Origin of the sequence: Kitasatospora sp. NPDC101176, from assembly GCF_044768035.1 — a bacterium.
Lineage (GTDB): Bacteria > Actinomycetota > Actinomycetes > Streptomycetales > Streptomycetaceae > Kitasatospora.
In genome coordinates this window covers 1-113,179 of the sequence record NZ_JBIWPA010000010.1, presented here as the reverse complement: position 1 = coordinate 113,179, position 113,179 = coordinate 1, and the positions used below count along the sequence as shown (strand labels likewise).

Below are 113,179 nucleotides of genomic sequence, written 5' to 3'. Positions count from 1 at the left end.
CACGGCGCCCCGGCGGCGGGCCTCGGCCACGCCGAGGTGCAGGGCGGCCAGGCTGCCCGGCGAGCCGCTCACCCCGACCACCACCCTGCCCGTGCCGCCGTCCTGGTGCCGCCCGTCGCCGTCCATGGTCCCGTCCTCGCTCGTCGCGTCCCGGTGCCGCCCTGCCGGGCCCGGTGTGCCGGCCTCCAGCCAACCGCGCCCGGGCCCGCCGCCGGCCGGCCCTGACGGACTCCTGACGCCCGGGGGCCCGTTCCGAACGCGTTCCGTACGCCGCCCGTCCACCGGTGGCCGGGCCGCTCCGCGCGCGGCCCGCCCCACACCGTCCGAGCTGCGGCCTTGTGGAAAACGACAAGCGGGTTCCGGATTCCGGACGTGACAGTTCGTCCGGATCGCCCTTGTTCCGCCCGGCCCGCGCGGCGAAGGATTGCCAGGCCGTCCGGAGGGACCGACTCCGGGCGGATCCCTGCACCAGAAGGCCTCCCTCATGCCGAACACCGTGCCGCAGACCGCCCACGATCAGGGCGCCCGGGCCGGGCACTCCGGACTCGTCGAGCAGCACGGGGTGGACACCATCCCCGACGCCGAGCGGACCAGCACCCCCCGCGACGTGGCCAGCATCCTCATCGGCTCCAACCTCGCGTTCGGCGTCGTCGTCTTCGGCTGGCTGCCGGTCTCCTTCGGGCTGTCCTTCTGGAGCAGCATCGCCGCCCTGCTGGTCGGCACCGTCGCCGGGATCGCCCTGACCGCACCGCTGGCCCTGGTCTCGCTGCGCACCGCGACCAACCTGTCCACCAGCTCCGGCGCGTTCTTCGGCGTGCGGGGCCGGCTGATCGGCTCGGTGGTCGGGCTGCTGCTGTCCCTCGGCTACACGGCGCTGTCGCTCTGGGTGGGCGGCGACGTGGTGGTGGGCGCGCTCAACCGGATGCTCGGTCTGCCCGCGGACGGCGTGGCGTACGTGGCGACGTACGCCGTGCTGGCCGTGCTGAGCGCCACCGCCGCCGTCTTCGGCTACCGGCTGCTGCTGAAGCTGGAGCGGGTGCTGATGTGGGCCATGGGCGCACTGCTGCTGGCCGGGCTGTTCGCCTTCGCCCCGCACTTCGACGGCTCCGCGCACGGCGCCTACCTGCTCGGCGGGTTCTGGCCGACCTGGCTGCTGGCGGTGGTCGCGGCCGGGCTGAGCGGCCCGATCGCCTTCATCACCCTGCTCGGCGACTACACCCGGTACGTCTCCCCCGCCCGGCACTCCGGGCGCAAGGTGCTCCGGTCGACCTGCCTGGGGCTGTTCCTGGGCCTGCTGATCCCCCAGGTGTTCGGCACCTTCACCGCGGTGGCCACCGGCGCCGGCAACGACTACGTGCACGGCCTGATCGCCGGCGCACCGGCCTGGTTCCTGCTGCCGCTGCTGCTCAACGGCCTGCTGGGCAGCGCCGGCAACACCGGCCTGATGCTCTACAGCATGGGCCTGGACCTGGACGCCATCCTGCCGCGCGCCACCCGGCTGCAGGCCACCTACGTGGTGGCGGCCCTGGCGGCAGTGCTGGTCTTCCTCGGCCACTTCGTCTGGAACGCCCAGGACGCCGTCACCTCGTTCGTGCTGGTGCTGACGGCGATCGGCACCCCGTGGGCGGTGATCACCCTGATCGGTCACCGGCGGTTCCGCGGGGACTACGACCGGCACTCGCTGCAGGTGCTCAACCAGCGCACCCGGGGCGGCGTCTACTGGTACCGCGCGGGCTGGAACGTCCCGGCGACGACCGCCTGGGCGGCCGGCAGCGTGCTGGGGCTGGCCGCCGTGGACACCCCGGCCTACCGGGGGCCGCTGCTGTCGCTGACCGGCGGGATCGACCTCAGCTTCCTGTTTTCGGGGGCGCTGGCCGCCGCGCTGTACCTGCTGCTCTCCCGCGGGGCGCGCGGCCGGGCGCCGAAGCACTCCGCCGCGGAGCCGGTGCCGGTGCCGGGCGACCGGCCCGGCGCCGCGGTCCGGGACCCTGCGGTCTGAGGCTCCGCGGCGGGGCCCGGCGGAGGGACCGGCAGAGGGGCCCGACCCCGTCCGCGATGATCAACGACAATCGAATGGTGCTATCGTCATTGGCACCATGTTGCTGAAGCTGGACACCGGCGACGCCCCCCCCCTGCACGAGCAGGTGGCGGGCGCCATCCGTCGAGCCGTCGCCGAGGGCGAGTGCGCCCCCGGGGACAGGCTGCCACCCGCCCGGGACCTGTCCCGGGCGCTCGGGGTGAACACCAACACCGTCCTGCGCGGGCTGCGCACGCTGCGGGACGAGGGCGTGCTGGAGTTCCGGCGGGGCCGCGGCATCACCGTCGCGGCGGACGCCGACACCCGCTCCGAACTGGTCGAGCGGGTCCACCGACTGGTCGCCGACGCGGCCCGGGCGGGCTACAGCGGCAACGATCTCGTGGACATGATCAGGGGGATGTCGTGACGGACGGGGAACCGATACCCGAGGAGCGCGGGGCACCGCACCGGGGCGCGGTCTGGGGAGCGGCGGCCTGGTCGGCCGGCGTGCTGGTGCTGCTGGTCGCCCTGCCGTGGGCGGCCCGGCACCGGCTGCCCGACCCGCTCGCCACCCACTGGGGCGGCCACGACCCGGACGGCTCGATGTCGCCGACCGGGGCCGCACTGTTCCCGGCCGGGACGTGGCTGGTGCTGGTGCTGGCCACCGCCGCCCTGCACCGCTTCGGGCGCCGGGCGGCCACCGGCCGGGCGCGCGGCGCCACCGGGGCCGCGCTGGCCGCCGGCGGCGTGCTGCTGACGGGGGCCCAGGCCTCCATCGTGCACGCCAACCTGGACCACGCCCGCTGGCAGGACGCCGATCCGGTCGGCACCGCGGTGGCGGCGGTCGTCGCCGCGAGCGCGCTCGCCGGCCTGCTCACCTGGCTGGCCGCCCGTCCGCGCGGCGCCACCCCGGCCGGGCCGCGCCCGACGCCCGGGGCCCCGGTGATGGCCGTCCCGCCGGGCGAGCAGGTGGTCTGGCTCTCCCGGGTCGTCAACCCGTGGCTGCAGCTGACGGCCGCCGTGCTGGGCGTCTGCGCGATGGGCGGGCTGCTCGCGCCGGCCAGCGGGCTGATCGCGCTCAACTGGTCGCTGGTCGTCCCCTTCGCCTCCACCTCGGTGATCGTCCTCGCCTGCTCCTCGGTCCGGGCCCGGGTCACCGCCCGCGGGCTGCACCTCGGCTTCGGCCCGTTCGGCTGGCCCGCCCGGCGCTGGTCCCCCGCCGACCTCGAGTCGGCCCGCGCCGAGCAGCGCGGCCCCGCCCAGGCCGGCGGCTGGGGCTACCGGATCAACGGCCTGGGCACCACCGTGATGCTGCGGCGCGGGACGTGCCTGGTCGTCCGCAACCGGCGCGGCGCCGAGTTCGCGGTCAGCCTCGACGACGCCGAACGCGGCGCGGCCCTGCTCAACTCCCTGATCGCCCGGTCCGACCGGACGGCCGTGACGCACGGAGACGATCACCGATGACCGATGCCCACGCCGACCTCGGCGTCCTCACCGAGCTCACCGTCGCCGTGGACTACGGCCGCGCCCACACCACCTTCCTGGTGCACACGGACGGCTCCCGCGAGCCGGTGGCCCGGATGCACAAGGACGCGGCCTACGACCACAGCGCCGCCTACCGGGTGTTCGGCGGGCCCCGGCTCGACCAGCTGCTCGGCCACGTCGACAACTTCTCCGCGGCCGCCGCCGACCGTTCCCCGATCGGCCGGGTCGACCACCGCTCCCGGTCCTGGCGGCCCGACCTGTGGACCTTCGAACAGCACGGCCTGGCCGCCCTGGAGGGCGAGCCGGTCGGCCTCGCCAACCGGGCCCGCCGCAGCCTGCCGCTGCTCGACCGCGGCGTGGTCGACACCGCCCTGGCCTTCCGGATGCACTACCGCTCCGCGGAGTCGGCGGGCTTCGAACTCACCCGCCACGCGGGCGTCCGGGCCACCTACGGCGTCCGGATCCACGACCCGCGGATCTCCCGCCTCCTCGTGCTGGCCTGCGTCGCCCACTTCAACACCTACAGCACCGCCGACCCCCGCAAGGCCGTGGTGGACCTCACTGCCAACCCGCTCAAGGCCTGACGGAGCGCCACACCGCGGGGCCGGGCGGCCGGAAACCGCCCGGCCCCGCAGTGTGGCGCGGGGTAGTTGAGCGGGTACACCAGGTGACAGCGGCTCTCGGAAGCAAGGAGGCGGCCGTGACCCATGACTGGCGTGCGGAGAGAACCCTTCGACAGGACTCGCTCGACACCCGGAACGGCAGGGGCATCCAGGACGAACGGACGGTCGGCTCGCTGCGCCTCGGCGTCGGCCTGATCGGCGTGCTGCTGCCACCGGCCCTGCCCGCGGGCAACTGGCTGTTCGCCGAACTGACGGGGCGCAGCACGGCCGGCTTCTGGCCGGTGTCGATGAGCGGCTCGTACTACACCAGCACCCGCAACCTCTTCGTCGGCGGCCTGTGCGCACTCGGGGTGTTCCTGATCTGCTACCGCTTCGACCGGCGGGACGACCGCTGGAGCACCGCGGCCGGCGTGTTCGCCCTCGGGGTCGCGCTGTGCCCCACCACCCCGGACCACCCGACCACCTTCCAGACCACGGTCGGCGTGCTGCACCTCGTCTTCGCGGGGCTGCTGTTCGCCATGTTGGCGATGTTCTGCCTCTTCTCCTTCCGCAACCCCCGCTCCAGCCAGGCGTCCTGGGTCGGTGCGGGCTACCTGGCGGCCGGGGTGGTGATCCCGGTCGCGCTGCTGTGCTCCGTCCTCGCGGCGGTGACGGGCTTCGGCGACGACTGGTCCGTCCGGCCGGTCTACCTGTGCGAGTGGCTCGCGACCTGGGCCTTCGGTGCCGCCTGGATCGGCGCGGCGCTCGAACTCGCCTCGGCCGGCGGCGCGTTCACCCGCGCGACGGTGCTGCCCCGGCAGTCCTCCGCCGCCGCGGACGGCGCGGAGCCCCAACCCCGGTAGGCCGGTGGGCCGGTGGGCCGGCGGCCCGGGGGTTTCGAGCCGGCCCCGTGCCCCCGGCCGTCGGACGCCCCCTGAACCGACGGCCGAGGGATCGTCATCTCGTCGTACCGGAGCACCGTTACCATGCGCACCATGGCCCGCCACCGCGGCGGCCGGTGACGGAGCACCAGTCAACGGGAGGACGAGCATGTCGAACGAGGTCCGGGCGCAGCGCGGCGCGCAGCAGGAATACCCGTCGGTGGACCTGCGGATGGACGTCCCGCACTCAGCCCGGGTCTACGACTACCTCATCGGCGGCAAGACCAACTTCGAGGCGGACCGGGTGGCCGCACACGCCTCGGTGGAGGCCTGGCCGGCCCTGCCGGTCTCCATGCGCACCACCCGCGACTTCATGCAGCGGGCGGTGCGCCGGCTCGCCGAGGAGCACGGCATCCGCCAGTTCCTCGACATCGGCACCGGCATCCCCACCTCCCCCAACGTGCACGAGATCGCCCAGGCCGTCGCCCCGGACGCGCGGGTCGCGTACGTCGACAACGACCCGATCGTGCTCACCCACGCGAGGGCCCTGATGTCCAGCACCGCGGAGGGCCGCACCTGCTACGTGGACGCCGACTTCCGCGACCCGGCGTCGATCCTCGACGACCCGCGGCTGCGCGAGGTCCTCGACCTGTCCCGGCCGGTGGCGCTCTCGCTGGTCGCCATCGTGCACTTCGTGCTGGACGCCGACGACCCGCAGGGCATCGTGCGCCGCTTCATGGACGCCCTGGCCCCCGGCAGCATGCTGGTGCTGACCGTCTTCACCGGCGACACCGACCCGGTCGGCGTGGGCGGCGTCGGCCGGGAGTACAACGCGCGCGGCATTCCGCTGCAGATCCGCGACAAGGCCGAGACGGAGGCCTTCTTCGACGGCTACGAGCTGCTGGAACCCGGGGTCGCCCTGGTCCACCGCTGGCACCCGGACCCGGACGCCGAGCCCGTCCGCGACCAGGACATCGCGATGTACGCGGGCGTGGCGGTCAAGCGCTGAGCCCTCGGGCCGCCGTCACCCCGGGACGGGCACCAGGCCCGTCCCGGAGGCGAGGATGACCAGCGCACCCCATCTCCAGCGCGGCCCGCACCAGCGGCTGGTCGTCGACACCTACCGGTGGACGGCCGACGTCTCGCACGCCCTGCCGTTCACCGCCTGGCGCCGGCTGGCCACCCTCAGCCTGGCCCACGCGAGGCCCTCCGACCACCCGGCCACCGTGGCCGGCTCCTGGACCGGCCTCGCGCTCTGGGCGCTCGCCTCGCTGCCGCTCGCCGTCCTCGTCATCCGGCGCCGCGACCACTGGGCGGGACCCGCCCTACGGGGTGTCACCGGCCGCGACGTCCGCCACCGCCACCACCAGGGCCACCAGCACCAGGCCCGCCGCCACCGCCACGCCCAGTTGGAAGGCCAGCGCCCAGTCCGGGTGCCGGCCGCGGGCGTGGGCGAAGAACACCGAGCCGACGATCGCGATGCCGACCGCCGAACCCACCCGCTGGGCGGTCTGCAGCACCCCGCCCGCGCTGCCCGCCCGGGCCACCGGCACCCGCTGGAGGGTCAGCGTCTGGTTCGGCGCGATCACCAGCCCGCTGCCCGCCCCCGCCACCAGCAGCGGCAGCGCCGTCGCCCAGCCCGTCGCCGCCCCCGACCAGAGCCGCACCGCCCCCGCCGAGGCCATCAGACCGCACAGCACCAGCAGCAGCCCGGCCACCACCAGCCGCCGCCCCAGCCGGGCGACCAGCCGCCCGCCCACCGCCGCCGCACCGGCCGAGCCGAGCGCGAACGGGGTGATCGCCAGACCGGCCGACAGCGCCGAGTAGTGCAGGCCCGCCTGCAGGTACAGCGTGAAGATGAAGAAGATGGCGGTGAACCCGGCGAAGTACACCAGCGACAGCGCCACGCCCGCCGCATACGGGCGCACCGCGAACAGCGCCATGTTGACCAGCGGCTCCCGCCGCCGCGCGTAGTACCGCTCCCAGCCGACGAAGGCGCCGAGCAGAGCGGCCGCCAGCGGCAGCAGCAGCCAGCGCGCCGCGCTGTGCCACTGCTGCTCCTGGACGAACGGCAGCAGCAGCGCCACCGTGCCGGCGCCGAGCAGCAGCACCCCGACCGGGTCGAAGTCGCGGTGCCCGGCCCGCTCGGCGGCCGGCGCGGGCGGCGGGAGCAGCCGGTGGGCGAGCGGCAGGGCCGCCACCCCGATCGGCAGGTTCACCAGGAACACCCAGCGCCAGCCGTCCTGAGGCCCGAACAGGTGGATCAGCAGGCCGCCCAGCAGCGGGCCGACGGCGGTGGACAGGCCGATGGTCGCGCCGAGCGCGCCGAAGGCCCGGCCGCGCTCGGCCCCCTGGAACAGCGTCTGGATGAAGCCGGAGACCTGTGGGACGAGCACCCCGCCGGCCGCGCCCTGGAACAACCTGGCCAGCACCAGCCACTCCTGGCTCCGGGCCGCCCCCGCCAGGGCACTGGCCAGGGTGAACAGGGCCAGCCCGGTGAGGAAGACGGCCCGTCTGCTGCGCGCGTCCCCGAGCCGCCCGGCCGGGACCAGCACCAGGCCGAAGGCCAGCGCGTAGCCGCTCAGCACCCACTGCAGCCCGCTCTCCGACATGTGCAGCCCGGCCCGGACGGTCGGCAGCGCGACGTTGACGATGCTGACGTCCAGCAGCGTCATGAACCCGGCGACCAGGCAGACCGCGAGCGCCCGCCAGCGCCGCGCGGCGGCCGGCCCGGCGACGCCGGACGGCGGGGGGTCCACCGCGCTGCGGGAGGGGTGGGCGGTCATGGGAGCCTCTTCCCGGTGTCCGGGGGCGTCCTCGCACGGGCCCCGGTCGGCTCCGGTCGACGGACGGGCGCTGCCCGGCCATCGTCGCCCGGACCACCCCACCGCGCCACGCGGCCCGTCCCCGCTCACCCGGACGGGCGAGCCGGATCGCGGCGGCCCGCGGCCGGGCCCGAGGCTGAGGGCATGAACGCCGCGACCGAAACCCCGCCCGCCGCCCCACCGGTGCTGGACGTCCGGCAGCGGAACGTCGTCTTCGGCACCATCGTGCTGGGCATGCTGCTGGCCGCCCTCGACCAGACCATCGTCGGCACCGCGCTGCCCACCATCGTGGCCGACCTCGGCGGTGCCGCCCACATGTCCTGGGTGGTGACCTCCTACCTGCTGGCGGAGACGGTGGCGACCGTCCTGGCCGGCAAGTTCGGCGACCTGTACGGGCGCAAGCTGCTGTTCCAGGTGTCCGCGATCGTCTTCATCACCGGCTCGTTCCTGTGCGGCCTGGCGACCGACATGACGCTGCTGATCGCCTGGCGGGCGCTCCAGGGCGTCGGCGCGGGCGGCCTGATGGTCACCGCCATGGCGCTGATCGCCGACGTCATCCCGCTGCGCGAGCGCGGCAAGTACCAGGGCGCGATCGGCGCGGTGTTCGGCGTGGCCACGGTGATCGGCCCGCTGCTGGGCGGGCTGTTCACCGACCACCTGTCCTGGCGCTGGGCGTTCTACGTCAACGTGCCGATCGCCGTCGTCGTGGTGATCGCGGCCGCGCGGACCATTCCGGCGGTCCGCTCGGCGGTGCGGCCGGTCATCGACTACCTGGGCATCGCCCTGGTCTCGGTCGGCGCCAGCGCCCTGATCCTGGCGACCAGTTGGGGCGGCAACCAGTACGCCTGGGGCTCGCCGGTGATCATCGCCCTGTTCGCCGGCGGCGTCCTGGCACTCGGCCTGTTCTGCCGGGCGGAGACCCGGGCCGTCCAACCGATGCTGCCGATGCGGCTGTTCCGCAACCCGGTGTTCGCGGTCTGCTCGGTGCTCAGCTTCATCGTCGGCTTCGCCATGCTCGGCGCGCTGACCTTCCTGCCGACGTTCCTGCAGTACGTCGACGGCGACTCGGCGACCGTCTCCGGCGTGCGGATGCTGCCGATGGTGATCGGCCTGCTGATCGCCTCGGTCGCCAGCGGCAACGTCGTCAGCAAGACCGGCAGGTACCGGATGTTCCCGATCGCCGGCACCCTGGTGATGGCCGTCGGCCTCTACCTGCTCTCCCGGCTGGAACCGGGCACGGGCACCGCGCTGGCCTCCTTCTACATGTTCGTCCTCGGCGTCGGCATCGGGCTGAGCATGCAGGTGCTCACCATCGCCGTGCAGAACACCGTCGACTACGCGGACCTCGGCACCGCAACCTCCGGGGTCACCTTCTTCCGCACCATCGGCAGTTCCTTCGGCACCGCCGTGTTCGGCACCATCTACGCCAACAGCCTCAGCACCGAACTGGCCAGGGGTGTGGCCGTGTCCGCTCGGCTCACCGGCGCCGACCCGGCGCTGCTGGCCCGCGCCGCGGAGAGCCCGCAGGGGCTGCACCGGCTGCCGCCCGCGCAGGCGGCGCCGATCGTCCAGGCGTACGCGGACGCCCTGCACACCGTCTTCCTGTGGACGGTGCCGGTCGCGCTGATCGGCTTCGTGGTGGCGCTGTTCCTCCAGCAGGTGCCGCTGCGCGACACCGCCCGGGCCGGCTCGACCGACCTCGGCGAGGGCTTCGCCCAGCCGAACAGCAGCGACCCCGACCCGCACCTGGAACTGGCGGTCTGCAAGATCGTCCGCGGCGTCGACCTGGACACCGTCCGCTCGATCGTCACCGACGCCGACACCCCGGTCGACCTCGCCGGCGCCTGGGCGCTGATGGAGGTCGCCGGGCACGACAAGGCGCTCGGCGAGGCCTCGCTGGGCCTGATCGCCGCCCGCAAGCGCGTGCCGCCCGAGGTGCTGGAGCCGGTCTTCGACCGGATGACCGTCGAGGGCTACCTGACGCGCGACGGCGACCGCCTCACCCACACGGAGGCCGGCACCCGCGAGGTCCGCGCCCTCGCCCGCGCCTGGTCGGACTGGCTCAACGCCCGGCTGGACGCCGACGCCGGCCGCCCCCGCAGCCCGCAGCTGCGCACCGCCGCGGACGCCGTCGCCTGGCGCCTGCTGGTCGAGGACCTCGCCAACGGGCTCCCGGCCCACGCCAAGGCCAAGGCGCGGGCGAGGGCCGGGGTGGAGTGACCGCGGGGCCCGTCCGGGCAGGAGCTACGCCGCGTGGGCCCCGCCGGGCAGGAGCTACGCCGCCTCGAGCCGCTTCGCCAGCACCAGCTCGCGGCGCAGCCCGTCGTCGAGGAGGTCACCGGGTTCGTCGGTGTCGGCGAAGCCGTGCCGGCGGTAGAGGGCGATCGCGGCGTCGTTGTCGGGCATCACGGCCAGCTTCAGGGTGGTGCGGCCCTGCTCGGCGGCCCAGCGGGCGATCCCGTCGATCAGCTCGCCGGCCACCCCGCGGCCGCGGGCGGCCGGGCCGACCCACATCGAGATCAGCTCGGCGGCCGCGGCGTCCCCGTCGGCGGGCACGCCGCTGGCCATCGCGACCGGGGTGCCGTCCAGGACGGCGACCAGGTCGAGGGCGCCGGGGATCTCCAGCCGGGATCGCCAGCGGGCCTCGCGGTCCCCGTCGCCCTGCCAGTCGGCGAGCACGGACCCGAAGGCGTACGGCGCCTCGGTGAGGGCGGCCAGGCGCAGCTCGCGCCAGAGCGGCCAGTCGTCGGAGGAGAGTACTCGCAGTTCAAGCATGGTGCGGACCTTGCCGCACCCCGGTCGGCGGGGCAACCGTATTACCGGGCGGCCGACTGGTCCGTCGGGGGTGGCACGCCGAGAGCATCGACGCCCTCCACCGTTCCCGGCGCTCCCCCACACCTTGCCCCGCCTATCGAGATTCGATAGATTCCCATCGTCTTTCGATGGAGGGATGACCGTGGGAAATCTGACCGTGCGCGCGCTGCGCGCCGTGCTCCTGGTGGTGCTCGCCGGCACCGTGCTCGTACAGGCCGGGCTGGTGTGGGCGCTGGCCACCGACCCGGAGGACGGGACGCTGCCGCTGACCGCGATGCGCCTGCTGACGATCCTGGGGCTGGCGTCGGCCCAGGTCGCCCTGGTCTGCGTGTGGCGGCTCGTGGCGATGGTCCGGCGCGGGACGGTGTTCTCCCCGGCCGCCTTCCGGTACGTGGACGGCGTGATCGGCGCCATCGTGGCGGCCTCCCTCGTCTGGTTCTCGGTCACCGCCGTCAACGCGCCCGGCCAGCGCGAGGACCCGGGGGTCACCGTCATCATGGGCGGCATCGGCCTGGCCATCCTGGGCGTCGCGCTCATCGTGCTGGTGCTGCGGATGCTGCTCGCCCAGGCCGTCGCGCGCGACGTCGAGGCCACCCAGCTGCAGGCCGAGCTGGACGAGGTGATCTGATGCCGATCGCCGTCGACATCGACGTGATGCTGGCCAGGCGCAAGATGTCCGTGGGCGAGCTCGCGGACCGCGTGGGCATCACCCCCGCCAACCTCGCGGTCCTCAAGAACGGCCGGGCCAAGGCGGTGCGGTTCGCCACCCTCGCCGCGCTCTGCGAGGTGCTCGAGTGCCAGCCGGGCGACCTGCTGCGCTGGGAGGGCGAGGACGACACGGGCGACGCCACGGGCGGCACCGGCGGCGTTGCTGAAGGAACGCTGAAGACCTGAAGGCACCTTCAGCCGCCCGGCCCGGCGACCTGCCACCCTGGGGGCATGCGCGTACTGGTGGAGAACGACGGGCGGCCGGCAGGGCCCCGGGGCGGGGCCGGCTTCCGCGGGGTGGCCGCAGGTGGCTGACCGGACCCGCCCTTCCGCTCCCCGGGCGGGCCGCCGCCGCGCCACGGCCGCACTGCACCGGCTCGCCGGGCACCCCCGCGTCGCTCCCCTGGTCGCTCGCCTCGCACCGCGGTCCGTCCGCACCCGCACCACCCTCGCCGCCTGCGCCAGCGTGGCCGTCGTCATGCTCGCCGCGTCCGCCGCCGTCCTCCTGCTGCTGCGCGCCAACCTGGAGCGCACCGTCGAGACGGGCGCCCGCGAACAGGCCCAGGCCGTCGCCCGGCTCGCCGCCGACGGCCACCTCGCCACACCGCTCCCCCTCGACCACGGCACCGACTTCATCCAGGTCACCGACGCCGCGGGGAAGGTCGTCGCCGCGAGCCAGAACCTCACCGGACACCCCGCCCTCACCCCCACCACGACCGAGGACGGCCACACCAGCTACGACCTGCGCGCCCTCGGCGACGAGCACCACCAGCGCGTCACCACCCTCACCGCCGACACCCCCGCCGGCCCCGTCACCATCCGCGTCGGCGCCTCCCTGCGCACCGCCGACACCGCGGAGGACCTCACCACCGCCGCACTGGCCGGCCTCAGCGCCGTCCTGCTGGTCACCGTCGCCACCCTCACCTGGCGCGCGACCGGCCGTGCGCTGCGCCCGGTGGAGGCGATCCGCGCCGAGGTCGCCGCCATCGGCGACCGCGACCTCGACCGGCGGGTGCCCGAACCCCGCAGCGACGACGAGATCGCCCGCCTCGCCGGCACGATGAACGCCATGCTCGACCGCCTGGAGACCGCCGGCACCCGCCAGCGCCGGTTCATCGCCGACGCCTCCCACGAACTGCGCAGCCCCCTCACCGGCCTGCGCGCACAGCTGGAGATCGCCCTCACCCACCCCGACCCACAGGTGCGCACCGGCCTCGTCGCCGGAGCCCTGGAGGACACCGAACGCCTCCAGTCCCTCGCCACCGACCTGCTGCTCCTCGCCCGCCTCGACGCCACCGGCAGCGACCGCCCGCACGAGCAGGTCGACCTCACCGAACTCGTCCGCGCCACCGTGGCGGGCCGCGGCCCGCAGCCCCACCCCGTCGACCTGCGCGCCCAGGAGGGGATCACCGTCACCGGCAACCCGCTGTGGCTCGGACGGCTGCTGACCAACCTCCTCGACAACGCCCAGCGCCACGCCCGCCGGCACGTCACCGTCCGGCTGTCCGCGGACGACACCGGCGGGCAGGCCGTCCTCGACGTGGCCAACGACGGCACCCCGATCGATCCGGCCGACCGGGAGCGGATCTTCGAACGGTTCACCCGCCTCGACGAGGCCCGCAGCCGCGACGACGGCGGCAGCGGTCTGGGCCTGTCCATCGCCCGTGACATCGCCACCATCCACGGCGGCACCCTCACCGTCCAGGACGCGCCGGACGGCACCACCTTCCGCGCCCGTCTGCCGGTCACCCGGGGCTGAGCCCCGCTCCCCCGGCCCGGCACGGCCCCGAGCCGGTCAGCCGCCCGTCAGCCGGTCAGCCGCCGTCGGACGCCAGGCGGTAGCCGGCGCCGCGGACGGTCTGCACCGCGGCCCGGCCGAAGGGCGCGTCGATCTTGCGGCGGAGGGCGCTGACGTGGACCTCGACGGTGTTGGGGTCACTGTCGAGGGCGGTGTCCCACACCGCGTCCAGGATCTCCCGCTTCGACACGACCTCACCGGCCCGGCGGGCGAGGTGGTCCAGCACGGCGAACTCGCGCGGCGTCAGCGCGACGGCGGCACCGCCCCGGGAGCAGGTGCGGGCGGCGGAGTCGACGACGAGGTCGCCCAGGACGGTGCGCCGGGGCGCCCGGCTGCCGATCCGGCGGGCGAGCGCCCGGAGCCGGGCGGTGAGGACGACGAAGGAGAAGGGCTTGGACAGGTAGTCGTCGGCACCGGTGTCGAGCGCCTCGGCCTCGTCCCACTCGCCGTCCTTGGCGGTGAGCATCAGGATGCCGACGTCGCTGCCGGCGGCCCGCAGCCGTGAGCAGACCCGGTAGCCGTTGAGGCCGGGCAGCATGATGTCGAGGACGATCACGTCGTAGGCGTGGTCCATGGCCCTGGCCAGGCCGGACAGCCCGTCGTGGGCCACGTCCACGGTGAACCCCTCCGCGGTCAGTCCGAGCTGGACCGTCTGGGCCAGCCGGCGTTCGTCCTCCACCACCAGTACGCGCATACCCACCAGGGTGGCAGGTCCCCCGACCGGAAGCTGAAGGCGTCTTCAGGTCTTCAGCCGATCTTCAGCAACACCCGGACATGCTGGCGGTACCGCCCGGGAAAGGCCCCGGGCCCGTCGAGGATCGGCGGCCGACCCCCTCGTCTCGTCGGCGCGGCCCGCGCCGCGCATCATGGAAGGAGCGCCGTCCTCGTGGGCGCCACGACTACCCCCCAGCGGACCCACCGACGCCAGGACCTCTCCGCAGGGCCCGCCTGGAGCAAGGTCCCGCAGGTCACCGCCGTGTTCTGGGCCGTCAAGATCCTCACCACCGGCATGGGCGAGACCACCTCCGACTACCTGGCCCGCGTCCTGGGCCCGGTGCCGGCGGTCGGCTCGGCGGCGCTGCTGCTGGCCGCCGCGCTGTTCGCACAGGCCCGCACCCGCCGCTACGTCCCCGTCGTGTACTGGGCCGCGGTCGTCATGGTGAGCGTCTTCGGGACCATGGCCGCCGACGTCGCGCACGTCGCCCTGGGCGTGCCGTACGCCGTCTCCACGGTGGCCTTCGCCGGTGCCCTCGCCCTGGTGTTCGCCCTGTGGCGCCGCACCGAGGGGACGCTCGCGGTGGAGACCGTCGCCGGCGGCCGGCGCGAGGTCTTCTACTGGTGCACGGTGATGGCCACGTTCGCGCTCGGCACCGCCGTCGGTGACCTGACCGCCGCCACCCTGGGCTGGGGCTACCTGCCCTCCGGGCTGCTGTTCGCCGCACTGATCGCCGTGCCGGCGCTCGCGCACCGGCTGTCCGGCCTCTCGCCGGTGCTCACGTTCTGGTGGGCCTACGTGCTCACCCGCCCGCTGGGCGCCTGCTTCGCCGACTGGGCCGGGGTCAGCCGGGAGCGCGGCGGCCTGGACCTGGGCACCGGGCCGGTGAGCCTGGCCCTCGCCGCCGTCATCGTGGTGGCCGTGGCATGGCTGGCGACCACCGAGCGGCGCACCCTCCGGGCCATGGCCTGACGCGACCACGGCCCTGCGGCCGTAGCCGACCGAACCCGCTCCCCGAGGAGGGACGCAGATCATGGTGAACCTGTCGTCGGGCCTGCTGGCCGTCAACCCGCTGGACGCCGGATCGCTGCTCGGCGCGTTCGGCGCGCTGGGGATCGCCGTGGTGCTGTTCGCGGAGACCGGCCTGCTGGTCGGCTTCTTCCTGCCGGGCGACTCGCTGCTCTTCACGGCGGGCCTGCTCTGCACCACGAGCGCCCACGGCGGACCGCACCTGGACCTCGCCCAGGTGCTCGCCGCCGCCGCGGTCGGTGCCCTGACCGGGGCCCAGGTCGGCTACCTGCTGGGGCGCCGCGGCGGCCGGACGCTGCTCACCCGCTCCCGCAACAAGCGCCTGCACGACGGGGCGGCGCGGGCCGAGGAGATCCTGCAGCGCTACGGGCACGCCAAAGCCGTCGTCCTGGCCCGCTTCGTCCCGGTGGTGCGCACCGTCCTCAACCCGCTGGCGGGCGCGCTCGGCGTCGACGCCCGGACCTTCACCCTCTGGCAGGTCGTCGGCGGCCTGGTCTGGACGTTCGGCCTGGTCCTCGCCGGCTACGCGCTCGGCTCCTCCGTGCCGAACGTCGACCACTACCTGCTGCCGGTGGTCGCCGCAGTGGTCGTGGTGTCGCTGCTGCCGCTCGGGCTGGAGCTGCTGCGCTCGCGCCGGAAGGCGGGAACCCGGTGACGGCCCGCCCCGGCGTGCTGCCCGGCCGGCCGGCCGCGCGGGCCGGTGCCCCGGCCGAGCGCCCCGGCCTGGAGCCGCTGCGCCGGAGGGCTCTGCGCCGGGAGCCGCTGTGCCGGCGGCCGCTGCGCCAGGTGGCCGCCTCATGAGCCGGCCGAGCCCGCGCCGAGCCCGCACCACCGCCGCGGTGGCGGCCGGTCTGTTCGTCGTGCTCGCCGTCGGGCTGGCGACCCGTGGGTGGGCCCCGTTCGGGTTCGAGACCTGGGCGCTCGCCCGCAGCGCCGCCCACCGACCGGCCGCGGCCCGGGAGGCGGCCGTCGCGGTGACGTGGTTCGGCACCGGCGTCGCCCCGTACGTCATGGCGCTCGCCGCCGGTGCCGTGCTCCTCGGCGCGGTGCCCCGGCCGAGGGAGCGGCGGCGCGCCGTCGCGCTGGCACTGGCGCCGCTGCTGTGGCTGGCCCTCGGGCAGCTGGTGCGCCAGGGCCTGATGCACGGCTTCGGCCGCCCCCGCCCGCCCGCCGGCTACCGGGCGGTCTCCGCGTCGGGCTTCTCCTTCCCCTCGGGGCACACGTTCACCTCGGCGGTGTGCGCCGGGCTGCTCGCGCTGGCGGTCGCCCGGGCCCGGCCCGGCCTGGCGCGGTGGGCGGTGGCCTGCGCGGCGGTGTTCGCGGCCACGATCGGACTCAGCCGCGTCTACCTGGGCGTCCACTGGCCCCTCGACGTGCTCGGCGGCTGGCTCCTCGCCGCGGCCTGGCTGGCCGGCGGCGCCCTCCTCCTCGACCGCGTCCTGCGGTGGGCCCGCGCTCCGCGCCCGCCGTCCGGCGGTGACCGGGCGCCCGGGAGTACCGCCCCGTAGGGTCAGCTGAGGCACACCTGAGTCACACAGGCGGTCCCCATGACCGTCACACCGGCGGCGGGCGGGCTCCGGTCGCCGGCCGCGGCCGGCCCCGGCGGACCTGGTCCCCGGCGAACGAGGACGTCGAGGCCACCGGGACTGACGGGGCGGACGGCTGACGCGACCGGCCGGGCGGACCAGTCCACCGCGGTCGCACGCACTCGCAGGCCCCCGATCAGCCGCACCGACAACACATCGGGTCAGCCCGCCAGCGGCGGGTTCAGCCGGGCGAAGGCCTCCTGACGGTGGTACGGGAAGTACGGGTAGGGCGCGGTGCGGTCGCTCGCGGCGTCCAGTCGGGCGGCCTGCTCCTCGGTCAGCGCCCAGCCGACCGCGCCGAGGTTCTGGCGCAGCTGCTCCTCGTTGCGGGCGCCGATGATGACGGAGGAGACGGTCGGGCGGCGCAGCAGCCAGTTGATCGCGACCTGCGGGATGCTGCGGCCGGTCTCCTGCGCGACCTCGTCGAGCGCGTCGACCACCCGGTACAGCAGCTCGTCCTCGACCGGCGGGCCGTAGTCGGCGGTGTCGTGCAGGCGGCTGCCGGCCGGCAGGGGCCTGCCGCGCCGGATCCGGCCGGTGAGGCGGCCCCAGCCCAGCGGGCTCCAGACCAGGGCGCCGACGCCCTCCTCGCGGGCCAGCGGCATCAGTTCCCACTCGTAGTCGCGGCCGACCAGGGAGTAGTAGACCTGGTGGGCCGCATAGCGGGGGCGGCCGTGGCGGTCGGCGGCGGCCAGGGACTTCATCAGCTGCCAGCCGGAGAAGTTGGAGACGCCGGTGTAGCGGATCTTGCCGGCCCGGACCAGGTCCTCCAGGGTGGCCAGCACCTCCTCGACCGGGGTGCCGGCGTCGTAGGCGTGCAGCTGGAAGAGGTCCAGGTAGTCGGTGTCGAGGCGGCGCAGCGCGGCGTCGACGGCCCTGGTGAGGCGGACCCGGGAGGTGCCGGCGTCGTTCGGTCCGTCGCCCAGCGGCAGGCCGGCCTTGGTGGAGATGAGCACCTGGTCGCGGCGGCCGCGGACGGCGCGGCCGAGGACCTCCTCGGAGCCGCCGTCGGAGTAGACGTCGGCGGTGTCGAAGAGGGTGACGCCGGCGTCGACGGCGATGTCGAGCAGGCGCCGGGCCTCCTGGACGTCGGTGGTGCCCCAGGCGCCGAACAGCGGTCCGCGACCGCCGAAGGTGCCGGTGCCGAGGCTGAGCGCGGGGACCTTGAGGCCGGAGTTGCCGAGCCTGCGGTACTCCATCGCGGTGCCGGTGGCGGAGGTCATGACGGTTCTCCCCTCGAAAGCCCTTAACGGGACTCCCATGCCGTTAGGATGGTTCGACCCTAGCAGGTCGACCCGGACTAATGGAACAGGAATCCCGTTAATGGCCGTCGAGAACCACGACTCCCCCACCCCCGGGACGGTCCGCCCCGGCGGCCGCACCGCCCGGGTCCGCGCCGCCGTCCTGCGGGCCGCCGAGGACGCCCTGGTCGAACGCGGCTTCGGCGGCCTCGACCTCGGCGACGTCGCCCAGCGGGCCGAGGTCGGCCGCACCACCGTCTACCGCCGCTGGGGCACCACCAGCGCCCTGGTCGCGGACCTGCTGGCCGACATGGCCGAGCAGTCGCTGCCGCGCTCCCGCAGCGGCTCCCTCGCCGAGGACCTCCGGGCCAACGCCCGGCTCGTCCAGCGCACCCTGGCCGACCCCCGGCAGGGCGCCCTGTTCCGGGCGGTGATCGTCGCCGCAGCCTGCGACGCGGAGGCCGCCGAGGCGCTCCGACTGTTCTACCGACGCCGGGTCGAGGAGTGGGCGCCGTGCGTCACCGAGGCCGTCGAACGCGGCGAACTCCCCACGGACACCGACGAGTCCGAGGTGATCCGGGCCGTCTCCGCACCGCTCTACTACCGGATGCTGACCACCGCCGAAGCACTCGACGAACCCGCCGCCGACCGCGCCGCGGCCGCCGCCGAGGCCGCCGCCCGGGCCGGCGCCCACCGACGCCAGGACACCTGAGCACCAGCGCCGGAGCAGCGCCGTCGGAGAAGGCTCCCCCGGGACGCCGACGGCCGCACGGCGCGGGTGCGCCGTGCGGCCGTCGGGAGTGGGCCCCCGACCGGGCCGAGCCGGTCTAGAAGAACCCCTCATCATCCTCGTAGTAGTTGTTCACGACCACCTCCGGGCCGTCGTCGCTCAACGCCTCGTTGAGGAGCACGCCGCCGACCAGGCCCGCCGCGCCCGCACCGATCATCGCGCCCGTCCCGAACCGCCGCCCGCCCTGGGCCGGTTGCCCCTGGGCCTGAGCGGGCACCTGCGAGTAGCCCTGCTGGACCGGCTGCGGGTAGCCCTGCTGGACCGGCTGCGGGTAGCCGGCCTGCGGCGGGGTGTAGAACGGCGGCACGGTGGTCTGCACCCGCTGGGCGCACGCCGCGCAGGCCTCGACCGGGCGCGGCACGCCCCACTGCGGCGACCACGACACCACCGTGGAACCGGGGCCGTGCGAGGGATCGAAGAAACAGGTCACGGGGAGACTCCCTGCGGTCGACTGGGTCATGGGGGCGAGCGGCGCGGCGACGGGCAGCGCGGGCGGCGCCGGCGGTGGCGGTGGGACGGCCGGCACGGAGGCCGCCGGAGCCAGGGCGGCCGGCGCTGCGGGAGCGGGCTGCAGGACGTCCACGCCGAAGTCTGCGGCGATGCCGGCGAGGCCCGCCGCGTACCCCTGCCCGACGGCCCGGAACTTCCAGTCCGCACCGTTGCGGTAGAGCTCCCCGAACACCATCGCGGTCTCGCTGCCGGCCTCGGGCGCGACCTCGTACCTGGCCAGCTCGACGCCGCCGTCCGGGTCGGCGATCCGCACGTACGCGCCGCGGACCTGACCGAAGCTCTGCCGCCGCTGCGCCGCGTCGTAGATCGCGACGGCGAAGACGATCCGCTCGACCCCGGCGTCGACGTCCGCGAGCCGGACCTCGATCCGCTCCCGGTCGCCGGCCGTGCCGTCGCCGGCGCCGCCCTGGTGGCGGACCGCGCCGTCCGGGCTCTGCAGGTTGTTGAAGAAGACGAAGTGCCGGTCGGAGACGACCTTCCCGGAGGGGCCGCAGAGCAGCGCGCTGGCGTCCAGGTCGTACCCGGCGCCGGCCGTCCAGCCGAGGCCGATCCGTACGGTCCGCAGCCCGCGGGCCTGCTTCCCCAGGGAGACGTTGCCGCCCTTCGTCAGGGCCACACTCATGGGACTTCCTCCACAACCGTCCGATATACCGCTGTTCTTCCGTTCGACTACGACAACGCTGTAGAGCTCGCGGCGGTTCCCTCCCGTCCGCGGCGGTTCCCACCCGTCCGCGGCCCTTCGCGGACCCCTCCGGCGGCGCCCGGAACCCCGCCGGAGGCGCCCTGGCGGGCCGTCGGCCCCCCGACCTATTGTCGGTGGCATGACATCTCTCCGTCGCGCCACCACCCTGGCCGCCACCCTCGTCGGTACGCTCGCCGCCCTGCTGGCCCCCGCCACCGCCCGGGCCGACCAGGCCGGCTGCCCGACCGTCACCACGGCCCCCGTGGACACCGAACAGGCCCGACTGCGGGACCCGCGGACCGCGGCCTTCACCGAGCGCTCCGGCCTGGACTCCTTCGTCCACCGCTTCCCCGCCGCACTGTGCACCGCCGGGGACGCCGAGCAGGCCGAACAGCTGGTCGACGCCTGGGGCCAGGCCCTGTGGCAGGCCGGGGTGGACCGCTCCCAGGGCCGGCGGGCGCACGGCGAACTGCCCGCCCGCGACGACCGCCCGCTGTACTGGACCAGGCTCGCCATGACCGTCCAACTCGCCCAGTGGCAGCCTGGGTTCGAAATCGACCGGGCCGGACTCCGGGCCCGCTTCGAGGACGCCTCCCGGGGCCTCGACGACGGCTTCAGCGGTCGGCCCGGCGTCCGGCGGATCTTCGTCAGCGGCTTCGACCCGTTCGGCCTGGACACCGAGCCGCGCCGCGCCAACCCCTCCGGCGCGGCCGTCCTGGAACTGCACGGCCGGCGGATCACCCTCGCCGACGGCAGCACCGCCGAGATCCGCGCCGTCGTCCTCCCGGTCCGCTACGGCGACTTCGACGAAGGCATCGTCGAGCGCGCCTTCGGCCCCCACCTGACACCCGGCCGACAGGCCGCCGACCTGATCACCAGCATCAGCCAGGGCTACCCGGGCCTCTTCACCCTGGAGGCCTGGGCCGGGCGCGCCCGCTCCGCCGACCCCGCCACCGACAACACCGGCACCCTGTCCGGCGGCACCCGCGAACACCCGGCCACCGCCCCGGGGCTCGGCGACGGGCCCGAGTTCATCCGCACCACCCTGCCGACCGACACCATGACGGCCGTCCAGCAGCCCTACCCCGTCCTCCTCAACACCTCCGTCACCGAGATCCCCGAGGGCGGTGCCTCACCCGTCGACCGCGAGGACGGACCGACCCCCGGCTCCCGCGCGGTCGCCGGAGGCGGCGGCGGGTACCTCTCCAACGAGGTCGCCTACCGCTCCAACCGGCTGCGCCTGGACCTCGCCCCCGACCTGCCCGGCGGCCACCTCCACACCCCCGTGCTCACCGGCCTGCCCGCCGACCGGGACCGTCTCACCAGCCCGGAGTTCGAACGCAACGAAGCCGCCATCTCCGGCCAGGTCCGCGCCATCCTGCACGCCGCCCACCTCTGACCCACCCCACCCGGCCTGCCCCGCCGCCCCCACCGGGGCCGGGGTCAGGCCGGGTGGGCCCAGCGGGTGCCGGCGGCGCGGGCGCGGGACTCGGCGATCTCGGCGTACGCGGCGGAGCGGTCCGCCCAGTGCGAGCCCTCCACCGACTTGCCGCGCTCGAGGTCCTTGTAGACCTGGAAGAAGTGGGTGATCTCCAGCAGGTCGAACTCCCGCAGGTCTCCGATGTCGCGCAGCTCCGCGTAGCGCGGGTCGCGGGCCGGGACGCAGAGCACCTTCTGGTCCGGCCCGCGCTCGTCGCGCATCACCCACATGCCGACGGCCCGGCAGGTCAGGACGCATCCCGGCACGGCCGGTTCGCCGCCCAGCACCAGGGCGTCCAGCGGCTCGCCGTCGCCGCCGAGGGTGCCCTCGACGTAGCCGTAGTCGGCGGGGTAGCGGGTGGCGGTGAACAGGGTGCGGTCGAGGCGGATCCGGCCCGCGACGAAGTCCATCACGTACTTGTTCCGGGACCCCTGCGGGATCTCGATCATCACCTCGAACTCCACCACGGCCTCCTCCTGGCTCCTGGGGAGATTCTCCGCCGACGCCAGCCGCCGGGCACCCGGTCGGCGCGCCGGATCCCGCGGATCGGCGGCCCGGCGCGCAGGTGCGGCGCCCGCTCAGCCCGCCCCGCTCAGCTGGCGGTCGGCTCCCAGGGGCCGTCCTCGGGCCGCGCCTCGTCGTCCGTCCCGGGCCACGGCGGCATGGTGACGGCGACGATCCGCAGCGGCCCGGGCGCGTCCTCGTCGGCCCGGAACTGGAACGCCGTGCCCAGCGGTATCGAGACCGCCGTGCCGGGTGCGAGCCGCACGGTCTCCTCCCGCCCGTCCTGGCGCCGCCAGAGCCGTCCGGCGCCGGCGGTGACCTGCCACAGCTCCTGCACCGTCGCGTGCGAGACCGCGCGGGTGACCTGCCCGGGGGTGAGCTCGAACTCCGCGAGGCTGCCGCCCCCGTCGAGCACCAGCAGCGGCCGGACCACGGCGCCGTCCGGGGCGGTCACCAGCGGGACGTCTCCGACGTCCGCCGTCCCGAACGGCTCACGCACCGGCTGACCGCTCATCGGCCCGTCCCTTTCGCCTGGTGGAGCACCTCGCCCCGCACCCACCACCGATGAGACCACGGCCCCCCGAACGGGCACCACCCCGCGGCGGCCGGCGGCCGAGGCCGCGAAGGACCGTCCGGTCGGGCCTGTCGGGCCGGTCTCAGCCGCCCGCGGGCGTGCCGAACTCGCGCAGGGCGTCGCCGACGATCGCGTCCAGCCGGGCGTGGTGGGCGCCGCGCCAGTAGGCCTGTCCGCAGTCGACGCACTGGGCGAAGGCGTCGTAGGAGCGCTCGGTCCCGTCCCGGAGCTGCTCCAGCACCGAGGTCTTGTCGGCCTCGCGCAGCGTGCCGTTGCAGGTGGTGCAGCGGGTCCACGGGGCGAGCGGCGGCGCGAAGCGGGAGAGCACGTCGCGCAGCTGCTCGGCCGGGCGGTGGCTGTAGACGTAGGCGCCGGCCCACAGTTCGCGGCGGCGCAGCAGACCGCGGTCGCGCGAGAGCAGGATGCGCTGCTCGGCGGCGGAGCGGGCGGCGAGCGCGGCGTCGCCGATGTCCGGGTTCTCGTAGGCGGCGTCGACGCCGAGCAGCCGCAGGCGCCGGGTGAGGGTGCCGAGGTGGACGTCGAGCAGGAAGCGCGGCGGGACGGCGGAGGGCTGCGGCCTGTCGACGGCCCCCACCGTCACCTGTTCGCCGTCGGCCGGGACGTGCGCGTCCGGCACCGGGCGGCCGTCCACCAGCAGCGCGCCGACCTCGGTGAGCGGGACCCCGAGGGACTCCACGAGGTGGCCGAGCGTCGAGGTGCCGTCGGTGCGCAGCGCGGAGCGGCCGGCCCGGCGGGGCGCGGAGACGAAGAGGTGCAGCTCAGGGGCGAAGTCGAGCCAGATCTGGGGTCGGTCCACGCGGTCAGCATGCCAGCGGGCGGCGGCCGGTGGCCACCGTTTTCCGGGCCCCGCCCGGAGCGGCGTGCGGAGTAGCATCGGGCGTATCCGGAACAGCGGCGGTTGGAGCATGCGATGACCGGGGAGAAGCGGACGCGCCCGGCGGTCGACCCGTTGGCCGACCTGGCCGAGACCGCGCCCGACGACCTGTTCGCCGGGCGGGCCCACCGGGCGCGGCCGGCGCCACCGGGGGACGAGGACCGCTACGGCGGTGACGACGACCTCTACGGCTTCTCGGCGGCCGTGGCCCCGACGGCGGAGGACGGTCGGGAGGGCCCGGCGGGCGACGGGTAGTCGCGGTCGCGCCCGGCCCAGCGCACGACCGGCCCCATCGCGTGGCCGGCCGCCAGGAAGAGGACGCCCAGGACGAGCCAGCCGACCAGGCCGCCGTCCAGCAGCAGGGCCGTGAGCAGCAGCGGGCCGAAGGTGCGGGCGACGGCCACGCCGGTGCCGAAGAAGCCCTGGTACTGCCCGATCCGGTCCGGCGGGGCCAGGTCGAAGCTGATCTGCCAGGAGCCGGCCGACTGCCGCATCTCTCCGACCAGCAGCAGCACCGAGGCGGCCACCAGCAGCGCGGCGAGGCCCCACAGCGGCACGTCCAGGGCGGAGAGGCCGAAGACGGCGCAGCAGGCGAGCAGCAGCAGCCCGGAGGAGCGGACCGCGCGGGTGGCCGAGGCCAGTCCGGTGACGTCGCGCGCCGCCCGCACCTGGAAGGCCAGCACGCCCAGGGTGTTGAGGACGAACAGGGCCGAGCTGAGCCAGCCGATCCCGGGTGCGCGGTCGGCGATCCAGAGCGGCAGGATCAGGCTGAGCAGGGGCATCCGCAGCAGCAGCACGGTGTTGACCAGGGCGACGGCCGCGTAGCGGCGGTCCCGCAGGACGGCCAGGCGCGGTCCGGCGTCCGGCCGGGCGGGCGCGGGCGGGACTTCGGGCAGCCGCAGCAGGACCAGGGCGCCGGCCAGGAACCCGAGCGCGGTGACGACGAAGGCGCCGAGGAACGCCGCCCGGGTGCCGATGGTCAGCGCGACGCCGCCGATGGCCGCGCCGACGGCCAGCCCGCCGTTGAGGGTCGACTGCAGGTGGGCGAGCAGTCCGGTGCGCTCGGCGGGCGGCACCAGGCCGGCGACCAGCGCCTGCCGGGCGGCGGTGAGCCCGGACTGCGTGGTCGCGTAGACGCAGACCGCGACCAGGAACGGCCCGTAGTCGCGGATCACCAGGAAGGCGGCGACCACGACCGCGGTGGCGAGGGCGAGCGCCACCGCGGTGCGGCGCGGCCCGCGGCGGTCGGCGAGGGCGCCGAGCGGCACCCCGGCCAGGGAGCCGAGCGCCCAGGCGACGGCGAGGCCGGCGCCGAGCGCGGTCGCCGACATGCCGACGACGTGGGTGAAGTAGAGCGCGGAGCAGGTGAAGTAGGCGCCGTCGCCGACGGCGCTCGCCAACTGGGCGGCGGCGAGGGTCCGCTGGGGTCCGGCCGGCGGCAGGAGTCTGGTGGCTGGGGCGCTGCTGGTCGGCACTTCTCTCCTGGCGTGGGGCGGCGCGCGGGCCGGCGGTTCGCAACGGTTCGCCGCTCAGCCTAGGAAGGAACCGGTCCGCCCGGAAGGTCCAGTGATCAAGGAATTCCCTGGGCCACTTGGCCGGGGCGCCGCCGCACCGGCGGGCGATCGCTGAACCCCCGTGCGAGGGTGGCCGGTTGCCCGTTCCCCACACCCCCGGGGGCGTCCCGCCCGCGCGGTCACGACGCCGTCCGTACCCGCCCCGAATCCGCCCGGCCGGCCCGCCGCCGGAGCCCGACGAGCCCACCCGGGGGCCAATGTTGGCCGTGTTGACCCGTCAGTAACGCCCTCCTATGCTCGACGGCGTTCGCGATCCGGCACCGGGGCCGGGGCCGCCGTGCCCGCCCGTTCCCGGCGCCGTCACGGCTCGAAGGACTCCTCCCATCACCACCTCCCTCGCCCCCTCGGGCGACACCGACCACCCGGGCGGCGAACCGGCCGCCACCGGCACCGAGAACCGGGGCGGCGGACCGGCCACCACCGACACCGGCCGCCGCCGCTTCCTCACCTACCTGCTGGCCGCGCCGACCCTCACCGTCGGCGCCCGGCTCGGCCTCGACGCCGCCGCGCCCGCCACCGCGCGGGCCGCCGTCCGCACCGCCGCGGCCACCCAGGAGGCCGCCGCCCCCTCGCAGTTGATCGGCCTGCCCGGCATCCCGGACATCCTCGACCTCGGCGACGCGCTGATCCTCGCCGGCCTGCCGACCTCGCACCTGCTGGTGCTCGAACTCACCGCCGCCGGACGCGCGGTGCTGCACCTGCCCCGGCTGGAGGTCGGCCAGGGCCTCACCACCGCCATCGCGATGCTGGTCGCCGAGGAACTCGACGCCCGGCTCGCCGACGTGGACGTCCCGCTCTCCGACGGCCGCCCCGAACTGCTCTTCAACCAGCTGACCGGGGCCTCCAACTCGGTGCGCTCGCTGTACGACCCGGTGCGCGCCGCGGCCGCCGCCGCCCGCGCCCGGCTGGTGACCGCCGCCGCCCGGCGCTGGAACGTTCCGGCGGACACCCTGGCCACCGCCGACTCCGCCGTCCTCGCCCCCGACGGCCGCCGGGCCGGCTACGGCGAACTCGCCGCCGAGGCCGCCTCCGTCGCCGCCCCGGCCGTCTCCGCCGCCCCCAAGCCGCCCGAGCGGCAGCGCCTGGTCGGCACGCCCACCGGCCGGATCGACGCCCGCGACATCGTCACCGGCCGCGCCGTGTACGCCGGCGACCTCGCCGTCCCCGGCGCCGTGCCGACGGTGGTCGCCCGCCCCACCACGATCAACGGCACCCTGCGGTCCCTGGACGCCTCCGCCGCCCGCGCGATGCCCGGTGTGCTCGGCGTGGTGCAGATCCCCAGCGGAGTCGCCGTCCTCGCCGAGACCTTCGACCAGGCCCTCAAGGCCCGCGACGCCCTGCGCACCGCGTGGAACCCGGGGCCGCTGGCCGGGCTCTCCGACCCCGACATCCGCACCCGGCTGCGCGCCGCCCACGCGCCGTTCCTCGTCCCGCCGCTGCTCACCCGGTACGTGGACGGCGAGTTCGACTTCGCCTTCGTCAACCACGCCCCGATGGAGGTGCTGACGGCCGTCGCCGACGTGCGGCCCAACCGCGCCGAACTCTGGTTCGCCGCACAGACGCCGATCGTCGCCCAGCAGACCATCGCCGCCGAACTCGGCCTCCCCCAGGACGCCGTCACCGTGCACGTGGTGCGCGGCGGCGGCTCGTTCGGGCGCCGGCTGTTCTTCGACGCCGCGCTGGAGGCCGCGCAGATCTCCCGGGCCGCCGGCCGCCCGGTCAAGCTGATGTGGACCCGCAACGACGACATGCGCCACGGCCGGATGCGCCCGGCCAGCCACCACCGGATCCGGGCGACGTACGCACTCGGCCAGGTCCTCAGCTACGAACACCGTGCCGCGACCGTCAAGACCGACTTCCGGCACGGGCTCGGCGAGAGCCTCACCGCCGCCGGCTTCAACCTCTCGCTGGCCGGACTCAGCCTCGCCCAGGCCTTCTTCCTGCTCAGCGAGAAGAACCCGTACGACGTCGGGCTGCCCACCCAGCTCCTCGCCGAGGTGCCGCTGGACATGCACACCGGCAGCTGGCGCTCGGTCTACTCCGGCACCGTCCGGGTCGCCGACGAGATCATGATGGACGAACTCGCCCGCCGGATGGGCCAGGACGCCGTCGCCTTCCGCCGGGCCCGGCTGCGCAGTGCCGCGGGGCGCGCCGTCCTCGACACCGTCGCCCGGGAGGGATCCTGGGGCCGGCCGATGCCTCCGGGGCAAGCCCAGGGCATCGGCTACCACGACGAGAACGGCGGGTGCACCGCCTACCTGGTCGAACTCGACGCCACCGACCCGGCCGACCCCCGGGTCACCAAGGCCGTCATCGCCGCCGACCTGGGCCGGGTGATCAACCCCCGTGGCCTGGAGGCCCAGTTGACCGGCGCGCTGATCGACGGCATCTCGGTGATCCTGCAGGCCGGCAACCACATCGACAACGGGGCCGTCCGGGAGGGCAGTTACGCCGACTTCCGGTACGCGCGGCAGCGGAACAGCCCGCCGGTGGTCGAGATCCACCTCATGCCGCCGAGCGGATCCCCGGGTGGCGCGGGCGAGTTGGGCGTTCCGGCGGCCTCCGCCTCGGTCGCCAACGCCTACGCGCGCGCCACCGGCACCAGCCCCCGCTCCTTCCCCGTCACCTTCTGACCCACCGCTTGACCCGCCGCCAGACCCACCGCCTGACCCGCCGCCTGACTCCCCCAGCCAAGGAACCCCACCACGCCATGCCCACCCACACCTTCGTCCTCAACGGGCAGCCCGTCACCGTCGAGGCCCCGGACGACATGCCGCTGCTCTGGGTGCTGCGCGACAAGCTCGGCGTCACCGGCCCCAAGTACGGCTGCGGGGTGGGCGTCTGCCGCGCCTGCACCAGCCACCTGGACGGCCAGGAGTTCCAGCCCTGCACCCGATCGGTCCGGGACTGCGAGGGCCACAGCGTCACCACCATCGAGGGCCTGGCCGACGGCGACACGCTGCACCCCGTCCAGGCGGCCTGGCTCGACTGCGACGTCGCCCAGTGCGGCTTCTGCCAGCCCGGTCAGATCATGACCGCCGTCGCCCTGCTGCGCCGGACCCCGGCCCCGACGGACGCGGACATCGACCAGATCCAGAACATCTGCCGCTGCGGCAGCTATCCGCGCATCCGCGAGGCGATCAAGCGGGCGGCGGCGCAGCAGGCGCACAGCTGATCCCGCCCCCGCCCGGCGGACGGGCGGGGGCGGGGGCGGGCACTGTCAGCAACCGCCGATCGAGCCGTTCTGCCAGGCGAAGTGGAAGTACCAGTTGCTGTCCGCGTAAGCCCCGTAGACGTACGCGGTGCCCCAGTACTCCGCGCCGTTGGCGCCCAGGTGAGCGGCGTGGATCCGGTACCAGACATTGCCCTGGTTGTTGATGTCCTCGCCCCTCGTCCAGCAGTCGGGGGCGATCTTGTCCCCGGTGTGGCCGACACCGGACAGGTCGTAGACCCACGGCTTGTAGGACGGCCAGTACGACTGGGGCATGGAGTACAGGCCCACGCCGTGTCCGCTGGAGACGTGGCTGGTGAGGTAGTACCACCCGTCGGCGTTCGCGTTGCCGGCGGACAGGCCGACCCCGCCGGCCGCCAGCGCGACCACGGCCGCCGCGGTCGCGCCGCGTCGCCCGATCCTCTTGAGAATGCCCTTGCCCATGTCAACTCCCCTGTTCGGTGTGAACCGTTGACGTGCCGCCCGGACAACCCCGGCCGGCGGGACACAGCTGACCGGACGACACGGGCTGTTCGGTAGCACCTGACGGAAACTGACAACACCTGACACCACGCGCCGAACAGGCCGAACACGCCTTCCCCCCAAGGGGTTTCGACGGAGGACTGAACACCGCCGTCACACAGGGCTATGATCCGTACCCGACAATCGAGCAACGGCACCGAGGGATCCGACATCTGACAACGGGGGTCGTCGTGGCGGAGCAGAAGTCCGAACCGGGGCAGGAGGCGCCGGCGCCGGCGCCGGCGCCCACCCCCGCCGAGAGTCTGGCGGCCGACCTGTGCCGCCTGCGCCTGGACGCCGGGAAGCCGTCCTTCCGCACGATGGCGAAGACGGCCGGGTCGATCTCGCACACCACGCTCTACGAGGCGGCGTCCGGCTCCCGGGTCCCGTCCTGGCCCACCACCAGGGCGTTCGTCCGGGCCTGCGGCGGCGACGAGGCGCAGTGGCAGGCCCGGTGGACCGCCGCCGTCGGCGCCGAGCAGCCCGGCGCCGCCCCACCGGGCCCGGCCGCAACCCCGGCCCCGACGGCCCCACCCGCCTCCGCACCGGTCGCGGCCGCCGGTCCGGCGCCGGGCGGGCAGTCGGGCGGGCAACCTGGCGGGCAGTCGGCCACGCCGCGCCCACGCCGCCGCCGGATCTGGACCCATGCGATCAGCCTGCTGGTCGGCATCGCACTCGGCAGCGGCGGCACACTCGCCCTGACCGGGCACGACACCCCGGCCGCCGCACCGCCCGACGCGCACGGCTGCCCCGCCGGGGCCTCCGGACCGCCCGCCTCCGACCCGCCGTCCGCGAAGGAACGCCCGGGCGAGGCTCCGACCGGGGCTCCGGCGGAGGATCCGGCCGGGGCCGCGGGCACCACCGGCGCGGCCTGGGTCGCCCGCACCGCCGCCGCCCAGGAGGCCGTGTCCAGCACCGGGACCGACCTCCCGGTGCGCTCCCCGGTCGGCCGGGGGGACGCCCTGGTCGTCACGATGATGCTGACCAGCACCTGCCCCGGCGCCGTCTCGGTCACCGACACCGGGCAGGACCGCTTCCAGGTCCTCGGGGACGTGACCGACTCGCTGCGCCACCGCGTACTCGTGCTCGCCGCCTTCCGGGCCGCCGCCCTGACCACCGCCGACACGGTCCGCGCCGACTACCCGCGGGCGAGCAAGTTCCACATCGCCGTCGACGAGTTCCGCGGCGTCACCGCCGCCCGGTCCGCCACCCGCGCCTCCGGGGACGCCGGCGGGACGACCTTCGCCACCGACTCCGGCTCTGTCGCCTGCCGGCCGGGCGACCTCCTGGTGGGCGCGGTCGGCAGCAACACCGGGACGGCGCCGGCCTTCGGCAGCGGCTGGACGGCCCTGCCCGCGCTCGCCCTCTCCTCCTACCGCCTCACCACCGCCCACCGGATCGCCACCGACCCGGACCACTGCGCCGCGGCCGGGCGCACCACCTCCCAGTGGGGCGCCGTCCTCGCCGTCCTGCGGTAGGCCCGCTGTTTCGGATCTTGCCGGGCGCACAACGGCGGACCGATCCGCCGTCGTGCGCCCCGCGGGATCCGCCGGGCGATCCCCGACCGCCCGCGCCGGAACCGGCTACGCGGGGGCCGGGTCGCGACCGAAGAAGGCGGCGAGCCGGTCGTAGGGCGGGGCGCCCTCGGGCGCGGTGACCTCCGGCCCGAAGGCGTGGTGGTCCTCCTCGCCGCCGCGGTACTCGGGCTTGAGGGCGCCATGGGCCCAGGCGAGGGCGGCGAGCGCCACCTCGTGGTCCAGCCCGTCCGTGGACTGGCCGGTGGCCCGGGCCAAGTCCCAGCCATGCACTGCGAATTCGGCGATCTGCTGGTCCACCGGGAAGCGGGCCGGCAAGGTGCCGAACCCGGGGACGTCCACCGTGCCCGAGAGGTCGCCGGCCGCCCGCCAGGCGTCGACGAGGCCCTCGGCACCGGCCTCGAAGGCGTGCAGCCAGTCCTCCTCGACCCGCTCGAAGGACTGCGACCAGTCCGGCTGCCCGCCCTGGGCCCGGACGGTGAACTGCCGCAGGTCGAAGAGCAGGTGGCTGACGAGGTCCCCGACGTCCCAGGAGCGGCAGGCGGTCGGGTGGCCGGCCAGCTCGACGCCGGTGCCGTCGATCAGCCCGGCGGTCTGTGCGAGGGCCCGGGCGAGCAGCACGATCGGGTCTTCCGTGGCGGTCATGGCGCGCCTCTCGGTCGGCGGAGGTCGGGATCACGGGTCGGACCGGGCGATCGTAAACGGCGCCACCGACAACCGCCCGGCGCGACACCGGCCCGGTGGTCGCACCACCGGACCGGCACCGCGCCCCGCGCCCGCGCCGCGCGAGCCCGCGGGCCCACGAGCCGTCAGGCAGCCAGGCACCCCGGCGCTGGAGCACTCGGGCGCCAAGGCCGGCGGACCCCCGAGCCCTCACACCGTCAGGCCGCGAAGCCCCCGTCCACCGCCAGCTCGGCACCGGTGACGTACCGGCCGTCGCCGCCCACCAGGTAGGCGACGGCCGCCGCGACGTCCGCGCCCGCCCCGAACCGGCCGAGTGCGGTCAGGCTGCTCTGGAACCCGGCGGACGGGCCGTCGGCCGGGTTGAGGTCGGTGTCGATCGGGCCGGGGTGGACGACGTTCGCCGTGATCCCCCGCGGGCCGAGCTCGCGGGCCAGCGCCTTGGTCAGTCCGATCAGCGCCGCCTTGCTGGTCGCGTAGAGGGTGGCGCCGGGGAAGGCGACCCGCTTGGCGATGCAGCTGCCGATGGTGACGATCCGTCCGCCGTCGGCCAGGTGTTCGGAGGCGGCCTGGGCGAACAGGAAGGGCGCCCGGACGTTCACCTCCAGGACCCGTTCGACGTCGGCCGGCGCCAGCTCGCCGATCAGGCCGAGGACGCCGACGCCCGCGTTGTTCACGAGGACGTCGAGCCGCCCGAAGCGCTCGACGACGGCCGCCACCGCCTCGCGCACCGCGCGCGGGTCGGCGCCGTCCGCCCGGACCGCCCAGCCCCGGCGCCCCATCGCGGTGATCTTCCCGACGACCTCCTCGGCCTGCTGCCCGCCGTCGCGGTAGGTGAGGGCGACGTCGGCGCCGTCCTCGGCCAGTCGCAGCGCGATCGCCGCCCCGATGCCCCGGCTGCCGCCGGTCACCAGGGCCACCGTGCCGTCGAGCTCCGCCACACCGTTCATCGTCATATCTCCAGAACTCCTCGTTCCGATCTCGGACATGACTCGATCCTGCGCGCCGGCGGCCGGAAGCTCCGGCGGTATTCAGACGTCGCGTTCAATCTTCAACTACCACCCGGGCGCCCGCCCGCGCCCCTGCACGCCGGCCCGCGCACCACCCGACGCGCACGACCCGACGCACACCACCCGCCACCGTCGAGCCCACTGCCGTCGGACCCACCGCCACGGACATCCGGAGCACGACCGACGCACCGCGCCGAGCGGCCGCCCGGAGGGGCGACCGCTCGGCGCGGGTGCGGGGAGGCGTCAGACGGCCAGCGTCTGACCCGGGAAGATGAGGTCCGGGTTACCGCCGATGGTGCGGGCGTTCTTGCCGTACAGGCTGTCCGTGTCGATGCCGAACTTGGCCGCGATGCCGCTCAGCGTGTCGCCGCTCCTGACGGTGTAGCCGCCGTGGGAGCCGCTCTGGGCGGTGTTCTTCTCGGTGGACGGGGCCGCCTGGGCCGGCTTGGCCGACGGCTGGCCCTTGGGCGCCTGCTGGGGCTTCGGCGCCTGGGCCTGCTGCGGGGTCTTGGCAGCGGGCTTGGCGGACGGCTTCGCAGCGGGCTTGGAGTCGGACTTCGGGGCGGGCTTGGCAGGCGCCGCCTCCGAGGTGTCGACGGCGGCGGGGGCGCCGCCCTTGCTGAGACCCGCCTTCGCCGAGCAGACCGGCCAGGCGCCGGGCCCCTGCGAGGCGAGCACCTTCTCGGCGACGGCGATCTGCTGACCCTTCGTCGCCTGGTGGGCCTGGGGGGCGTAGGCGGTCCCGCCGTACGCAGCCCAGGTGGAGGGGGTGAACTGCAGTCCGCCGGAGAAGCCGTTCCCGGTGCTGATGCTCCAGTTCCCACCGCTCTCGCACTGGGCGACGGAGTCCCAGGTCGAGGGGGTGGCGGCGGAGGCCGAGGTGGCCGTGACGAGGCCGGCCACCGGCAGGGCCGCGACGGCGGCGCCCGCGACGACCGCCATCCGCACGCGGTTGCGCTTGGTGACGGCGGTCTGGGTGGCAGCGGCGGTCTCGTGACGGTGAGTCATGAAGGTCCTCTCGACAAGCCCCGGGCGGGCGTGCGGAACCAGACCCGGGACAGGGCCGGCTCGATCGCGCTCACCTCGCTCGACGGGCGGCCGCGCACGTGTCGGACGTGCCGTGCCGCCCCGGCCACCTCCGCTCGCCGACGGCCTGTTCGAGCCGGTCGCGTCGGCGGGCACGGCCCTCGCGCCGGTGGTCAGTCGGCGGGCCGTGCGTCGGGGTGAACCCGGGTGGTGCTCGTTGCACCGCGAAAGAAGCTACGGGCCGTCCAGCGGCGCAGCAAGCAATTCTTGGTCCCCGCAGGTCAGTTGACTGTTACCGGCGGTATCGATCAAGGAAGACCGTCCAGTTCGACCAGATTTGACCGCATTTTCAAGATCAAACGGTCAGTTTCCGTGCCCGCGCTCACATCTGTCCATCCGTGACGCCGAGCACACCATCGACGAAGGGTCATGCATCATCGACGGAGGGTGACCGGCGCAGCCGGAGTTCCCGGCTCCGCACGCCCGCCGAGTGGCGTGCACCACATCCGCGACGCTCCGCGACCGGACGGCTGCCCTCAGTCCCGGCCGTCGAGCTCCGCGTCACGCGCCAGCAAGGCCGCCTGGACCCGGTTCTCGCAGCCCAACTTGGCGAGGATCCGGCTGACGTACGTCTTCACCGTCGCCTCGCTCATATGGATCCGGGCCCCGGCGTCCGCGTTGGACAGCCCCTCGCCGAGCAGTGCCAGCACCTCCAGCTCGCGCCCCGTGAGCACCTCCAGCCGTCGCCTGGCCGCCGCGCCGCGGGCCGCCACCGAGGCGCTGCGCCCGGTCGCCAGCGAGTCCACGATGTGCCGGGTCGCGGCCGGGGAGAGGAAGGCGTTCCCGCTGGCGGCCGCGCGCACGGCCTGGATCAGCTCCTCCGGAGCGGTGTCCTTGAGCAGGAAGCCCGCGCCCCCCTCCGTCACGGCGCGCAGGACGTTCTCGCGCTCCCCGAAGGTGGTGAGGATCAGCGCCCGCGCGCCGGGGGCGGCCCTCGGCAGCTCCCCGAGCGCCGTCAGCCCGTCCATCACCGGCATCTGGATGTCCAGCAGCACGACGTCGACCCGGTGCGCCCGGGCCAGTTCCAGCGCCTCCCGGCCGTCGGCGGCCTCCGCGACCACCTCGATGTCGGCGGCGGAGCCCAGGATCATCCTGATCCCGGCGCGGATGAGCGGCTCGTCGTCGGCGACGAGGACTCGGATCACGGCTGGTCATTCCCCTCGAACGGTCTTCCGGCTGGAACACCATCCTCACACCTCCGGGGGAGGGGGCCCGCGTCAGTTCTTCGCGCGGTAGTGCTGCTTGTCCACCAGCACGCCGTCCCTGAAGCAGAACCGGACCACGTTGTCCTCGCCCCAGACCTCGCTGAGGTCACCGGAGAGGTACCAGCGGCAGTGCGCGCCCTCCGGCGGGGTCGGCCCGGTCTTCTTGTAGTCCTCGGTGAAGAAGTCGTTGCCCCGGGGCAGCAGGCGCAGCACGTCCGGCTCCGGGGTGCCGACCTGCAGCTCGTCGTAGACCGACTTCTTCACCGTCGCGTCGTCCGTGCCCTGGACGAAGGCCACCACGCCCCAGATCAGCAGGCCCAGCACCGTCACCCCGACCACGGCCACCCCGACGGCGCAGCCGAGCGCCGGGCTGCGCCGGCCGCGCTCCGCCCCGTCGGCCGGCGGCAGGCCCTCCAGCAGCCAGTCCTCCACCCCGGCGGCGGCCCCGTCCCCGGTGCCCTCCGCCCCCTCGTAGGGCAGCACGCCGGCCAGCCGGAACCCCTGTTCCGGGGTCGGCCCCGCGTGCACCATGCCGCCGACCAGCCGGGCGCGCTCGCGCAGCCCGGTCAGCCCCTGTCCGCCGCTGACGGCGGGGCCCGCGCCGGCCCGTGCGCCGACGAGCTCCGGGGCGCGCGGGTTGACCACCTCCACCACCAGGGCGTCCGGCTCGTACCGGAGCGCGACGGCGATCGGTGCGCCGGGGGCGTGCTTGTGCGCGTTGGTGAGCGCCTCCTGGACGATCCGGTACGCCGCGTGGTCGACCGCGGCCGCCAGCGGGCGCTCGTCGCCCTCCCGGGAGAAGGAGACCTCCGCCCCGGCCGCCCGCGAGGACTCCACCAGTTCCCCGATGCCGTCCACCCCGCCGCGGCCCGGCGCCGCGCCGGGCGCCGGAGCCCCCGCCGTCGACTCGTCGTGCAGCACCCCGACCACCTCGCGCAGCTCGCGCATCGCCGCGACCGCCGCCTGCCGCAGCACCCCGACCGCCTCCCGCTGCCGGTCGGTGAGGGTGCGGTCCACCTCGAGCGCCCCCGAGTGGACGGAGATCAGCGCGAGCTGGTGGCCGAGGCTGTCGTGCATGTCCTGGGCGATCCGGTGCCGCTCGCGCAGCCGCGCCTGGTGCACCACCATGACCCGCTCGCGCAGCAGCTGGTCGTTGCGCTCGCGCAGCGCGTCCAGCAGCGCCCGGCGCTGCGCCCGGTACCGGCCCCAGAGCGCGGGCAGCACGGCGAACAGCAGGAAGCCGCCCAGCGAGAAACCGAAGATCAGCTTGGGCGAGACCGCGGCGTCCTTGAACACCCCGGTGACGGTGAACAGCACCCAGCCGAGCAGGAAGGTGCCGATCAGCCGGCCGACCCGGCGGATCCGAGCCCCGGCCGACCAGCCCGCGCAGACCAGCAGCACCACCGGCCCGACGGACCAGCCGGTGGCGGCCGCGGTCAGCACCAGCACCGTCGCCGGGAAGGCCGGCCGCAGCACCCAGAGCACCGCGACGGCGAGGCCGGCCCCCACCGCCGTCCCGGTGCCCTCGCCGGAGGCCAGCTCCAGCAGGGCGGCGACCGCGCCCATCAGCAGCGCCAGGGCCCCCTGGCCCACCACCCGGCGGGCCGGCCAGGGCCCCGGGAACGCCGTCCGTACCGCCTTGCTCCAGGCCCGTGCCATCGCATCCACCCGTGGAGGCTACCGGGCCGCCGGGCGCCGCGGCCGCCACCGTTCGTCGCCGCCCGCGCCGACGAAAGTCGCGGCCCGGGCCGGTCAGCCGAGGGCGGTGAGCAGCAGCGCCACGTCGTCCACCCGGTGCGAGGAGCCGACCTCCCGCAGCAGCCGCTCCGCGAGCCCCTCCAGGTCCTCCGGGCCCACCGGCCGGCGGCCGCGTCCGAGCGCGGCCGCCAGCCGGTCCACCCCCTGGTCGATCGACACCGCAGGGTCCTCGACCAGCCCGTCCGTGTACAGCGCGAGGACCGCGCCGGGTTCCAGCAGCACTTCGCTCACCGGGTACTCGGCCCGGTCGTCCACCCCCAGAAGCGGCCCGCCCGGCACGTACAGCGCCTCGGTGCGGCCGTCCGGGCGGCACAGCACCGGCGGCAGGTGCCCGGCCCGGGCGACCCGGGCGGTCCGGGCGCCGCCCTCGGCGGGGCCGAGCCGGACCAGGCAGCAGCTGGCGAGCAGGCCCGGGTCGAGGTCGAGGTGCAGCCGGTTGGTGCGGGCGAGCACCTGGTCGGGCGGGTCGCCGCCGGTCGCGAAGGCGCGGACGGCGCTGCGCAGCTGGCCCATGGTGGCCGCCGCGCCCACGCTGTGTCCCTCCACGTCGCCGATCACCAGGGTGAGGTCCGGTCCGGTGACGATCCCGTCGTACCAGTCGCCGCCGATCTCCATGCCCTGGGTGCCGGGCAGGTAGCGGGCGGCGATCGCGATGCCGGGGACCTGCGGCAGCCGGTGCGGCAGCAGCGCCTGCTGCAGGCCCCGGGCCAGCGCGAACTCGGCGTCGTACAGCCGGGCGCGTTCCAGGGCCTGGGCGATGAAGCCGCCGAGCGCGGTGAGCAGGCCGCGTTCCTCGAGGGTGAAGGGCCGCGCCCGGTCGAAGCCCAGGATGCAGCTGCCGACGGGATGGCCGGAGGCGATCAGCGGCAGGAAGGCCCAGGCGCCCATCTCGTCGAGCTCGATGCCCGGGTAGGCGGCGGCGAGCTCGTGGACGGACTCGAAGAAGATCGGCGTGCCGGTGCTCAGGGCCTCCGCGCCGGGGATGCGGGCGCTGATCGGGGTGCCCTCGAAGCGGTCCAGGAAGCCGTCCGGGTAGCCGCTCTGCGAGACCAGGTTGAGGTGCTTGTCGCGCACCGTGTAGATCGCCAGCTCCTGGCCTCCGAAGGCCGGCAGGATCTCGTCGGCCACCGCGCGGCAGACGTCGCGGACGCTGACCGCCTCGGTGAGCGCGCTGGCGAGCTGCAGCAGGTGGTAGGTGCCCCCGACGCCGGTGCGGATGATCGGCGGGGTGGCGGCCGGCGGCTCGGCCGCGCCCGGCGGCGGCTCGGCGGCGACGACCCGGCCGGTGACGCCGTGCACGTCCGGGTAGAGGGAGAAGGCCAGCCAGCCGTCCGGGCGGGCGGCGAGGAAGGCCGTCGGCCGCTGGGAGAGCAGGGCGGCCCGGTAGCGGCCCTCGTAGAAGGGATCGGCGAGCCAGGGCAGCACGTCCCACGGGTGGTGGCCGATCAGCTCCTCGCGACGGGCCTGCAGCAGCGGCTCGATGCCCCGGTTGGCGTAGGTGATCCGGCCGTCCGGGTCGAGCGAGAAGACGCCGTCGCGCAGCCGCTCGACCGCGGCCGCGGCGGCGGTGAGGGTCCCGGCGTCCAGGACGGCGCCGACCAGGTGGGTGCGGCCGTCGACGATGGCCGAGGGCACCCTGGCCCAGAGCTCCACGGGGTACGGGTGGCCGTGCGGTCCGAGCACCCGCACCCGGGCGGCCAGCACCTCGCCCTTCTGCAGGGCGGTGCGGGCGGCGGCCCGGAACGCGGCGAGGTCACCGGGGGCGATCCGGCGGCCGAGGGCGGCCACCGTGCCGTCGAACTCGCCGGGCCGGAACCCGAAGATCGCCAGGAAGTGCTCGTCGGCGGCCAGCGCGCCGGTGGCCGTGTTCCAGTCGAAGAGGCCGACCCGGGTGGCCGGTGCGGACTCGGCGGGGATCTCCACCACGGCGGCGCCGCCGTCCGCCTCCGCCGGGTGCCCGGCCGCCTCCAGACCCGCGAGCCCGGCGGCCAGCCGGCCGGCGACCTCGGTCAGGACCTCCGGGGCGTCCTCCGGCACGCCTTCGTCCGAGGCCGGCCAGAGCACGCTGAGCACCCCGTACCGCTCCTCGCCGCCGGCCACCGGCACACAGGCGGACGCGAAGTCGTAGGGCATGCCGACGGCGAGCTGCGGGAAGCGCCGCATGGTGTCCTCGGTGCCGGCGAGGGTGATGGTCCCGCCGGTGCGGAAGCTGACCGCGACGGGCAGCGGGCCCGCCGCGGGGATCCGCCGGAACGGGCTCATGATCGACAGCGGCACGCCCGCGATCGCGCTGAGCACCAGCGACCGGCGGTCCGGCGAGCGCAGGTACACCATCGCGCCGTACGCCCCGGTGTCGTGCAGCACCCGGCGGACGGCGCTGCTCAGCAGCTCGTCCCGCCGGTGGCCCGTCGGGTGGACCGGTGCGGGCGCGTCGGGCGGCTGCGGCGGGTGCGGGTCGGGCCCCTCCGCCCGGGCACGCCCGGCCGCGTGCGGATGGCGCATGCTCTTTTGCTACGCCGGGGCCAGGGGCGTGTCAAGGCGAGCCCGGGGTGCCCGGGGCCACCGCTTGCGCGAGCATGGACGCCATGCCGACCGGCCGCACCACCGTCGTCAACCTCAAGGGCCACCGCGACGACCCGGACTACACGGACGTCGTCTACGTGGGCCGCGCGATGCACCGCGGCGGCTGGCGCCTGCCCGGGTCCCCGTTGCACTGCCCGTTCCGCCCCGGCCCCGGCCTCACCCGGGAGCGGATGCTCGTCGAGTACCGCGCGTACCTGCTCGACCGCCCCGGCCTGCTGGCGCTGGTGCCGCCGCTGCGCGGCCGGCGGCTGGGCTGCTGGTGCGCGCCGCTGCCCTGCCACGCGGACGTGCTCGCCGACCTCGCCGACCACGGGCCCGGCTGACGGGCCCTGACACTCGCGCGGTGCGTGCCGGACGGTTCGCGCTCGTTCGATATCCTCCGGGCGAACGGCGGCGCACCGGGCGCCCCGGGGGGATGGGGGCCGGGTCCATGCAGTCACCGTCGACCGAGGAGCCCGCGCGGCAGAGCGCGTGGCAGTGGGACGGCGAGGCCGACGGCGGCGCGCACGAGGCCGCGGACGTGATCGGCGGTGGCGGCGACGGGCCGCGGCCGAGCCGGCGCCGGCTGCTGATCGGGGCCGGGGTGCTGGCGGCCGGCGGCGCGGCGTGGGCGTTCGGCCGAACGGGCGCCGACCGGACGACTCCCTCCCCCGGCCCGTCCCGGCCGCCGGGGCCGCCGCCCACCGCGCTGTCCGGCCCGCAGCCGGTGTGGACGTACCGCGGCCCGGAGCCGATGACGCCGGAGCGGCTGGTCGCCCCGCCGAAGCGCCCGGTGTTCCTCTCCAGGGCCGGGCTCCAGGTCGTGGACCCGGCCACCGGCAGCGCGTCCCGGCTGGTCGTCGTGGACCCGCCGGAGAGCCGGAGCTGGCCGAGCGACCTCAGCACCCGCAGCAAGGTGCTGCTCGGCCCCGAGCACGCCTTCACCACCGCCTTCGAGGGGCACCTCGACGCCCGCCACCTCACCGACCCGTCGGCCGACTGGAGCCTGCCGCTGCCCGACGGGCTGCAGCCCGGCCCCGAGCTGACCGGGTACGCGGACGGCGTCCTCTACGGCTTCAGCTGGGGCGGCTACCGCGAGGACGGCCAGATCGAGAGCCGGCTCTTCGCCCTGCGGGTCGCCGACCGCTCCCTGCTGTGGAGCGTCCGCAGCGGGCGGATCGAGCAGCCCGTCGCGCCCGCCGTGGCGGGCGGCCGGGTGGCCTGCGTGCGCAGCCTCGGCAACCGCGCCGAGCTGGTCGTGCGGGACACCGCCGACGGCCGGGAGCTGTGGACCGGCCCCGGCGACGAGGACCTGCGCTGGTGCACCGCCGGACCCGACCGCGTCTACGTCCCCGACGGCGGCGGCGGTGTCCGCGCGCTGGGCTCCGACGGCGGGCGGGCCTGGACGCACTCCCCCGCCCGGGGCGAGTCCTGGCGCGCGATGCCGCCCGTCCCGGACGGCCCGCGGGTGTACGTCCCGCGCGACGACGGCCTTGTCACCGGCCACGAGGCGGCGACCGGCGCGGTGCAGTGGACCTGCCGCCTGCCGTTCCTGCTGGACCGCCGCAGCCACCCGGTGCTCGCCGGCACCACGCTGTTCGTCCCCGGTCCCGCCGTGGGCGGGGTCTGTGCGGTCGACACCGCGACCGGCCGACTGCTCTGGACCTTCCGCGACTCCGGCCCGGGCAAGGACGTCTGGACCGTGGCCGCCGACGCCGACCGCCTCTACGCCGGGCACGACGACGTCCTGCACGCCCTCCCCCTGCACTGACCCGGGCCGCGCCGGGGCAGGATGGGCGGATGCAGGTACGACCGATCTCCCCCGACCGGCTCGCCGAGCTGCTCGCCGAGCGCATCACCGCACTGCCCGGCGCCGGCGGGCGGTGGCTGCGGGTGGCCGTGGACGGCGCCGCGGCGGCCCGCCCCGACCTGCTCGCCGACGCGCTGGTGGAGCCGCTGCGGCTGCTCGGCCGCCCGGCCCTGCGGGTGTCGGCGGCGGGCTTCCTGCGCCCGGCCTCGGTCCGCCTGGAGTACGGGCACCAGGACGCGGACGCCTTCCACGACCTCTGGCTGGACGACAACGCCCTGCTGCGCGAGGTGCTGGATCCGCTGGAGCCCGGCGGCAGCGGCCGGGTGCTGCCCTCGCTGCGCGACCCGGTGACGGACCGTTCGACCCGCGCGCCGTACACCGAGCTGCCGCCCGGCGGGGTGCTGCTGCTGGACGGGCCGCTGCTGCTCGGCCGCTGGCTGCCGCTGGAGCTGACCGTCCACCTGGCGCTCTCCCCCGCCGCTCTGGCCCGCCGCACGCCCGCCGACCAGCGGTGGACGCTGCCCGCCTTCGCCCGCTACGAGGCGGAGACCGGGCCCGCCGACGCCGCCGACCTCACCGTACGGGTGGACGACCCGCGCCACCCCGCCCTGGTCGAGCGGCCCTGACGGCCGACCCGGCCGGGGCCGGCCCGCGCTGGCAGAACGGGCACCAGTAGGCCACCCGGTCCTGCGGCGGGGCGCCCTGGCGGGAGGTCAGGACGAGCGTGCCGCAGCGGGGGCAGGGGCGGCCGGCCCGGCCGTAGACCCAGTGCTGGTGGCCGCGCCGGGTGTCGCCGGTGGTGATGTGCCCGGGGCGCAGCTTGTTGGCGTCCAGGAGGTCCCGGGCGCGTGCGACCAGCCGGCCGGGGTTGCGGAGTTCGCCGATCTCGGTCCACGGGGTGACCCCGGCGAGGTAGCAGAGTTCCGCGGCGTAGACGTTGCCGATCCCGGCCAGGTTGCGCTGGTCGAGCAGGGCCTCGGCGAGCGGCCGGGCGGGGCGGGCGAGCAGCCGGCGGACGGCCTCGACCGGGTCCCAGTCGGGGCCGAGCAGGTCGGGCCCGAGGTGGCCGACGGCGCGCTGCTCGTCGGCGGTGCGCAGCAGTTCGACGACGGGCAGCCGGTAGCCGACGGCGGTGCCGCGCTCGGTGCCCAGGACGGCGCGGATCTGCCAGGCGGGGCCGCCGGTCCAGCGCTCGCCGGGGCGGTAGACCTCCCAGCGGCCTTCCATCCGCAGGTGGGTGTGCAGGGTGAGGGCGCCTTCGAGGCGGGTGAGCAGGTGCTTGCCGCGCGGGACGACCTCCAGCACCCGGCGGCCGGCCAGCCCGGCGGTGGCGTGCGCGGGCACCCGCAGGTCGGCGCTGGTCAGCAGCTGCCCGGCGAGGGTGTCGTGCAGCCCGGCCGCCGCGCGGTAGACGGTGTCACCTTCCGGCATGTCCCCATCCTCCTCCACGCGGCGGCCCGGCCGGGCGTCATCGGGCGTCCTCGTCCCGGGGCTCGCGCACCACGACCACCGGGCAGGGCGCGTGCTCGGTGAGGTGGCGGCTGACCGAGCCGAGCAGCACGCCGGAGAAGCCGCCGAGGCCGCGGCTGCCGACGACGAGCAGCGCGGCGCCCTTGGCGGCCTCCAGCAGGGCCCGGACGGCGCTGCCCGGCATCACGCTCTCGCTGATCGGGACGGCGGGGTCGTCGCCGACCACCCGGACGACGGTCTGCGAGAGGGTGCGGCCCGCCAGCTCCTCGGGGTTGAAGCTCTCGGTGGGCGGCACGGACGTCCCGACCCAGCCGTAGAACGCCGGGTACTCCCAGGTGGTGACGGCGCTGACCGTCCCGCCGACGGCCTTTGCGTAGTCGACCGCCCAGCGCAGCGCCTGCTCCGAGGCGGGCGAGCCGTCCACGCCGACGACGATCCGGGGCTTGCTGCTCATCGCGTTGCTCCGCTCTGCTCGGTGGTCCGGACCCGGGTGGCCGGTCGGCCGGGGGGTCAGCTCCGGTACGCGGCCCAGGAGTTGGCCATCCGCTGCGCCTGGCCGGAGGTGAACTGCTCCATGCAGTCGTCGTAGCTGTAGTCCATGAAGTTGTGGATCGGGTCCTTGCCGCCGAGCAGGCAGGTGTCCCGGCCCTCGGGGCAGCCGTAGGCCGCGCTGCGCTCGGGCGGGGTGTCGTCGACGTAGTCGCCGGGGGGCAGGCACCCGCCCTGGAAGGTGTGGAAGAGGCCCAGCCAGTGACCGATCTCGTGGGTGGCGGTGCTGCCCAGGTTGTAGTGGGTGGCGGAGCCGCCGGGCAGTGAGGCGTCGAGCACGACGACGCCGTCGTCCGCCGGGTCGGAGTTGTAGGCGTTCGGGAAGGTCGCCCAGCCGAGCAGCGACTGGCCGAGCTTGGCGGTGTAGAGGTTGAGGGTGCCCGCGTCGCCCTTGCGCAGCTGCTTCTTCATCGCCTTCTCGGTGGCGGAGCCCGGAGTCATGCCGGTGTACCAGGAGGCGTTGTCCGTGTAGTCGGTGCCGGCCAGCGCGAACTGGAAGGCGGTGGGGGTGTTTCCCACTCCCTGGCCTCCGTAGGTGGCGTTGAGGTGGTCGATCTGGGCGGAGACGGTGGCATCCGTGAGCCGGCCGGCGTCCCCGGAGTGGATCACGTGCACGTAGACCGGGACGGTCGTCGTGACGCCCACGAGCGGGCGGTGGCCGAGCTGGGCGAGCCGGTCCTCCAGGTCGGCCTGCATGGCCCGGGCCTCGGACGGGGTGACGGCGTTCGGGTCACCACCCGCCTGGCTGCCGGCCGGCTTGCGGGCGGCGGCGTCGACCGGGGCGTCGGCGGCCTCGGCGCCCGCGCAGGCGGCCGGTGCGGCGGCGGCGTGCGAGTGCGGGGCCGGGGCGGCGAGCTGGCCGAGGCCGGCGGCCGCCACCAGGGCCACGGCGCAGGGGAAGAGGCGGGGGGCACGCGAGCGCACCCGGACAGTACGGCGCATCTGCGCTCCTGACGGGGAGTCGGCGGGGGGTGGCCGCGCCCCGGACCTGCCCGGCGCGGACCCGCCGAGACTACGACGCCGCGAAGTCGATCTCCCGCAGGGCGCGCGCGGCGGCGCGGTCGAGTACCACGGTCGACGCACACCCGGCCGGCGGCCGGCCCGAACCGGTCAGGCGGCTCCGCAGCCGCCCGACGGCTGCCCGGTGCCGGGCGAAGGCGTAGCGGGAGACCCCCTGCCCCCGGTGCTGCTGGCCGTCCCGCGCCTCGGCCGGCCCGACGTCCAGCAGCAGCAGGTGCACCCGGCGGCCCTGCCGGGCGGCGGCGCGCACCAACCAGCCCCGCACCCAGGGCTGGGTGCCGCAGTCGTGCACCACCAGGGGCCCGCCGGCCAGCACCGCGCGGCGCAGCCGACGGTAGTGCGCGATGCGCACCAGTGGACGGTAGAGGGCGTACGGGAGGCCGGCGGGCAGCCGGGCCGCGTACTCCTCGCGGACCAGCTGGGAGTCGACCAGCGGGACGCGCGCGCAGCGGCGCATCAGGGTGCTCTTGCCGCTGCCGGGCAGCCCGGAGACGACCAGCAGGTCCCCGGCGGGGTAGTGCAGCGCCGCCGGGCCGGGGCCGCGGCGCAGGTCGTGCAGACCGGGCGACACCCGGACCGCCCGGTGGGCGGGGGCGCGCGGCGGCGGCACCCGGGGCGCCGCCGCCTCCGCCGTTCTCGTCCTGGTCACCGGGCCTCCCCCCGCCGTTCCTCCCCCTGGAGCATTACGCATTCCCAAGGGCGAGTAAAGGCCGGAGGTCGGGGCGGGTACGGACGGCCCGGGCCCGGCCGGGCCGGAACGGTTCAGCCGAGCTGCGGGGCGACCCGGGCGGCGATCAGCTCCAGGTGGTCGAGGTCGTCCAGGTCGAGGATCTGCAGGTAGATCCGCGCGCTGCCGACGGCGGCGTAGCGTCCGATCTTCTCGACCACCTCGTCCGGGGTGCCGGCCAGGCCGTTGGCCCTCAGCTCGTCGGCGTCCCGGCCGATCGCGGCGGCCCGGCGGGCCACCTCGGCGTCGTCCCGGCCGACGCAGGCGACCAGGGCGTTGGAGTACACCAGGGCGTCGCCCGGGCGCCCGGCCCGCTCGACCGCGGCCCGGACCCGGCCGAACTGGGCGGCGGTGTCCTCCACCGACGCGAAGGGCAGGTTGAACTCGTCGGCGAACCGGGCGGCCAGCGCCGGGGTCCGGCTGGGCCCGTGCCCGCCGACCAGCACCGGGATGCGCTCCTGGGCGGGCTTGGGCAGCGCCGGGGAGTCGGTCAGGGTGTAGTACTGCCCGGCGAAGTCGAAGGTGTCGCCGAGCTTGGTGTTCCACAGGCCGGTGATGATCGCGAGCTGTTCCTCCAGCCGCCCGAACCGCTCCTTGGGGAAGGGGATGCCGTACGCGGTGTGCTCCTCCCCGTACCAGCCGGCGCCGAGGCCGAACTCGACGCGCCCGCCGCTCATCGCGTCCACCTGGGCGACCTGGATCGCGGTGACGCCCGGCAGCCGGAAGGTGGCGGCGGTCATCAGGGTGCCGAGGCGGATGGTGCGGGTGTCCCGGGCGAGGCCGGCCAGGGTGATCCAGGCGTCGGTCGGCCCGGGCAGTCCGGTGGCGTCGCCCATCCTGAGGTAGTGGTCGGAGCGGAAGAAGGCGCTGAAGACGCCGAGGTCCTCGGCGGTGCGGGCGACCGTCAGGAGGGTCTCGTAGCTCGCGCCCTGCTGCGGTTCGGTGAAGATGCGAAGATCCATGCGGACCATTCTGGTACGGACCACCCGCTGCTCAGCACAGAGAACCGGCCATGTCACGGAACGTCCGGAAGGTGGCCAAGCTCTCAGCACGGAACCGTCACGGGGCGCCGATCCGCCACAAGGCTCCCCTACCGTGGACGGATGTTCGCCCACCCCGACGAGTCCTTCCGGCGCTCCCCCGACGAGCCCGCGGCCTGCCCGCTGCCCGGCATCGTCGCCGCCTTCACGCCCCGGCTGGCCGAGCTCGCCTTCGAGCCCGGCCTGGTCGCGGCGGTCGACCAGCACGTCGCGATGCTGCGCGAGCTGCTGTACGCGCAGGGGCCGGAGCTGGCGCCGCAGCCGCTGGAGCGCGCGGAGCTCTCGGACTACGCGGTGGGCTTCCTGGACGCGCTCGCCGAGATCGGCTGGCGGGAGCCGGTGGGGTACGACTACGCGGTGCACCGGCTGACGGCGATCTGCTGGCTGGTGCGCGAGCAGCGCCTGCTGGAGGCCTGACCGGCCCGCACCCGGCATCACCGCACCCGGCACCCCCGCACCGCGGCCCGGCCTCCTCGGTTGAACGGCCCGACCGGCGGGCCGGAGCCGACGCGTACAGTGACGGTCGGGGACGGACGGCAGGACGGGAGGGTGCGGCCATGAGCAGCGACACGGTGGGCGGCCGGACGGTGGGCGGCGGCACGACGGCTGGCGGTGTGCCACTGCACCGGCCGCTGCAGTGGCGGATCCGGCCGGCGGCCGCGAGCGCCGCGGTCGTCGTGCTGCACGGCGGCGAGGAGCACAACCTCTCCCGGCCCGGCCCGGTCAACCTGCCGCTGCTGCGGATGCACGGCTTCCTGCGGTCCCTGGCCCGGGAGACCGCCGGGGCCGGGGTGGCCGTCGCCACCGTCCGCTACCGCCACCGGGGCTGGAACGGCGGGCGCGCCGACGCCGCCCGGGACGCCCTGGCCGCACTGGACGAGCTGGCGCGGGAGCTGGGCGAGGTGCCGACCGTCCTGATCGGGCACTCGATGGGCGGGCGGGCCGCCCTGCAGGCCGGCGGGCACCCCAGCGTCACCGGCCTGGTCGCCCTCGCCCCCTGGTGCCCGCCCGAGGACCCCTGCGAGCAGCTCGCCGGGCGCGACGTGCTGCTCCTGCACGGCGACCGGGACCGCATCACCCCGCCCGCCGAGACCCGGGCCTTCGCCGCCCGCAGCCGGGCCGCCGGCGCCCGGGTCTGCGGCTACAGCGTCACCGGCAGCGGCCACGCGATGCTCCAGCGGATCCCCGACTGGCACCGCGCCACCACCCGGCTGGCCACCGCGGTGCTCGGGCTGCGCCCGCTGCCCGGCGAGACCGCCGCCGCCCTCGCGCTGCCGGCCGCCTCGCCGGAGGCCCTCACCCTCCCGCTGCCCCGTCAGCCCCGCGGCTGACGGGGCACCGGCCCGGTCAGCCGGCGCGCGGGTAGCTGCGCCGGTTGACGCCCTTGGGGTCGGTCTCCAGGTAGCCGGTGCCGTAGTCGTCGGCCAGGTAGACCTTGATGCTGGGGGTGCCGTCGAACATGTCGGGGTCGATCATCAGGTACCGCATGGTCGGCTTCGGGACGTTCAGGGTGTCCTGGGCGCGCTGGAGCAGCGTGGGGATCACGTCCCAGTTGTAGAGCCCGAGGTCGACCGGCTTGGTGTCGCCGATCAGCGTGCCGCCCGGGGAGCGGGTCGCCTTGCCGTCCCGGATGGTGATGTCGTCGTAGAGCTTTCCGCCGGCCGCGGCGGCGACCTCGGCGGTGGCGTACTCGGGGTAGACGACGAGCTTGTACACCTTGCCGCCGGCGGCGTAGGGCTGCAGCGCGGCGACCGTCCGGCGCACCCCGTCCGGGGTCAGCAGGTTGACCTTGCCCGAGGGCTGGGCGGCCGGGGTCGCGGCGGTGGAGGCCGGGGCCGTCTGGTCCGGCGTCGCCCCGGGGGCCGTCGTCGAGGCGGGCGCCGCGGAGGCGGGCGGGGCCGCGACGGTGGCCGAGGGGGTGGTCCCGGCGGTCGGGGTCCGGCCGGTGGACGCGTCGCCCTGGCTGAGGTAGAGCGCGCTGCCGCCGCCGGCGAGCAGCACTGCGGCGGCCGTGAGGGTGAGCACCCTCCGCCGGGCCTTCCGGGTGCCCGCCGGCTCGGGGTGGCCGGGGCCGGTCGGGAGCGTCGCGGGGGCCTGGAAGCCGGTGGGCACCCGGTCCGCCGGCGGCGCGAACGGACGGCCGGCGAACGACCCGCTGTCGGAGGGACCTCCGGCGAACGGCCCGGTGCCGAAGGGCCCGGTGCCGAAGGACCCGCCGGCGGACGGCCCGGTGATCGGACCGGTGGCGAACGGGCCGGTGGCGGGGGGCGCGGGCTGCCCGGCGCCGAGCCGCACGGTGCCGGTCGGGTACGGCGCGCCCTCCCCCGCCCCGTGGGCCGCCTCGTACTCGGCCGCCGCGAGGGCCCGGTCGAGCTGCTCGGCGTCCGGCCGCAGCGCCGGGTCCTTGCCCAGCAGCGCGGACAGCAGCGGCCCGAGCCGCCCGGCCCGGACCGGCGGCGGCAGCGGCTCGTCCAGGACGGCGGCCAGGGTGGCCAGGGTGGTCGCCCGGCGCAGCGGGTGGCTCCCCTCGACCGCGACGTACAGCAGCATGCCGAGGGACCACAGGTCGGAGGACGGGTTGCCCTCCTGGCCGCGGATGCGTTCGGGCGCGATGTACTCGGGCGAGCCGATCAGCGCACCCGTCGCGGTGAGGGCGGTGGCGTCCTGGATCGCGGCGATGCCGAAGTCCGCGAGCACCGGGGTGCCGTCCGGGCGCAGCAGCACGTTGGCGGGCTTGACGTCCCGGTGCTGGATGCCGACGAGGTGGGCGGCCCGCAGCGCGGACAGCACTCCGCGCCCGATCCGGGCCGCCTCCGCGGTGCCGAGCGGGCCGTGGGCCAGCCGGTCGGCGAGGCTGCCGCCGCTGACCAGCTCCATCACCAGCCAGGGGTGCGGGTGTTCCGGGGTGTCGACGATGTGGTGGATGACCACCACGTTCGGGTGCTGGAGGCGGGCGAGCGCCCGCGCCTCGCGCAGCACCCGCTCGCGCAGCTCGCGGGCGGCGTCCGGGTCGGCGGCGGCCATCGCCGGGTCGGGCGGGCGGACCTCCTTGAGCACCACCTCGCGGTGCAGCGCGTTGTCGCGGGCCCGCCAGACCACGCCCATGCCGCCGCCACCGAGCTGCTGGAGCAGTTCGAAGCGGCCGTCGACGAGGCGCTGTTCCGCCCCAGCTGTGTTCATGGCGGCCATCGTAGGAGGCGCCACCGACCGCGCGGACGGCGGCGGGGGCCAGCGACGCGGCCGGGTACGCACGATGCCGTCGCCGCACCGGTGCGGCCGTCGGCGCCGCACCTGCACCCGGGCCCTGGGCCCGGGTGCGGACGGGCGGCGGTCACCGGACCGGTCGTACACCGTCCGGTCCGGGCCGGAGTGCCCCGGCGCCGCTCACCACACCTGCCAGAGGGCAGCCGCGAAGACCGCCGTCACCCACGTCCAGAGCACGGACAGCACGACGTGCGCGGCGGTGCGCAGGGCGTCGCCGCGCCACAGCTTCGGGGAGAACACCACGAACTCGAAGAGCCAGCGCAGCCCCCAGAACACGGTCTGACCGGCCAGCAGCACGGTGCCCAGCCGGCCGCCGGCCAGCAGGTCGGGGGCGAGGCAGAGCGGCAGCAGGCCGAACAGGGCACAGACCAGGCCGATGAAGAAGACGTGGACGTAGGAGACCTGGCGGGTCAGCAGGGTGGTGCCGGCCAGGTCGGCGGGCCAGCCGACCGCCCAGGGCAGCACCGCGTGGCCCACCCCGAGCCCGACCAGGACCAGCCCGACCAGGCGCAACTGGCCTTCCACGGTCAGGAGTTCGCTCATCCCTCGGCGCTCCGGAAGGCGACGGCGGCGACCAGCCCGGCGATCCGGCGTTCGGCGGCGGGCCGCAGCCCGGCCTCGGCGGCGTGCCCCAGCCACACCGACCGGGGCAGGAAGTGCCAGGCCCCGGGGCCGTAGGCGGCGATGTTGGCGGCGTCGCGCAGGTGCTCGACCAGCAGGAGCGTGCCGCCCGGCCGCAGCGCCCTGGCGACCTCGGCGAACAGCGCGCGGCGGTCCGCGGGGCGGCGCAGCTCGTGGGCGGCGAAGACGGCGAACACGGTGTCCAGCGAGTCGGTCGCGGCGGGCAGCTCGCCCGGGCGGGCGGGCACGGTGCCGGGGGCGGGCGGCACGTGCCGGCGGGCCCGCCGGATCGAGCCCTCGGTGGTCAGCGCCGGGTCGTAGAGGTCGGCGACGCGCTGGTGCGCGGCGGGGTGGCGGGCGGCGATCGGGCGGCTCACCTCGTCGAGCCCGGCGGAGACCACCAGGTGGGTGCCGGGGCCGTCGGGCAGCAGCGCGGGCAGCCAGTCGTAGGTGTGCAGCTCGGAGCGGTCGTAGACGCACCAGGTGGCGAGGGTGCTGATGAGGAGGTGGGCCGCCGCGGTGGCGGCACCGGCCCGGGCGAGCGCGGCGGCCGGCCCCGGCAGGTGGCGGGCCGCCGCCCAGCCGCCGGCCGCGGTCAGGACGCCGGCCGTGTACAGCGGCCAGTTGTAGCGGATCACCTCGCGGACGCCGGAGGGGCGCCGTGCGGGCGGGGCGGCGGTCACCGGGCCGCCCCCTCGAGGGTGCGGCGGCTGCCGCTCTCCCAGCCGTAGTCGAGGTCGGCGACGTGGAAGGCGTTGGCGAGCACCGGGCGGCTCCCGGCCAGCGGTCCGTGGTCGAAGAAGGTCAGCCGCGGCACCTCGACGCTCACCGGGACGGGCTGCCAGGCGGTGCGGGTGGCCTTGACCACGATCACCGACCGGGTCTGCGGCTCGTACTCGAAGGTGTAGGGCAAGGGGCCGGCGAACCGGCGGGCGGCCCGGGCGTCGGCGAAGGGGCTGCCCGGCGGCAGGGCGGCCGGGGCGCCGCCCAGGTCGGCGCGCACGTGCAGGTCAGCGTGGCCGTCGCCGCTGAGGACCTTGAACTCCAGGGTGTCGCCGACCACCCGGGTGCCGATCCGGGCGTGGCGGTAGTGGTAGCGGGTGAGGAGGTTGCCGCCGACGGTCATCAGCCGGCTGTCGGTGTCGGAGCGCAGGATCCGCAGGCCCCGCATGGTCCGCCCGCCGGGGGTGGGGAAGCGGGTGAAGACCCGGTAGCCGGTGAGGATGAAGTCGCGGCCGAAGCGGGCCGGCAGCCCGGCCGGGCGCAGCGCGCGGGTGTCGACCACGGCGGCCGCGACGAAGCCGTGCTCGGTGCCGGCCGGGTCGGTGTAGGTGTCCAGGGCGAGCCCGGGCGGCACCAGCGGGGCCAGACGCCGGGGCGGCAGCGCGTAGGTGAGGACGAGGGAGTGCGCGAAGCGGGTGCGGATCGGCACGGGGTGGCGCTGGAGGAGGTGTCGCATGGTCGACTCCGTTGGTCGGTCACGGTGTTCGGGCGGGCTGCGCCGGTGTCGGGGCGGGCTCGGCCGGTGTTCGGGTGGGCTGCGCCGGAGCCTCAGAGGCGGACGACCCGGACGACGCCCCACAGCGGGCAGCGGTCCTCGGCGGCGGCGCCGGGGCCGGCGGGGCCCGGTTCGCGGATGCTGCGCAGCACCGCGACGCCGCCGGGCCGGACGGCGTGCCGCACGGCGGCGCGCAGCCGGCGGGCGAAGGCCTGGTCGGGGCCGTCCAGGACGTTGGAGAGCGTCACCGCGTCGTAGCTACCGGCCGGGGAGCGTGCGAGGTGGCCGAGGACGTCGCCCCGGAGCAGCCGGACGGGCGGTGCGCCGCCGCCCTGGTCGTGGCCGGGCGGTGCACCGACGGGCAGCTCGCCGACGGGCAGCTCGCCGGCGGGCGGTCCGGCGACGAGCGGTGCGCCGACGGGCAGTTCGCGGCCCAGCAGGAGCCGCCAGGCCCACGGGTTGTCGGCGTTGGGGTGGCGGGCGAAGCCGCGGGCCAGCCGGGCCCGCAGCACCGTGTCGAAGCGGCGCGGCAGCACGGCCCGGAACGCCGGGTGCAGGCCGCCCGCGAGCGCGCCGGCCGGGCGGAGCGCGGCGCCGAGCAGCAGCCGCAGGCCCGGGCCGTCGAGGTGGCGGTGCCAGTGGCGGGCCTGCGCCGCCGGGTCGTCGAGGCGCAGGAACCGTTCCAGTGGCGCCGGGCGCCAGGCCGGCAGGGCGGTCGCGGCGGCGGCCCGGCCGAGGGCGAGCAGGCGTTCCGCAGCGCCGGTGGCGGCGGGCGCACCGGCGGTCAGCCGGGCCCGGGCGTAGGCGAGTTGGGCGGGGTTGAGGTCCACCGCGGTGACCCGGTGCCCGGCGGCGGCCAGCGCGGCGGCGGTGTCCCCGGCGGAGGCGATGCACAGGACGCGGGCGCCGGGCGCCGGGAAGGCGGCGAGTTCGACGCCGGGGTCCTCGTACATCCGGCCGAACAGCAGGCCAGGCCGGCGGGGTTGCAGGCTGAGCAGCCGACCGTCGGCCCAGGGGGTCGGGGCGCTCACGCGGTCACCGCCGCGCGGGGGGCGGGGTGGTGCCGGGTGGCGGCGACGGTCCAGATCAGCGCGAGGAAGGCGAGGTCCTGGACGATCAGCCGACCGGGTTCGGGGATCTCGTCGGAGCCGAAGAGCAGGCCGCCGGTGTTGAAGCCGACCACCAGGGCGGTCTGCACGAGGGCCGCGAGGCGGGCCCGGCGGCCGGTCAGCACCCAGAGGCCGAGGGCCAGTTCGGCCGCCCCGATGGCCAGCAGCAGGGGTGTCACCGCCCACCCCGGGAGCAGCGGCACGGACTCCACGATGGCCCGCTGGTCCGCCCGGCCCGGCCAGATCTTGCACCAGAGCCCTTCGTAGGCCCACATCAGCGCCACCGCCCCGGCGGCGAACCTGTTCTGCCACGGTGTCACGGCTCCCCCTTCCTCCTGCTGCCTCGCCGGGGCGCGACGGCGCCGGGGTGCGGCGGGGCAGCACGGGACGGCCCCGCACCGCCGGTCACGGCCGGGAGCGTCCGTTCGGCATCATCATGGCGCACGCCTTTGAACGCGTTCAACTCGGGGCTCTCCCCCTGGGCTCGGTCGCCGCCCGTCACCCTCCCAGCAGCGGCGGGCCCGGCACCGGCCGGTGCGCGGCGGGTCGCCGGGGCCTCACCCCATCGGACCAGCCCCGGGCCGGCCCGCCGCCCGGCACGCCCCCGACCGGGCCGGGGCGCTCACCCCTCCCGGCTGCCGGCCGGCCCGGAGCCCGGGTCTGCGCCGCGCGGCAGCAGCAGGGCGGCGCCGGCCCCGACCGGGCCCACCGTGGACCGCACCCCCCGACGAGATCCAGGCGAACGGCGGGGTCGGCAGCCGGGGCCGTGGACCTGCCTGCCCGGTCACGGTAGGAGCGGCGCGCGGGTGCCCGGATCACCCCCGGGGGGTGACCGGCGGGGGCCGCGGGCGGACGGGCCCGCCGCCCGGCCGGGCCGGGGCCCCGGTCACCTCGCGGGGGTGATGCGGGGCCCGGGCCGGGCGGCGCAGGCTGGGTCCGACGGTCGAAGGACGACCGCGGGGTCCGGCCGGAGGGAGGAGAGGCCCGGTGCGTTACGAGATCCGTGTCGCCGGACTGCTGCAGGAGATCACCGTGCGTGAGGGGTTCCCCGAGCTGGACAGCACGGTCGTCGCCGGCCAGACGGTGCTCTTCGGCGACGTGGTCGACGAGGCCCACCTGTACGGGCTGCTGAACCGCTGCCAGGCCCTCGGACTGACGGTGACGGAGTTCCGCCGGCTGCAGGAGTGACCGGCGGTGGGAACGACCGACCACAGGAGCGCGCAGCTGCAGGAGCGAGCGGCCGTCACTCCTCGTCGAGCAGGTGCATCCGGGCGGCCGTCCGCAGGGCCTCCCGGCGGGTGCTGGTCGCCAGCTTGCGGTTGATGCTCTTCAGGTGCGTCTTGACGGTGTTCGGGGACAGGAACAGGTCGTCGGCGATCTCCTGGGTGGACATCATCCGCCCGACCCGGGCCAGGACGTCGCGCTCCCGCTCGGTCAGCGGGTCGACGGGCCCGGCGGGGCCCGGCGCCGCCTCACCGACGGCCTGCCGGCGCGTGCGGGCCGGCCCCGCGGGCGGCAGCAGGTCGTCGGGGAGCCAGGGGTGCGCCTCGGCGAGGCCCGGGTGGCGCAGCAGCTGGTGGCGGACCCAGGGGCCGCACTCGCGGAAGGGCCGGCGGAGCCGCTCGGGTTCGGCGGCCCGGAGCGCCTGGGCCAGCAGCTGCGGCCCGGCGGCGTCCGTGTGGGGGGCGCCGGCCCGGGCGAGCAGCAGCAGGGCCCTGGTCCTGGTGGTGCTGCCGATCGCCGCGTCGGTGCGCAGCAGGTCGAGCCGGGAGAGCGCGTCGTCCGCGTCGTGGCCGGCCGCCAGCCGGGCGCTGCAGGACGCGAGGACGGAGTCCGGGGCGCCCCCGGGCACCTCGGCGACCGCGTCCACCGCGGCCTCGACGCGTCCGGCGGCGAGGTGCGCGGCGCAGGCGGCGACGGCGAGCCGCTCGGCGCACCAGGGCGAGGGGTGCTCGGCGAGGTCGAGCCGCCTGGTCCGCTCCAGCTCGCTCAGCGCCGCGTCCGGGTCCCCCTGGGCGAGCCGCAGGTCGGCGTGGACCAGGCCGAGGCCGACGGCGAGCACCGGGTCGCCGGACGGCTCCGCGTGCCGCAGCGCGTCACGGGCCGCCGCGACGTCGTCGTGCTCGAGCGCCGCGCCCGCCAGCACCACGTCGCCGAGGTCGGTGCGGGCCTCCGCGGGCAGGCCGCACCGGTCCGCCTCCTCGTCCGCCCGGCGGACCCGGCGCTCCGCCCGGCCGGGCCGGCCCCGCAGGTAGTCGATGAGGGCGAGGCGGCACTGGCTGTCGTGGCGCAGCCGTGCGGTGGTGGCGGTGGCCGGGGCGGCCGCCGCCGCGGCGAGCGCCTCCCCCGCCTCGTCGAACCGGCCCTCCCAGAGCAGGGCCGAGCCGAGGTCGGCGTCGGCCTGGCCGAGCAGTTCGGGGTGCCGGTGCAGCGGCCCGGCCGGGGCCGAGCGCCCGAGCCGGTGGGCCCGCCGGGCGGCGCCGCCGGCCAGCTCGGCCGAGCCGAGCAGCCGGCCCGCCCCGGCCCGCAGGCCGGCGGCCGTGATCCGGGCGGTGGTGTCCTCGGGCGACAGCCGCGGTTCGGCGCGGTCCAGCGCCCGGACACCGGCGGCCACGTCCTCGTCGGAGAGCCGGACGGCCGCCCGGACCAGTTCGGCGTCCGGGGTGTGCGCGGTGGGCGGCATCCGGGAGAACAGCGCGCGCAGTCGGCCCGCGGAGGGGCCTGCGGAGAGTTCGCCGACGGCCAGCTGGTCGATGAGCAGCCGGGCGGCGAAGTCCCAGGCCCCGCCCGCGACGGCGTGTTCCAGGGCGGCGCGCTGCTGCCCGTCCTCGTCGAACCAGCGGGCCGCGCGCCGGTGCAGCTCCTCCGGCAGGCCCGGGTCGGCGGCGTGCAGGTGCAGCCGGAGCGTCTCGGCGAACAGCGGGTGCAGCCGGTACCAGCCGCCGGGCAGCAGGTCGACGAAGGCGTTGGCCCGGTGCAGGCCGGCCAGGATGCGGCCGCCGTCCTGCCGGCCGGTGAGCGCGTCGGCGAGCCCGGGGTGCAGCCGCGGGAAGAGGCTGGTGCGCAGCAGCAGGTCCTGGGTGTGCGCCGGCTGGGTGCGCAGCACCTCGGCGAGCAGGAAGTCCGGCACGCCGGTGTGTTCGGCCCCGATCTGCTTCAGGTAGGTGTCGGGGTCGTCGGCGTGCTGGGCGGCCAGGGCCAGCAGGCGCAGTCCGGCGCTCCAGCCCGCCACCCGCTCGTGGACCGCAGCGACGGTGTCCGGGCCGAGGTCCAGCCCGTGCCGGCGCAGGACGCCCTCGGCCTCGGGCAGCCGCATCGCGAGGTCGGCGGCGCGGATCTCGCCGAGCCGGCCCTCGGCGCGGTAGCGGTGCAGCGGCAGCAGCGGCTCGGTGCGGCCGACCAGGACGAGGCGCAGACGGCCGCGGGTGTGGCGGACCAGTTCGTGCAGCTGCTCGGCCGGCCGCGGGTCGGTGATCTGCTCGAACTCGTCCAGGACGAGCACGACCGGTTCGTCGCGGCCGCCGATCCAGTCGGCGAGGCGGAGCAGCAGGGAGGGTTCGACCCGGTCGGCGTCGGCCGGTGCGCCGATGCGCGCGGGCAGCGGCTGCCCCGCGTGGCGCAGGGCTGCGAGCACGTACGACCAGAAGCAGCCGGGGCTGTCGTCGGAGGCCTCCACCGTCAGCCAGGCGGGCCGCCCGGGGGGCCGGCCGTGCTCGGTCCAGTCCGCGACCAGCAGGGTCTTGCCGGCGCCCGCCGGTCCGTTGACCAGCGTGACCGGGAGCCGCACGGCCTCGTCGAGCCGCCGGACGAGGCGGTCCCGGCGGAGGAAGGCGGCCGGGGCCAGCGGGGGCTCCAGCCGGGTGACGAGCACCGGGTCGCCGTTGGGGAGCTCCACCGGCGGGAGCGGGGTCCTGCGCATGTGAACCATCGGGAGCCACCGCCTGACGGCCTCGGCACGGGGGTTCCGCGGCCGGGGGCGGGTGTCGGGGAACGGACGGGGCGGGGGCCGCCCGGGGTGGAACCGCCGCCGGCCCGGCGAAGATCCACCCGAACCCACGGTAGCCCCGGCGGGCCGCCGACCGCCATCGCAGTCGGTGACGGCCGCCGGGGCGGCGGCCTCACCTGATCCGGGTGAAGCCGCCCGCCCGGCGGCGGCGCATGATCGCGGGAGAGGGCCCGTCGCACCGGCGCCCGAACGGGTGGCCGCGGGCGGGGTGACCGGCCGGCCGGTGACCCGGGCCGGGAGAACCGACCACCGGCGGACCACCGGCACCGCGCCGGCGCCCGTCCGGCCCTCCGGAGCACCCGCCGGAACAGGAGAGCGACCTTGACCCACTCGGAACGGTCACCGGCCCGCGCGCCCGCCCGGGACCGCGCCCGGGGCCCGCAGCGCACCGACTACGCCGGTGCCGTGTACGGCTCCCTGCTCGCCGCCTCGGTGATCGCCGCCTCCGGCGTGAACGCGTCGATGCCGCGGCTCTCGCTGATCGTGCTGCTGGTGGTCACCGGTGTCGTGTTCTGGCTGGCCCACGTGTACGCCCGCCTCGCCGGGGACCGCGAGGCCGGGCGCACGGTGGGCTGGCGGGACGCCCGCGAGGTGGGCCGGCACGAGTGGTCCATCGTGGAGGCGGCCGCGCTGCCGGCCCTCGCGGTGCTGGTCAGCCCCTGGCTCGGCTCCGGCGACAGCGCCTGGCTGGCGCTCGGCGTCGCGGTGGCCCAGCAGGTGGCCTGGGCCACCCTGGGCGCGCACCGGGCCGGTGCGTCCCGGCGCCAGGTCGTCGCCGAAGGCTTCGTCAACCTCCTCCTCGGTCTGCTCATCGTCGCCGCGAAGGTGGCGGTCGGGCACTGACCGACCCACCGGACTCCGGCCCGGACGGCGGAGACCGGTCGCACAACCGAAAACCGGCAGGCACCCCCCTCGACCCCCGGAGGAACCCATGGCCGCCACCGCCCCGAAGTGGGGACCCCGTCCCCCGATCAGTTACTCCGAGTCCGACCTGGCCGGCTCCGGCCTGGTGGTCTTCGCCGGCGTGCTGCTGTCGCTGCTGGCCCTGTTCAACGGTCTGGACGGCATCGCCGCCATCGCCAACTCGCACGTCTTCATCGGCGACGCCCACTACGTCTTCGGCGACCTGCGGATCTGGGGCTGGGTCGTCCTGGCCGTGGCGGCCGTCCAGGCCGCCGCCGCGGTGGGCATCCTCGTCCAGCGGGCGCAGTGGGCGCGCTGGACCGGCGTGGTGGCCCTGGTCGTCAACGCCTTCGTCCAGATGGCCTTCCTGCCGTCCTACCCGCTGTGGTCGCTGACGATCATCGCCGTGGACGTCGTGGGCATCTACGGCCTGACCGCCCACGGCGCACCGGTCGCACCGCCCGTGGCCGACCCCGGGCCGCCGCCGCCCGTCGCGGGCGCCCCGCGCGGAGACGGCGGAGGCGTCTGAGGTTCCGCGGGTTCCGCGTCTCGTGCGGATGACCGCCCCCGGCCCGTCCGGCCGGGGGCGGTCATCCGCCGTTCGACGACTCAGCCCGCGAGCACCCGCTGCTTCTGCGCCGCGAACTCCTCGTCGGTCAGCACCCCCTGTTCGTGCAGCTGTGCCAGCTGCTGCAGCTGGCCGATCTTGTCGTCCATCCCCGGCTGGGGCGCAGCCGCGGGCGGCGGCGGCGCGGCGGGCGCGGGCTCGGGCGGCGCCTCCTGGGCGGCCCACCGGCCGGCCTGGCGACGCGACACCCGGTTGGACACGGCGGTCGCCGTCCCGGCGACGACCGCGGTACGCGCGACTCCGCGCAACAGTCCCGGCATGACCGAGCTCCTTCCTCGTACGTGTGCGTGCTCCGCGTCCGCGTGCGTCCTGCTCGTACGCGGGCGTGGCGGTGTCAGCCGCCGGACGGCTCCCGGGCCTCCAGGGCCTCCAGCGACTGCAGCAGCTGTGGGACCGGGATCCGGCCGCTGGCGACGACCTGCGCCTCGGACCGGCGCAGGGCGGCGGCGAGCGGTCCCGCCCAGGCGTTCTCGTACACCAGCACCCCGGCGGAGTTGCCGGGCGCCAGCAGGGCCGCGGCCTCGTCGAGGTCCTCGGCGTCCAGGATCCCGGACGACACGCCCTCGAACACGGCCAGGTCGAAGGTCCCGTCGCCGTCCAGGTCGGTGAGCTCCATCGCCAGGACGCTGCCGTCCTCGTCCCTGCGGACGAACGCGAAGTCGAGGATCCGGATGATGCCCCGGTCCACGAGGTCGACCAGCAGCGGAAGCCCTTCGCCCGTCATGCGGTTGCCCGGGAACTCCACGACCAGATAGTCGATGGGCCCGATCTCCCTGAGTTCCTCGTCCTGCTCCTCGGACATCGCACCGCTCCCTCCGCGGTCGTCACCCGGCCCGCTCCGCTGCCGGACCGGTTCTCTGCTGTCGACGCTACGGCTCCCGGCGCCGCCGGGGATCACCTGCACCGGGTGACGCGGAGGCCCCGGCCGGGCGCCGCGGCCCTTACCGCGCGAGTGCCGCCGTGGCCCGCCCGACCCCCGTGACGGGCGGGCCGCGGCACGGTGCGGGTCAGCCCAGGTCCGCCGGCGACTCGACGACCACCCCGTAGAGGTCGCCGATCGTCGCCAGCGCGGCGCGGTGGACCTGCTCGGCGCTCAGCCCGGTGCCGCCCGAGCTCAGCGGCCGGGTGGCGCAGGCCCGGGCGACGACGGTGGGCCGGTTGCCGCGCAGGAAGGCACCCGCGGTGGTGAAGGCCACGCACATGTGCGTCATGAAGCCGGCCACCACGACGTCCCGGTGCCCGGCGGCGTCGACCAGCTCGCCCAGCCCGGTGCCGACGAAGGCGTCCGGGGCCTTCTTGACCACGACCCGCTCGCCCTGCGCCGGCGCCACGCCGGGGTGGATCCGGCCGATCTCGGCGCGGACGTCGTACGGGGTGCCCTCCCCGCCGTCGTTGACCACGTGGATCACGGTGGCCCCCGCGGCCCGCGCCCGGGCGAGCAGCGCGGCGGCCTCGTCCAGCGCCTCGCGCCAGCCGTCGAGCTCCATCACCCCGCCGACGTAGGTGTTCTGGTAGTCGATCAGGATCAGGGTGGCGTCGGCGAGCGCGGCGGGCGTCTCGTCGAGGCCGTTGAGGGTGCGCAGGGTGGTCGTGGGCATGGGGTACCGCCTCGGTTCGGGTGTCTGGAGGATGGGCGGCCACGGCTGCGGTGGCCCGCACCGGAACGCTACGGCCGGCCCTCCGGTGTCGGCAATGTCGCCTACCATGCAGATTCCGACATCGCGCGTGAGCGGCCGAACCGGCCGGGGCAGGACCGGAGATGACCACCGTGACGCAGCAACGACTGATCGTCGTCGTCCTCTTCGAGGGCGTCGACCTGCTCGACGTCACCGGACCGCCGGAGGTGTTCTCGCTGGTCCGGCGGGAGACCGACGACGCGACGGGCTACCGCGTCGTCCTCGCCGCCGAGACCACGGCCCCGGTGACCACCGCCGCGGGCGTGCGGATCCTGCCCGACCTCACCTTCGACGAGGCCGCCGCCGCGGGCCCCATCGACACCCTGCTGGTGCCCGGGTCGGTCGAGGTCGACGAACTGCGCCGGGTCCACCCGCTCACCGACCCGGCCGTGGTGGACCGGGTGCGCACGCTCGCCGGGTGCTCGCGCCGGGTCGCCTCGGTGTGCGTCGGCGCGCACATCCTCGCCGCCGCGGGGCTCCTCGACGGCCGGCGCGCCACCACCCACTGGTCGACGGCCGCGCGGCTCGCCGCCGAGTACCCGCAGATCGAGGTGGACGCCGATCCGATCTTCATCCGCGAGGGCGAGGTCTGGACCGGCGCCGGCATCAGCGCCTGCCTCGACCTCGCCCTCGCCCTGGTCGCCGACGACTTCGGCGAGGCCCTCGCACTGCGGGTCGCCCGCCAGCTCGTGATGTACCTCAAGCGCCCCGGCGGGCAGAGCCAGTTCAGCGTCCCGCTGGAGCCGGTGTCCACCACCCGGCGGGTCGAGGAGCTGCGCCACCACATCCTGCGCAACCTGCCCGGCCGGCTCACCGTGCCCGACCTCGCCGCCCACGCGCACATCGGCGAACGGCAGCTGACGAGGATCTTCAAGACCGAACTCGGCACCACACCGAGCGCCTACGTGGAGTCCGCCCGGCTCGAACTCGCCCGCCGGCACCTCGAGTCCACCGACGCCACGCTCGACCGGATCGCCACCGACTGCGGGTTCGGCACCACCGACACCCTGGTCCGCGCCTTCCGCCGGCGCCTGGACACCACCCCGACCGAGTACCGCCGGCGCTTCCGCACCGGAGCCGCTACGGAGGGGCCGGCAGCCGCACGGTGAACGCGGTGCGCCCCGGGCCGCTGGCCGCGTCCACCGTGCCGCCGTGCGCCCGGACCACCGCGCGCACGATCGACAGGCCCAGCCCGGTCGAGCCGGTCGACCGCGAGCGGGCCCGGTCGCCCCGGACGAAACGCTCGAACATCCGCTCCGCCAGCTCGGGGGCGATCCCCGGCCCGTCGTCGACGACCGCCAGCCGCACCTCGGCCCCGGCGCGCTCCAGGCTCAGCTCGACCCCCGTCCCGGCCGGGGTGTGGGCCCGGGCGTTCGCCAGCAGGTTGACCACCACCTGGCTCAGCCGGTGCTCGTCCCCGCGCACCAGCACCGGCTCCGCCGGCAGCGCCAGCCGCCAGCGGTGCCCCGGCCCGGCCGCCCGCGCGTCCGCCAGCGCGTTCAGCGCCACCCGGGTGAGGTCGACCTCGGCATCGGCCAGCGGCCGGCCCGCGTCCAGGCGCGCGAGCAGCAGCAGGTCCTCGACGATCGCGCCCATCCGCACCGCCTCGGCGTCGATCCGCTCCAGCGAGTGCCGCACCGGCCCCGGCACCGCACCGGGGTGGCGCAGCGCGAGCTCGGCGTGCCCGCGGACCGCCGCCACCGGGGTGCGCAGCTCGTGGCTGGCGTCGGCGGCGAAGGCCCGCAGCCGCTCCTCCACCGCGTGCCGGCTGGCCAGGGCGTCCCCCACGTGCCCGAGCATCCGGTTGAGCGCCGTGCCGACCCGGCCGACCTCGGTGCGCGGGTCGTCGTCCGGCACCCGCTCGGCCAGGGTGACGGCGCCGCTGGCCAGCGGAAGCCCGGCGACCCGTTCGGCGGTGCCCACCACCCGGTCCAGCGGGCGCAGCGACCACCGCACCCAGACCGCTCCGGCGGCGCCCGCCCCGGCCACGGCGAGCGCGAAGACCGTCAGCTCCAGGGTCGCCAGCCGGTCCACGGTGTCCTCCGCCGGGCGCAGCGGCAACCCGCTGACCAGCACGTCGCCGTCCCGGCCGGCGACCGCGCGGACCCGGTAGCGCCCCTGCGCCCCGCCCAGGTCGACGGTGCCCGCCGACCCGCCGACCGGGAGCGCGGCCAGCGCCCGCTGCTCGGCGGGCGAGAGCGCCACCCTGTCGTCGTCGCCCAGGCCGTCCGCGTCGTCGGCGTCGCCGTCGACGACGCCGGCCGCGGTGACCCGGCCGTCCAGCAGCCGCACGCCCAGGGTGCCCGGGGTCTGCGCCCGGGTGTCGGTGCCGCCTCCGCCCTGGCCGGCGTGTTCGAGGCTGGCGGCGTAGCGACCGCCCGAGTCGGTGAGCTGCTGGTCCAGCCGGTCCACCAGGAAGTGCCGCAGAGCGGCCGTGGTGGCCAGGCCCACCGCCGCGCAGGTCACCACCAGCAGCACCAGCAGGCCGGCGATCAGCCGGGCCCGCAGCGTCCGCGGCACCAGCCGGGCGGCGCGGCGGCGCAGACCGCGGCGCCGGCGACCGGCGGGCCCGCCGCTCACGGCGCGGCCTTGATCAGGTACCCGGCGCCGCGCACGGTGTGGATCATCGGGGGCCGGCCGGCGTCCAGCTTCTTGCGCAGGTAGCTGATGTACAGCTCGACGACGTGCGCCTGCCCGCCGAAGTCGTAGGACCAGACGGCGTCCAGGATCTGCGCCTTGCTCAGCACCTGGCGGGGGTGGCGCATCAGGTGGACGAGCAGCGCGTACTCGGTCGGGCTGAGGTCGACCGCCTCCCCGCCGCGGGTGACCTCGCGGGCCCGCTCGTCGAGCACCAGGTCGCCGAGCACCAGGGCGTGCGCGGGCGGCGGGCCGGCCGCACCCGGCGGGGCCGCGCGGCGCAGCAGCCCGCGCAGCCGCACGACCACCTCGGCCAGGCTGAACGGCTTGGTCACGTAGTCGTCGCCGCCCGCCGCGATCCCGGCGATCCGGTCCTCGACGGCGTCCCGGGCGGTCAGGAAGAGCACGCGCACCTCGGGCCGCTCGGCGTGCAGCCGGCGCAGCACCTCCATGCCGTCGAGGTCGGGCAGCATCATGTCCAGGACCACGGCGTGCGGGCGCCAGAGCGCCGCGGCGCGCACGGCCGCCCCGCCGGTGGTCGCGCCGCGCGCCTGCCAGCCCTCGTAGCGGACGGCGCCGCAGACCACCTCGACCAGGTCCGGCTCGTCGTCGACAACGAGGACCCTCCACTCCTGCCGCTCGGCGGTGTCGTCCACGGTGCTCCCTCGGTACGCGGTCGGCGGCGTTCATCCTGACCGCCCGCGATGAGAAAGTCCTGAGACCGCGGGGCCCGGTGGGCACCCGGTCGCACCGGCTCCGAGCTGCGGGAACGCGGCCCGGGCGGCCGCCGGGAGCGGCCCCGGTTCAGAGGCGGCTCAGAGGTTGCGGTGGGATCGTGGTGCGCCCCGGCGGTGCTCGCCGCCGGGACGGAAGGAGTGATCCCCGATGGCCACCGCAGCACCACCGCGACCCGCCGGCCCGGCCCACCGGGCGGCGCGCCGCCCACCCGTGGCCGCCCCGCCCCGCCTGGTGCTCGCGCTGGTCGCCGCCGGCGCGCTCGGCGTCCTCGCGCTCTGGTGGTCCGACACCCCGGTGGTGGCCGGCCCGGCCGGGTGGCTGACCGGAGCGGGTCGGATCACCGGCCTGCTCGCCGGCTACGCCGCCCCGGTGCTGCTCCTGCTGATGGCCCGACTGCCGCCGCTGGAACGCGGGGTCGGCGCCGACCGGCTGGCCCGCTGGCACGCCTTCGGCGGTCGCTGGCTGGTGGCCGCGGTGTCCGCGCACGTGCTGTCCGTCGTCTGGGGCTACGCGCTGACCGACGGGCGCGGCCCGCTCGCCGAGGGCGTGGAGATCGTCCTCCACTTCCCCGAGATGCTCAAGGCCGCCCTGGCCACCCTGCTGATGCTGGGCACCGGCGCGGTGTCCGCCCGCGCCGCCCGCCGCCGGCTCTCCTACGAGACCTGGTACTACCTGCACCTGGCGACCTATCTCGCCGTCGCCCTGGCCTTCGGCCACCAGCTGGCCACCGGGGCCGACCTCGGCGACGGCCCGGCCCGCGCCGCCTGGTACGCCCTCTACCTCGGCACCGCCGCCCTGATCGGCTGGTACCGGCTGGCCGGACCGTGGCTGCTCGACCGCCGCCACCGGCTGCGGGTGGCCGAGGTCCGGCCGGAGGGCCCCGGCGTGGTGTCGCTCTTCGTCACCGGGCGGCGGCTGGACCTCCTGCGGGCCGAGCCCGGCCAGTTCTTCCGGCTGCAGTTCCAGGCGCCCGGGCTGCGCTGGGCCGCCAACCCGTACTCGCTGTCCGCACCGCCGCACCCGGACTTCCTGCGCTTCACCGTCAAGGACCTCGGCGGGCACAGCGCCGCGGTGGCCGCGCTGCGCCCCGGCACCCCGGTGCGCGCCGAGGGCCCGTACGGGGCGTTCACCGGGCGGCTGCAGCGGCGCGAGCGGGTGCTGCTGTTCGGGGCGGGGGTGGGCATCACCCCGCTGCGGGCGCTGTTCGAGACGCTGCCGGGGGAGCTCACCCTCGTCCAGCGGGCCGCCCGGCCGCAGGACCTGCTGTTCCGGGCGGAGCTGGCGCAGGTCGCCCGGCGGCGCGGCGGCACGGTGCACGAACTGGTCGGCCCGCGGGAGCGGGTCGGCGACCTGGGCGCCGCGCTCGCCCGGCTCGTCCCCGACCTCGCCGAGCACGAGGTCTACCTGTGCGGGCCGGAGGCGCTGACCGGGGAGGCGGTGCGGGCGCTGCGGGCCGCCGGGGTGCGGGCGGGGCGGATCCACCACGAGTCCTTCGCCCTCTGAGCCCGGCCCCCACCGGCCCCGCCCGGCCACGCCGCCGCCCTGCCCGTCGCCGTCCCGGCCGTCGCGTCCCGCCCGTCGTCGTCCCGGCGAACCACTGAACCGCCGAACCACCGAACCCCGAGGAGGCCCGCCCATGCGCCGAGCCGTCGTCAGCACCGCCGCCACCGCCGCCGGAGTGGTCCTGCTGCTCTCCCTCAAACCGCACGGCGCCGCCGGGCCCGCCCCGGTGATCAGCTCGGGCGGGGCCGCCGGCTCCGACGGCTCCGCGTCCGGCTCGGCCGGGTCCGCCGCCGGGGCCTCCGACGCCACCCCGGCCCCGTCCGCCTCCCCCACCGGGGCCGGCGGGACGGACGGCGCGGGCACCGTCCGGAAGGTCACCGGCGACGCCGTGAACACCCGCTACGGGCCGGTCCAGGTCGCGGTCACCCTCAGCGGGAGCAGGATCACCGCCGTCGACGTGGTCGAGTACCCCACCGAGGACCGCCGCGACCGGGAGATCAACGGCTCCGCGCTGCCGCTGCTCAACCAGGAGGCGCTGGCCGCCCAGAGCGCGCACGTCGACGTGGTCAGCGGCGCCACCTTCACCAGCGACGGCTACGTCCGCTCCCTGCAGAGCGCGCTCGACCGCGCCGGGCGGTGAGGCCGCCGTGCTCCGCCACGCCGAGCCCGTCATGGGCACCGTCTTCTCCTTCGCCGTCCGCGACCCGGGCCCGGACACCGCCGACGTGCTGCGCCGGATCGCCCGGCGACTGCACCGGATCGACGCGGTCTTCTCGCCCTACCGGACGGACAGCCAGATCAGCCGCCTCGACCGGGGCGAGCTCGGCGTCGACGACTGCGACCCCGAGGTCCGCGCCGCCCTGGCATCCTGCCGCGAGGTCGCCGACGAGACCGACGGCTACTTCACCGAACGCCCCGGCGGCCGGCTCGACCCGAGCGGCTGGGTCAAGGGCCGGGCCGTCGAGGAGGCCGCCGGGATGCTGGGCGACGCCGGGGCCCGGCAGTACTGCGTCAGCGGCGGCGGGGACGTGCAGACGGCCGGCGGGCCCTGGCGGATCGGCGTCGCCCACCCGCTGCGCACCGGCCGGCTCGCCGCCGTCCTGGCCGGGGACGGCCTGGCCGTGGCCACCTCCGGCACCGCCGAACGCGGCGCGCACGTCCTCGACCCGCACACCGGCCGCCCCGCGACCGGCCTCGCCTCGCTGACCCTGGTCGGCTCCCCCGGCACCGGCATCGCCCGCGTCGACGCCTGGGCCACCGCCGCGTTCGCGATGGGCCCCGACCGCGCCCTCGCCTGGGCCGGGCGACGCCCCGGCGTCGAAGCCCTGGCCGTACTGCCCGACGGCACCAAGCGCTGGACGCCCGGCCTGCCCCGGCACCTCCCGGCCGTCGGCCCCGCCGACTTCCGGCCGGTCTGAGCCGCCCGGGCAGGCGTTCGAGGAGGAACCCGGCCGCGGCCGCGCTCAGCGGACCGACGCGGCCCGCCAGGCCTCCCGGGCGACCAGCGGCGCCAGGTAGGACCACCGCCGCGAGCCGTCCGGGCACTCGCCGCCCTCCACCAGCGCCGACACGGCCTTGCGGGTGAACGGCACCCAGGCCGCCATGTCGTGCTCGAAGGTGCTGTGGCAGGCCTCGCGGCGCAGGTCGATCTCGGCGGCGTCGAGCCCGGAGCGGACGGTGGCGACCAGGGTGAAGCAGGACGCCGGCGCGCTCCAGCCCAGCCAGCTGATCACCGGCGGCCCGACGTCCTCCGGGCGCAGCCCCAGCTCCTCCTCCAGCCCGCGGTGCACCAGGCCGTAGAAGTCCTCCGCCGCACCGGGCTCGTCCCGGTACTTCATCGTCTCGTTGATGCCGACCGTCCACTGCGCAGGGAAGGTGTTCACCGCCAGCGAGCGCCGCAGCAGCAGCAACCGGCCCGCGCGGTCCCGCACCGCGACGCAGGCGCTGACCATGGTCGGCGGGGCGACGGCCACGAACCCGGTCAGGCCGAGCTCCAGGGCCTCCCGCACCCGCCGCGCCGAGTCCGCGTCCTCCCGGCCGAGCCGGGTCGTGGCCATGCACTCCGCGTAGTCGCTCTCCGCGATCCGCACCTCGCACACCCGGGCCCGACTGTGCTCGCCGTGATCGACCGTCAGCCGCGAGACGTACGCCGTCCGCCCGGCCGCCCCGGCGGCGCGCTGCCGGGCCACCTCGTCCCGCCAGGCTGGGGTGGACAGCGCGTGCGGGCGCTCCACCCGGCCGCCGTAGTCCGTCACCAGCGTCGCGGGCGACAGCGGCCGCGTCGCCGACCAGGTGATCAGCGGCACCAGCCCGTCGGCCTCCGGGTCGTGCGCCCGCGCCCCCGGTGTCAGGCTCGCCCGCCGCACCCGGGCCAGCGGCACCCGCGAGCCCCCGTACTTGGCGAAGTCGTAGACCAGGTTGGTCACCACCCCGAGCAGCAGTGCCCCGCCCATCCCCAACCACCACTCCACAGAGGTCCCCCCGCCTCGAAGCCGACTCCCATTCTGGAGTCCCGGCGCCCCGGGCGACACCCGTTTCCGACGCCGGCCGACGGAGCGCCGGGCGGCCCCGGCGGCACGGCGCTCCGGGAGCACAGGCCGTTCCCTCAGGGGCAAACCGCCCGGCCCACCCGCTCCTAGCGTGGAGCGCGTCACCACCCCACCCCGTCCCCGAGGGAGCACGCACCATGCCGTTCATCACCGTCGGCCAAGAGAACACCGCCGCCATCGAGCTCTACTACGAGGACCACGGCTCCGGGCAGCCGGTCGTCCTCATCCACGGCTTCCCCCTCGACGGGCACTCCTGGGAGCGGCAGAGCGCCGCCCTGCTCGACGCCGGGTACCGGGTCGTCACCTACGACCGCCGCGGGTTCGGGCGGTCCTCCCAGCCGACCACCGGCTACGACTACGACACCTTCGCCGCCGACCTGCACACCGTGCTGGAGACGCTGGACCTGCGGGACGCCGTGCTGGTCGGCTTCTCGATGGGCACCGGCGAGGTCGCCCGGTACGTGTCCGCCCACGGCTCGGACCGGATCGCCAAGGTCGCCTTCCTGGCCTCCCTGGAGCCCTGCCTGCTCAAGACCGACGACAACCCGGACGGCGCCGCCCCGAAGGAGTTCTTCGACGGCGTCGTCGCGGCGGTGAAGGCCGACCGCTACGCCTACTACCGCGACTTCTTCCAGGACTTCTTCAACCTCGACGAGAACCTCGGCAGCCGGATCAGCGAGGAGGCCGTCCGCAACAGCTGGAACACCGCGGCGAGCGGCGGCTCCTTCGCGGCCTCGGCCGCGCCCTCGACCTGGTACACCGACTTCCGGGCGGACATCCCGCGCGTCGACGTGCCCGCCCTGATCCTGCACGGCACCGGCGACCGCATCCTGCCGGTCGAGAACACCGGCCGCCCGTTCCACCGGGCGCTCCCCTCCGCCGAGTACGTGGAGATCGAGGGCGCGCCGCACGGCCTGCTCTGGACCCACGCCGAGGAGGTCAACGCGGCGCTGCTGGCCTTCCTGGCGAAGTGACCGCCGCGGCGGGGTGACTCCCCCACGGCCCCGTCACCGCACGGGCGGGCCCGCCGACCGCCCCCGCCGCACCCCGACCGGCCGAGCCCCGAGCCCCGTACCGGACGTCCCCCCGAGGACGCCCGGTGCGGGGCTCCGTCGCGTTCCCGGGGCTCCCGCGGGCCGGCCCGCGCACCCCGGCCGGGACCGGTGCGCTCCGGGGACGGGGGCGGTGCACTGAGCGCCAACTCCGTTGTGTGCAGCCGACTTAACGTCGTGTCAGGCGGTCGGGCGGGCCGCCCCCGTACATCCCGGCCCGTCCGGCCGCCACCACCGCCGCCCGCGCCCGGGCCGGCGGTCCGGAGCCACCACAGGAGGTAGTCGAGGTGCCTGCAATGCCGGTCGGCGGGCTGGTCCCGCGCGCCGTCGAGGCCGCCGCGGACATCGTCGTCCGCAACGCGCGGATCCACACCGGGGACGCCCGCCGCCCGCAGGCCGGCGCCCTGGCCGTCCGCGACGGGCTGATCACCGTCGTGGGCGAGGACGCCGACGTCGCCGCCGTGGTCGGGCCGTCCACCGTCGTGGTGGACGCGCTGGGCCGCCGGGTGGTGCCCGGCCTCAACGACGCCCACCTGCACGTGATCCGGGGCGGCCTCAACTACGTCCTGGAACTGCGCTGGGACGGCGTGCCCTCGCTGCGCCTGGCCCTGGCGATGCTCCGCGAGCAGGCCGCCCGCACGCCCGCGGGCCAGTGGGTGCGGGTCGTCGGCGGCTGGTCGGCCGAGCAGTTCGCCGAGAAGCGGCTTCCCACGCCCGCCGAACTGAACGAGGCCGCGCCGGACACCCCGGTGTTCGTGCTGCACCTCTACCAGTCGGCGATCCTCAACCGCGCGGCGCTGCGGGCCGTCGGGTACACCCGTGACACGCCGGACCCCAGGGGCGGCCAGATCGTCCGCGGCCGGGGCGGCGAGCCCAACGGCGTGCTGCTGGCGGCGCCGAGCGCGCTCGTCCTCTACTCCACCCTGGCCAAGGCCCCGGCCCTGGAGGGCGAGGACCGCCGCACCTCCACCCGGCACTTCCTGCGCGAGCTGAACCGGTTCGGGCTGACCTCGGCGATCGACGCGGCCGGGGGCTTCCAGAACTTCCCCGAGAACTACGGCACGGTGACCGAACTGGCCCGGGACGGCCTGCTGTCGCTGCGCATCGCCTACCACCTGTTCCCGCAGACCCCCGGCCAGGAGCTCGACGACCTGGCCCGCTGGGTCGCGACCGTGCGCCCCGGCGAGGGCGACGCCTGGCTGCGGCTGAACGGGGCCGGCGAGAACCTCACCTGGGCCGCCGCGGACTTCGAGAACTTCGCCGAGCCGCGGCCCGAACTCGGCTCCTACGAGGCCGAGTTCGAGAAGGCCGTCCGCCTGCTCATGGAGCACGGCTGGGGCTTCCGGCTGCACGCCACCTACGACGAGACGATCCGGCGCGACCTCGCGGTGTTCGAACGGCTCGCCGCGGAGGGGCTCTTCCCCGCCGGCAACCGGTGGCTCTTCGACCACGCCGAGACCGTCTCCCCGGACAGCCTCGACCGCATCGCGGCGCTCGGCGGCTCGCTCTCCGTGCAGAACCGGCTGTCCTTCCAGGGCGGGGCGTTCGCCCGCCGGTACGGCGCCGACGCCGCCGCCGGGGCCCCGCCGCTGCGGGCCATGCTGGAGCGTGGCCTGACCGTGGCCGCCGGGACGGACGCCACCCGGGTGTCCTCCTACAACCCCTGGGTTGCCCTGCACTGGCTGGTCTCCGGGCGCACCGTCGGCGGGCAGCCGACGCGCCCGCCGCGGAACCGGGTGGACCGTGCGACCGCGCTCGCCCTGTACACCAGGGCCGGCGCCGAACTGACCGGCGAGCAGGACGTCAAGGGCGTGCTCCGGGAGGGCTGCTACGCCGACCTCGCGGTGCTCTCCGCGGACTACTTCACCGTCCCCGAGCCGGACATCCCGCACATCGAGTCCGTGCTGACCGTCGTCGGCGGCCGGATCGTCCACGCCGCCGCCGAGTACGAGGGCATGGCGGAGGAGCTCCCGCCGGTCAGCCCCGCCTGGAGCCCGGTCGCCCGCTTCGGCGGCTACCAGGCCCACCACCCGGGCACCGGCGGCGCGGGCGCCCGCCAGGCGGAGCTGCTCGGACAGGTCGTCGCCGAGTCGGAACTGCAGCGCCGGTGGCGCGCGGACCGCGGCGACCTGACGGAGCACGCCCAGCCGTTCGACCCCTGCTTCCTGCTCTGACGCCGTCCGGCTCCCCGGACCGCCCCACCCCGACCTCCTCCACCCCACCGGCGTGGAGGCCCGACCGAAGGGAAACCTCATGTTCGACGCGAACCAGGTCAGCGCCACCCCGAGCCCGGACCTGCTGACCCCCGACAACGCCGTGGTCCTCTTCGTGGACCACCAGCCGCAGATGTTCTTCGGCACCGGCAGCGGCGACCGGACCGCGATCATCAACGCCACGGTCGGCCTCGCCAAGGCCGCCAGGGCCTTCGACGTGCCGGTGGTGCTGACCACCGTCGCCGCCGAGTCCTTCTCCGGCCCGCTGCTGCCGCAGCTGGCCGCCGTGTTCCCCGACGCGGAGGTCCTCGACCGCACCTCGATGAACGCCTGGGAGGACCGGGCCGTCGTCGACGCCGTCAAGGCCACCGGCCGCGGGAAGGTCGTCATCGCCGGCCTGTGGACCGAGGTCTGCCTGGTGCTGCCGGTGCTCTCCATGCTCGCCCAGGGCTACGAGGTGTACGTCGTCACCGACGCCTCGGGCGGCGTCTCCCCGCAGGCCCACGAGCACGCCGTGCAGCGCATGACGCAGGGCGGCGCCGTCCCGGTGACCTGGGTGCAGGTGCTGCTGGAGCTGCAGCGCGACTGGGCCCGGGCGGAGACGTACGGCGCCGTCATGGAGGTCGTCAAGGAGCACGCCGGCGCGTACGGCCTGGGCGTCGTCTACGCGCAGACCGTCATCGGGGCGCACGCGGCGGGCTGAGCCCCGCCGGCGCGCGACACCCGATCAGGAACCAGGGACAGGAACAGGAAGCGGACACGATGGATACCGGACTGCTGGTCCTCCGGCTGGTGGTGGGCCTGCTCATCGCCGGGCACGGGGTACAGAAGGTGAGCCACCGCCTCGGCGGCCACGGCCTGGCGGGCGGGACGGAGGAGTTCCGGCACGACGGCTTCCTCGGCGGCCCGCTCACCGCGCTCGCCGCGGGGGCCGGCCAGATCGGCTCGGGCCTGTTCCTGGCCCTGGGGGCGCTCACGCCCCTGGCGGCCATGGTCGCCATCGGCGTGATGACGGTGGCGATCACCGTCAAACGCCCGAACGGGCTCTGGGTGCAGGACGACGGCTACGAGTACCCGCTGGTGCTGGTCGTGGTCACGGGCTCGCTGGCGCTCACCGGCCCGGGCCGGTGGTCCGCCGACCACGCGCTCGGCCTGCCCGGGTGGCCGCTCTGGCTGCCCGCCCTGGCCGTCGCCCTCGGCCTCGCCAGCGGCCTGCTGACCCGGGCGGTGCTGCACCGCCCCCCGACCGGGGAGGAGGCGGCCGCCGGTGCGCGCCCTGCTGGCTGACGCGCTGCGGACGGTGCGGCCGCCCCGGGCGGACCGGCACGGCCCGCTGCCGCCGCTGATGCTGCTGCTGACGGTGGCCACCGGCCTGGTCGACGCGGTGAGCTACCTCGGCCTCGGGCACGTCTTCGTGGCGAACATGACGGGCAACGTGGTCTTCCTGGGGTTCGCCCTGGCGGGGGCCTCCGGGCTGTCCGTCCCGGCCTCGCTGGTCTCGCTGGCGGCGTTCCTGACCGGTGCGCTCACCGGCGGCCGGCTCGGCACCCGGCTGGCGGCGCACCGCGGGCGCCTGCTGGCCCGGGCCGCCGCCGTCCAGGCCGTCCTGACCGCCGCCGCCACCGCCACGGCGGCCGTCTCCGGTGCGGGGGCCACCGCGTCCGGCGGCGCCGGGTACGCACTGATCGTGCTGCTGGGGCTGGGCATGGGGCTGCAGAACGCGGTGGCCCGGCGGCTGGGCGTGCCCGACCTGACGACCACGGTGCTCACCCTGACGCTGACCGGGCTCGCCGCCGACTCGGCTCCGGCCGGGGGCGGTGCGCCCCGCCCGGGCCGGCGGATCCTCTCCGCGCTGGCGATGATGCTCGGCGGCGTCGCGGGCGGGGTCCTCGTCCTGCACGGGCTGCTGGTGGCGGCCCTCGGGCTCGCCTCGGCGCTGCTGCTGGCCACCGCCGTGACGGCCCACCGGGTCTCGGACCCCGACGCCCCGTGGGCGCCGCCGGTGGCCTGAGCCGCGGGTCGGGACCGCTGAAGGGCCGCCGTCCGGCGGTCCTTCAGCGGTGTGCCCCCGTCGCCGCCGCGGCGGCACAACCGCCCATACCCCTCTGTATGATGATCTTTCAACAGTTGGGGGGTTCATGGACCAGCAGGCGCCGCAGGCCCTGGGGCCGCTGCTGCGCGCCCACCGGCACGCCGCCACGCTGACCCTGGAGGAGCTCTCGGAGCGCTCCGGCGTCAGCGCGCGAGCCATCGGCGACATGGAACGCGGCCACAGCCGGGGCCCCCAGCCCCGCACCGTCGACGCCCTCGCCACCGCCCTCGGCCTCCCCCCGGACGACGCCGCGGCCCTGCTCGCCGCCGCCCGCTCCGGCCGCCGGCGGCAGCCGGCCGTCACCGCCCGGCCCTGCGAACTCCCGCCCGCCGTACCCGACTTCACCGGCCGCGCGACCGAGACCGACTGGCTCGCCCGGACCACCACCGACCCCCGGGCGCACCGGGTGTCGATCGTCTCCGGCGCCCCCGGCCTCGGCAAGACCGCACTCGTCCTGCACGCCGGCCGAGCCCTCGGCGAGCGCTTCGCCGACGGCTGCCTCTTCCTCGACCTGCGCGGACTGGACACCGACCCGGTCCCCCCGCACGACGCCCTGGCGAGCCTGCTCCGGGCCCTGGGGGTGCGCGAACGCGACCTCCCGGTCGACACCGCCGAACGCCAGACGCTCTACCGCGGCCTGCTGCGGGAGCGGGACGCCCTCGTCGTCCTGGACAACGCCGCGCACGAGGGCCAGCTGCGCGCCCTGCTGCCCGGGCCCGGCCGGGGCACCGTCTGGGTCACCAGCCGCCGCTCGCTCACCGGCATCGAACACGCCCGGCGCCTCGTCCTGGAGCCGCTGCCCGCCGAGTCCGCCACCACCCTGCTCGGCGCGATCCTCGCCCAACGCGACGACCACCCGGCCCGGGACGACCGGCCGGCCGGCGGCGGCCACCCGGCCGACCCCGCCGCCCTGGCCCGGGTCGCCGACCTGTGCGGACACCTGCCGCTGGCCCTGCGCATCGCCGGCAACCGGCTGCTCAGCCGGCCCGCCTGGGACGCCCGCGACCTCGCCGACCGCCTCGACGACGAGGACCTGCGGCTCCACCGCCTCGCCGCCGGCGACCTGCGGATCCGCTCCGCCTTCCGGCTCTCCTACGAGCAGCTCGGGGAGCCCGAGCGCCGTCTGTTCCGCCGCCTGGCCCTCGTCCCCGGCCCGGACTTCGACGCCGCCGCCGGCGCCGTGCTCACCGGTCTGCGCCCCGGCCCGGTGGAGGAGATGCTGGACGAACTGCTCGAACTCGGCCTGCTCGGCACCACCGCCGGCGACCGGATGCTGTTCCACGACCTCCTCCGCCTCTACGCGCGCGAGCGGCTCGACGAGGAGGAGGGCGCGCAGGAGCGCCTGGCCGCCGACACCGCCCTGCACCGCTGGCTGCTCGACACCGCCGCCGCCGCGGGCCAGTGCTTCCAGCCCGACGGCCCCCGGCCCGGCAGCGCCTTCGCCACGCCGCGGGCCGCCCAGCTGTGGCTGGAGGCGGAGAGCGCCAACTGGCTCGCCGCACTGCGGCGGGCCGCGGTGGAGGGCCGGCACCCCGAGGTGGTGCGGACCGCCGAGTCCATGCACTGGTTCTCCGACCGCTGGACGTACTGGGGGCACTGGCCCGAGGTGTTCGGCCTCTCCCGCACCGCCGCCCGCGCGCTCGGCGACACCGCGGCGGAGGCGACCCACACCAACTACCTCGCCTGGGCGCAACTCTCCTGCCTGGGCCGCCCCCGCGAGGCGCTCGCCACCGCCGGACAGGCCGCGGACCTCGCCGACCGGGCGGGGGACACCGTCCAGCAGGCCTGGGCGCGCTTCTACGCGGCCAGCGCCGCCAACCGGCTCGGGGACCTCGACACCGCGGTCCGGCGGGCCCGGCACTCCGCCGAGCTGTTCGCCGCGGCCGGCGACCGCGAGGGCCACCCGCAGGCGCTGATGGCGCTCTCCGCCGCCCAGCACCGGCAGGGCGCGGAGGCGGACTCGCTGGCCACCGCCGACACCATCCTCGGGCTGCTGGCCGACCCCGCCACCGCACCGGGCGCGGCCCACATCGTCGACTTCACCACGGCCAACGCGCTGATCGGCAAGGGGCGGGCGCTGCTCGGCCTCGACCGACCGGCCGAGGCCGAGGCCGCCTTCACGCAGGCCCGCCGGGTGAGCGACCGCGTCGGCGTCCCGATGCTGACCGGCATCGCCGCGGTCGGGCAGGCCCGGGCCCTGGACGCCCTCGGCGAGCGGGACCGCGCGGTCGCCGCGGCGCGCGAGGCCCGGGCGGCCGCGGACACCGCCGGCGACACCGTCCGGCAGGCCGAGGCCACGGCCCTGCTCGCCGACTGGACCGACCGTCCCTAAGCGCCGTCCCGGCGGGTGGGCGCGCCGGGCCCGGCCACCGGGCGGGGCAGCCCGGCCCGCAGGGCGGGTTCCGCCGCCGTACTCGCCGACCACTCGCTCGGCGAGACGCCGTAGGCGGCCCGGAACGCCCGGCTGAAGTGACTGGCGCTGACGAACCCCCAGCGGCCCGCGACCGCCGCCACGGTGGGCCGCCCCGCGGCCGGGCGGGCCAGGTCGCGCCGGCACATGTCGAGCCGCTGGCGCTGGATCCAGCGGACCACCGTGACGCCCTCGAAGCGGAAGAGCTTGTGCAGGTAGCGCACCGACACGTGGTGGGCGGCCGCGATCCGCTCCGGCCCGAGGTCACGGTCCCCCAGGTGGCGCAGGATGTGGTCCTTGATCCGCGCCAGGGTGGCCAGCGCCGCCTCCGGGGCCGGCGGGGCCGACCGGCCGCGGCGTTCCTGGGCCAGCACGGCCAGCAGGTCCAGCGCCGTGGTGGCGAGCCGGCCGGCCACCGCCGGCTCCAGCTCCCCGGCCGAGCGGGCCAGCCGTTCCAGGTAGGCGGCCACCAGCCCGGCGGTGCCGGCGGAGCCGTCGAAGGCCGTCGCGGTGAGCACCCGCAGGTCCTCGTCGGAGACGCCGACCGCCGTCCTCGGCCAGTGGAAGGCGGTGAACTCGAAGTGCTCCGGGAGCTCCTTGACGAACGGCCGGCCGGCGTCGGAGATCGCGAAGGTGCCCGGGTCCAGCGGCACCTGGCGGTCGTTCTGGAGCAGCCGGGCCCGGCCGCGGCGCTGCAGGGCCAGCGTGATGTGGTCCTCACCGCCCCGGGCGATCAGGCCGGCGCTGCGCACCACCCGCTGCGGGCCGCCCCGCACCCGGGAGACCTGCAGTGCGCCCAGCCGCCGGCTGGTGATGGTCGCGGCCGCGGGCTCGGCCTCGAGCAGGGACACGTCCAGCGGGATGAAGGTGCGGGAGACCGCCTCGTGCCAGTACTCGGCGCGTTCGGCGGGCGGGATCGGGGCGGTGTCGAGGACGACAGTCATCAACGCTCCTACGACGGCTGTCGGGCACGTCGGACCAGCCGGTCCGGCGGCACGGGCGGGGAGGGCGGCGGGCGCGGGGACCGCGCCCGCCGGCTCCTCCATCACACCCCGCCGCGGCGCCCCGGACCAGGAGGAACAACAGGAGGAACTTCGCCCGCCGCCCGGACCGGAACGCCCCCGCCGGCCCGGCGGGTCGTCACCAGGAGTGCCGGTGCAGGGCGACGTGCACCGTGTCGACGGCCTGGATCAGCGCCGCGCGGGCCGTCCCGGTGGGGCAGTGGCCGGCGAGCAGCAGGAAGCCGTGCACCGCGCCCTGGTAGCGGGTCGCCACCACCGGGACGCCCGCCGCGCGCAGCCTGGCCGCGTACGCCTCCCCCTCGTCCCGCAGGACGTCGGCCTCGGCGGTGAGCACCAGCGCCGGGGGCAGCCCGGCGAGCTGGTCCAGCCCGGCCCGCAGCGGGGCGGCGGTGGGCTCCAGCCGCCGCTCCGGCTCCGGGACGTAGGCCTCCCAGAAGCGGCGCATGTGGTCGCGGTGCAGGAAGTAGCCCGTCGCGTAGCGGTGGTAGGACGGGGTGTCCAGGTCGGCGTCGGTCACCGGGCAGACCAGCACCTGGTGCAGCAGCGGGGCGTCGCCGTGCCGGCGGGCGAGCAGGGTCAGCGCCGCCACCAGGTTGGCGCCGGCCGAGTCCCCCACCGCGGCGATCCGCCGCCCGTCCAGGCCGAGCAGGTCGCCGTGCGCGTGGATCCAGCGGACGACGGCGTGGCACTGCTCGACGGCCACCGGGTAGCGGGCGAGCGGGGCGGCGGCGTAGTCGACGTAGACCACCGCGGCGTCGGCGCCCAGGGCGAACTCGGTGATCAGCCGGCGGTAGGAGGCGGCGTCCCCGAGCGCCCAGCCGAGGCCGGGCAGGAGGAGCACCACCGGGCTCGGTTCGACGGTGCCGGCCGGTCTGGTGACCTGGACGCGCACCCGCCCGGTCGGCCCGCAGGGCAGCTCGAACCAGCGGGTGGTGGTGCCGTACGGGTCGTCCGCTCCGCCGTCCCCCGGCAGCCGCCCGGCCGGCCCCGCCGGCCATGACGCCGGCCCCGCCGTCGGACCGGGCGTCGGGGCCGGGCCGTCCTCCGCGGCCAGGAAGCCGAGGTCCGGGAGCTCCGCCGCCGGGCTCCCGGCCCGGGCGTCCAGGAACTCCTGGAGCGCCCGGTCGAGCACCGGTCGGCCGCCGTGCGAGGGGGTGGTGGTGTCGGACAACGCTGATCTCCTGGCGTGGACGGATGGACGCCGCCGCGCCCGACGGGCGCCACGGCCGGAGCCCGGTGCGCACCGGGCGGGGCGTCGGCCCGCGGCCCCCGCCGCCGACGCGCCGCTCGACCGTACTGCGGGCGGGCCGCCCCGCCTGGTCTGTCCGCGCACGGATTTCCCGCCGGGGCAGGACCGGGGAGCGGCCGTCGGCGTGCGACCGGTCAGCCGGCCGTGCCGCCCCCGGTCGCCCGCCACTCGCGCGGCGACACCCCGTAGGCGGCGCGGAAGGCCCGGCTGAAGTGCGCCGGGTTGACGAAGCCCCAGCGCTGGGCCACGGAGGAGACGGTCGGCGCGGTGCGCCCGCGGCGGGCCAGCTCCTCGGCACAGGCCTCCAGCCGGCGCCGCTGGACGAACCGGCTCACCGTCAGCCCCTCGCCCTCGAAGAGCCGGTGCAGGTAGCGCACCGAGATGTGGTGGGCGCCCGCGACGCTCTCCGGCGACAGCCCCGGGTCCTGCAGGTGGCGGTCGATGTGCGCGCGGATCCGGCGGACCAGGTGGTCGTTCGGGGCTTCCGGCTCCTCCACCGCCCGGCCGGTCAGCTGCCCGACGAGCGTGCTGAGCAGGTCCGCCACGCTGCCGGCCAGCCGGTCGCCGATCGGCGCTGGGTAGGAGTGGGCGGACGCCGCCAGCGTGCCCAGGAAGGGCAGCAGGACGGAGCCGCACCCCTCGCCGGGCGTGACGGCCGTGCCCGCCACCTGCCGCAGCTCCCCCTCCGACACCCCCAGCAGCCGGCGCGGCAGGTGGAACAGGTGGGTGCGGAAGCGTTCCGGATAGTCGAGCGAGTAGGGCCGCGCGGTGTCGTACAGCACCAGCCCGCCCCCGGCCACCTCGGCCCGTCGGCCGTCCTGTTCCAGCGCGGCCCGCCCGGACACCTGCACCCCGACGCCCACCTGCGGTTCGGTCCGCGACCGGGCGATCAGGCCGGCGGTCCGGGACACCCGCGCCGCGTCCGCCTCCAGCGTGGAGACCCGGACGTACCCGAGCCGGTGCGACGCCAGGCGGCCGTCGAACGGCCGCGCGGCGAGCGGGACCACCTCCACCGGCACCACCGTCCGTGACACCGCCTCGCCCCAGAACGCCGCCTTCTCACCGTCCGCCACCGACGCGGTCGTCACCTGCCAGCCCACCCGGCCGCCCTTTCCCCGAAGCCCTGCGCGGCCAGCCTGCTCCGCGGGTCGGACGCCGGGTTAGGTCATCTGACTGCCCCGTCGCGGCGGTGCGCCCCGGGGCCGGGCACGGTGCACGGGGAGGACAGGACCGGGCCGGTCAGCCGAGGGCGTGCGCGAGCGCGGCCCGCGACGTGATGCCGAGCTTCGGGAAGACCTTGTAGAGGTGCGCGGCGACGGTGCGCGGCGACAGCTGCAGCAGCCCGCCGATCTCCTTGTTGGTCAGGCCGGTCGCCGCCAGCCGGGCGATCCGCAGCTCCTGCCCGGTCAGGGCCGCGGGGCCGCCGCCCTCCTCGGGGGCCGCGGCGGGGCCGCCCGGCTCGGGTGCCACCTGCTCGCCCGCGGCCCGGAGCTCCTCCTGGCAGCGCCGCGCCCAGGGGTCGGCCCGCAGCCGGCGGAAGGCGTGGTACGCCGCGCGCAGCACCTCGCGGGCGCCCGGCCGGTGCCGCCGGCGCAGCCAGGAGCCGTGCGCGAGCCGCAACCGGGCGGCGTCGAACGCCCACCGCTCGGCGTCGGGTACGGCGAAGGCCGCCCGGTACGCCTCGTCGGCACCGGCGTCGTCGGCGGCCACCGCGGCGGCGGCCGCGAACAGGAAGGCGTGGTGGCCGGAGATCCCGGCCGCGCCGACGGCCCGCGCGGCCGCCAGGTGCGCCCGCGCCTGGGCGTGGCGGCCGGTGTGCACGGCGGCCGTCACCAGGTCGAGGACCAGCGCGTGCCGCCAGGGCGGCCCGACGGGCGGCCGCTCGGCCGGGGCCGCCGGGGGGACTGCGGCGCCCGGGGCGACCGGGGCGAGCTGCGCGTACGCCTCCTCGTACCGCCCGTGGGCGAGGGCGGCGAGGCCCCGCAGGTGGGCGAGCCGGTCGAGGACGAAACGCATCCTGGCCCGGGTGGCGGTCGGCCCGATCGCCCGCTCGACCTCCCGAAGCCCCTCCTCGTCACCGCGGCCGGCCAGGAACTGTGCGTGGTAGTAGCGGAACATCAGCGCGTTGGCGTGGTAGCCGAGTTCGTCCGCGACCGCCGCCTCGCGCAGGCAGACGGCGGCCTGCTCCCAGCGGCCGAGCAGGAAGTCCTCGTGGCACTTGGCCTTCGCCACCGAGCCCTGGGTGGCGAAGCCGTGCAGGCCGGTGAGCCGCTGCCAGAGGTCGCCGCCGGGGCAGTCGAGCGCCGACGCGGTCCACAGCAGCAGCCAGGAGGCGCCCGCCTCCTGCTCCTCGGTCATCCCGTCGGCGACGGCGCGCAGTTCCCCGGCCACCGCCGGGTCCGGGTCGGTCCAGGCCCGCAGGCAGAGCCGGCCCGCCTCGGAGACGCTCCCCCGGTGGCGTTGCAGGGCCCGCCAGGCGCAGGGGTCGTCGGTGTGGGTGGCGGACAGCAGCAGCTTGAAGTAGACCTGCTCGACCAGCCCGCCGAAGGTGTCGGCACCCGGCGCGGTCATCGCGTCGAGGGCCGCGGGCAGCAGCGCCGCGGAGGACGCGAAGTCGACCCGGTGGCTCTGGTCGACGTACACCCGGGCGTAGGCGAACAGCGGGGCGACGTCCGCCGGGACGGGTGCGCCGGACAGCCCGGCGACCAGCTCGGCGCTGTGCCGCAGCTGCCCACCGCGGGCCGCCATCACGGCGGCCCAGGTGAGCCTGCGGGCGCGGTCGGCCGGGTCCGGGCTGAGGGCCGCGGCGCGCTCCAGCAGCAGCGCGCCCTCCGCGTCGCCGCCGCGGCGGGCCAGCCGGCGGCCGACCTCCTGGAGGCGGTCGGCGAGGGCGGCGTCCGGGAACAGGGCCGCCGAGGCCTCGTGGACCAGCCGCCGCGGGTCGTCCGGGGCGAGGGCGGCGGCGAGCGTGCGGTGGGCCGCGCGCCGGTCGGCGTCGGAGGCGCCCGCGACCACCGCGCTGCGCACCAGCGGGTGGCGGAACACCAGCCGGCCGGCCGGGTCGAGCCGGGCGAGCCCGTCGGCCTCGATCCGCTCCAGGCTGCGGCGGGCGTCCTCGTCCGCGAGGGCGCTCAGCCACCCACTACCGGCGTCCGCGCCGGTGGCCAGCGCGCCGAGCAGCAGCAGGCGGCCGGCCTCCGGGGTCGTCCCGCCGAGCCGCTCGGCGAACATCCGCTCCAGCGTGCGCCCGAGCGGCAGGTGGTCCGGCAGCGGGGCGGCGCCGCGCTGCTGGGCGCCGGCCAGCTGCCGGGGCAGTTCGACCAGTGCCAGCGGGTTGCCGACGGCCTCGGCCAGCACCCGGTCGGCCGTGGTCGCGGCCAGCCCCGGGTGCCGGTCGGCCAGCAGTGCCGCCGCGTCGGCCCGGTCGAGCGCGCGCACGTCGACCGGCTCGTCCGACCAGCTCGAGGCCGCCGAACCCGCCGGGCGGCCGGCCCCGACGATCACCAGGGGCAGTTCGGCGCAGCGGCGGCGCAGGAAGGCGAAGACGGCCGCGCTGGAGGAGTCCACCCAGTGCAGGTCGTCCAGGAGGAGCAGGACCGGGGCGGTGCGCGCCGCGTCGCCCAGCAGCGCGAGGGTGGCGGCGCCGACGGCGAAGCCGCTCGGGGTGCCGGCCCGGACGCCGAGCGCGCTCTCCAGGGTGTCCCGCTGGTGGGGTGACAGGCCGTCCGAGCGCCGCAGGAGGGCCCAGACGGCCTGGTGCAGCGCGCCGAACGCGAAGTCGGTCTCCGCTTCGGCGCCGACGGCCCGCAGGACGGTGAAGCCGCGTCCGCGCGCCTGCCGCTCGGTCCAGGCCAGCAGGGTGCTCTTGCCGACCCCGGCCTCGCCGCGCAGCAGCACGGCGGTGCCGCCGGCGCCGCCGGCCGCCCGGGCCAGGGCGGCCTCGAGGAGCCCGGTCTCCCGCCGCCGGCCGATCAGGGCGGGGCCCCGCGTCTCGTCCACCACTCTCGTTCCTCCCGGGTCGGCCGGCCTGCTCGCTGCCCCGGCCTCCCCAGGTTATCGCTCGTCAGCGGGCCTGGCGGACGTGCGCGACGGGCCCTCACCACCCCTTCTCGTCATCTTGACGAGATGAACCCGGGACCTTTATCGTCCTCATGACGAGAAGAGGTGCTCCTCCCCATGGCCGACATCACCAGACGCTTCGGACTGCGCCACCTGCGCGCCGTCCCCACCGCCCACATCCGCCACCTGAACCGCGGCAAGGTCGTCCACGACGGCACCGGCCTGGCGTTCTGGTTCCGGCCGCTCACCGCCGCCCTCTCCGAGGTGCCCGTGGACGACCGCGAGCTCGCGATGCTCTTCCACGCCCGCACCTCCGATTTCCAGGACGTCACCGTGCAGGCCACGCTGACCTACCGGATCACCGAACCGGCCGTCGCCGCGAGCCGCGTCGACTTCGGCATCGACCCGGACACCGGCGCCTGGCGCGCCGCCCCGCTCGACCAGCTCGCCACCCTGCTCACCGAGACCGCCCAGCAGCACGCGCTCGGACTGCTCGCCCGCACCACCCTCGCCGCCGCCCTGGTCGACGGCGTCAGCGCCGTGCGGGACCGGATGGCCGAGGGGCTCGCCGCCGAACCCCGGATCGCCGAGACCGGCCTCGCCGTGATCGCCGTCCGGGTCGTCGCCCTGCGCCCCGAACCCGAGGTGGAGCGGGCCCTGCGCACGCCCGCCCGGGAACTGGTCCAGCAGGAGGCCGACCGGGCCACCTTCGAACGGCGCGCCGTCGCCGTCGAGCACGAGCGCGGCATCGCCGAGAACGAGCTCGCCAACCGGATCGAACTCGCCCGCCGGGAGGAACAGCTGCTCGCCCAGCAGGGCGCCAACAGCCGCCTCCAGGCCGAGGAGGAGGCCGTCGCCGGGCGGGTCCGCACCGACGCCGAAGCCGAACGCCGCATCCGGCTCGCCGGCGCCGAGGCGGACGCCGCCCGCGCCCTCGGCGACGCCCGCGCCGCCGCCGAGGCGGCCTGGCTCACCGCCCACCAGCAGGCCGACCCGGCCGTGCTGCGGGCCCTCGCCCTGATGCGGCTGGCCGAGCACCTGCCGCAGATCGACAGCATCACGCTCACCCCCGACGTGCTGACCGGGCTGCTGGCCAAGCTCGGCGGCCCCGCGGGCGGGACGGACCGGTGAGCCTCGCCCCCCGGGCGGTGCTGGTGCACCGCCGGACGGAGTACGAGGAGCTGCTCGCCCACCACGGCACGCCCGGGCAGGCCGCCTTCTTCCTCTCCTCCCGCGGCCGCTCGGTCGAGGAGGTGGAGCAGCGCCACCACCGGCAGGCCGCCGCGCTGGCCCGGGCCGCCGCCGCCGTCCCGCTGGACTGGCGGCGCACCCGGGTCGAGCGCGCCGACCTGCCGCGCTTCCTGTTCGAACCGGGGGACGTGGTGGTCGTGGTCGGCCAGGACGGGCTGGTCGCCAACGCCGCCAAGTACCTCGACGGGCAGCCGGTGATCGGGGTCGACGCCGACCCCGGCCGCAACCCCGGCATCCTGGTCCGCCACCGCGCCTCCGCACTGCCCGTCCTGCTGGCGGCCGCCGTCGCCCGCGGCGGCGACCGGCACGTCGAGGAGCGCACCATGGTCGAGGCCGTCGCGGACGACACCCAGCGGCTCCTCGCGCTCAACGAGGTGTACCTCGGTCAGCCCGGCCACCAGACCGCGCGGTACCGGCTGGCGGTGGACGGGGAGGAGGCCGAGCCGCAGGCCTCCTCGGGCGTCCTGATCGGCACCGGGACCGGGGCCACCGGCTGGTGCCGCTCCGCCTGGCTGGAGCGCGGCGGCCCCGTGCCGCTGCCGGAGGCGGTGGCGCCGTCGCTCGCCTGGTTCGTCCGCGAGGCCTGGCCCTCGCCCACCACCGGCACCAGCCGGGTGCACGGCGTGCTCGACGACGGCCGCGGGCTGGTGCTGACCGTCGAGTCGGACCGGCTGGTGGCCTTCGGCGACGGCGTCGAGTCGGACGCCCTGGAGCTGACCTGGGGGCAGAGCGTCCGGGTCGGCGTGGCGGAGAACCGGCTGCGGCTGGTGGTCTGACGGCCCGTCGGCGGATCCCGGCCCACGGGCGGGTGCCGGCGGTCCGCAGGGCCTACGGCGCGTCGGCGGCGCCCGACGGGCCGGGCGCCTCGCCGGGGTCGGACGGGCCGGGCGGGCCTGCGGCCCCGGACGGGCCGGACGCGTCCGCGAGGCCGGACGGGCCGGGCGGGAGCACCCCGCCGAGCAGGGCCCGGACGGTCGCCCTCGCGAACTCCTCGGCCCCGGCCGGCCGGAGCGCCTCGGCGGGGGCCTCGGCGGCGTAGAAGAGCTCAAGGAAGGCCCGGTGGAAGCAGGCCCCGATCAGCAGCATGGCGGCGGCGTCCGGGTCGACGGCGGAGGAGACCCGGCCCAGCCGCTGTTCGGCGCGCAGGTAGTCGGCGAGCCGGGCACTGACGTTGTGCGGGCCGGCGTCGCCCAGCTTGCCGCGGTGGGCGGCGAGCAGCTCGGGGCTCGCGAACAGCGATCCGGCCATCGGGAAGGACTGCCGGTAGAACGGGACGGCGACCCGGACCACCTCCTCCAGGTGCTCGCCGACCGAGCCCAGGCCGGCCCGGCCCGGCAGGTCGGCCACCGCGTCGGCGAGGCGCGGGGCGCGCTCGCGCAGCACCCGGACGAAGATCTCCTCCTTGTCGCGGAAGTGCTTGTACAGCGCCGCCTCGGAGCAGCCGGCGGCCCGGGCGATCTCCTTGGTGGTGGTGCGGGTGAGCCCCACGGTGGCGATCAGGCGGGCCGCGGCGTCGAGCACCCGCGCCCGGGTGAGGGCCCCGCCGGTCAGCGGTGCGGCGGCCGCCGGCCCGCCCGGGCCCGCGTCGCCCCGGCCCCCGTCGCCCCGGTTGCCGCCGTCTCGATCCGCGCCGTCTCGGTTCACGGGCGCCAGTCTACCTTGACAGGTGGGTGAGCACTCACCCACCATCGAAGTAAGCATTCACTCACCCCCTGGGAGCAGTCATGCGACTCACTGTTCTCGGCGCCACCGGAGGCGTCGGACGCCATCTGGTCGGCCACGCCCTGGCCGACGGGCACCAGGTCGTGGCGGCGGTCCGCGATCCGGCGCGACTGCCGCTCCGCCACGAGCGGCTGACCGTCGTCCGGGCGGACGCCCTCGACCCCGCGTCCCTGAAGCCCGTGGTCGAGGGGGCCGACGCGGTGCTCTCCGGCATCGGCGCGAACGGCCGCTCGGACCCGCTGAAGCCCGCCTCGACCTCCGCCCGGGCGGTGGTGGCGGCGATGACCGAGGTCGGGGTGCGCCGGATCCTCACGGTGAGCGCGGCGCCGCTCAACCGCACCGGGGCCGGCCAGTCGGTGCTCGCCGGCCGGATCCTCTCGCCGCTGCTCCGGGCGCTCCTGCGGGACGTCTACACCGACCTGGAGGCGATGGAGCGCGTCCTGCGGGCGAGCGGTCTGGACTGGACGGCCGTCCGGCCGCCGCGACTGACCGACGGACCCGGCCGGGGCAACTACCGCCGGAGCGTCGACTCCGGCCCGCCCACCAGCTCCGTCAGCCGGTCCGACGTCGCGCGGGCGATGCTCGACCTCGTCGCCGCCCCGGAGACCTTCGGCCACACCGTGGGCGTGAGCGCCTGACGGACCCGCCCGGCCCCGGACGCCGTCCGCCGACCCCGGTCAGACCCGGGGCCGACGGGCGGCGCCGCCATTGACATGTCCCGGCGATAGCTGTGAAGCTGCTTGAAACTGCCTACTTTCAAGCAACTTCGCGCAGCAAGTGAACATCTCTTGCGCAATCGACGGGAGAACCCACCGTGCGCCAGGTTCGCCAGCGCTTACGCCGGGCCGCCCTCGGCGTGGCCCTGACCAGCATCGCCGCCGTGGCCGGGCCCGCCCTGCCGGCCCGCGCCGCGACCCCCGGCTCCGCCGTCCTCGACCAGGACCACCAGAGCGTCACCTGGCAGAGCGCCCAGTACGCCAAGGGGACGCTCGGCGGCCCGGGCACCTGCCCGCCCGCCGCCCAGGACCCGGGCGGGGCCGTCTGCGACCGCTTCGACCTGACCGTGACCGTCCCCGCCGGCTACTGGGACGACAACCCGGAAGGCGGCGTCCCGGTCTCCGTGCAGTGGCAGAACCCCACCGACGACTTCGACCTGTACGTCTACGACGACGCCGGCAAGGAGGTCGCCCAGAGCGCCGGCACCGCCGACCCCGAGGCCACCGTCATCCCGAAGGCCTCCGGCACCTACCACGTCCTGGTCGTCCCCTACGACGTGCACGGCGGCTCCTTCACCGGCCGGGCCTACCTGCCGCAGACCGCCGACGCCGGCGACCTCACCTCCCTCACCGGCTCCCAGGGCGGCTACGACATCGCCGCCGGCGCGCTCAGGGCCCGGGTGGACTTCCTCGCCGACGACCAGCTCCGGCTGCAGGCCGCCCCCGACGGCGTCCTCACCGACCCGGCCGGCCGCACCATCGTCCGCACCCAGCCCGCACCCCAGCGGAACACGAGCACCTTCGACGCCGGCGCGTACTACGGCATCCGCTCCCCCGGCCTGGTGCTGCGGGTCTACAAGCACCCGCTGCGCTTCGGCCTGTACAAGGCCGACGACCGCACCGCCCTCTGGCAGGAGGCCGCCCCGCTGCGCTGGAGCACCGGCGGGCTGCGGCAGAGCCTCGTCCGCGGCCCCGACGAGCAGTTCTTCGGCGGCGGCGAGCAGAACGGCTCCCTCTCCCACCGCGACCGGACGATCCACGTCGCCAACAGCTCGAACTGGAACGAGGGCGGCTACAACAACTCCCAGCCGTTCTACGTCTCCACCGCCGGCTACGGCGTCTTCCGCAACACCTTCGCCCCCGGCACCTACGACTTCGGCTCCCCTGTGCACACCGGGCAGCAGGAACGCCGCCTGGACGCCTACTACTTCACCGGTGACGTCAAGTCGGTGATCGGCCGCTACACCGCCCTCGTCGGCAAGCCCTTCATGCCGCCCGTCTACGGCCTGGAGCCCGGCGACTCCGACTGCTACCTGCACAACGCCAACCGCGGCGAGCGCCACACCCTGGACGCCCTCAAGGTCGCCGACGGCTACGTCCAGCACGGCATGCCGCTCGGCTGGATGCTCGTCAACGACGGCTACGGCTGCGGCTACGAGGACCTCGCCAGGACCGGCGAGGGCCTGCGCAAGGACCACGCCCAGCTCGGCCTCTGGACGCAGAACGGCCTTCCCGACCAGGCCGCCGAGGTCAAGGCCGGCGTCCGGGTGCGCAAGCTCGACGTCGCCTGGGTCGGCAACGGCTACGACTTCGCCCTGAACGCCTGCGACCAGGCCAAGGCCGGCATCGAGGACAGCAGCGACGCCCGGGGCTTCGTCTGGCTGCCGGTCTCCTGGGCCGGCGCCCAGCGCTGCGGGGTGCTCTGGAGCGGCGACCAGAGCCTGTCCTGGGACTACATCCGCTGGCAGATCCCCACCTACGCCGGCGCCACCATGTCCGGCATCGCCTACAACACCGGCGACATCGGCTCCATCTTCCGGCGCGACCCGCAGATGTACACCCGCGACCTGCAGTGGAAGGCCTTCCTGCCCACCGTCATGACCATGGACGGCTGGGCCCGCGACATGACCGGCAAGGAGCAGCGCGACCAGCAGCCCTGGCTGGACGGCGAGCCCTACACCTCGATCAACCGCAAGTACCTGCAGCTGAAGGAGCGGCTGCTGCCCTACATGTACACCCTGTCCGCGGAGGCCACCCGGACCGGCGTCGGCGCCGTGCGCCCGCTCGCCCTCGAGTACCCGCACGACCCGGCCGCCCTCGGCCCGAACGCCACCTACGAGTTCCTCGCCGGGCCGGACTTCCTGGTCGCCCCGGTCTACTCCGACACCTCGGTGCGCAACGGCATCTACCTGCCCGAGGGCACCTGGACCGACTACTGGACCGGACGCACCTACCAGGGCCCCACCACGATCGACGGCTACGCCGCCCCGCTGGACACCCTGCCGCTGTTCGTCCGCGGGGGCGCGATCGTCCCTATGTGGCCCAAGGGCACGCTCTCCTGGCAGGACCGCGACCGCGGCGAGCTCGACTACGACCTCTACCCGAAGGGCGACTCCTCGTACACGCTGTACGAGGACGACGGCGTCACCCGGCAGTTCGCCGCCGGCTCCTCGGCGACCCAGCGGGTCGACGTGCACGCCGACCGCGCCGTCACCAGTGTCCGGGTCGGCGCCAGCACGGGGACGTACGCCGGCAAGCCGGCCGCCCGCTCCTACCGCTTCACCGTGCACGGCCAGGACGCCCCGCGCCTGGTCGTCACCCGGGGCGGCCCGCTGCCCCGGCTGGACTCGGCGGCCGCGCTCGACGCCGCCCCCTCGGGCTGGTACCACGACCCGGCGACCGGGGTGACGCACATCCGCACGCCCTCCCTGCCCACCGATCGCGGGTTCTCGGTGGAGATCGTCCGCGGCGGCCGCTGACCGGCCGGCCCGCACCGGGCTCCCCCCGCCGACCGGGCTCCCCCGCGCACCTCCGCGGGGGAGCCCGGTCGCGTCGCCGGGCACCCTGTCCGCGGCCGCCGGGGTGGCGTAGCGTGGCCGGATGAACACGAACGCGTCACCCCGGTACGACGTCGTGATCGTCGGCGGTGGGCACAACGGACTGGTCTCGGCGGCCTACCTGGCCCGCGCCGGACTGCGGGTGCTCGTGCTGGAACGGCTGCCGCGGGTGGGCGGGGCCGCGGTCTCCACCCGCGCCTTCGCGGGCGTGGACGCCCGGTTGTCGCGCTACTCGTACCTGGTGAGCCTGCTGCCCCGGAAGGTGGTCACCGACCTGGGGCTGCGGCTGGAGCTGCGGCGGCGGCGGATCGCCTCGTACACGCCCGCCGTCCGCGACGGCAAGCCCACCGGGCTGCTGGTGGACGCGTCCGACCCCGGGCGCACCCGGGACTCGTTCCGGGCCCTGACCGGCACGGACCGGGAGTGGGAGGCCTGGCAGCGCTTCCAGGAGACGACCGGGCGCCTCGCCCGGCGGGTGTTCCCCACCCTCACCGAGCCGCTGCCCACCCGCGCCGAACTGCGCCGGCGGGTCGCCGACGAGGACGCCTGGACCTCCGTGTTCGAACGGCCGCTCGGCGAGACGATCGAGCGGACCTTCGCCGACGACCTGGTGCGCGGCGTCGTCCTCACCGACGCGCTGATCGGCACCTTCACCCACGCCCACGACCCGTCACTGCGCCAGAACCGGTGCTTCCTCTACCACGTGATCGGCAACGGGACCGGCGACTGGGACGTCCCGGTCGGCGGGATGGGCGCCGTCACCGGGGCGCTGGCCGGGGCGGCGCTGGCGGCCGGCGCCACGATCCGCACCGGCTGCGAGGTCACCGGCATCGCCACCGACGGCCGCGGCGACGCCGAGGTCGGCTACCGCCACCAGGGCGGCGAGGCGGTCGCGGTAGGCCGCCGGGTGCTGGTCAACGCCGCCCCGGCGACGCTCGCCCGGCTGCTCGGCGAACACCCCGGGCCCGCCCCCGAGGGTGCCCAGCTGAAGGTCAACATGGTGCTCCGCCGGCTGCCCCGGCTGCGCGACCCCGCCGCGGACCCCCGGGAGGCCTTCGCGGGAACCTTCCACATCGCCGAGGGCTACCGGCAGTTGGAGACCGCCCACACCGAGGCGGCGGCCGGCCGGATGCCCGGGGCACCGCCCTCGGAGATCTACTGCCACACCCTGACCGACCCCTCCGTCCTCGGCCCCGAGGCGCTCCGCCAGGGCCTGCACACCCTGACCCTGTTCGGCCTGCACCTGCCCGCCCGGCTGTTCACCGACCCGGCCGCCAAGGACCGCGCCCTGGCCGCCGCACTGGCCCAGGTGGACGAGGTGCTCGCCGAACCGCTCGCCGACTGCCTGGCCACCGACTCCGCCGGCCGCCCCTGCCTGGAGGCCAGGACGCCGCCCGAGCTGGAGCGGGAGCTCGGCCTGCCCGGCGGCCACATCTTCCACCGGGACCTCGCCTTCCCGTACCGCACCGAGACCGCCGACACCGCCGGCACCGCCGCCGCCCGCTGGGGCGTGGCGACCGCCCGCCCCGACGTGCTGCTCTGCGGGGCGGGGGCGGTGCGCGGCGGGGGTGTCAGCGGCATCCCGGGCCACAACGCGGCCCGGGCCGTCCTGGAGGACCTGGCCGGCGGCGGCCGCCCCTCGCGGTGACGGCGGGCCCTACGGCCGCACCTCCCGGCGGTCCGCGTACTCCACCAGCTCGACCAGCAGACCGGTGGCCGGGCCGAGGTGGACGAAGGCGATGCGCAGCCCGGGCCGGCCGCCCGGGCGGGGCTCGTCGTCGACCAGCACCGCGCCGCGGGCGCTCAGCGCGGCCAGTTCGGCGGTGATGTCGTCGACCTCGAAGGCCACGTGGTGCAGGCCCGGCCCGCTGCGGGCCAGGTGGCCGGTGACCTGGCTGGCCGGGCCGGACGGGGTGACGATCTCGATCGCGGTCGGGTCGCCCGCGCGGCGCCAGAACTGACAGGTGACGTCGTAGGTGGCGACCGCGTCGGTGGTGTCCGGGCTCATGGTGAGCATCCGCAGGCCGGTGGCCGCGGACCCGAGGTCCGCCGCCACCATCCCGACGTGGTCGATGCGGCGGATCACCGGTCCGCCAGCGCGGCGGTCACGAGGCCCCCGAGTCCGGCGACGTCGGCGACGGCGAAGTAGGTGCGCAGGTCGAGCTGGACCCCGAAGGCGTCCTCGACGTCGGTGAGCAGCCGCAGCGCGGCCAGGCTGGTCCAGTTCTCGAGCTGCTGGAAGCGCGAGGCCGGGGAGAGGCCGGGCAGCCCGGTGACCCGTTCGACGAGGCCGACGAGCGCGCCGGTGACGTCGGCGGTGCGGGTGGTGCCGGTGCTGCCGGCAGTGCCGGTGGTTCCGGTGGTTCCGGTGGTTCCGGTGGTTTCAGACATGGGAGGGCTCCCTTCCGTCCAGGACGATCCAGTCGGGTGCGGCCACGTCGGCCGCGGTGAGGTCGAGCGCGTAGCGGGTCGGGTCGCCGGGGGCCGCGGGGCCGCCGATCGGGGTGAAGGACTCCAGCAGCGAGGCGGCCGGTCCGTTCCGGTCGCCGCGGCGGTAGTCGGCGTGCAGGGTGGTGGCGCCGCCGGCCCGGGCGAGGCCGGCCAGGTGGGCGAGGACGGCGTGCTCGACCCCGCGGGAGAAGACCCGGCAGCTCATCACGAAGTTCTCGACGAGCCAGGCGTCCGGCCCCGTGGCGATCCAGGCCGCGCCGACCAGCCCCTCGCGGCCGAACCGGTCCGCGACCTCGAAGCCGAGCAGCAGGTGGTCGGGCGAGGCGGCCGCCGCCCGGGTGCCGCGCTCGCCGTGCGCTCCCGGGTTGAGGTTGAACTGGTTGGTTCGGGCGGCGAGTTGGATGATCCTGGGCAGGTCGAACTCGTCGGCCGGGGTGACGGTGACCCGCAGTCCGAGGCCGGCCAGGTAGTCGTGGGCGGAGGCGAAGGACTCCGCGAACTCCTCCCGCTCGGCGCGGGCCCGGTACAGGCCGGTGCGCTCCCGGTCGGTCGCGGTCGTCGTCAGCGCGCCGAAGAACTGCGGCTCCAGGACGGCCGCGAGGTGCCCCGCCGGATCCCCGCCCAGCCGGACCACCCGGGCCTCCGGGATCTCCCGGACGACGAGGTCGCACTCGAACGGGCTGTCGTCGACGAAGACGACGCTGTCCAGGCCCAGGTTGAGGGTCTGCACGATCTGCCGGATGTTGTGGTCCTTGCGGCCCCAGTTGGCGGCCCTGGCCACGAAGTCGTCCGGCCGCAGCAGGAGTTCGGGGTGCGTGGCGAGCACCTCGTCCACCGCGGACCGCTCGTTCTTGCTGCACACGGCGAGCAGCACGCCCTGGCGCCGCAGCGCCAGCAGGCCGCGCTGCAGCTCGGTGTAGCAGTTCCCGGGGTAGCCGCCGCCGATCTGCAGGCCCTCGGGGCCGTCGTCCCCCAGGACGCCGCCCCACAGCGTGTTGTCGAGGTCGACCACGAGCAGCTTGCGGCCGAGGCCGGCCGCCGCCCGGCACAGCGCGGCGGCCTCCCGGGCGTACTCCGCCTCCACCCCGAAGGTCCAGGCCATGCCGGCGAAGCGGTGCAGCCGCTCGTCCCGCACCGGGCCGGGGTGGTCGACCAGCAGCGCCTCGAAGTCCAGGACGTGGACGGCCGGGTGGCGCCCGGCCAGCTCCAGCAGGCGGCGGTTGACGTCCCGCCAGGCCGCGCCCAGTCCGGCCCGGGCGGAGTAGCCGATCACGCGCCGCTGCCGGGAGCGGGCGAGCGGCACGGTGTGCAGCACCACGGCGCCGCCGGAGGACTCGGCGAAGCCGGTCACCGCCTGTTCCAGCATGGCCAGCCGCTCGCCGGCCGGGCCGGTCAGCGTGGCGAGGTCGGACGGGTCCCAGTCGGCGGGAAGCAGCGCCTCGTCGTGCAGCAGGCACAGGGTGACGTCGGGGGCGAAGCGGGCCAGCTCGGAGCCTGGGTCGGTGAGCTGGACGAGCAGTTGGTCGTAGCCGCTGACGTGGATCTCCGGCGCGATGCCGGCCCGCAGCAGTTCGACCCGCAGCAGCGGTTCGACGTTCTCGGCGGTGAAGGTGGCGGCGATCGCGATCCGCAGCGGCCGTGGCGCCCGGCCGGGCGGCACGACCCGTTCCGGGGCGACGCCGGCCAGCAGGCGGCCGGCGTCGCGCAGTGCCGTGGGCGCGCTCAGCGCGGCCAGGGCGGCGGGCAGCCCGGGGTCGGGCGGCGCGTCCTCGTCCCGGAGCGCGCGGATCCGGGCCAGGACGGTCTCGTCGGTGTCCATGTCGTCTCCGTCTCTCACACCTGGAGCAGCGTGCACACCCAGTGCATGCCGCTGCTCGTGCTGGTCAGGGCCACCAGGTCCCCGGTGGCGAGTTCGCCCGCGGCGAGCAGCCGGCGCAGCGTCACCAGCTGGTCGGCGCAGCCGATGTGGCCGTGGTCCAGGGCGGATTCCACGTTGGTCCGCTCGACGGGGACGCCGAGGTCCCTGGCGAGGTCGGCGAGCTGCCGGCCGTTGTCGTTGAAGTGGATCACCCGGCGCAGGTCCCGGCGGTCGACGCCGGCCCTCGCGCAGGCCCGGTCGACGACCTCGCGGCCGCGGCTGCGGATCATCGACACGAACCGGTACATGGCGCGCACGTCGCCCCGGAAGAAGTCGTCCAGCCGGTCCTGCGGGTTGCGCACGCCCGGCTGCTCGGCGGCCCCGGCGCGGAACGGCTCGGCCGCGCCGCCGACGTCCATCCGCATGAAGTCCGCGTAGTCGCCGTCGGTGATGGTCTCGGTGGCCAGCCAGCGGCAGCCGCCGTGGTCGCGGCGGAGCACGGCCGCGGCCGCGCCGTCGGAGTAGACGCTGGTGTTGATCTCCATCCGGTTCCAGTACGGCTCGCAGACCCGGTTGGCGCCGATCAGCAGGGCCGTCCGGTAGTCCGGGTGGACGGCGAACCGGCCGGCGACCAGGTCGAAGGCGGCGACGCCGCCGCCGCAGGCCTGGTTGACCAGCACCGCCTCGGCCCGGCGCGCGCCGAGCCGGGCCTGGGTGGCGGCCGCCGGGTCCCAGTACAGGTACTCGGCGAGGTCGGCGACGGCCAGCACGACCAGGTCGACCTCCTCGGCCGCGACCCCGGCCTCGGCCAGGGCGCGTTCGCCGGCCTCGACGGCGAGGTCGGTGAGGCCGGTCCCGTCGGGCGCGCGGTGGAAGGAACGGTAGCCCCAGCCGCGGATCCGGTCCAGGTCGGCGGTGTACGAGGGCGCCAGCTCGGCGACGGAGCAGGCCTCGGGCAGCGACTCGCCGAGGGCGACGACGCCGAAGCGCACGCCGGCCGCCGCCGGTCCGGCCGCCGGTGCGGGGGCGTCCCAGGTCAGGGCGTGCAGCCGGGCCGACTGCCCGGCGCCGGTGCCGCCGGTCCCGGGCAGCGCCCGCAGGAAGGCCACCGCGGCGCCGTTGTGCCCGGTCTCCCGGTAGCGGAACACCACGTCGGCGCCCTCGGCCCGGCGGACCACCTCGCCCAGGACCTCGTCCTCGACGCGCCGGCCGAGCACCGGGCAGGAGAGCGAGAACAGGTCGACCGTGCACACGCCGTCGGCACGGCGCAGCCCGACGGCGCCGCTGAGTCCGTAGTCGCCGAACCGGTCGCGCACCGACACGGCCAGCAGCTCCCCGGCGTACCCGGCGAGGTCCTCCGCGTCCTGCTCGTTGCCGAGGGTGAAGTCCTTGGCGCGGGCGACCACTTCGGCCACCGCGTCCAGCTGCCCGGCCACCGGCCGGACGTCCACGACCACCTGGAGGCCGGCCACGAACCCCTCCAGCGACCCGGCCGCGGACCCGGCCCCCGAGGCCGCCACCGACCCGGCCGCCGAGCCCGCCACCGGCTCCTCCGGCCCTAGCGGCTCCGGGGCCGGCGGCACGGCCGGCGGTGCCGGGCGGTCGAACAGCCCGGCCGCGGCCAGCGTGGCGGCCCAGCCGTCGGGCTGCTCGCCGAGCAGCACCGACGCCCCCGGGCGCAGGCCGGCGTCCGTCGTCACCAGCGCCACCGCCCGCACCGGCAGGTCGAGGGCCGCGGCGACCCCGGCCAGCCGCTCGTCGATCGGCCCGGGGCCGATCACGGCCGCGTCCACCGCGGCGACGAGCTCCGGGCACTCCTTGGCGAGCGCCGGCCAGACGGCCTCGTCGGTGGCGCACAGGCCCACCCGGGTGCCGGCGCGGCGCAGCGCCCGCAGCGGGCCGCGCAGGGCCGCGGCCGCCCCGCCGGACAGCCCGTCCGCGTCGAGCGCGACGGCGCGCACGCCGGCACCGAAGCGGCCGATCAGCAGCCGGGCGATCCGGGCGCCGAGCCGGGCGAACAGCTCCTCCGTGTAGGGCACCTTCGCGAGCCGGAACATCGTGGGGTGGTGCGCCTGCCCGGCCCCGACCTCCCGGACGGCGTCCTCGGCGTCGGCGACCAGCACGCCGGGCAGGGCGGCCAGCCGGGCCCGGACGGCCTCCCTGGCCCGGGTGGCCAGGGCGGTGCTCCCGGTCGGCGAGCCGGCGTCGCCGATCCCGAGGTCCGGTTCGTCCGGCAGCGCGGGCAGCACCAGGACGACGGTGCCCGCCCAGCGCTCGGCGGCGGTGCGGGCGGCGTCGGCGACGGCCAGCAGGTCCGTCGTCCACCGCGGTCCGGCCGGGCCGAGCTCCTCGAAGCGGGGCGCCAGGATCAGCACGTCCGGTTCGCCGGCGGCCGTCTCCCCCCGGTCGTCCAGGCACTGGCGGACGATCTGGTCGAACGGGCCGACCCGGAACCGGGCCGGCAGCCCCGCCTCGTGCAGCGGCACGCCGAGGTAGGGCAGCAGCTGGTCGACGGTGTAGCTGGCGAGCAGGCCGATCCGCAGCACCGGGGCCGGGCCGGTGCGGGACAGCTCCCGCCAGGCGGTGCGGATGCGGTACGGGGTGGGCGCGGTCATGCCGGCACCCCCTTGGCGCGCAGCACCGTGCGCAGCCGGCCGATGGTCGGCACGTTTCTCACTTCCTCGTAGGCGAAGGAGACCCGGTAGACCTCCTCGAGCGTCACCACCAGCTGGAGGTGGCGCAGGCTGGTCCACTCGGGCAGGGTGGCGGGGCCGTCGTCGTCGGTGACGGCCGCCGGGCCGAGGTCGAGGACCTCGGCCACGAGCGCGTGCAGGCGGGCGGGTTCGGCGGCGGCGGTCACGGCGCCACCGCCAGGTCCGCGCCGTCCCCGGCCGGGCTGCCGGCCGGTTCGAGCGCGGGCTCCGGCGCGGCGTCCGGCAGGACGCTCTCGATGCGCCGGATGCTGGGCATCAGGAACGCCCCGAGCGCGAGCACGGTGCCGGCCACGCCGATGCCGACGAAGACCAGGCCGATGCCGCCGGCCTGCCCGGTGCCGACCAGGCCGCCGAAGATCCGCGCGCCCTGCGCCCCCGGCTCCATCCACGGGCCGAGGACGTGGTCGACGAGCGGTCCGGCCACCAGGGTGGCGATGGGGATGGACAGCTCCTCGACGAACTGCCGGGCCGCGAACACCCGGCCCTGGACGTGCGGTTCGACCTTCTCCTGCCAGACCGTGTTGGTGTAGCCGTCGATGATCGGGATGCACAGGTGCACGACGATCAGGGCGACGCCGAGGAACAGCACCAGGTCGGTGATGCCGTACAGGATCCGGCCGACGACGCTGAACGCGACGGTGGCCCAGAGCACGAACATCATCTTGTCCCGCGGGGACTTCAGCGCCGCCACCAGGACGGTGCCCGCGATGCCGCCGATGGCCCCGGTGGACAGCACCAGCGCCAGCGAGTCCGCGCTGTCCCCGGTCCTCGCCAGCACCATGGGCCGCAGCAGCAGGTAGCCGGTCGAGGCGAGCACGTTGATGACGACCAGGAAGGCCTCCAGGTTGCGCAGCGGTCTGCTGCGCAGGATGTAGCGGAAGCCGAACTGGCAGTCCTGCCAGAAGGTCGACGCGGCGCCGTCGGGCCGGTCCGGGGTGGCCGGGAGGGCCACCAGCAGCACGGTGCCGATGGCGAAGGCGTAGGAGAGGGTGTCCACCAGCAGGATCGTGCTGATGCTGGTGACGGTGAGCAGCAGGGCGGCCAGCAGCGGGGCGAACAGCTCGGGGGTCGAACGCACCGCGAACATCATCGCGTTGGCCCGGGCGTAGTTCCCGCGCTCCATCATCAGGGTGATGGTGGCCTGGAACACCGGCACCTGGAACGCGACGAACGCGCCGGTGACGAAGTTGACCAGGTAGAGCGGCCACATGCTGGTCGACCCGCTCAGGAACAGGATCAGCAGCGCCCCGGTGGCGACCGCCGAGCCGAGCTCGGAGATCATCATCGTCACCCGGCGGTTCCAGCGGTCGATGAACGCGCCGGCGACCGGGCTGAAGAGCACCGTCGAGGCGAAGGCGAAGAAGAGGCTCAGGGTGAACTGGGTGGTGCTGCCGGTTCGGTCCCAGATCCAGACGCTGACCGCGAAGTTGGTCATCCGCGTGCCGACGACGGACAGGAACTGACCGCACCACAGCACGGCGAATGCCGCGAATCCGGTTGGACGTCGCATGGTCGTGCAGGTCCTTCCACTGGTGTTGGTCGGAGGGCTCAGCCGGTCGGGCCGATCAGGCCGACCAGACGGGCGCGGAGCTCGTCGAGGAACTCCCGCGCCGTCCCGGCCTCGTAGACGGTGGTGGCGTAGCCGACGTCGAGCCGGAGCCGGCCGCCGACGATCACGCCGCCGACGTCCAGGTCGTAGGGCCAGCGGCCGACGCCGTCGTCGGTCTCGCCGTAGGGGGCGTCACAGACCTCGAACAGGTCGTCGGCCCGGGACACCTCGTCGAACCCGAAGTTGCCCATGTAGTTGACGGCGATCCGGGGCTGGACGAGTGCGGCCAGCCGCGCGCGGACCTCCCGGTCCGGCCCGGCGAAGCGCAGGACGCCGTAGCCGATGCCGTTGTTGGGCACCCGCGCCAGCTGCCGGGCGACGGCCGCCGCCCGGGCTCCCGGGTCGGCGGTCTCCGGCAGCCGCAGGAGCGCGGGGTACATCACCTGGAACCACCCGGTGGTCCGGTTCAGGTCGACGTCGGCGAAGAGGTGCTCGCGCCCGTGCCCGGTGGTGGCGAGCAGGCACTCGTCCGTCCCGGCGCGGGCGGCGGCCGCCTCGGCGACGCTCCACACGAGCAGGTCGCGGACGTTGACCCGCAGCCGGCGGACCGCCTCGTGCAGGCCGTCGGTCTGCTCGGTGGTCAGGGTGGTGCTGGTCATCGCGCCGGCCGCGAGCGTGGTGACGCCGTCGGGGTGGTCCGGCGGCGGCAGGGTGGCCGCCGCCGAGGTCTGCGCCAGCCAGTGCGGCAGTTCGCCGCTCAGGTCGTGCGCGGACAGCCGGCGGGCCCAGGTGCTGTACGCGGTGGTCCGGGCGGGCAGCCGCGGCGGCTCGCCGTTCGCGAGCCGGGTGCACAGGGTCCGCAGGTCGCCGAGCAGCAGGTCGCGGGAGATCGCGTCCACGACCAGGTGGTGGGCGATGATCAGCAGGCGGTCCGGGCGGTCCGGGCCGGTCGCGAAGTGCAGCACCCGGCAGGTCGGCCCTTCGGTGAGGTCGAGGGTGCGCTGCGCCGCGGCGGCCAGCGCGAGCATCGCCTCGTCCTGCTCCGAGGGGGCGGCCGCGGACAGGTCGTGGCTCGCGAAGGGGACGGCGTCGGCCGGATCGGCGTGGTGCTGGCGCAGCGTGCCGTCCTCCGTGCGGCGGAACCGCAGCCGCAGCGAACCGTGGTGGTCGGCGAGCAGCCGCACCGCCTCCCGCAGGTGCTCCACCGCGACCGGCCGCAGCAGGTCGAGGTAGTACGGGTGGTTGAACCAGGAGGGCTCGGCCATCGTCGTGGCGACCGACTCGAACCACCAGAGCTGGGCCGGCGTCAGCGGCACCTCGCCCTCGGCGACCTCGTGCCCGGTGGTGGGCGCCGCGGCGTCCAGGTCCAGTTCGGCGATGGTGCGGCGCTCGGTGAGCTGCCGGGCGGACAGCCGGATGCCGGCCTCCGCCGCGTGGAAGGCGACGGTGATGGCCAGCAGGGAGTCCCCGCCGAGTTCGTAGAAGTCGTCGTGGATGCCGACCTCGCCCAGGTGCAGGACCTCGGCCCAGATCGCGGCCAGGGCCCGCTCCCGTTCGGTGCGCGGGGCGGCCGCGGTGCGCCGGGCCGGGCGGCGCGCTCCCGTGCGGACGGCGTCGGCGACGTCCTCGGCCGTGGCCAGCCCGGTGGCGATGTCGGCGAGCAGCTCGGGCGGCAGGGGCGGGAGCGGCGACGGGCCTCCCGACGGGCCCTGCGTCAGGCCCTGCGACAGCCGTTGCGACGGCCGCCCCGAGGGGCCGGGGAAGGGTGCGTCGAGCGGCCACAGGTGCGCCGGGGCCACCGCCGGGTCCAGCAGCACGGCGCCCTCCGGGGCCCCGCCCACCCGTACGGCGCCGACGGCGACCAGCGCGTCCAGCTCCGGCAGCGACGGTGGCGCCGTCAGCACCACCTCCCGGCCGTGGCCGAGCTGTTCGCGCAGCAGCGGGACGAGCTCCGGCCCGAAGGCGCAGGGGTCGGCCGCCACCGTGTCCACCGGCCGGTGCCGCTGCCGGCCGGCCAGCCGGGCGACGACCGTGCCGAGCACCGTCTCGAAGGCTGCGGAGTAGGGCAGGCCGTCCCGTCCCGGGTGGGGTGCGCCGAGGCCGTAGCGGCGGGCCCAGCGGTCCATCGTCAGCACGTGCACGCCCGGCAGGGTCGCGGCGAAGGCGGTGAGCCGGTCGGACAGGCCGCCGAACACCCCGGCCCAGCGGTCGTCGGCGTAGGCCGCCGAGGCGGGGCAGAGGCCGAGCACCAGCTCGCCGTCCGTCCGGTCCCGGTGGGCGCCGACCGCCGCCGCGAGCTCCGCCAGCGCCCGTTCCAGGGCGGCGACGCCGGCCGGCAGGGCCGGGGCGCCGTCGGGCCGGGCGGGGGCGCCGGGCAGCAGGTCCTCCCAGCGCAGCAGCAGCACGTCCAGCCCGTTCGCCCGGAACGGCCCGTCGGGGTCGAGCAGCGGCCGGCGCACCTGGCCCGGCGGCGCCGCGGACACCTCCAGGGCGGGTTCGCCGAGCAGCCCGGACCAGAAGCCGAGGGTCGCCCCGAGCTCCCCGGTGGGGAAGGAGGAGGCCACGCCGATCCGCTGGACGGGCCGGTCGGCGGCCGGCGGGCGGTCCGTGGCGATCACCGTGTCCGGCGCGGCGACCAGGTCGGCCAGCAGCTCGCCGAACCGGGCGACCACCGCCTCCGCGCGCCCGTGGCTGAACAGCTCGGCCGAGTAGGTGAAGTCGGCCTCCAGCCGGTCGCCCTGCCAGTCCACGGTGAACAGCACGTCGAAGTCCGCACCGGCCGGGCCGGCCGGCAGCGGCTCCACGGTGAGGCCGGGCAGCACCGGCGGCTCGTCCGGGGCGTCGGCGTAGTTGAGCACGCAGCGCAGGGGGTGCCGGGAGGAGTCGCGGGGCAGCCGCAGCGCCTCCATGATCTTCGGGAAGGGCAGGCGCTGGTGCGCCTGGGCGTCCTTGACGCCCGCGTGCAGACGGCGGACCAGCCGGCGGAACGCCGGGTCGCCGGAGAGGTCCAGGCGCAGCGGCAGGAGGTCGGCGAAGCAGCCGACCACGCCCTGCAGTTCGGCCCGGTCCCGGCCGGTCGTCGGCATCCCGATGACCAGGTCGCTCCGGCCGGACTCGCGCTGCAGGAGCACCGCGAACACCGTGAGCAGCACGCTGTACGGGGTGACGCCCTCGGCCCTGGCCAGGTCGCGCACGGCCGTGCCGAGCTCGGCCGGGAACAGCCGCCCGGCCCGCCCGGCGACGCCCTCCTCCGTGCCGTCCGCTCCGGCGGCCCCGGTGCCCGCGGGCCCGGGCGGGACGTCGCCGGGCAGTTCCACCGGGGCCGGCGCGCCGCGCAGCCGCTCCCGCCAGAACGCCGTGTGGGTCTCGACCTCCGGCCCGGCCAGCCACCGCTGCTGGTCGTGGGCGAAGTCGCCGAACTGCAGCACGGGCTCCGGCAGCGGGGACGGCCGCCCCGCGGTGTACGCGCCGTAGAGCACCGACAGCTCGTCCAGCAGGATCCCCCAGGAGGTGCTGTCGCAGACGATGTGGTGCATCCCGATCAGCAGCCGGTGCTCCTCGGGCGCGGTGCGCAGCAGCTCGACCCGCACCAGGGGGCCGTCGGCGAGCGAGTACGGGTGCGCCGCGAGCCGCTCGATCCGCTCGGCGACGGCCCGCTCCCGGTCGCCGCCGGCCGGGCCGGCCAGGTCGACCGGCTCGCACCAGACCGGCAGCCGGGGGTGGACCACCGGCACCGGCAGGCCGCGGTGCTCGGTGAACGTGGTGCGCAGCGCCTCGTGCCGGCGCACCACCTCCTCGACCGCCCGCTCCAGCGCCGCGACGTCCAGCGGGCCGTGCAGCGTCATCGCGGACATCGTGTTGTGCCGGGCGTCCTCGCTGTCCAGCCGGCTGGTCGCCCAGAGGCGCTGCTGGATCGAGGAGGCGACGGGCTGCGCCCCGGGCGGCGCGGGCTCCAGCGCCTCCGCCGCCGCGCCCTCGGCGGCGTCGAGCACTGCGCCCAGCCCGGCCAGGGTGGGGTGGGTGAACAGGGAGTACAGCGACACCTCCCGGCCGAACTCGCGGCGCAGCCGGGAGAGCAACTGGGTGGCCAGCAGGGAGTGCCCGCCGAGCGCGAAGAAGTCCGAGTCGGCGCCGACCTCGGCGACCCGCAGGACCTCCTGCCAGATCTGCGCCAGCCTGACCTCGGTGGGCGTGCCCGGCTCACGGCCGGGCGCCGCGCCGTCGCCGGCCCGCACCGCGCGCGGGGCCACCCGGGCGGCCGCCTCGGCCGGGTCGTCCAGCAGGGCGGCCGCGCAGGCGGCCCGCTCGGGCTCGGGCTCCGGGGCCGGCAGCCGCCGCGCGACCAGCCCGGCCAGCGCGGCGAAGTACTCGGGCGGGTAGGGGATGTGGCCGATCCGGTCGGTCACCGGGTCGTGCGGCACCGGGTACGGGTGCTCCTCGGCCCAGTCGACGGACACCCCGGGCACCGCGTGCCGCAGTGCGGCCAGCCGGTCGTCCAGCCGGGCGAACAGGCCGCTCCAGCCGCGTTCGGCGGCGGCCGGGGAGGCGGGGCAGCGCAGCAGGACCAGCGGTGCGCCGGTGCGGCGGCGGTAGCCCGCGACGGCGGCCTCGAAGTCCCGCATGGCCGCGTCCAGCACCGCGGCCGGATCGGCGTCCCCGGCGGACCGGCGCAGCCAGTCCTCCCAGCGCAGCAGGCCGACGGTGGCGGCCGCGTCGTCCGGGGTCAGCAGGTGCTGGACGAGCTGGCCGTAGGGCGCGAGCCGGACGTCGGCGGGGGCCTGCCGCAGGTCCAGCCAGAGCCGCAGCGGGTCGGCGATCAGGTCGGCGGTGAAGGTGGCGCCGACGGCGACGGTGGCGCGGGCCGTCGAGGGCAGGGCGTACAGCGGCTCGTCGGCCGCCCGCACCATGTCCGCCAGCACGGCGGCCACCCGTTCGGCGAGGCGCTCGACGGTGCCGGCGAGGTAGAGGTCGGCGTTGTAGTCGACGACCAGTTCGTCCCGGCCCGCCCGCCGGGACAGCGTCACGAACAGGTCGAAGTCGGTGAGCCGGTTGTCCACCGGCAGCGGGGAGAACCGCACGCCCGCCGCGGAGAGCTCGGCGGCGCCGGCGTCGGTGACGGTGAACAGCACCTGGAACAGCGGGTTGATGCCGGGGTCGCGGGGCGGCGCGACCTCCTCGACCACCCGCGCGTAGGGCACGTCCTGGTGCCGGTAGGCCTCGCCGGTCGTCCGGTGGACGCGGCGGACGGCCTCGCGCACGGAGGGATCGCCGGACAGGTCGATCCGCAGCACCAGCATGTTGGCGAAGGAGCCGATCAGCGGCTCCAGTTCGACCCGCGGCCGCCCGGCGGCGGGGGTGCCGAGGACGAGGTCGCGGTGGCCGGTGTGCTGCGACAGCGCAGCGCCGAACCCGGCGAGGGCGACGGCGTTGAAGGTGACCCCGGCCTCCCGGGCCAGCGCGGTCATCGCCGCGGTCAGCTCGGCCGGGAAGGCCCGGACGTGCCGGCCGCCGCGGTGCGTCTGCACCGGCGGGCGGCGGCGGTCCGGGCGCGGCGTGCTGGTGAGCGGGGCGTCGGCCAGCCGCTCCCGCCAGTACGCCAGGTGCTCCTCCAGGGCGGCGAGCGCGGCCGGTTCGCGCTGGCCGCGGGCGTGGTCGGCGAAGCCGGTGCGCAGCGCCGGCAGGTCCACCGGCGTGCCCTCGGCGAACCGGCGGTAGTGCTCGACCAGTTCGGTGGCGAAGACGTCGCCGGACCACGCGTCGTAGACGATGTGGTGGACGGTCACCAGCAGCCGGTGCCGGTCGTCGGCCAGGGCCAGCAGGCAGGCGGCGAGCTGGGGGCCGCGGGTCAGGTCGAAGGCGACCAGGCCGTGTTCGGCGGCGGTCCGGTCGGCCCGCGCCGCGCGCTCCTCGGCGGGCAGCCCCCGCAGGTCCACCACCGGCAGCGGGACCTCGGCCGCGGGCAGGACGTACTGGTGGGGCCCGTCGTCGTCCTCGGCGAAGACCAGGCGCAGCGCCTCCTGCCGGGCCACCACGGCGTTCAGGGCGGCGGCGAGCGCGTCCCGGTCCAGCGGCCCGTCCAGCTCCAGGGCGAACGGCACGTTGTAGACGGCGGTGCCCGGGTCCATCCGGTCGAGGAACCAGAGCTGTTCCTGGGTGAACGACAGCGGCAACCGCTCCGGGCGCCGTTCGCGCCCGGCCAGCCGCAACCGCAGCAGCTCCCGCTGGTCCGGTGTCAGGTCGGCGAGTTGCGCCGACACGTCCTGTGCCATCGGTCCGTACCCCTTCCTCTTCCCTGTCGTGTCAGCGGGCGCCGAGCGGGCGCATGTCGGTCCAGACGCGTTCGACGTGCTCCAGGCAGTCCGCCCGGGTGCCGCGGTACCCGGCGTCGTGCCAGCCCGGCGCGTCCTCCCGGTCCGCGGGCCAGATCGAGTACTGCTCCTCGTCGTTGACGACGACCCGGTAGTGCTGGTCCCCGGTCACGGCCGGTCCTCCCTCGGTGTCCCGCCCGGGGCCTGGCCGCCGAGCTCCTGTCTGACCTGTGCGGGCGTCATCGCCCGGATCTCGGCGAGCAGCCCGGCCAGGCCGTCCGACTGATCCGGCGCTGCGGGCTCCTGCGCGGCGGAGTCCGGCACGCCGGGTTCGTCCGCCACCGGGTCCGGCCCGGCGGGCCGGCGCGGCGGGTCCTGCGCGGCGGGCTCCTGCGCGGCGGGCTCCTGCGGCCCGTCCCGCCCGGCCAGGAGCGTGGTGACGGTGGCCGTCAGGCCGCCGAGGGTGGGTGTGTCGAACAGCGCGCCGACCGGCAGGTCGACGCCGAGCGCCTCACGGATCCGGGCGACCACCTTGGTGCCCAGCAACGAGTGCCCGCCGAGACCGAAGAAGTCCTGGTCCGGGCCGATCTCGGGGATGCCGAGCAGGTCGCTCCAGATCCGCCGGACGACCTCCTCCGGGGTCCCGGCCGGCCCGGGTGCGGCGGTCGGCTCCGCGGTCCGCGGCGCGGCCGCGCCGGGCTGCTCGACCCAGTGCCGCTCCCGCTCGAAGGGGTAGGTCGGCAGCGGCACCCGGCGGCGGCGCTCGGCCGGCCCGCCCCCGTGCAGGTCGACGTCGACCCCGGCCAGCCACAGCCGGCCGGTCGCGGCGGCCATCGCCAGCCGTTCGCCGCCCCGTTCCCTGGGCCCGGGCAGCGAGGGCGTGCTCCGCCCCCCGCCGGCCCGGTGCTGACGCACCAGGGTGGTCAGGGCGGCGCCGGGGCCGACCTCCAGCAGCGCGGACGGCCCGGCGAGCAGCCGCCGGACGCAGGCGTCGAACCGGACGGGCTCGCGCAACTGCCGCGCCCAGTAGGCCGGATCGGCGGCGTCGGCGGCGGACAGCGGCTCCCCGTCGAGGCCGGAGAGCACCGGGAAGCGCGGGGCCCGCGCCTCGAACCGGCCGACGAACTCCGCGAACTCGCCCAGCACCGGCTCCATCATCGCCGAGTGGAAGGCGTGCGAGGTGCGCAGCTCCCGGCAGTCGAGGCCCTCGGCGCGCAGCTTCCCGGCGAGTTCGGCGACCGGCCCCGGTGCACCCGAGGCGACGGAGAGGGCCGGCGCGTTGGCCGCGGCCAGCTCCACCCCCTGCGGCAGCCGGGCCGCCAACTCGGCGGCCGGCAGCGGCACGGAGAGCATCGCGCCGGGCGGCAGCGACTGCATCAGCCGCCCCCGGGCGGCCACGATCGCCAGCGCGTCCGGCAGCCGGAACACCCCGGCCAGGCAGGCCGCCGCGTACTCGCCGACGCTGTGGCCGGCGGCCGCCGCGGGCCGCACACCGCGGTGCTCCCAGAGCCTGGCCAGCGCGTACTCGACGGCGAACAGCGCCGGCTGGGTGATCCGGGTCTGCCGCAGCAGGTCGTCGTCGGGGGCCCGGTGGAGGACGTCGCGCAGATCGAGGCCGAGCAGCGGGGCGAGCGTGTCGGCGCACCGGTCCAGCTCCTCGCGGAAGACCGGCTCCGTCCGGTAGAGCTCCTCGCCCATGCCCGCGTGCTGCGCGCCCTGGCCCGGGAAGAGGAAGGCGACCGTGCCGTCCGTGTCCTCGCCGTCGGCCGTGTCCAGGGCCGCCGGGCGGGAGAGCGCGTCGACGGCCTCCCCGGTGCTCCGGCAGGCCAGCGCGAGCCGGTGCTCGAACCGGCGCCGGGTGCGGCTCAGGGTGTGCGCCACGTCGGCGAGTTCGAGGTCCGCCCCGGCCCCGGCCAGGTGGGCGCGCAGCTCCTCCCGGGCCCGGTCCAGCGCCGGCGCCGTCCTGGCCGACAGCACCAGCACGTGCTCGGTGCGGGCCGTGGGGAGCACCGCGGGCTCCGGCGGCTGCTCGACGACGACGTGGGCGTTGGTGCCGCCGATCCCGAAGGAGCTGACGCCGGCCCGCCGGGGCGGACCGACCACCGGCCACGGCGCCGGCGCGGTGCCGACGAGGAAGGAGGCGTCCCCGGCCAGGTCGGGGTGGGCGGTGACGAAGTACGGGCTGGGCGGGACGACGCCGTGCCGCACGGCGAGGCAGGCCTTGATCAGGCCGGTGACCCCGGCCGCGACGTCCAGGTGCCCGGTGACGGCCTTGACCGAGCCGAGCGCGCGCCGCACCCCGGAGGAGCCGAACACCTCGCGCAGGGCCGCGAGTTCGACCTGGTCGCCGAGGGCGGTGCCGGTGCCGTGCGCCTCGACGTACCCGATCGTCGCCGGGTCCACGGCGGCCGCGAGATGGGCGGTGCGCACCACGTCCACCTGGCCCTCGACGCTCGGTGCGGTGTAGCCGACCTTGGCGCGGCCGTCGTTGTTCACCGCAGAGCCCTTGAGCACGGCGTGGACGGTGTCGCCGTCCGCGAGCGCGTCCGCGAGGCGCCGCAGCACGACCACCGCGACCCCGCTGCCGCCGACCGTCCCGGTGGCCGACGCGTCGAACGGGCGGCACACCCCGTCGCGGGCCATGATGCCGCCGGCCTCGTACCGGTAGCCGGCCCGCAGCGGCAGCCGCACGTGCGCGGCCCCCGCCAGCGCCACGTCGCACTCCCCCGCGAGCAGGGCCTGCGCGGCCAGGTGCACCGCGACCAGCGAGGAGGAGCACGCCGTCTGGACGGCCATCGCCGGGCCGCGCAGACCGAGGTGGTAGGCGGCCCGGGTGGCCACCGCGTCCTTGTCGTTGGCCACCGACATCTCGTACTCCGAGCCGACGGCCTCCCCCGCGGGCAGCAGGTGGTGGAGCAGGTAGCCGCTCATCCCGGTGGCCCCGTAGACCCCGACGGCGAGCTCGTCGACGTCGGCGACGTGCCCGGCCGACTCCAGCGCCTGCCACGCACACTCCAGGAACACCCGCTGCTGCGGGTCGATCAGCCGGGCGTCGTGCGGCGAGTAGCCGAAGAAGCCCGCGTCGAAGCGGTCCGCGCCGTCCAGGACGCCGAACACCGGCACGTAGTCCGGGCGCCCGTACTCCGCGGCGGGCACCGAGCCGGCCAGCTCCTCCGGCGTGAACCGGCTGGTCGTCGGGCGGCCGTCCAGCAGCGCCCGCCACAGGGCCGTCACGTCCTCGGCGCCGGGGAAGCGGCCGGCCAGCCCGACGACGGCGATGTCCAGTCCACCGTCCTCGGTCATGACTCCCCCTCCCCCGCGTGCAGCCGCCGGGTGCGGGCCGCCAGGGCCCGCCGTCCGGGGGCGGTGGTCGTGGCGGTGCCGGCAGTGGTGGCAGTGGCGGCCGCAGCCGGACGGGCGGGCGCGGCGGTGTCCCGCCCGGTGCCCCCGTCGGCGTCGAGGAAGCGGGCCAGCCGCGCGACGGACGGGTAGCGGAACAGGTCGACCGCGGCGAGCCGCACGCCCAGCGCCTCCCGCAGCCCGGTGTGGACCTTCACCACCAGCATCGAGTTCCCTCCCAGGTCGAAGAAGTTGTCGTCGGCGCCGACCCGGTCCAGGCCGAGCACGGCCCGCCAGACCGCGGCCACGGCCGTCTCGGTGGCCCCCCGCGGCGCCCGGTACGGGGTGCCGAGGCGGGGCCGGGCGGTCGTCGGCACGGGCAGCGCGCGGTGGTCGAGCTTGCCGTTCGGGGTCGTCGGCAGGTCCGGGACGACCACGAACGCCTCCGGCACCAGGTAGTCCGGCAGGCTGCGCAGCAGGGTTTCGCGCAGGGCGTCGGCGCCGGGCGCACCGGCGCCGTCCGGCACCAGGTAGCCGACCAGCCGCCGGCGCCCCGGCTCGTCCTCCCGGACGACCACCGCGCACCGGGCGACCCCGGGGCACTCCCGCAACCGCGCCTCGGCCTCGCCGGGCTCGACCCGGTTGCCGCGGATCTTCACCTGTCTGTCGCGGCGGCCGAGGATGTCCAGGGTGCCGTCGTCACGCCAGCGGGCGAGGTCCCCGGAGCGGTAGAGCCGGGCACCGCCGCCCACGAACGGGTCCGGCAGGAAGGCCGCGGCGGTGAGCCCCGGGCGCCCGAGGTAGCCGCGCCCGACCCCGGCCCCGCCGAGGTACAGCTCCCCGACCACGCCGATCGGCACCGGTCGCAGCGCGTCGTCCAGCACGTGGATCCGGGTGCCGGTCAGCGGCCGGCCGATCGGCACCGTCGGACCGCCCCGGTAGCGGCCGCCGGTGACCATCACCGAGGCCTCGGTCGGGCCGTAGGTGTTGTGGAAGGCGCGTCCGGCGCGCCACGCCTCGGCGACGTCCACCGGGCAGGCCTCGCCGCCGACGGTCAGCACCCGCAGGTCGGGCAGCTCCGCCGGGTCCATCGCCTGCAGGGCGATCGGCGGGACGTCGACCATCGTGATGCGCCGCTCCCGCAGCGTGCGGGCCAGGTCGGGGCCCGGCATCCGCTCCGCGCGCGGCGCGAGGTGCAGTTCGGCGCCGGCGCACAGGGCGGTGAGCAGGTCGGAGACGGCCGCGTCGAAGCCGGGCGCGTGGAAGGCGAGCACCCGGTCGTCCGGTCCGATCGCCAGCAGGTCGCGGATCGCGTCGGCCAGGTTGGTCAGTCCGCGGTGCGTGCTGACCACGCCCTTGGGGCGGCCGGTCGACCCGGAGGTGTAGATCAGGTAGGCGGCCTGGTCCGGGCGCAGGGTGACGGCGGGTCGGGGCGCGGCGGGCTGCGGGTCGCGAGCACCGTCGCGGCCCGGGCCGGACTCCGGGCCGGGTGTCAGCACGGTCGGTCCTTCGGGCAGCAGCGCGAACGTGCCGGGCTCGGCGAGGACCAGCGCGGTGCCGGAGTCCTCGACCAGGTACCGGAGCCGCTCGGCCGGCAGGTCGGGATCGAGCGGGACGTACACCGCGCCCGCCGCCAGGATCCCCAGGAACGCCGCCACGGCGTCCGGCCCGGGCCGCAGGCACACCCCGACCGGCGTCTCGTCGACGGCGCCGGCGGCGCGCACCGCGGCGGCGATCCGGTCGGCCCGGGCGCGGAGTTCGCCGTAGCTGAGCCGCTCGCAGGTGCCGTTGAGCCGATCCCCGGTGCCGTGGCCGTCGGTTCCCTCCCGGCCGGGTCCGTCGCCGCCCGGAGTGCCGGGCCCCGGGCGGCCGCCGTGGACCACGGCGATCCGCTCCGCCGGGACGGCGGCGATCAGCTCGGTGACCGGGCGCCAGGGCGCCACCGGCGGCCGGGTCCCGGTCCAGGCGTCGACGGTCCGCCGCTCCTGCGCCGTCAGCAGCGGGAGGTCCTCGATCCTGCGGTCCGGGTCGGCGAGCGCCGCCGTCAGCAGGGTGCGCACGTGCCCGACGATCCGGGCCGCGGTGGCGGCGGTGAACAGCGAGGTGCGGTACTCCAGCCGGCCCGCGATCCCGTCCGGCCCCGGCGTCAGGGTCAGCGTGAGGTCGAACATCGCCGTGCCGGTGGGCAGTTCGACGCCGTGCACGGTGACGCCCGGCAGCCGCAGGCGTTCCGCCCAGCCGCTCTCCATCGCGAACATCACCTGCGCGAGCGGTGTGCTGCCCGGGTCCCGCTCCACCCGCAGCCGGTCCACCAGGGAGTCGAACGGCAGCTCCTGGTGGGCGAGCGCGGCGAGCGTGGTCCCGCGGACCCGCTCCAGCAGGCCGCGGAAGGTGAGCGTGCCCGGCACCGCGGCCCGGAGCGCGACGGTGTTGGCGAACAGCCCGACGGCACCCTCGGCCGCCAGCGTCGTCCGCCCGGCGACGGGCGTCGCCACCACGAGGTCCGGTCCGCCGTAGCGCGACAGGACGGCCTGCCAGGCCGCGAGCAGCACCATGTACGGCGTGCCGGCCACCTCGGCGGCCAACCCGGCCGTACCGTGGGCGAGTTCGGCGGGCCAGTCGAAGGACAGCTCGGCGCCGGACTCGTCCAGCACCGGCGGCCGCGGCAGGTCCGTCGGGAGGCCGATCGCGGCCGGCGCCCCGTCGAGGTGCCGGCGCCAGAACTCCACCAGCTCCTCGGCCTCCGACTCGGCCGCCACGTCGACGTGCCGTGGCGCCGGCCCCGGGAGCGCGCCGCCGTAGGCGCGGGAGAGGTCGTCGAAGAGCAGGCCCATGCTCCAGCCGTCGCAGACGATGTGGTGCAGCTCCAGGTGCAGCACCCGGCGCTCCGCTCCGTCCTGGACCAGCGTCGCCCGCACCGGCGGTGCGGCGGCCAGGTCGAACGGCCCGCCCTCGTGGTCGGCGCCGAGCCGCAGCCGTGCGCCCTCCGGCGCCCGTGGGAGCACCCACTGCCACGGTTCGCCGTCGATCTCCAGGAACACCGTGCGCAGCGCCTGGTGACGGGCCAGCACCCGGTCGAAGGCCTCGACCAGGGCGGCCTCGTCGAGCGGGCCCGCCAGCTCGAAGCGGAAGTGCACCTGGCACATCGGGCTGCCCGGCCAGAGCCGGTCGTGCAGCCACATCCGGCGCTGGGCGGCGGTCAGCGGGTGCAGGTCGTACTGTGCGCGCTCCTGCCGCAGCCTGCGCAGGAAGGCGGTCCTGCGGTCGTGCGGCAGCGCGCGCAGCCGGTCGAGCGGGTCGGGCGCGGTCATCGGATCGTCTCCTCGGCTCGCGAGCGGCCGGCACGCACGGGCCCGGGGGCCGCCCCGGCCTCCGGGCCCACGGGCTCGGGGCCGGCGGGCTCGGGGCCGGCGGGCTCGGGGCCGGCGGGCTCGGGGCCGGCGGGATCCAGGCCCTCGAACTCCGCCAGGAGGTCCGCCACGTCGCGCTGCGCCCCCTCCACCGTCGGGGTGGCCTCGGCTGCGACGCCGGCGGCGACCGGGCCCCCCGGGGCCCTCGGCGGCGTCAGCGCGGCCACGGCCGCGGCGAGCGAGGCGACCGTGGGGTGGTCGAAGACCAGGTGCAGCGGCACCTCCACCCCGGTGGCGGCGGACAGCCGGGAGCGCACCCGGGCCGCGGCCAGCGAGTTGCCGCCCAGGTCGAAGAAGTCGGCGTCCACCCCGCGGACCGGGACCCCGAGCGACTCGCGCCAGATGGCCAGCAGCTCCCGCTCCGCCGGCGTCGCCCCGGTGTCCGGGTCCGGGTCGGACCTCCCGTCGTCGCCCCCGTCGGCGGACGGGACCCGCAGAGCGGCCAGGTCGACCTTGCCGTTGGCGTTCAACGGCAGGCGCGGCAGCACCACGAACACCGCGGGCACCAGGTACCCGGGCAGCCGCCCGGCCAGTCCGGCCCGCACGTCCGCCGGGCCGACGCCGTCCAGGACGACGTGGGCGACCAGCCGCAGGCCACCGTGCGGGTCCCGGTCGGCCGACACCACGACCTCGACCACACCGGGCAGCCCCCGCAGCACCTCCTCGACCTCCGCCGGCTCCACCCGGTGCCCGCGCACCTTCACCTGCCGGTCCACCCGCCCCAGGAACTCCAGGGCGCCGTCCGCCCGCCTCCGGGCCAGGTCACCCGTGCGGTACATGCGCGCGCCGGGCTCCGCCGCGAACGGGTCCGGCAGGAACCGCCGGGCCGTCAGCCCCGGCCGCCCGAGGTAGCCGCGGGCCACACCGTCCCCGCCGAGGAACAGCTCCCCCGGGGTTCCGGCGGGCACCGGCCGCAGGTCCTCGTCCAGCAGGTACGCGGCGCTGTTGGCGGCCGGCCGGCCGATCGGCACCGTCCGGTCCGCGCCGGTCACGTCCCCGCAGCGGTGGGCCGTGGCGTAGGTGGTGATCTCGGTGGGGCCGTAGAGGTTGACCAGTTCGGTGTCCGGGCAGTGCGCGGCCACCCTCGCCAGGGTGCGGGCGTCGGCCTGTTCCCCGCCGAAGGAGAGGCTGCGCAGCCCGCGGAACACCGCCGGGTCCTCCGCCGCCACCTGCCGCAGCAGCGCGGTGGGCAGGAAGAGCACGTCCACGCCGTGCGCGGCCAGCGCGCCGCGCAGCCGTTCGGCCACCAGCACGTCGTCCCTGGCCAGCCCGACCAGCCGGGCCCCGTTGAGCAGGGCGCCCCAAGTCTCCAGCGTGGCCGCGTCGAACGAGATGGTGGCCGCCTGGGCCGCGGTGTCCGTGCGCCGGACCTCGATCGAGTCCGCGCTGCGCACCAGCCGGACGATGTTCCGGTGGGTGACGGCGACGCCCTTCGGGCCGCCCGTCGAGCCGGAGGTGTACATGATGTACGCGAGGGACTGCGGCCCGACCCGGACGTCCGGCCGGGTGGCGGGTTCGGCCGCCAGGTCCGGCGCGTCGACGTCGATCCGCCGCCCGGGCAGGTCGACGTCGTGCCGGCGGGTGCTCAGCACGACGTCGACCCCCGCGTCCCGCGCCATGTACGCCAGCCGTTCGGCCGGGTACTCCGGGTCCAGCGGCACATAGCAGGCGCCGGCCTTCAGCGCGGCCAGCGCGCCGACGACCCAGTTCTCGTCGCGGAAGGCCAGACCGACCCTCGCCTCGGCACCGGCCCCGTTGCGGAGCAGGTGGTGCGCGAGGCGGTTCGCCCGCTCGTCCAGCTGCCGGTACGTCAGCGCCGCCTCGCCGTAGCGCAGCGCCGGCGCGTCCGGCGTCCCGTCCGCCCAGTCCTCCAGCAGTCCGTGCACGGTGCGGTCGCCCGGGTAGGGCGACACGCTCGCCGTGGTCCGGTCGGACCGCTCCTGATCACGCCGGTCGCTCACCGTCGTTCCTCCCTGTCGAGGTGGTGCGCGGCCAGTCTCGCCAGGGGGCTTTCCGGTTTTCTTCAGGGACGGTTCAGGCAGTCTTCGAGCGGCCTTCGAGTGGCCTTCGAGTCGCCTTCCGGCGGGCCTGGAAGGGCTGGTCACGGCCCTGACGGCCGGCCGCAGGACGCCGGGGAGAACGGTGGGGAGAGGTAGCGGGAGAGGGTGGGAGAGGGGTGGGGGCGGCACCGGGGGGGGCGGGCTTCGAGCGCCCGCCGGCCGGCCCGGGGAGAGCTCCGCGTCAGGCGGGTTCCGGCGCCCACTCGTGCGGTGCGGCCGGGGCGACGCCGATCTCCTGCATGCAGCGGGCGTAGAAGCGGTAGCGCCGCCGCGCCTCCCCGTGCCGGCCGGCACCCCGCAGGACCCTGACGAGCTCCATGTGCGCCTCCTCGTCGTAGGAGTCGCAGCGCAGGATCCGCAGCAGGCACGACACCCGCTGGTCGACGTCGGAGGAGCGCGTCACCCGGGCGCGCAGGACGCTGACGTAGGCCGTCTGGGCCTCGTCGCGCAGCTCCTGCGTCCAGTCGGTGTACGGGTCGTCGGGCATGAACTCACCGACGTACAGGGCCTCGGCCGCCACCAGCAGCTCGTCGGCGGCGGTGTCACCGTGCCGGTGCGCCGCGCACGCGTCGGAGGCGGCGATCAGGAAGCGCTCCACGTCCACGTGCACCAGGTCGAGGTTGACCGCGACCGCCGAGCGGTCGGCGTCGATCAGGCTGGCGTGCTGGATCCGCCGATCCGGGTCCAGCACCCTTCGCAGCGTGGAGAGTTGGACCGACAGACGGCTGCCGCCCGCGGCCGGGGACTGGCCGGGCCAGAGCAGTTCCATCAGCCTCGAACGCGGCACCGGGCGGCCGCGGGCCGAGACCAGGATCTTCAGCAGGTCGCGGGCCTTCTTCGACTGCCACTCGTTCGGGGCGATGCCGGATCCGGCCCGCAGCACCCGGAACCCGCCGAGGCAGAGCACGGCGATCAGCGGCGTCCGCCGGGCCACGACCGTAAGCGCGTCCGCCACCCCGGGGGCCAGCGACACCCCCCGGTGACGCAGGGTCTCCTCCTCGGAGCGGGCCGTCCGGCTCCCCGTCGCGCCGCGCTCGGCCGCCGCCACCGTCCGCACCCGCGCCTCACCCGGGCGGTCCCCGACCGCGCGGTATCCCAGCCTGGCCTGCTCGAACAGGGCGGCGGCGGCCCGCGGATCCACCGCGACCAGGCCCAACAGCTCCATGGCCTCGGCGGCGGTCGCGGGCTGCTCCCGCCGCTCGGCGATCAGCCTGGCCTCCTCGCCGTCCGCCATCGCCGTACCGGTGTCCCCGCAGACCAGCGCAACCCAGGCCCGGGCCAGCAGTGCGGCGGCCCGCCCGGCGCCGTCCGCACCGGCCACGGCCGACTGGACGTGCTGCCGGGCCAGCACCGGATCGTCGGCGACGACCACCCGGCCGAGCTCGCCGTGGATCGCGGCGTCCAGCGCCCGGGCCGCGGGCCCGGGCGGCAGCTCCTTGGCCGCCGCCTCCAGCGCCGCCCTGGCCTGCCCGAGGTCCCGTCTTCGGCGGTGCACCGTCCCGAGGACGAGCAGGCCGTAGGCCTCGTCGTGCCGGACTCCCGTGGTCTCGCGCAGTCTTGCGGCATGCACGGCGTCCACCAGCGCGTCGTCGAGTCGTCCCGCCCGCGACTTCGCGTCCGCACCGACGCTCAGTGCGAACGGTTCCAGGCCTAGGTGCCCGCCCGTCCGGCACAACCGGACCCCGACCTCCGCCTCCGTGAGGGCCACGCCGAACTCCTCGCGGTCGATGGCGTGCCGGGCGCGGTACAGACTGGTCATCAGCCCCAGCAGTGCCGGGTGGCCGGACGGCGCGAGGTCCAGTGCTAATCGACGGTGCTCGTCGCCGAGCGCCTCGTCGCCCGTGTGGCCGGCGTGCAGGGCCATCGCCCGGTGCCCGGCCGCCCGGCTCGCGGCATCCAGACCCCGGCCCTCCGCGACCGCGCGGCGCGCGCAGGCCGCACTGCGGTCCACGTCGCCCCAGCTGCGGTACCAGACCGAAGCCAGGCAGGCCAGCTGCACCCGGTCGCGCACCGCGAGACCCTCGTCCCGGACGGTGCCCAGCACGGCGACCGCCTCGGCCAGCCCGCTGGTCGCGTAGGCGGTGAGTACCGCCCGCAGGCCGGACGGTGCCCCGTCGGGTGCGGGGACTCCCCCGATGCCGGACACTCCCTGGTCGACCACGGGGTCACCGTTGCCGGCGAGCAGGAGTTCCGCGGCCACACGGTCGCCTGACGCGACGTATCTGCCCAGGTTCACGTCGATCCTCCGAATGAAGTCGTTCGCGGACATTTCATTCTGTGCACGCAGCACCTGACCGAGGGGGCCGACGGACGGGACGGCCTCGGCTCGCCAGGTGGATCGTTTTCCTCAAGTGCGGCGGATCAGCCGGCACGAGGGACAGGGGGATGCCGATTCGACTTCGATTTCGATGAACATCGACATGTGCAGATGCCCTCTCCGGCCCCCCGTTGCGGACACCGGCAATCCGGCAGCCCGCGACCGCACGCTTCGGCAACTCGCTCCGGGAGATTATGTGAACGTTCTGCGCACAGCCAGGGTTCGGCACTGTGACGTGGGTCATACCGCCTCGTGGCGGCGCTGTCGGCCACTGCCTGCCGGGCAGGGAGGCTGATCGTTCTCCGTCGATTCCGGCCGTCCCGATCTCCGGCCGGCAGCCCGCGCGGCTTGATCGATTTGATCGTCATGATCAGGCCGATCTGCTACGGCCGCTCCGACCGCGCTGATCGCAGGGGGGTAGCCCGGAAACGCGAAGAACCCCCGCCGGATATCCCGGCGGGGGTTCTTCGTGAATGATTGTTCGGCGGCGTCCTACTCTCCCACAGGGTCCCCCCTGCAGTA

Annotated in this window: 95 protein-coding genes (1 of these 95 cut by a window edge); 43 read left to right on the top strand and 52 right to left on the bottom strand. The window is 76.2% G+C overall.

The window, feature by feature from the left end:
* Positions 1-126, bottom strand: partial view of a universal stress protein gene (locus ACIRS1_RS16945; RefSeq protein ID WP_402840257.1) — the start only. It extends 429 nt beyond the left edge of the window; 126 of the gene's 555 nt are visible here — the first part of the coding sequence; the start codon lies at positions 124-126; the stop codon falls past the left edge of the window.
* Positions 127-484: 358 nt separating this feature from the next.
* Between ACIRS1_RS16945 and ACIRS1_RS16940 the strand changes: the two genes are divergently transcribed.
* From ACIRS1_RS16940 to ACIRS1_RS16915, 6 genes are all read left to right on the top strand, one after another.
* A complete protein-coding gene (locus ACIRS1_RS16940) occupies positions 485-1,999 on the top strand; it encodes a purine-cytosine permease family protein (protein ID WP_402840255.1) in 1,515 nt (504 codons plus the stop codon).
* 97 nt (positions 2,000-2,096) lie between these two features.
* Positions 2,097-2,444 (top strand): GntR family transcriptional regulator, encoded by a 348-nt coding sequence (locus tag ACIRS1_RS16935; RefSeq protein ID WP_402840252.1) that lies wholly within the window; start codon positions 2,097-2,099, stop codon positions 2,442-2,444.
* Complete coding sequence (locus ACIRS1_RS16930) at positions 2,441-3,481, top strand: DUF1648 domain-containing protein (RefSeq protein WP_402840249.1); 1,041 nt, start codon at positions 2,441-2,443, stop codon at positions 3,479-3,481. The genes ACIRS1_RS16935 and ACIRS1_RS16930 overlap by 4 nt, the downstream gene beginning before the upstream one ends.
* Complete coding sequence (locus ACIRS1_RS16925; protein WP_402840246.1) at positions 3,478-4,086, top strand: hypothetical protein; 609 nt, start codon at positions 3,478-3,480, stop codon at positions 4,084-4,086. The genes ACIRS1_RS16930 and ACIRS1_RS16925 overlap by 4 nt, the downstream gene beginning before the upstream one ends.
* A gap of 116 nt (positions 4,087-4,202) precedes the next feature.
* Positions 4,203-4,967: a hypothetical protein gene (locus tag ACIRS1_RS16920; RefSeq protein ID WP_402840243.1), complete on the top strand. Its 765-nt coding sequence runs from the start codon at positions 4,203-4,205 to the stop codon at positions 4,965-4,967.
* Positions 4,968-5,154: 187 nt separating this feature from the next.
* Positions 5,155-5,994, top strand: coding sequence for an SAM-dependent methyltransferase (locus ACIRS1_RS16915; RefSeq protein ID WP_360209740.1), 840 nt, complete (start codon positions 5,155-5,157; stop codon positions 5,992-5,994).
* A 316-nt stretch (positions 5,995-6,310) separates the two neighbouring features.
* Here ACIRS1_RS16915 and ACIRS1_RS16910 read toward each other — a convergent pair whose 3' ends face one another.
* Positions 6,311-7,771, bottom strand: coding sequence for an MFS transporter (locus tag ACIRS1_RS16910; RefSeq protein ID WP_402840240.1), 1,461 nt, complete (start codon positions 7,769-7,771; stop codon positions 6,311-6,313).
* A gap of 183 nt (positions 7,772-7,954) precedes the next feature.
* Here ACIRS1_RS16910 and ACIRS1_RS16905 point away from each other — a divergent pair, with 183 nt between their 5' ends.
* A complete protein-coding gene (locus ACIRS1_RS16905; protein ID WP_402840237.1) occupies positions 7,955-10,030 on the top strand; it encodes an MDR family MFS transporter in 2,076 nt (691 codons plus the stop codon).
* Positions 10,031-10,084: 54 nt separating this feature from the next.
* Here the strand turns inward: ACIRS1_RS16905 and ACIRS1_RS16900 are convergent, their stop codons facing one another.
* Positions 10,085-10,585, bottom strand: coding sequence for a GNAT family N-acetyltransferase (locus tag ACIRS1_RS16900; RefSeq protein WP_396317694.1), 501 nt, complete (start codon positions 10,583-10,585; stop codon positions 10,085-10,087).
* Positions 10,586-10,766: 181 nt separating this feature from the next.
* On the opposite strand from ACIRS1_RS16900, the gene ACIRS1_RS16895 reads away from it, so the two are divergent.
* The 3 genes from ACIRS1_RS16895 (at position 10,767) to ACIRS1_RS16885 (ending at position 13,091) form a co-directional block, all read left to right on the top strand.
* A complete protein-coding gene (locus ACIRS1_RS16895) occupies positions 10,767-11,252 on the top strand; it encodes a DUF2975 domain-containing protein (protein WP_387905656.1) in 486 nt (161 codons plus the stop codon).
* Positions 11,252-11,518, top strand: coding sequence for a helix-turn-helix transcriptional regulator (locus ACIRS1_RS16890; RefSeq protein ID WP_360209722.1), 267 nt, complete (start codon positions 11,252-11,254; stop codon positions 11,516-11,518). The genes ACIRS1_RS16895 and ACIRS1_RS16890 overlap by 1 nt, the downstream gene beginning before the upstream one ends.
* Before the next feature lie 121 nt (positions 11,519-11,639).
* On the top strand, positions 11,640-13,091 hold the full coding sequence (locus ACIRS1_RS16885; RefSeq protein ID WP_402840233.1) for a sensor histidine kinase: 1,452 nt from the start codon (positions 11,640-11,642) through the stop codon (positions 13,089-13,091).
* A 55-nt stretch (positions 13,092-13,146) separates the two neighbouring features.
* On the opposite strand, the gene ACIRS1_RS16880 is transcribed toward ACIRS1_RS16885, so the two are convergent.
* Positions 13,147-13,824 (bottom strand): response regulator transcription factor, encoded by a 678-nt coding sequence (locus ACIRS1_RS16880; protein WP_360209718.1) that lies wholly within the window; start codon positions 13,822-13,824, stop codon positions 13,147-13,149.
* Between the two features lie 192 nt (positions 13,825-14,016).
* Between ACIRS1_RS16880 and ACIRS1_RS16875 the strand changes: the two genes are divergently transcribed.
* The 4 genes from ACIRS1_RS16875 (at position 14,017) to ACIRS1_RS16860 (ending at position 16,382) form a co-directional block, all read left to right on the top strand.
* Positions 14,017-14,817 carry a hypothetical protein gene (locus ACIRS1_RS16875; protein WP_402840230.1) on the top strand — a complete coding sequence of 267 codons (801 nt, stop codon included), beginning with the start codon at positions 14,017-14,019 and terminating at the stop codon, positions 14,815-14,817.
* Between the two features lie 61 nt (positions 14,818-14,878).
* A complete protein-coding gene (locus ACIRS1_RS16870) occupies positions 14,879-15,529 on the top strand; it encodes a DedA family protein (protein ID WP_402840227.1) in 651 nt (216 codons plus the stop codon).
* Positions 15,526-15,675 carry a hypothetical protein gene (locus ACIRS1_RS16865; protein WP_402840225.1) on the top strand — a complete coding sequence of 50 codons (150 nt, stop codon included), beginning with the start codon at positions 15,526-15,528 and terminating at the stop codon, positions 15,673-15,675. The genes ACIRS1_RS16870 and ACIRS1_RS16865 overlap by 4 nt, the downstream gene beginning before the upstream one ends.
* A complete protein-coding gene (locus tag ACIRS1_RS16860) occupies positions 15,672-16,382 on the top strand; it encodes a phosphatase PAP2 family protein (RefSeq protein ID WP_402840222.1) in 711 nt (236 codons plus the stop codon). The genes ACIRS1_RS16865 and ACIRS1_RS16860 overlap by 4 nt, the downstream gene beginning before the upstream one ends.
* Positions 16,383-16,621: 239 nt before the next feature.
* Here the strand turns inward: ACIRS1_RS16860 and ACIRS1_RS16855 are convergent, their stop codons facing one another.
* On the bottom strand, positions 16,622-17,659 hold the full coding sequence (locus ACIRS1_RS16855; protein ID WP_402840476.1) for an aldo/keto reductase: 1,038 nt from the start codon (positions 17,657-17,659) through the stop codon (positions 16,622-16,624).
* Between the two features lie 124 nt (positions 17,660-17,783).
* Between ACIRS1_RS16855 and ACIRS1_RS16850 the strand changes: the two genes are divergently transcribed.
* A complete protein-coding gene (locus ACIRS1_RS16850; protein WP_402840219.1) occupies positions 17,784-18,413 on the top strand; it encodes a TetR/AcrR family transcriptional regulator in 630 nt (209 codons plus the stop codon).
* 115 nt (positions 18,414-18,528) lie between these two features.
* On the opposite strand, the gene ACIRS1_RS16845 is transcribed toward ACIRS1_RS16850, so the two are convergent.
* Entirely contained in the window at positions 18,529-19,623 is a 1,095-nt protein-coding gene (locus tag ACIRS1_RS16845; protein ID WP_402840216.1) for a TerD family protein, read from the bottom strand.
* Between the two features lie 199 nt (positions 19,624-19,822).
* Between ACIRS1_RS16845 and ACIRS1_RS16840 the strand changes: the two genes are divergently transcribed.
* Entirely contained in the window at positions 19,823-21,082 is a 1,260-nt protein-coding gene (locus ACIRS1_RS16840) for a pyroglutamyl peptidase (protein WP_402840213.1), read from the top strand.
* Positions 21,083-21,126: 44 nt separating this feature from the next.
* On the opposite strand, the gene ACIRS1_RS16835 is transcribed toward ACIRS1_RS16840, so the two are convergent.
* From ACIRS1_RS16835 to ACIRS1_RS16825, 3 genes are all read right to left on the bottom strand, one after another.
* Complete coding sequence (locus ACIRS1_RS16835) at positions 21,127-21,627, bottom strand: inorganic diphosphatase (RefSeq protein WP_360209782.1); 501 nt, start codon at positions 21,625-21,627, stop codon at positions 21,127-21,129.
* Positions 21,628-21,755: 128 nt separating this feature from the next.
* Positions 21,756-22,181, bottom strand: coding sequence for a cupin domain-containing protein (locus tag ACIRS1_RS16830; RefSeq protein ID WP_402840210.1), 426 nt, complete (start codon positions 22,179-22,181; stop codon positions 21,756-21,758).
* 142 nt (positions 22,182-22,323) lie between these two features.
* A complete protein-coding gene (locus ACIRS1_RS16825; protein WP_402840208.1) occupies positions 22,324-23,058 on the bottom strand; it encodes a Mut7-C RNAse domain-containing protein in 735 nt (244 codons plus the stop codon).
* Between the two features lie 114 nt (positions 23,059-23,172).
* Here ACIRS1_RS16825 and ACIRS1_RS16820 point away from each other — a divergent pair, with 114 nt between their 5' ends.
* Positions 23,173-23,391, top strand: coding sequence for a hypothetical protein (locus ACIRS1_RS16820; RefSeq protein WP_360209700.1), 219 nt, complete (start codon positions 23,173-23,175; stop codon positions 23,389-23,391).
* Here ACIRS1_RS16820 and ACIRS1_RS16815 read toward each other — a convergent pair.
* Positions 23,322-24,611, bottom strand: a complete 1,290-nt coding sequence (locus ACIRS1_RS16815) for an MFS transporter (RefSeq protein ID WP_402840202.1) — start codon at positions 24,609-24,611, stop codon at positions 23,322-23,324. The two genes, ACIRS1_RS16820 and ACIRS1_RS16815, sit on opposite strands and share 70 nt — an antisense overlap.
* 332 nt (positions 24,612-24,943) lie before the next feature.
* Between ACIRS1_RS16815 and ACIRS1_RS16810 the strand changes: the two genes are divergently transcribed.
* On the top strand, positions 24,944-27,343 hold the full coding sequence (locus ACIRS1_RS16810) for a molybdopterin cofactor-binding domain-containing protein (RefSeq protein WP_402840199.1): 2,400 nt from the start codon (positions 24,944-24,946) through the stop codon (positions 27,341-27,343).
* Between the two features lie 77 nt (positions 27,344-27,420).
* Positions 27,421-27,885 (top strand): (2Fe-2S)-binding protein, encoded by a 465-nt coding sequence (locus tag ACIRS1_RS16805; protein ID WP_402840196.1) that lies wholly within the window; start codon positions 27,421-27,423, stop codon positions 27,883-27,885.
* A gap of 45 nt (positions 27,886-27,930) precedes the next feature.
* Here the strand turns inward: ACIRS1_RS16805 and ACIRS1_RS16800 are convergent, their stop codons facing one another.
* The gene (locus ACIRS1_RS16800; protein ID WP_402840194.1) at positions 27,931-28,365 is read right to left on the bottom strand and encodes a hypothetical protein; all 435 of its coding nucleotides are present in this window, start codon (positions 28,363-28,365) and stop codon (positions 27,931-27,933) included.
* Between the two features lie 269 nt (positions 28,366-28,634).
* Between ACIRS1_RS16800 and ACIRS1_RS16795 the strand changes: the two genes are divergently transcribed.
* Complete coding sequence (locus tag ACIRS1_RS16795) at positions 28,635-29,921, top strand: hypothetical protein (protein WP_402840191.1); 1,287 nt, start codon at positions 28,635-28,637, stop codon at positions 29,919-29,921.
* A 105-nt stretch (positions 29,922-30,026) separates the two neighbouring features.
* Here the strand turns inward: ACIRS1_RS16795 and ACIRS1_RS16790 are convergent, their stop codons facing one another.
* The 6 genes from ACIRS1_RS16790 to ACIRS1_RS16765 all read right to left on the bottom strand — a co-directional run bounded on the left by ACIRS1_RS16790 (position 30,027) and on the right by ACIRS1_RS16765 (position 38,220).
* Positions 30,027-30,623 (bottom strand): TIGR03086 family metal-binding protein, encoded by a 597-nt coding sequence (locus tag ACIRS1_RS16790; RefSeq protein WP_402840188.1) that lies wholly within the window; start codon positions 30,621-30,623, stop codon positions 30,027-30,029.
* A gap of 236 nt (positions 30,624-30,859) precedes the next feature.
* Complete coding sequence (locus ACIRS1_RS16785) at positions 30,860-31,615, bottom strand: SDR family NAD(P)-dependent oxidoreductase (protein ID WP_402840186.1); 756 nt, start codon at positions 31,613-31,615, stop codon at positions 30,860-30,862.
* 297 nt (positions 31,616-31,912) lie between these two features.
* Positions 31,913-32,677 carry a transglycosylase family protein gene (locus ACIRS1_RS16780; RefSeq protein ID WP_402840184.1) on the bottom strand — a complete coding sequence of 255 codons (765 nt, stop codon included), beginning with the start codon at positions 32,675-32,677 and terminating at the stop codon, positions 31,913-31,915.
* 554 nt (positions 32,678-33,231) lie between these two features.
* Positions 33,232-33,900 carry a response regulator gene (locus ACIRS1_RS16775; RefSeq protein WP_402840181.1) on the bottom strand — a complete coding sequence of 223 codons (669 nt, stop codon included), beginning with the start codon at positions 33,898-33,900 and terminating at the stop codon, positions 33,232-33,234.
* A 72-nt stretch (positions 33,901-33,972) separates the two neighbouring features.
* Positions 33,973-35,619 carry a histidine kinase gene (locus tag ACIRS1_RS16770; RefSeq protein ID WP_402840473.1) on the bottom strand — a complete coding sequence of 549 codons (1,647 nt, stop codon included), beginning with the start codon at positions 35,617-35,619 and terminating at the stop codon, positions 33,973-33,975.
* Between the two features lie 93 nt (positions 35,620-35,712).
* Positions 35,713-38,220 carry a SpoIIE family protein phosphatase gene (locus tag ACIRS1_RS16765; protein ID WP_402840179.1) on the bottom strand — a complete coding sequence of 836 codons (2,508 nt, stop codon included), beginning with the start codon at positions 38,218-38,220 and terminating at the stop codon, positions 35,713-35,715.
* Between the two features lie 83 nt (positions 38,221-38,303).
* On the opposite strand from ACIRS1_RS16765, the gene ACIRS1_RS16760 reads away from it, so the two are divergent.
* The 3 genes from ACIRS1_RS16760 (at position 38,304) to ACIRS1_RS16750 (ending at position 40,716) form a co-directional block, all read left to right on the top strand.
* Positions 38,304-38,624, top strand: a complete 321-nt coding sequence (locus tag ACIRS1_RS16760) for a DUF4326 domain-containing protein (protein ID WP_402840176.1) — start codon at positions 38,304-38,306, stop codon at positions 38,622-38,624.
* 107 nt (positions 38,625-38,731) lie between these two features.
* The gene (locus tag ACIRS1_RS16755; RefSeq protein WP_402840173.1) at positions 38,732-40,051 is read left to right on the top strand and encodes a PQQ-binding-like beta-propeller repeat protein; all 1,320 of its coding nucleotides are present in this window, start codon (positions 38,732-38,734) and stop codon (positions 40,049-40,051) included.
* A gap of 29 nt (positions 40,052-40,080) precedes the next feature.
* On the top strand, positions 40,081-40,716 hold the full coding sequence (locus tag ACIRS1_RS16750; protein WP_402840171.1) for a uridine kinase: 636 nt from the start codon (positions 40,081-40,083) through the stop codon (positions 40,714-40,716).
* Here ACIRS1_RS16750 and ACIRS1_RS16745 read toward each other — a convergent pair.
* The 5 genes from ACIRS1_RS16745 to ACIRS1_RS16725 form a co-directional block, all read right to left on the bottom strand.
* Positions 40,664-41,521, bottom strand: a complete 858-nt coding sequence (locus ACIRS1_RS16745) for a DNA-formamidopyrimidine glycosylase family protein (protein WP_402840168.1) — start codon at positions 41,519-41,521, stop codon at positions 40,664-40,666. The two genes, ACIRS1_RS16750 and ACIRS1_RS16745, sit on opposite strands and share 53 nt — an antisense overlap.
* A 37-nt stretch (positions 41,522-41,558) precedes the next feature.
* Positions 41,559-42,014 carry a universal stress protein gene (locus ACIRS1_RS16740; RefSeq protein WP_402840167.1) on the bottom strand — a complete coding sequence of 152 codons (456 nt, stop codon included), beginning with the start codon at positions 42,012-42,014 and terminating at the stop codon, positions 41,559-41,561.
* A 56-nt stretch (positions 42,015-42,070) separates the two neighbouring features.
* On the bottom strand, positions 42,071-43,051 hold the full coding sequence (locus tag ACIRS1_RS16735; RefSeq protein WP_402840164.1) for a zinc metalloprotease: 981 nt from the start codon (positions 43,049-43,051) through the stop codon (positions 42,071-42,073).
* A gap of 70 nt (positions 43,052-43,121) precedes the next feature.
* A complete protein-coding gene (locus tag ACIRS1_RS16730; RefSeq protein ID WP_402840161.1) occupies positions 43,122-43,820 on the bottom strand; it encodes an AAA family ATPase in 699 nt (232 codons plus the stop codon).
* 71 nt (positions 43,821-43,891) lie between these two features.
* The gene (locus ACIRS1_RS16725) at positions 43,892-44,818 is read right to left on the bottom strand and encodes an LLM class F420-dependent oxidoreductase (protein WP_402840158.1); all 927 of its coding nucleotides are present in this window, start codon (positions 44,816-44,818) and stop codon (positions 43,892-43,894) included.
* A 141-nt stretch (positions 44,819-44,959) separates the two neighbouring features.
* Here ACIRS1_RS16725 and ACIRS1_RS16720 point away from each other — a divergent pair, with 141 nt between their 5' ends.
* Positions 44,960-45,313, top strand: coding sequence for a DUF6401 family natural product biosynthesis protein (locus tag ACIRS1_RS16720; RefSeq protein WP_402840156.1), 354 nt, complete (start codon positions 44,960-44,962; stop codon positions 45,311-45,313).
* A gap of 140 nt (positions 45,314-45,453) precedes the next feature.
* A complete protein-coding gene (locus ACIRS1_RS16715) occupies positions 45,454-46,227 on the top strand; it encodes an alpha/beta hydrolase (RefSeq protein WP_402840153.1) in 774 nt (257 codons plus the stop codon).
* 16 nt (positions 46,228-46,243) lie between these two features.
* Here the strand turns inward: ACIRS1_RS16715 and ACIRS1_RS16710 are convergent, their stop codons facing one another.
* The 6 genes from ACIRS1_RS16710 to ACIRS1_RS16685 all read right to left on the bottom strand — a co-directional run bounded on the left by ACIRS1_RS16710 (position 46,244) and on the right by ACIRS1_RS16685 (position 51,708).
* The gene (locus ACIRS1_RS16710; protein WP_402840150.1) at positions 46,244-48,076 is read right to left on the bottom strand and encodes a protein kinase; all 1,833 of its coding nucleotides are present in this window, start codon (positions 48,074-48,076) and stop codon (positions 46,244-46,246) included.
* A 204-nt stretch (positions 48,077-48,280) separates the two neighbouring features.
* A complete protein-coding gene (locus ACIRS1_RS16705; RefSeq protein ID WP_402840147.1) occupies positions 48,281-48,703 on the bottom strand; it encodes a hypothetical protein in 423 nt (140 codons plus the stop codon).
* Positions 48,700-49,464: a class I SAM-dependent methyltransferase gene (locus tag ACIRS1_RS16700; RefSeq protein WP_402840144.1), complete on the bottom strand. Its 765-nt coding sequence runs from the start codon at positions 49,462-49,464 to the stop codon at positions 48,700-48,702. Before ACIRS1_RS16700 ends, ACIRS1_RS16705 begins: the two co-directional genes overlap by 4 nt.
* Positions 49,461-50,240 carry a DUF2071 domain-containing protein gene (locus tag ACIRS1_RS16695; protein WP_402840141.1) on the bottom strand — a complete coding sequence of 260 codons (780 nt, stop codon included), beginning with the start codon at positions 50,238-50,240 and terminating at the stop codon, positions 49,461-49,463. The genes ACIRS1_RS16700 and ACIRS1_RS16695 overlap by 4 nt, the downstream gene beginning before the upstream one ends.
* Positions 50,241-50,332: 92 nt before the next feature.
* Complete coding sequence (locus ACIRS1_RS16690; protein WP_402840138.1) at positions 50,333-51,310, bottom strand: DUF3419 family protein; 978 nt, start codon at positions 51,308-51,310, stop codon at positions 50,333-50,335.
* Entirely contained in the window at positions 51,307-51,708 is a 402-nt protein-coding gene (locus ACIRS1_RS16685; protein WP_402840136.1) for a DoxX-like family protein, read from the bottom strand. Before ACIRS1_RS16685 ends, ACIRS1_RS16690 begins: the two co-directional genes overlap by 4 nt.
* A 667-nt stretch (positions 51,709-52,375) precedes the next feature.
* On the opposite strand from ACIRS1_RS16685, the gene ACIRS1_RS16680 reads away from it, so the two are divergent.
* Positions 52,376-52,576 carry a hypothetical protein gene (locus tag ACIRS1_RS16680; protein ID WP_402840134.1) on the top strand — a complete coding sequence of 67 codons (201 nt, stop codon included), beginning with the start codon at positions 52,376-52,378 and terminating at the stop codon, positions 52,574-52,576.
* A 55-nt stretch (positions 52,577-52,631) separates the two neighbouring features.
* Here ACIRS1_RS16680 and ACIRS1_RS16675 read toward each other — a convergent pair whose 3' ends face one another.
* Positions 52,632-55,307 carry a LuxR C-terminal-related transcriptional regulator gene (locus tag ACIRS1_RS16675; protein WP_402840132.1) on the bottom strand — a complete coding sequence of 892 codons (2,676 nt, stop codon included), beginning with the start codon at positions 55,305-55,307 and terminating at the stop codon, positions 52,632-52,634.
* Positions 55,308-55,715: 408 nt separating this feature from the next.
* Between ACIRS1_RS16675 and ACIRS1_RS16670 the strand changes: the two genes are divergently transcribed.
* Both ACIRS1_RS16670 and ACIRS1_RS16665 read left to right on the top strand, forming a co-directional pair.
* On the top strand, positions 55,716-56,237 hold the full coding sequence (locus ACIRS1_RS16670) for a hypothetical protein (protein ID WP_360209637.1): 522 nt from the start codon (positions 55,716-55,718) through the stop codon (positions 56,235-56,237).
* 88 nt (positions 56,238-56,325) lie between these two features.
* Positions 56,326-56,826 (top strand): hypothetical protein, encoded by a 501-nt coding sequence (locus tag ACIRS1_RS16665; RefSeq protein ID WP_387905490.1) that lies wholly within the window; start codon positions 56,326-56,328, stop codon positions 56,824-56,826.
* A gap of 80 nt (positions 56,827-56,906) precedes the next feature.
* On the opposite strand, the gene ACIRS1_RS16660 is transcribed toward ACIRS1_RS16665, so the two are convergent.
* The 3 genes from ACIRS1_RS16660 to ACIRS1_RS16650 all read right to left on the bottom strand — a co-directional run bounded on the left by ACIRS1_RS16660 (position 56,907) and on the right by ACIRS1_RS16650 (position 58,523).
* Positions 56,907-57,185, bottom strand: a complete 279-nt coding sequence (locus ACIRS1_RS16660) for an SHOCT domain-containing protein (protein ID WP_387905487.1) — start codon at positions 57,183-57,185, stop codon at positions 56,907-56,909.
* Positions 57,186-57,259: 74 nt separating this feature from the next.
* Positions 57,260-57,727 (bottom strand): DUF6325 family protein, encoded by a 468-nt coding sequence (locus ACIRS1_RS16655; protein ID WP_360209631.1) that lies wholly within the window; start codon positions 57,725-57,727, stop codon positions 57,260-57,262.
* Positions 57,728-57,932: 205 nt separating this feature from the next.
* Entirely contained in the window at positions 57,933-58,523 is a 591-nt protein-coding gene (locus ACIRS1_RS16650; RefSeq protein ID WP_387905484.1) for an isochorismatase family protein, read from the bottom strand.
* Positions 58,524-58,684: 161 nt separating this feature from the next.
* Here ACIRS1_RS16650 and ACIRS1_RS16645 point away from each other — a divergent pair, with 161 nt between their 5' ends.
* Positions 58,685-59,710, top strand: a complete 1,026-nt coding sequence (locus tag ACIRS1_RS16645; protein ID WP_402840126.1) for a GlxA family transcriptional regulator — start codon at positions 58,685-58,687, stop codon at positions 59,708-59,710.
* Here ACIRS1_RS16645 and ACIRS1_RS16640 read toward each other — a convergent pair.
* Positions 59,682-61,181, bottom strand: a complete 1,500-nt coding sequence (locus ACIRS1_RS16640; protein ID WP_360209625.1) for a HAMP domain-containing sensor histidine kinase — start codon at positions 61,179-61,181, stop codon at positions 59,682-59,684. The two genes, ACIRS1_RS16645 and ACIRS1_RS16640, sit on opposite strands and share 29 nt — an antisense overlap.
* Entirely contained in the window at positions 61,178-61,894 is a 717-nt protein-coding gene (locus ACIRS1_RS16635; RefSeq protein ID WP_360209623.1) for a response regulator transcription factor, read from the bottom strand. The genes ACIRS1_RS16640 and ACIRS1_RS16635 overlap by 4 nt, the downstream gene beginning before the upstream one ends.
* Positions 61,895-62,123: 229 nt before the next feature.
* Between ACIRS1_RS16635 and ACIRS1_RS16630 the strand changes: the two genes are divergently transcribed.
* The 3 genes from ACIRS1_RS16630 (at position 62,124) to ACIRS1_RS16620 (ending at position 64,897) form a co-directional block, all read left to right on the top strand.
* Positions 62,124-63,479, top strand: coding sequence for a ferric reductase-like transmembrane domain-containing protein (locus ACIRS1_RS16630; protein ID WP_402840122.1), 1,356 nt, complete (start codon positions 62,124-62,126; stop codon positions 63,477-63,479).
* A 133-nt stretch (positions 63,480-63,612) separates the two neighbouring features.
* The gene (locus tag ACIRS1_RS16625) at positions 63,613-64,119 is read left to right on the top strand and encodes an FMN-binding protein (protein WP_402840119.1); all 507 of its coding nucleotides are present in this window, start codon (positions 63,613-63,615) and stop codon (positions 64,117-64,119) included.
* 31 nt (positions 64,120-64,150) lie between these two features.
* The gene (locus tag ACIRS1_RS16620) at positions 64,151-64,897 is read left to right on the top strand and encodes an FAD:protein FMN transferase (RefSeq protein WP_402840470.1); all 747 of its coding nucleotides are present in this window, start codon (positions 64,151-64,153) and stop codon (positions 64,895-64,897) included.
* A 45-nt stretch (positions 64,898-64,942) separates the two neighbouring features.
* Here the strand turns inward: ACIRS1_RS16620 and ACIRS1_RS16615 are convergent, their stop codons facing one another.
* Positions 64,943-65,932, bottom strand: a complete 990-nt coding sequence (locus ACIRS1_RS16615) for a hypothetical protein (protein ID WP_402840117.1) — start codon at positions 65,930-65,932, stop codon at positions 64,943-64,945.
* Positions 65,933-66,165: 233 nt separating this feature from the next.
* Here ACIRS1_RS16615 and ACIRS1_RS16610 point away from each other — a divergent pair, with 233 nt between their 5' ends.
* The 6 genes from ACIRS1_RS16610 (at position 66,166) to ACIRS1_RS16585 (ending at position 73,717) form a co-directional block, all read left to right on the top strand.
* Positions 66,166-67,002 carry an alpha/beta hydrolase gene (locus ACIRS1_RS16610; RefSeq protein WP_360209610.1) on the top strand — a complete coding sequence of 279 codons (837 nt, stop codon included), beginning with the start codon at positions 66,166-66,168 and terminating at the stop codon, positions 67,000-67,002.
* 374 nt (positions 67,003-67,376) lie between these two features.
* Positions 67,377-69,254 (top strand): amidohydrolase, encoded by a 1,878-nt coding sequence (locus ACIRS1_RS16605; protein ID WP_402840467.1) that lies wholly within the window; start codon positions 67,377-67,379, stop codon positions 69,252-69,254.
* 79 nt (positions 69,255-69,333) lie between these two features.
* Entirely contained in the window at positions 69,334-69,996 is a 663-nt protein-coding gene (locus ACIRS1_RS16600; protein ID WP_360209607.1) for a hydrolase, read from the top strand.
* 59 nt (positions 69,997-70,055) lie between these two features.
* On the top strand, positions 70,056-70,580 hold the full coding sequence (locus ACIRS1_RS16595) for a DoxX family protein (RefSeq protein ID WP_360209604.1): 525 nt from the start codon (positions 70,056-70,058) through the stop codon (positions 70,578-70,580).
* Positions 70,561-71,304 (top strand): YoaK family protein, encoded by a 744-nt coding sequence (locus ACIRS1_RS16590; protein ID WP_402840112.1) that lies wholly within the window; start codon positions 70,561-70,563, stop codon positions 71,302-71,304. The genes ACIRS1_RS16595 and ACIRS1_RS16590 overlap by 20 nt, the downstream gene beginning before the upstream one ends.
* Before the next feature lie 127 nt (positions 71,305-71,431).
* The gene (locus ACIRS1_RS16585; protein ID WP_387905466.1) at positions 71,432-73,717 is read left to right on the top strand and encodes an ATP-binding protein; all 2,286 of its coding nucleotides are present in this window, start codon (positions 71,432-71,434) and stop codon (positions 73,715-73,717) included.
* Here ACIRS1_RS16585 and ACIRS1_RS16580 read toward each other — a convergent pair.
* From ACIRS1_RS16580 to ACIRS1_RS16565, 4 genes are all read right to left on the bottom strand, one after another.
* On the bottom strand, positions 73,714-74,739 hold the full coding sequence (locus tag ACIRS1_RS16580) for a helix-turn-helix domain-containing protein (RefSeq protein ID WP_402840109.1): 1,026 nt from the start codon (positions 74,737-74,739) through the stop codon (positions 73,714-73,716). The two genes, ACIRS1_RS16585 and ACIRS1_RS16580, sit on opposite strands and share 4 nt — an antisense overlap.
* 196 nt (positions 74,740-74,935) lie before the next feature.
* Positions 74,936-75,988, bottom strand: coding sequence for an alpha/beta hydrolase (locus tag ACIRS1_RS16575; protein WP_402840107.1), 1,053 nt, complete (start codon positions 75,986-75,988; stop codon positions 74,936-74,938).
* 212 nt (positions 75,989-76,200) lie between these two features.
* A complete protein-coding gene (locus ACIRS1_RS16570) occupies positions 76,201-77,166 on the bottom strand; it encodes a helix-turn-helix domain-containing protein (RefSeq protein ID WP_402840104.1) in 966 nt (321 codons plus the stop codon).
* A 139-nt stretch (positions 77,167-77,305) separates the two neighbouring features.
* Entirely contained in the window at positions 77,306-80,065 is a 2,760-nt protein-coding gene (locus ACIRS1_RS16565) for an AAA family ATPase (protein ID WP_402840102.1), read from the bottom strand.
* A gap of 177 nt (positions 80,066-80,242) precedes the next feature.
* Here ACIRS1_RS16565 and ACIRS1_RS16560 point away from each other — a divergent pair, with 177 nt between their 5' ends.
* Positions 80,243-81,256 (top strand): SPFH domain-containing protein, encoded by a 1,014-nt coding sequence (locus ACIRS1_RS16560; protein WP_360209585.1) that lies wholly within the window; start codon positions 80,243-80,245, stop codon positions 81,254-81,256.
* Positions 81,253-82,152, top strand: a complete 900-nt coding sequence (locus ACIRS1_RS16555; protein WP_387905459.1) for a hypothetical protein — start codon at positions 81,253-81,255, stop codon at positions 82,150-82,152. The genes ACIRS1_RS16560 and ACIRS1_RS16555 overlap by 4 nt, the downstream gene beginning before the upstream one ends.
* Before the next feature lie 52 nt (positions 82,153-82,204).
* Here the strand turns inward: ACIRS1_RS16555 and ACIRS1_RS16550 are convergent, their stop codons facing one another.
* Positions 82,205-82,927, bottom strand: coding sequence for a TetR family transcriptional regulator (locus tag ACIRS1_RS16550; protein ID WP_402840464.1), 723 nt, complete (start codon positions 82,925-82,927; stop codon positions 82,205-82,207).
* A 173-nt stretch (positions 82,928-83,100) separates the two neighbouring features.
* On the opposite strand from ACIRS1_RS16550, the gene ACIRS1_RS16545 reads away from it, so the two are divergent.
* The 3 genes from ACIRS1_RS16545 (at position 83,101) to ACIRS1_RS16535 (ending at position 88,299) form a co-directional block, all read left to right on the top strand.
* The gene (locus tag ACIRS1_RS16545; RefSeq protein WP_402840099.1) at positions 83,101-83,736 is read left to right on the top strand and encodes an NAD(P)-dependent oxidoreductase; all 636 of its coding nucleotides are present in this window, start codon (positions 83,101-83,103) and stop codon (positions 83,734-83,736) included.
* A gap of 176 nt (positions 83,737-83,912) precedes the next feature.
* Positions 83,913-86,573 (top strand): TIM-barrel domain-containing protein, encoded by a 2,661-nt coding sequence (locus ACIRS1_RS16540; RefSeq protein WP_402840097.1) that lies wholly within the window; start codon positions 83,913-83,915, stop codon positions 86,571-86,573.
* 121 nt (positions 86,574-86,694) lie between these two features.
* Positions 86,695-88,299: a phytoene desaturase family protein gene (locus ACIRS1_RS16535; RefSeq protein WP_402840094.1), complete on the top strand. Its 1,605-nt coding sequence runs from the start codon at positions 86,695-86,697 to the stop codon at positions 88,297-88,299.
* A 9-nt stretch (positions 88,300-88,308) separates the two neighbouring features.
* Here ACIRS1_RS16535 and ACIRS1_RS16530 read toward each other — a convergent pair whose 3' ends face one another.
* From ACIRS1_RS16530 to ACIRS1_RS16475, 12 genes are all read right to left on the bottom strand, one after another.
* Positions 88,309-88,737 carry a VOC family protein gene (locus ACIRS1_RS16530; RefSeq protein WP_402840090.1) on the bottom strand — a complete coding sequence of 143 codons (429 nt, stop codon included), beginning with the start codon at positions 88,735-88,737 and terminating at the stop codon, positions 88,309-88,311.
* Entirely contained in the window at positions 88,734-89,042 is a 309-nt protein-coding gene (locus ACIRS1_RS16525) for an acyl carrier protein (protein WP_402840087.1), read from the bottom strand. The genes ACIRS1_RS16530 and ACIRS1_RS16525 overlap by 4 nt, the downstream gene beginning before the upstream one ends.
* Positions 89,035-90,921, bottom strand: a complete 1,887-nt coding sequence (locus ACIRS1_RS16520; RefSeq protein ID WP_402840084.1) for an HAD-IIIC family phosphatase — start codon at positions 90,919-90,921, stop codon at positions 89,035-89,037. The genes ACIRS1_RS16525 and ACIRS1_RS16520 overlap by 8 nt, the downstream gene beginning before the upstream one ends.
* A gap of 14 nt (positions 90,922-90,935) precedes the next feature.
* The gene (locus tag ACIRS1_RS16515) at positions 90,936-93,575 is read right to left on the bottom strand and encodes a 3-oxoacyl-[acyl-carrier-protein] synthase III C-terminal domain-containing protein (protein WP_402840081.1); all 2,640 of its coding nucleotides are present in this window, start codon (positions 93,573-93,575) and stop codon (positions 90,936-90,938) included.
* Positions 93,572-93,820: an acyl carrier protein gene (locus tag ACIRS1_RS16510; protein ID WP_402840079.1), complete on the bottom strand. Its 249-nt coding sequence runs from the start codon at positions 93,818-93,820 to the stop codon at positions 93,572-93,574. The genes ACIRS1_RS16515 and ACIRS1_RS16510 overlap by 4 nt, the downstream gene beginning before the upstream one ends.
* Entirely contained in the window at positions 93,817-95,184 is a 1,368-nt protein-coding gene (locus ACIRS1_RS16505) for an MFS transporter (protein ID WP_402840076.1), read from the bottom strand. The genes ACIRS1_RS16510 and ACIRS1_RS16505 overlap by 4 nt, the downstream gene beginning before the upstream one ends.
* Before the next feature lie 38 nt (positions 95,185-95,222).
* Entirely contained in the window at positions 95,223-101,492 is a 6,270-nt protein-coding gene (locus ACIRS1_RS16500) for a condensation domain-containing protein (RefSeq protein WP_402840073.1), read from the bottom strand.
* A 31-nt stretch (positions 101,493-101,523) separates the two neighbouring features.
* A complete protein-coding gene (locus ACIRS1_RS16495; RefSeq protein WP_402840070.1) occupies positions 101,524-101,703 on the bottom strand; it encodes an MbtH family protein in 180 nt (59 codons plus the stop codon).
* Positions 101,700-104,834 (bottom strand): type I polyketide synthase, encoded by a 3,135-nt coding sequence (locus tag ACIRS1_RS16490; RefSeq protein ID WP_402840067.1) that lies wholly within the window; start codon positions 104,832-104,834, stop codon positions 101,700-101,702. Before ACIRS1_RS16490 ends, ACIRS1_RS16495 begins: the two co-directional genes overlap by 4 nt.
* Positions 104,831-108,181 carry an amino acid adenylation domain-containing protein gene (locus ACIRS1_RS16485; protein ID WP_402840064.1) on the bottom strand — a complete coding sequence of 1,117 codons (3,351 nt, stop codon included), beginning with the start codon at positions 108,179-108,181 and terminating at the stop codon, positions 104,831-104,833. The genes ACIRS1_RS16490 and ACIRS1_RS16485 overlap by 4 nt, the downstream gene beginning before the upstream one ends.
* The gene (locus ACIRS1_RS16480) at positions 108,178-110,241 is read right to left on the bottom strand and encodes a non-ribosomal peptide synthetase (RefSeq protein ID WP_402840061.1); all 2,064 of its coding nucleotides are present in this window, start codon (positions 110,239-110,241) and stop codon (positions 108,178-108,180) included. The genes ACIRS1_RS16485 and ACIRS1_RS16480 overlap by 4 nt, the downstream gene beginning before the upstream one ends.
* Positions 110,242-110,521: 280 nt before the next feature.
* On the bottom strand, positions 110,522-112,540 hold the full coding sequence (locus ACIRS1_RS16475; protein WP_402840059.1) for a winged helix-turn-helix domain-containing protein: 2,019 nt from the start codon (positions 112,538-112,540) through the stop codon (positions 110,522-110,524).
* Positions 112,541-113,179 lie beyond the last annotated feature (639 nt).

Excerpts from the sequence above, each read along its gene's own strand:
- ACIRS1_RS16940 (WP_402840255.1), top strand. The coding sequence starts at position 485 with ATGCCGAACACCGTGCCGCAGACCGCCCACGATCAGGGCGCCCGGGCC.
- ACIRS1_RS16935 (WP_402840252.1), top strand. The coding sequence starts at position 2,097 with ATGTTGCTGAAGCTGGACACCGGCGACGCCCCCCCCCTGCACGAGCAG.
- ACIRS1_RS16925 (WP_402840246.1), top strand. The coding sequence starts at position 3,478 with ATGACCGATGCCCACGCCGACCTCGGCGTCCTCACCGAGCTCACCGTC.
- ACIRS1_RS16915 (WP_360209740.1), top strand. The coding sequence starts at position 5,155 with ATGTCGAACGAGGTCCGGGCGCAGCGCGGCGCGCAGCAGGAATACCCG.
- ACIRS1_RS16910 (WP_402840240.1), bottom strand. The coding sequence starts at position 7,771 with ATGACCGCCCACCCCTCCCGCAGCGCGGTGGACCCCCCGCCGTCCGGC.
- ACIRS1_RS16905 (WP_402840237.1), top strand. The coding sequence starts at position 7,955 with ATGAACGCCGCGACCGAAACCCCGCCCGCCGCCCCACCGGTGCTGGAC.
- ACIRS1_RS16900 (WP_396317694.1), bottom strand. The coding sequence starts at position 10,585 with ATGCTTGAACTGCGAGTACTCTCCTCCGACGACTGGCCGCTCTGGCGC.
- ACIRS1_RS16890 (WP_360209722.1), top strand. The coding sequence starts at position 11,252 with ATGCCGATCGCCGTCGACATCGACGTGATGCTGGCCAGGCGCAAGATG.
- ACIRS1_RS16880 (WP_360209718.1), bottom strand. The coding sequence starts at position 13,824 with ATGCGCGTACTGGTGGTGGAGGACGAACGCCGGCTGGCCCAGACGGTC.
- ACIRS1_RS16870 (WP_402840227.1), top strand. The coding sequence starts at position 14,879 with ATGGTGAACCTGTCGTCGGGCCTGCTGGCCGTCAACCCGCTGGACGCC.
- ACIRS1_RS16860 (WP_402840222.1), top strand. The coding sequence starts at position 15,672 with ATGAGCCGGCCGAGCCCGCGCCGAGCCCGCACCACCGCCGCGGTGGCG.
- ACIRS1_RS16855 (WP_402840476.1), bottom strand. The coding sequence starts at position 17,659 with ATGGAGTACCGCAGGCTCGGCAACTCCGGCCTCAAGGTCCCCGCGCTC.
- ACIRS1_RS16850 (WP_402840219.1), top strand. The coding sequence starts at position 17,784 with ATGGCCGTCGAGAACCACGACTCCCCCACCCCCGGGACGGTCCGCCCC.
- ACIRS1_RS16845 (WP_402840216.1), bottom strand. The coding sequence starts at position 19,623 with ATGAGTGTGGCCCTGACGAAGGGCGGCAACGTCTCCCTGGGGAAGCAG.
- ACIRS1_RS16840 (WP_402840213.1), top strand. The coding sequence starts at position 19,823 with ATGACATCTCTCCGTCGCGCCACCACCCTGGCCGCCACCCTCGTCGGT.
- ACIRS1_RS16830 (WP_402840210.1), bottom strand. The coding sequence starts at position 22,181 with ATGAGCGGTCAGCCGGTGCGTGAGCCGTTCGGGACGGCGGACGTCGGA.
- ACIRS1_RS16820 (WP_360209700.1), top strand. The coding sequence starts at position 23,173 with ATGACCGGGGAGAAGCGGACGCGCCCGGCGGTCGACCCGTTGGCCGAC.
- ACIRS1_RS16810 (WP_402840199.1), top strand. The coding sequence starts at position 24,944 with ATGCTCGACGGCGTTCGCGATCCGGCACCGGGGCCGGGGCCGCCGTGC.
- ACIRS1_RS16805 (WP_402840196.1), top strand. The coding sequence starts at position 27,421 with ATGCCCACCCACACCTTCGTCCTCAACGGGCAGCCCGTCACCGTCGAG.
- ACIRS1_RS16800 (WP_402840194.1), bottom strand. The coding sequence starts at position 28,365 with ATGGGCAAGGGCATTCTCAAGAGGATCGGGCGACGCGGCGCGACCGCG.
- ACIRS1_RS16790 (WP_402840188.1), bottom strand. The coding sequence starts at position 30,623 with ATGACCGCCACGGAAGACCCGATCGTGCTGCTCGCCCGGGCCCTCGCA.
- ACIRS1_RS16785 (WP_402840186.1), bottom strand. The coding sequence starts at position 31,615 with ATGACGATGAACGGTGTGGCGGAGCTCGACGGCACGGTGGCCCTGGTG.
- ACIRS1_RS16780 (WP_402840184.1), bottom strand. The coding sequence starts at position 32,677 with ATGACTCACCGTCACGAGACCGCCGCTGCCACCCAGACCGCCGTCACC.
- ACIRS1_RS16770 (WP_402840473.1), bottom strand. The coding sequence starts at position 35,619 with ATGGCACGGGCCTGGAGCAAGGCGGTACGGACGGCGTTCCCGGGGCCC.
- ACIRS1_RS16765 (WP_402840179.1), bottom strand. The coding sequence starts at position 38,220 with ATGCGCCATCCGCACGCGGCCGGGCGTGCCCGGGCGGAGGGGCCCGAC.
- ACIRS1_RS16760 (WP_402840176.1), top strand. The coding sequence starts at position 38,304 with ATGCCGACCGGCCGCACCACCGTCGTCAACCTCAAGGGCCACCGCGAC.
- ACIRS1_RS16755 (WP_402840173.1), top strand. The coding sequence starts at position 38,732 with ATGCAGTCACCGTCGACCGAGGAGCCCGCGCGGCAGAGCGCGTGGCAG.
- ACIRS1_RS16750 (WP_402840171.1), top strand. The coding sequence starts at position 40,081 with ATGCAGGTACGACCGATCTCCCCCGACCGGCTCGCCGAGCTGCTCGCC.
- ACIRS1_RS16745 (WP_402840168.1), bottom strand. The coding sequence starts at position 41,521 with ATGCCGGAAGGTGACACCGTCTACCGCGCGGCGGCCGGGCTGCACGAC.
- ACIRS1_RS16740 (WP_402840167.1), bottom strand. The coding sequence starts at position 42,014 with ATGAGCAGCAAGCCCCGGATCGTCGTCGGCGTGGACGGCTCGCCCGCC.
- ACIRS1_RS16735 (WP_402840164.1), bottom strand. The coding sequence starts at position 43,051 with ATGCGCCGTACTGTCCGGGTGCGCTCGCGTGCCCCCCGCCTCTTCCCC.
- ACIRS1_RS16730 (WP_402840161.1), bottom strand. The coding sequence starts at position 43,820 with ATGCGTAATGCTCCAGGGGGAGGAACGGCGGGGGGAGGCCCGGTGACC.
- ACIRS1_RS16725 (WP_402840158.1), bottom strand. The coding sequence starts at position 44,818 with ATGGATCTTCGCATCTTCACCGAACCGCAGCAGGGCGCGAGCTACGAG.
- ACIRS1_RS16720 (WP_402840156.1), top strand. The coding sequence starts at position 44,960 with ATGTTCGCCCACCCCGACGAGTCCTTCCGGCGCTCCCCCGACGAGCCC.
- ACIRS1_RS16715 (WP_402840153.1), top strand. The coding sequence starts at position 45,454 with ATGAGCAGCGACACGGTGGGCGGCCGGACGGTGGGCGGCGGCACGACG.
- ACIRS1_RS16710 (WP_402840150.1), bottom strand. The coding sequence starts at position 48,076 with ATGAACACAGCTGGGGCGGAACAGCGCCTCGTCGACGGCCGCTTCGAA.
- ACIRS1_RS16705 (WP_402840147.1), bottom strand. The coding sequence starts at position 48,703 with ATGAGCGAACTCCTGACCGTGGAAGGCCAGTTGCGCCTGGTCGGGCTG.
- ACIRS1_RS16695 (WP_402840141.1), bottom strand. The coding sequence starts at position 50,240 with ATGCGACACCTCCTCCAGCGCCACCCCGTGCCGATCCGCACCCGCTTC.
- ACIRS1_RS16675 (WP_402840132.1), bottom strand. The coding sequence starts at position 55,307 with ATGCGCAGGACCCCGCTCCCGCCGGTGGAGCTCCCCAACGGCGACCCG.
- ACIRS1_RS16665 (WP_387905490.1), top strand. The coding sequence starts at position 56,326 with ATGGCCGCCACCGCCCCGAAGTGGGGACCCCGTCCCCCGATCAGTTAC.
- ACIRS1_RS16660 (WP_387905487.1), bottom strand. The coding sequence starts at position 57,185 with ATGCCGGGACTGTTGCGCGGAGTCGCGCGTACCGCGGTCGTCGCCGGG.
- ACIRS1_RS16655 (WP_360209631.1), bottom strand. The coding sequence starts at position 57,727 with ATGTCCGAGGAGCAGGACGAGGAACTCAGGGAGATCGGGCCCATCGAC.
- ACIRS1_RS16650 (WP_387905484.1), bottom strand. The coding sequence starts at position 58,523 with ATGCCCACGACCACCCTGCGCACCCTCAACGGCCTCGACGAGACGCCC.
- ACIRS1_RS16645 (WP_402840126.1), top strand. The coding sequence starts at position 58,685 with ATGACCACCGTGACGCAGCAACGACTGATCGTCGTCGTCCTCTTCGAG.
- ACIRS1_RS16630 (WP_402840122.1), top strand. The coding sequence starts at position 62,124 with ATGGCCACCGCAGCACCACCGCGACCCGCCGGCCCGGCCCACCGGGCG.
- ACIRS1_RS16625 (WP_402840119.1), top strand. The coding sequence starts at position 63,613 with ATGCGCCGAGCCGTCGTCAGCACCGCCGCCACCGCCGCCGGAGTGGTC.
- ACIRS1_RS16620 (WP_402840470.1), top strand. The coding sequence starts at position 64,151 with ATGGGCACCGTCTTCTCCTTCGCCGTCCGCGACCCGGGCCCGGACACC.
- ACIRS1_RS16615 (WP_402840117.1), bottom strand. The coding sequence starts at position 65,932 with ATGGGCGGGGCACTGCTGCTCGGGGTGGTGACCAACCTGGTCTACGAC.
- ACIRS1_RS16610 (WP_360209610.1), top strand. The coding sequence starts at position 66,166 with ATGCCGTTCATCACCGTCGGCCAAGAGAACACCGCCGCCATCGAGCTC.
- ACIRS1_RS16605 (WP_402840467.1), top strand. The coding sequence starts at position 67,377 with ATGCCGGTCGGCGGGCTGGTCCCGCGCGCCGTCGAGGCCGCCGCGGAC.
- ACIRS1_RS16600 (WP_360209607.1), top strand. The coding sequence starts at position 69,334 with ATGTTCGACGCGAACCAGGTCAGCGCCACCCCGAGCCCGGACCTGCTG.
- ACIRS1_RS16595 (WP_360209604.1), top strand. The coding sequence starts at position 70,056 with ATGGATACCGGACTGCTGGTCCTCCGGCTGGTGGTGGGCCTGCTCATC.
- ACIRS1_RS16585 (WP_387905466.1), top strand. The coding sequence starts at position 71,432 with ATGGACCAGCAGGCGCCGCAGGCCCTGGGGCCGCTGCTGCGCGCCCAC.
- ACIRS1_RS16580 (WP_402840109.1), bottom strand. The coding sequence starts at position 74,739 with ATGACTGTCGTCCTCGACACCGCCCCGATCCCGCCCGCCGAACGCGCC.
- ACIRS1_RS16560 (WP_360209585.1), top strand. The coding sequence starts at position 80,243 with ATGGCCGACATCACCAGACGCTTCGGACTGCGCCACCTGCGCGCCGTC.
- ACIRS1_RS16545 (WP_402840099.1), top strand. The coding sequence starts at position 83,101 with ATGCGACTCACTGTTCTCGGCGCCACCGGAGGCGTCGGACGCCATCTG.
- ACIRS1_RS16535 (WP_402840094.1), top strand. The coding sequence starts at position 86,695 with ATGAACACGAACGCGTCACCCCGGTACGACGTCGTGATCGTCGGCGGT.
- ACIRS1_RS16525 (WP_402840087.1), bottom strand. The coding sequence starts at position 89,042 with ATGTCTGAAACCACCGGAACCACCGGAACCACCGGAACCACCGGCACT.
- ACIRS1_RS16520 (WP_402840084.1), bottom strand. The coding sequence starts at position 90,921 with ATGGACACCGACGAGACCGTCCTGGCCCGGATCCGCGCGCTCCGGGAC.
- ACIRS1_RS16515 (WP_402840081.1), bottom strand. The coding sequence starts at position 93,575 with ATGACCGCGCCCACCCCGTACCGCATCCGCACCGCCTGGCGGGAGCTG.
- ACIRS1_RS16505 (WP_402840076.1), bottom strand. The coding sequence starts at position 95,184 with ATGCGACGTCCAACCGGATTCGCGGCATTCGCCGTGCTGTGGTGCGGT.
- ACIRS1_RS16500 (WP_402840073.1), bottom strand. The coding sequence starts at position 101,492 with ATGGCACAGGACGTGTCGGCGCAACTCGCCGACCTGACACCGGACCAG.
- ACIRS1_RS16490 (WP_402840067.1), bottom strand. The coding sequence starts at position 104,834 with ATGACCGAGGACGGTGGACTGGACATCGCCGTCGTCGGGCTGGCCGGC.
- ACIRS1_RS16485 (WP_402840064.1), bottom strand. The coding sequence starts at position 108,181 with ATGACCGCGCCCGACCCGCTCGACCGGCTGCGCGCGCTGCCGCACGAC.